The organism is Rhizobium sp. BK619 (assembly GCF_014195245.1).
GTDB classification, from domain to species: Bacteria; Pseudomonadota; Alphaproteobacteria; order Rhizobiales; family Rhizobiaceae; genus Rhizobium; species Rhizobium acidisoli.
In genome coordinates this window covers 228471-342011 of the sequence record NZ_JACIBH010000009.1, presented here as the reverse complement: position 1 = coordinate 342011, position 113541 = coordinate 228471, and the positions used below count along the sequence as shown (strand labels likewise).

General features: G+C 60.8%; 112 protein-coding genes (2 of these 112 running past the window's edge). 35 read left to right on the top strand and 77 right to left on the bottom strand.

The genetic code is table 11. The annotated features are described in order from the left end of the window. Both FHX14_RS19335 and FHX14_RS19330 read right to left on the bottom strand, forming a co-directional pair. Positions 1 to 1028, bottom strand: partial view of a sugar ABC transporter ATP-binding protein gene (locus FHX14_RS19335; protein ID WP_184378153.1) — the 5' portion only. The gene continues 514 nt to the left of window position 1, outside the view; the window shows 1028 of its 1542 coding nt (coding positions 1-1028); its start codon is at positions 1026 to 1028; the stop codon falls past the left edge of the window. A 75-nt stretch (positions 1029 to 1103) separates the two neighbouring features. Further along, positions 1104 to 2066: a sugar-binding protein gene (locus FHX14_RS19330; RefSeq protein ID WP_003591941.1), complete on the bottom strand. Its 963-nt coding sequence runs from the start codon at positions 2064 to 2066 to the stop codon at positions 1104 to 1106. 324 nt (positions 2067 to 2390) lie between these two features. Between FHX14_RS19330 and FHX14_RS19325 the strand changes: the two genes are divergently transcribed. After that, a complete protein-coding gene (locus FHX14_RS19325; protein ID WP_184378152.1) occupies positions 2391 to 3500 on the top strand; it encodes a LacI family DNA-binding transcriptional regulator in 1110 nt (369 codons plus the stop codon). 66 nt (positions 3501 to 3566) lie between these two features. On the opposite strand, the gene FHX14_RS19320 is transcribed toward FHX14_RS19325, so the two are convergent. From FHX14_RS19320 to FHX14_RS19295, 6 genes are read right to left on the bottom strand one after another with little or no spacing between them, the layout of a single operon-like run. Continuing rightward, positions 3567 to 4448 carry an alpha/beta hydrolase-fold protein gene (locus tag FHX14_RS19320; protein ID WP_184378151.1) on the bottom strand — a complete coding sequence of 294 codons (882 nt, stop codon included), beginning with the start codon at positions 4446 to 4448 and terminating at the stop codon, positions 3567 to 3569. 40 nt (positions 4449 to 4488) lie between these two features. Further along, on the bottom strand, positions 4489 to 5646 hold the full coding sequence (locus FHX14_RS19315; protein ID WP_184378150.1) for a glutathionylspermidine synthase family protein: 1158 nt from the start codon (positions 5644 to 5646) through the stop codon (positions 4489 to 4491). A 1-nt stretch (position 5647) separates the two neighbouring features. Continuing rightward, positions 5648 to 6250, bottom strand: a complete 603-nt coding sequence (locus FHX14_RS19310; protein WP_184378149.1) for a DUF1190 domain-containing protein — start codon at positions 6248 to 6250, stop codon at positions 5648 to 5650. A 13-nt stretch (positions 6251 to 6263) separates the two neighbouring features. Further along, positions 6264 to 6665 (bottom strand): DUF350 domain-containing protein, encoded by a 402-nt coding sequence (locus FHX14_RS19305; protein ID WP_184378148.1) that lies wholly within the window; start codon positions 6663 to 6665, stop codon positions 6264 to 6266. A gap of 33 nt (positions 6666 to 6698) precedes the next feature. Next, entirely contained in the window at positions 6699 to 7358 is a 660-nt protein-coding gene (locus FHX14_RS19300) for a YjfK family protein (RefSeq protein WP_184378147.1), read from the bottom strand. Next, positions 7355 to 8410, bottom strand: coding sequence for an ion channel (locus FHX14_RS19295; RefSeq protein WP_184378146.1), 1056 nt, complete (start codon positions 8408 to 8410; stop codon positions 7355 to 7357). Before FHX14_RS19295 ends, FHX14_RS19300 begins: the two co-directional genes overlap by 4 nt. 104 nt (positions 8411 to 8514) lie before the next feature. Between FHX14_RS19295 and FHX14_RS19290 the strand changes: the two genes are divergently transcribed. Continuing rightward, on the top strand, positions 8515 to 8961 hold the full coding sequence (locus tag FHX14_RS19290; RefSeq protein WP_184378145.1) for a YjfI family protein: 447 nt from the start codon (positions 8515 to 8517) through the stop codon (positions 8959 to 8961). Next, on the top strand, positions 8958 to 9692 hold the full coding sequence (locus tag FHX14_RS19285; protein ID WP_184378144.1) for a PspA/IM30 family protein: 735 nt from the start codon (positions 8958 to 8960) through the stop codon (positions 9690 to 9692). The genes FHX14_RS19290 and FHX14_RS19285 overlap by 4 nt, the downstream gene beginning before the upstream one ends. Before the next feature lie 152 nt (positions 9693 to 9844). Here the strand turns inward: FHX14_RS19285 and FHX14_RS19280 are convergent, their stop codons facing one another. From FHX14_RS19280 to FHX14_RS19225, 12 genes are all read right to left on the bottom strand, one after another. Continuing rightward, entirely contained in the window at positions 9845 to 10570 is a 726-nt protein-coding gene (locus FHX14_RS19280) for an amino acid ABC transporter ATP-binding protein (RefSeq protein ID WP_184378143.1), read from the bottom strand. Beyond that, positions 10548 to 11207 carry an amino acid ABC transporter permease gene (locus FHX14_RS19275; protein ID WP_184378142.1) on the bottom strand — a complete coding sequence of 220 codons (660 nt, stop codon included), beginning with the start codon at positions 11205 to 11207 and terminating at the stop codon, positions 10548 to 10550. The genes FHX14_RS19280 and FHX14_RS19275 overlap by 23 nt, the downstream gene beginning before the upstream one ends. Continuing rightward, the gene (locus tag FHX14_RS19270; RefSeq protein WP_184378141.1) at positions 11204 to 11875 is read right to left on the bottom strand and encodes an amino acid ABC transporter permease; all 672 of its coding nucleotides are present in this window, start codon (positions 11873 to 11875) and stop codon (positions 11204 to 11206) included. The genes FHX14_RS19275 and FHX14_RS19270 overlap by 4 nt, the downstream gene beginning before the upstream one ends. A gap of 74 nt (positions 11876 to 11949) precedes the next feature. After that, a complete protein-coding gene (locus tag FHX14_RS19265) occupies positions 11950 to 12735 on the bottom strand; it encodes a transporter substrate-binding domain-containing protein (protein ID WP_003591532.1) in 786 nt (261 codons plus the stop codon). A 3-nt stretch (positions 12736 to 12738) separates the two neighbouring features. After that, positions 12739 to 13476, bottom strand: a complete 738-nt coding sequence (locus tag FHX14_RS19260) for a GntR family transcriptional regulator (RefSeq protein WP_003591530.1) — start codon at positions 13474 to 13476, stop codon at positions 12739 to 12741. 254 nt (positions 13477 to 13730) lie between these two features. Then, the gene (locus FHX14_RS19255; protein WP_184378140.1) at positions 13731 to 14501 is read right to left on the bottom strand and encodes an amino acid ABC transporter ATP-binding protein; all 771 of its coding nucleotides are present in this window, start codon (positions 14499 to 14501) and stop codon (positions 13731 to 13733) included. A 12-nt stretch (positions 14502 to 14513) separates the two neighbouring features. After that, positions 14514 to 15173 carry an amino acid ABC transporter permease gene (locus tag FHX14_RS19250; protein WP_003591527.1) on the bottom strand — a complete coding sequence of 220 codons (660 nt, stop codon included), beginning with the start codon at positions 15171 to 15173 and terminating at the stop codon, positions 14514 to 14516. 5 nt (positions 15174 to 15178) lie between these two features. Then, positions 15179 to 15841 (bottom strand): amino acid ABC transporter permease, encoded by a 663-nt coding sequence (locus FHX14_RS19245; RefSeq protein WP_179611104.1) that lies wholly within the window; start codon positions 15839 to 15841, stop codon positions 15179 to 15181. Positions 15842 to 15970: 129 nt separating this feature from the next. Continuing rightward, positions 15971 to 16810: a transporter substrate-binding domain-containing protein gene (locus FHX14_RS19240; RefSeq protein ID WP_184378139.1), complete on the bottom strand. Its 840-nt coding sequence runs from the start codon at positions 16808 to 16810 to the stop codon at positions 15971 to 15973. 426 nt (positions 16811 to 17236) lie between these two features. Continuing rightward, positions 17237 to 19012 (bottom strand): PAS domain-containing methyl-accepting chemotaxis protein, encoded by a 1776-nt coding sequence (locus FHX14_RS19235; RefSeq protein ID WP_184378138.1) that lies wholly within the window; start codon positions 19010 to 19012, stop codon positions 17237 to 17239. A gap of 151 nt (positions 19013 to 19163) precedes the next feature. Beyond that, positions 19164 to 21347 (bottom strand): DUF1217 domain-containing protein, encoded by a 2184-nt coding sequence (locus FHX14_RS19230; protein ID WP_184378137.1) that lies wholly within the window; start codon positions 21345 to 21347, stop codon positions 19164 to 19166. A gap of 210 nt (positions 21348 to 21557) precedes the next feature. Further along, on the bottom strand, positions 21558 to 22205 hold the full coding sequence (locus FHX14_RS19225) for a TetR/AcrR family transcriptional regulator (protein WP_184378136.1): 648 nt from the start codon (positions 22203 to 22205) through the stop codon (positions 21558 to 21560). Positions 22206 to 22370: 165 nt separating this feature from the next. On the opposite strand from FHX14_RS19225, the gene FHX14_RS19220 reads away from it, so the two are divergent. The 8 genes from FHX14_RS19220 to FHX14_RS19185 all read left to right on the top strand — a co-directional run bounded on the left by FHX14_RS19220 (position 22371) and on the right by FHX14_RS19185 (position 30374). Further along, positions 22371 to 23249 carry an EF-hand domain-containing protein gene (locus FHX14_RS19220; protein ID WP_184378135.1) on the top strand — a complete coding sequence of 293 codons (879 nt, stop codon included), beginning with the start codon at positions 22371 to 22373 and terminating at the stop codon, positions 23247 to 23249. Positions 23250 to 23568: 319 nt separating this feature from the next. Continuing rightward, on the top strand, positions 23569 to 24861 hold the full coding sequence (locus FHX14_RS19215; RefSeq protein ID WP_184378134.1) for a flagellar hook protein FlgE: 1293 nt from the start codon (positions 23569 to 23571) through the stop codon (positions 24859 to 24861). Positions 24862 to 24874: 13 nt separating this feature from the next. Continuing rightward, positions 24875 to 26335 (top strand): flagellar hook-associated protein FlgK, encoded by a 1461-nt coding sequence (flgK, locus tag FHX14_RS19210; RefSeq protein WP_184378133.1) that lies wholly within the window; start codon positions 24875 to 24877, stop codon positions 26333 to 26335. A gap of 2 nt (positions 26336 to 26337) precedes the next feature. Then, complete coding sequence (locus FHX14_RS19205; protein WP_003591509.1) at positions 26338 to 27384, top strand: flagellar hook-associated family protein; 1047 nt, start codon at positions 26338 to 26340, stop codon at positions 27382 to 27384. 10 nt (positions 27385 to 27394) lie between these two features. Next, complete coding sequence (locus FHX14_RS19200) at positions 27395 to 27769, top strand: hypothetical protein (RefSeq protein ID WP_003591507.1); 375 nt, start codon at positions 27395 to 27397, stop codon at positions 27767 to 27769. Positions 27770 to 27953: 184 nt separating this feature from the next. Then, positions 27954 to 28817 (top strand): DUF6502 family protein, encoded by an 864-nt coding sequence (locus FHX14_RS19195; RefSeq protein ID WP_037073559.1) that lies wholly within the window; start codon positions 27954 to 27956, stop codon positions 28815 to 28817. After that, on the top strand, positions 28814 to 29881 hold the full coding sequence (locus tag FHX14_RS19190; protein ID WP_184378132.1) for a DUF5666 domain-containing protein: 1068 nt from the start codon (positions 28814 to 28816) through the stop codon (positions 29879 to 29881). Before FHX14_RS19195 ends, FHX14_RS19190 begins: the two co-directional genes overlap by 4 nt. A gap of 244 nt (positions 29882 to 30125) precedes the next feature. Then, entirely contained in the window at positions 30126 to 30374 is a 249-nt protein-coding gene (locus FHX14_RS19185; protein WP_184378171.1) for a hypothetical protein, read from the top strand. Positions 30375 to 30482: 108 nt separating this feature from the next. Here FHX14_RS19185 and FHX14_RS19180 read toward each other — a convergent pair whose 3' ends face one another. Further along, the gene (locus FHX14_RS19180; protein WP_179611113.1) at positions 30483 to 30896 is read right to left on the bottom strand and encodes a type II toxin-antitoxin system VapC family toxin; all 414 of its coding nucleotides are present in this window, start codon (positions 30894 to 30896) and stop codon (positions 30483 to 30485) included. Then, positions 30893 to 31141: a type II toxin-antitoxin system VapB family antitoxin gene (locus FHX14_RS19175; RefSeq protein ID WP_184378131.1), complete on the bottom strand. Its 249-nt coding sequence runs from the start codon at positions 31139 to 31141 to the stop codon at positions 30893 to 30895. Before FHX14_RS19175 ends, FHX14_RS19180 begins: the two co-directional genes overlap by 4 nt. 253 nt (positions 31142 to 31394) lie before the next feature. On the opposite strand from FHX14_RS19175, the gene FHX14_RS19170 reads away from it, so the two are divergent. Beyond that, the gene (locus FHX14_RS19170) at positions 31395 to 33212 is read left to right on the top strand and encodes a HAMP domain-containing methyl-accepting chemotaxis protein (protein WP_184378130.1); all 1818 of its coding nucleotides are present in this window, start codon (positions 31395 to 31397) and stop codon (positions 33210 to 33212) included. 12 nt (positions 33213 to 33224) lie between these two features. Here the strand turns inward: FHX14_RS19170 and doeB are convergent, their stop codons facing one another. From doeB to FHX14_RS19120, 10 genes are all read right to left on the bottom strand, one after another. Continuing rightward, positions 33225 to 34232: a N(2)-acetyl-L-2,4-diaminobutanoate deacetylase DoeB gene (doeB, locus tag FHX14_RS19165; protein WP_184378129.1), complete on the bottom strand. Its 1008-nt coding sequence runs from the start codon at positions 34230 to 34232 to the stop codon at positions 33225 to 33227. Between the two features lie 7 nt (positions 34233 to 34239). Further along, positions 34240 to 35421: an ectoine hydrolase DoeA gene (gene doeA / locus FHX14_RS19160; protein ID WP_183690293.1), complete on the bottom strand. Its 1182-nt coding sequence runs from the start codon at positions 35419 to 35421 to the stop codon at positions 34240 to 34242. Between the two features lie 23 nt (positions 35422 to 35444). Continuing rightward, the gene (gene eutC / locus FHX14_RS19155; protein WP_184378128.1) at positions 35445 to 36437 is read right to left on the bottom strand and encodes an ectoine utilization protein EutC; all 993 of its coding nucleotides are present in this window, start codon (positions 36435 to 36437) and stop codon (positions 35445 to 35447) included. Next, positions 36434 to 37435, bottom strand: coding sequence for a hydroxyectoine utilization dehydratase EutB (gene eutB / locus FHX14_RS19150; RefSeq protein ID WP_184378127.1), 1002 nt, complete (start codon positions 37433 to 37435; stop codon positions 36434 to 36436). Before eutB ends, eutC begins: the two co-directional genes overlap by 4 nt. A gap of 4 nt (positions 37436 to 37439) precedes the next feature. After that, positions 37440 to 38219, bottom strand: a complete 780-nt coding sequence (gene eutA, locus FHX14_RS19145) for an ectoine utilization protein EutA (RefSeq protein ID WP_184378126.1) — start codon at positions 38217 to 38219, stop codon at positions 37440 to 37442. A gap of 1 nt (position 38220) precedes the next feature. Further along, complete coding sequence (gene ehuD, locus FHX14_RS19140; RefSeq protein WP_003591483.1) at positions 38221 to 38880, bottom strand: ectoine/hydroxyectoine ABC transporter permease subunit EhuD; 660 nt, start codon at positions 38878 to 38880, stop codon at positions 38221 to 38223. A gap of 4 nt (positions 38881 to 38884) precedes the next feature. Continuing rightward, positions 38885 to 39544, bottom strand: a complete 660-nt coding sequence (ehuC, locus tag FHX14_RS19135; protein WP_179611120.1) for an ectoine/hydroxyectoine ABC transporter permease subunit EhuC — start codon at positions 39542 to 39544, stop codon at positions 38885 to 38887. Positions 39545 to 39621: 77 nt separating this feature from the next. Then, a complete protein-coding gene (ehuB, locus tag FHX14_RS19130) occupies positions 39622 to 40470 on the bottom strand; it encodes an ectoine/hydroxyectoine ABC transporter substrate-binding protein EhuB (protein ID WP_003591477.1) in 849 nt (282 codons plus the stop codon). A 58-nt stretch (positions 40471 to 40528) separates the two neighbouring features. Then, positions 40529 to 41314 carry an ectoine/hydroxyectoine ABC transporter ATP-binding protein EhuA gene (ehuA, locus tag FHX14_RS19125; protein ID WP_184378125.1) on the bottom strand — a complete coding sequence of 262 codons (786 nt, stop codon included), beginning with the start codon at positions 41312 to 41314 and terminating at the stop codon, positions 40529 to 40531. Positions 41315 to 41436: 122 nt separating this feature from the next. After that, positions 41437 to 42822: a PLP-dependent aminotransferase family protein gene (locus FHX14_RS19120; RefSeq protein ID WP_184378124.1), complete on the bottom strand. Its 1386-nt coding sequence runs from the start codon at positions 42820 to 42822 to the stop codon at positions 41437 to 41439. Between the two features lie 100 nt (positions 42823 to 42922). Between FHX14_RS19120 and FHX14_RS19115 the strand changes: the two genes are divergently transcribed. Beyond that, positions 42923 to 43420 (top strand): Lrp/AsnC family transcriptional regulator, encoded by a 498-nt coding sequence (locus tag FHX14_RS19115; RefSeq protein ID WP_184378123.1) that lies wholly within the window; start codon positions 42923 to 42925, stop codon positions 43418 to 43420. Positions 43421 to 43524: 104 nt separating this feature from the next. Here the strand turns inward: FHX14_RS19115 and FHX14_RS19110 are convergent, their stop codons facing one another. From FHX14_RS19110 to FHX14_RS19070, 9 genes are all read right to left on the bottom strand, one after another. Beyond that, positions 43525 to 44268 carry an amino acid ABC transporter ATP-binding protein gene (locus FHX14_RS19110; RefSeq protein WP_012556273.1) on the bottom strand — a complete coding sequence of 248 codons (744 nt, stop codon included), beginning with the start codon at positions 44266 to 44268 and terminating at the stop codon, positions 43525 to 43527. Then, the gene (locus tag FHX14_RS19105) at positions 44265 to 45239 is read right to left on the bottom strand and encodes an amino acid ABC transporter permease (protein ID WP_184378122.1); all 975 of its coding nucleotides are present in this window, start codon (positions 45237 to 45239) and stop codon (positions 44265 to 44267) included. Before FHX14_RS19105 ends, FHX14_RS19110 begins: the two co-directional genes overlap by 4 nt. A gap of 61 nt (positions 45240 to 45300) precedes the next feature. Beyond that, entirely contained in the window at positions 45301 to 46134 is an 834-nt protein-coding gene (locus FHX14_RS19100; protein WP_184378121.1) for a transporter substrate-binding domain-containing protein, read from the bottom strand. 144 nt (positions 46135 to 46278) lie between these two features. Beyond that, a complete protein-coding gene (locus tag FHX14_RS19095; protein ID WP_012556270.1) occupies positions 46279 to 46668 on the bottom strand; it encodes a carboxymuconolactone decarboxylase family protein in 390 nt (129 codons plus the stop codon). Continuing rightward, positions 46661 to 47470, bottom strand: a complete 810-nt coding sequence (locus tag FHX14_RS19090; protein ID WP_184378120.1) for an alpha/beta fold hydrolase — start codon at positions 47468 to 47470, stop codon at positions 46661 to 46663. Before FHX14_RS19090 ends, FHX14_RS19095 begins: the two co-directional genes overlap by 8 nt. A gap of 1 nt (position 47471) precedes the next feature. Further along, positions 47472 to 48548, bottom strand: a complete 1077-nt coding sequence (locus tag FHX14_RS19085) for an LLM class flavin-dependent oxidoreductase (protein WP_183690315.1) — start codon at positions 48546 to 48548, stop codon at positions 47472 to 47474. 39 nt (positions 48549 to 48587) lie between these two features. Beyond that, on the bottom strand, positions 48588 to 50102 hold the full coding sequence (locus tag FHX14_RS19080) for an aldehyde dehydrogenase (RefSeq protein ID WP_184378119.1): 1515 nt from the start codon (positions 50100 to 50102) through the stop codon (positions 48588 to 48590). Between the two features lies 1 nt (position 50103). Beyond that, positions 50104 to 51096 carry a flavin reductase gene (locus tag FHX14_RS19075; protein ID WP_183690319.1) on the bottom strand — a complete coding sequence of 331 codons (993 nt, stop codon included), beginning with the start codon at positions 51094 to 51096 and terminating at the stop codon, positions 50104 to 50106. A 165-nt stretch (positions 51097 to 51261) separates the two neighbouring features. Further along, positions 51262 to 53064: a helix-turn-helix domain-containing protein gene (locus FHX14_RS19070; RefSeq protein ID WP_184378118.1), complete on the bottom strand. Its 1803-nt coding sequence runs from the start codon at positions 53062 to 53064 to the stop codon at positions 51262 to 51264. Positions 53065 to 53354: 290 nt separating this feature from the next. On the opposite strand from FHX14_RS19070, the gene FHX14_RS19065 reads away from it, so the two are divergent. From FHX14_RS19065 to FHX14_RS19040, 6 genes are all read left to right on the top strand, one after another. Beyond that, positions 53355 to 53957: an amino acid synthesis family protein gene (locus tag FHX14_RS19065; RefSeq protein ID WP_184378117.1), complete on the top strand. Its 603-nt coding sequence runs from the start codon at positions 53355 to 53357 to the stop codon at positions 53955 to 53957. Between the two features lie 33 nt (positions 53958 to 53990). Then, positions 53991 to 54488 carry an Lrp/AsnC family transcriptional regulator gene (locus FHX14_RS19060; protein ID WP_184378116.1) on the top strand — a complete coding sequence of 166 codons (498 nt, stop codon included), beginning with the start codon at positions 53991 to 53993 and terminating at the stop codon, positions 54486 to 54488. Between the two features lie 119 nt (positions 54489 to 54607). Beyond that, positions 54608 to 56104 carry an NAD-dependent succinate-semialdehyde dehydrogenase gene (locus FHX14_RS19055; protein ID WP_184378115.1) on the top strand — a complete coding sequence of 499 codons (1497 nt, stop codon included), beginning with the start codon at positions 54608 to 54610 and terminating at the stop codon, positions 56102 to 56104. A 93-nt stretch (positions 56105 to 56197) separates the two neighbouring features. Continuing rightward, positions 56198 to 57577: an aspartate aminotransferase family protein gene (locus FHX14_RS19050; protein ID WP_184378114.1), complete on the top strand. Its 1380-nt coding sequence runs from the start codon at positions 56198 to 56200 to the stop codon at positions 57575 to 57577. A 13-nt stretch (positions 57578 to 57590) separates the two neighbouring features. Next, the gene (locus FHX14_RS19045) at positions 57591 to 58658 is read left to right on the top strand and encodes an alcohol dehydrogenase family protein (protein ID WP_184378113.1); all 1068 of its coding nucleotides are present in this window, start codon (positions 57591 to 57593) and stop codon (positions 58656 to 58658) included. Between the two features lie 168 nt (positions 58659 to 58826). Further along, complete coding sequence (locus tag FHX14_RS19040; protein WP_054185259.1) at positions 58827 to 59219, top strand: DUF4112 domain-containing protein; 393 nt, start codon at positions 58827 to 58829, stop codon at positions 59217 to 59219. A 74-nt stretch (positions 59220 to 59293) separates the two neighbouring features. Here FHX14_RS19040 and FHX14_RS19035 read toward each other — a convergent pair whose 3' ends face one another. The 6 genes from FHX14_RS19035 to FHX14_RS19010 all read right to left on the bottom strand — a co-directional run bounded on the left by FHX14_RS19035 (position 59294) and on the right by FHX14_RS19010 (position 65509). Further along, positions 59294 to 60331 (bottom strand): Gfo/Idh/MocA family oxidoreductase, encoded by a 1038-nt coding sequence (locus tag FHX14_RS19035; RefSeq protein WP_184378112.1) that lies wholly within the window; start codon positions 60329 to 60331, stop codon positions 59294 to 59296. Between the two features lie 149 nt (positions 60332 to 60480). Beyond that, positions 60481 to 61266, bottom strand: a complete 786-nt coding sequence (locus tag FHX14_RS19030) for a ThuA domain-containing protein (RefSeq protein ID WP_184378111.1) — start codon at positions 61264 to 61266, stop codon at positions 60481 to 60483. An 18-nt stretch (positions 61267 to 61284) separates the two neighbouring features. Then, the gene (locus FHX14_RS19025) at positions 61285 to 62352 is read right to left on the bottom strand and encodes an ABC transporter ATP-binding protein (protein WP_184378110.1); all 1068 of its coding nucleotides are present in this window, start codon (positions 62350 to 62352) and stop codon (positions 61285 to 61287) included. A gap of 11 nt (positions 62353 to 62363) precedes the next feature. After that, positions 62364 to 63194 (bottom strand): carbohydrate ABC transporter permease, encoded by an 831-nt coding sequence (locus FHX14_RS19020; protein WP_184378109.1) that lies wholly within the window; start codon positions 63192 to 63194, stop codon positions 62364 to 62366. After that, positions 63194 to 64180: a sugar ABC transporter permease gene (locus FHX14_RS19015; protein ID WP_184378108.1), complete on the bottom strand. Its 987-nt coding sequence runs from the start codon at positions 64178 to 64180 to the stop codon at positions 63194 to 63196. Before FHX14_RS19015 ends, FHX14_RS19020 begins: the two co-directional genes overlap by 1 nt. 69 nt (positions 64181 to 64249) lie before the next feature. Then, entirely contained in the window at positions 64250 to 65509 is a 1260-nt protein-coding gene (locus FHX14_RS19010; RefSeq protein ID WP_184378107.1) for an ABC transporter substrate-binding protein, read from the bottom strand. Positions 65510 to 65778: 269 nt separating this feature from the next. On the opposite strand from FHX14_RS19010, the gene FHX14_RS19005 reads away from it, so the two are divergent. After that, on the top strand, positions 65779 to 66792 hold the full coding sequence (locus FHX14_RS19005; RefSeq protein WP_054185265.1) for a substrate-binding domain-containing protein: 1014 nt from the start codon (positions 65779 to 65781) through the stop codon (positions 66790 to 66792). A 39-nt stretch (positions 66793 to 66831) separates the two neighbouring features. On the opposite strand, the gene FHX14_RS19000 is transcribed toward FHX14_RS19005, so the two are convergent. The 8 genes from FHX14_RS19000 to FHX14_RS18965 form a co-directional block, all read right to left on the bottom strand. Further along, positions 66832 to 67797, bottom strand: a complete 966-nt coding sequence (locus tag FHX14_RS19000; RefSeq protein ID WP_184378170.1) for an ROK family protein — start codon at positions 67795 to 67797, stop codon at positions 66832 to 66834. 14 nt (positions 67798 to 67811) lie between these two features. Continuing rightward, positions 67812 to 68513, bottom strand: a complete 702-nt coding sequence (locus FHX14_RS18995) for a ribulose-phosphate 3-epimerase (protein WP_184378106.1) — start codon at positions 68511 to 68513, stop codon at positions 67812 to 67814. Between the two features lie 4 nt (positions 68514 to 68517). Beyond that, positions 68518 to 69327 (bottom strand): alpha/beta hydrolase, encoded by an 810-nt coding sequence (locus FHX14_RS18990; protein WP_184378105.1) that lies wholly within the window; start codon positions 69325 to 69327, stop codon positions 68518 to 68520. Next, the gene (locus FHX14_RS18985; RefSeq protein ID WP_184378104.1) at positions 69324 to 70169 is read right to left on the bottom strand and encodes a sugar phosphate isomerase/epimerase; all 846 of its coding nucleotides are present in this window, start codon (positions 70167 to 70169) and stop codon (positions 69324 to 69326) included. The genes FHX14_RS18990 and FHX14_RS18985 overlap by 4 nt, the downstream gene beginning before the upstream one ends. Further along, the gene (locus FHX14_RS18980) at positions 70169 to 71245 is read right to left on the bottom strand and encodes a Gfo/Idh/MocA family oxidoreductase (protein ID WP_184378103.1); all 1077 of its coding nucleotides are present in this window, start codon (positions 71243 to 71245) and stop codon (positions 70169 to 70171) included. The genes FHX14_RS18985 and FHX14_RS18980 overlap by 1 nt, the downstream gene beginning before the upstream one ends. 103 nt (positions 71246 to 71348) lie before the next feature. Further along, a complete protein-coding gene (gene ugpC / locus FHX14_RS18975) occupies positions 71349 to 72497 on the bottom strand; it encodes a sn-glycerol-3-phosphate ABC transporter ATP-binding protein UgpC (protein ID WP_184378102.1) in 1149 nt (382 codons plus the stop codon). A 328-nt stretch (positions 72498 to 72825) separates the two neighbouring features. Continuing rightward, positions 72826 to 73767, bottom strand: a complete 942-nt coding sequence (locus FHX14_RS18970) for a PfkB family carbohydrate kinase (RefSeq protein WP_184378101.1) — start codon at positions 73765 to 73767, stop codon at positions 72826 to 72828. 3 nt (positions 73768 to 73770) lie between these two features. Continuing rightward, complete coding sequence (locus FHX14_RS18965; RefSeq protein ID WP_184378100.1) at positions 73771 to 74571, bottom strand: class I fructose-bisphosphate aldolase; 801 nt, start codon at positions 74569 to 74571, stop codon at positions 73771 to 73773. 247 nt (positions 74572 to 74818) lie between these two features. Here FHX14_RS18965 and FHX14_RS18960 point away from each other — a divergent pair, with 247 nt between their 5' ends. After that, positions 74819 to 75580, top strand: a complete 762-nt coding sequence (locus tag FHX14_RS18960; protein WP_037074100.1) for a DeoR/GlpR family DNA-binding transcription regulator — start codon at positions 74819 to 74821, stop codon at positions 75578 to 75580. Positions 75581 to 75662: 82 nt separating this feature from the next. On the opposite strand, the gene FHX14_RS18955 is transcribed toward FHX14_RS18960, so the two are convergent. After that, positions 75663 to 76481, bottom strand: coding sequence for a sugar phosphate isomerase/epimerase (locus tag FHX14_RS18955; RefSeq protein WP_184378099.1), 819 nt, complete (start codon positions 76479 to 76481; stop codon positions 75663 to 75665). Positions 76482 to 76766: 285 nt separating this feature from the next. On the opposite strand from FHX14_RS18955, the gene FHX14_RS18950 reads away from it, so the two are divergent. Next, on the top strand, positions 76767 to 77915 hold the full coding sequence (locus tag FHX14_RS18950) for a Gfo/Idh/MocA family oxidoreductase (protein WP_184378098.1): 1149 nt from the start codon (positions 76767 to 76769) through the stop codon (positions 77913 to 77915). After that, a complete protein-coding gene (locus FHX14_RS18945; protein WP_184378097.1) occupies positions 77912 to 78865 on the top strand; it encodes an alpha/beta hydrolase in 954 nt (317 codons plus the stop codon). The genes FHX14_RS18950 and FHX14_RS18945 overlap by 4 nt, the downstream gene beginning before the upstream one ends. A gap of 2 nt (positions 78866 to 78867) precedes the next feature. Here FHX14_RS18945 and FHX14_RS18940 read toward each other — a convergent pair whose 3' ends face one another. Continuing rightward, a complete protein-coding gene (locus FHX14_RS18940) occupies positions 78868 to 79902 on the bottom strand; it encodes a LacI family DNA-binding transcriptional regulator (protein ID WP_054185277.1) in 1035 nt (344 codons plus the stop codon). A 372-nt stretch (positions 79903 to 80274) separates the two neighbouring features. On the opposite strand from FHX14_RS18940, the gene FHX14_RS18935 reads away from it, so the two are divergent. From FHX14_RS18935 to FHX14_RS18925, 3 genes are all read left to right on the top strand, one after another. Then, positions 80275 to 81522, top strand: a complete 1248-nt coding sequence (locus tag FHX14_RS18935) for a sugar ABC transporter substrate-binding protein (RefSeq protein ID WP_097627983.1) — start codon at positions 80275 to 80277, stop codon at positions 81520 to 81522. A gap of 167 nt (positions 81523 to 81689) precedes the next feature. Next, positions 81690 to 82628 carry a sugar ABC transporter permease gene (locus FHX14_RS18930; RefSeq protein ID WP_184378096.1) on the top strand — a complete coding sequence of 313 codons (939 nt, stop codon included), beginning with the start codon at positions 81690 to 81692 and terminating at the stop codon, positions 82626 to 82628. 5 nt (positions 82629 to 82633) lie between these two features. Beyond that, positions 82634 to 83476, top strand: coding sequence for a carbohydrate ABC transporter permease (locus FHX14_RS18925; RefSeq protein WP_184378095.1), 843 nt, complete (start codon positions 82634 to 82636; stop codon positions 83474 to 83476). Between the two features lie 95 nt (positions 83477 to 83571). Here the strand turns inward: FHX14_RS18925 and FHX14_RS18920 are convergent, their stop codons facing one another. The 7 genes from FHX14_RS18920 to ugpB all read right to left on the bottom strand — a co-directional run bounded on the left by FHX14_RS18920 (position 83572) and on the right by ugpB (position 90142). Further along, positions 83572 to 84369, bottom strand: a complete 798-nt coding sequence (locus FHX14_RS18920; RefSeq protein ID WP_184378094.1) for an HAD-IIB family hydrolase — start codon at positions 84367 to 84369, stop codon at positions 83572 to 83574. Next, entirely contained in the window at positions 84366 to 85151 is a 786-nt protein-coding gene (locus tag FHX14_RS18915) for a DeoR/GlpR family DNA-binding transcription regulator (protein ID WP_184378093.1), read from the bottom strand. Before FHX14_RS18915 ends, FHX14_RS18920 begins: the two co-directional genes overlap by 4 nt. Before the next feature lie 9 nt (positions 85152 to 85160). Next, positions 85161 to 85910, bottom strand: coding sequence for a glycerophosphoryl diester phosphodiesterase (locus tag FHX14_RS18910; RefSeq protein WP_184378092.1), 750 nt, complete (start codon positions 85908 to 85910; stop codon positions 85161 to 85163). Positions 85911 to 85960: 50 nt separating this feature from the next. Next, on the bottom strand, positions 85961 to 87007 hold the full coding sequence (locus FHX14_RS18905) for a sn-glycerol-3-phosphate import ATP-binding protein UgpC (RefSeq protein WP_184378091.1): 1047 nt from the start codon (positions 87005 to 87007) through the stop codon (positions 85961 to 85963). A 1-nt stretch (position 87008) separates the two neighbouring features. Further along, on the bottom strand, positions 87009 to 87857 hold the full coding sequence (gene ugpE, locus FHX14_RS18900) for a sn-glycerol-3-phosphate ABC transporter permease UgpE (RefSeq protein WP_184378090.1): 849 nt from the start codon (positions 87855 to 87857) through the stop codon (positions 87009 to 87011). 12 nt (positions 87858 to 87869) lie between these two features. Continuing rightward, positions 87870 to 88754, bottom strand: a complete 885-nt coding sequence (gene ugpA, locus FHX14_RS18895) for a sn-glycerol-3-phosphate ABC transporter permease UgpA (RefSeq protein WP_184378089.1) — start codon at positions 88752 to 88754, stop codon at positions 87870 to 87872. 62 nt (positions 88755 to 88816) lie between these two features. Next, positions 88817 to 90142, bottom strand: coding sequence for a sn-glycerol-3-phosphate ABC transporter substrate-binding protein UgpB (gene ugpB / locus FHX14_RS18890; RefSeq protein ID WP_184378088.1), 1326 nt, complete (start codon positions 90140 to 90142; stop codon positions 88817 to 88819). A gap of 225 nt (positions 90143 to 90367) precedes the next feature. Here ugpB and FHX14_RS18885 point away from each other — a divergent pair, with 225 nt between their 5' ends. Together FHX14_RS18885 and FHX14_RS18880 are read left to right on the top strand one after the other, a co-directional pair. Further along, entirely contained in the window at positions 90368 to 91009 is a 642-nt protein-coding gene (locus tag FHX14_RS18885; protein ID WP_184378169.1) for a DUF47 family protein, read from the top strand. Further along, positions 91009 to 92010, top strand: coding sequence for an inorganic phosphate transporter (locus FHX14_RS18880; RefSeq protein WP_184378087.1), 1002 nt, complete (start codon positions 91009 to 91011; stop codon positions 92008 to 92010). Before FHX14_RS18885 ends, FHX14_RS18880 begins: the two co-directional genes overlap by 1 nt. Positions 92011 to 92065: 55 nt before the next feature. Here the strand turns inward: FHX14_RS18880 and FHX14_RS18875 are convergent, their stop codons facing one another. The 12 genes from FHX14_RS18875 to FHX14_RS18820 form a co-directional block, all read right to left on the bottom strand. After that, positions 92066 to 93040, bottom strand: coding sequence for a sugar kinase (locus FHX14_RS18875; RefSeq protein ID WP_184378086.1), 975 nt, complete (start codon positions 93038 to 93040; stop codon positions 92066 to 92068). Positions 93041 to 93058: 18 nt separating this feature from the next. Next, a complete protein-coding gene (locus FHX14_RS18870) occupies positions 93059 to 93874 on the bottom strand; it encodes a carbohydrate ABC transporter permease (protein ID WP_003591396.1) in 816 nt (271 codons plus the stop codon). Beyond that, positions 93874 to 94812, bottom strand: a complete 939-nt coding sequence (locus FHX14_RS18865) for a sugar ABC transporter permease (RefSeq protein ID WP_184378085.1) — start codon at positions 94810 to 94812, stop codon at positions 93874 to 93876. The genes FHX14_RS18870 and FHX14_RS18865 overlap by 1 nt, the downstream gene beginning before the upstream one ends. Further along, entirely contained in the window at positions 94812 to 96140 is a 1329-nt protein-coding gene (locus FHX14_RS18860) for a sugar ABC transporter substrate-binding protein (RefSeq protein ID WP_003591391.1), read from the bottom strand. Before FHX14_RS18860 ends, FHX14_RS18865 begins: the two co-directional genes overlap by 1 nt. A 55-nt stretch (positions 96141 to 96195) precedes the next feature. Then, the gene (locus FHX14_RS18855) at positions 96196 to 96855 is read right to left on the bottom strand and encodes a GntR family transcriptional regulator (protein ID WP_041672083.1); all 660 of its coding nucleotides are present in this window, start codon (positions 96853 to 96855) and stop codon (positions 96196 to 96198) included. Between the two features lie 25 nt (positions 96856 to 96880). After that, positions 96881 to 97765, bottom strand: coding sequence for a dihydrodipicolinate synthase family protein (locus FHX14_RS18850; RefSeq protein WP_184378084.1), 885 nt, complete (start codon positions 97763 to 97765; stop codon positions 96881 to 96883). Between the two features lie 106 nt (positions 97766 to 97871). Then, the gene (gene repC, locus FHX14_RS18845) at positions 97872 to 99176 is read right to left on the bottom strand and encodes a plasmid replication protein RepC (RefSeq protein ID WP_184378083.1); all 1305 of its coding nucleotides are present in this window, start codon (positions 99174 to 99176) and stop codon (positions 97872 to 97874) included. 154 nt (positions 99177 to 99330) lie between these two features. After that, the gene (repB, locus tag FHX14_RS18840) at positions 99331 to 100332 is read right to left on the bottom strand and encodes a plasmid partitioning protein RepB (protein ID WP_184378082.1); all 1002 of its coding nucleotides are present in this window, start codon (positions 100330 to 100332) and stop codon (positions 99331 to 99333) included. A gap of 3 nt (positions 100333 to 100335) precedes the next feature. Next, the gene (gene repA / locus FHX14_RS18835; RefSeq protein WP_003591382.1) at positions 100336 to 101529 is read right to left on the bottom strand and encodes a plasmid partitioning protein RepA; all 1194 of its coding nucleotides are present in this window, start codon (positions 101527 to 101529) and stop codon (positions 100336 to 100338) included. A gap of 277 nt (positions 101530 to 101806) precedes the next feature. Then, positions 101807 to 103114 (bottom strand): hypothetical protein, encoded by a 1308-nt coding sequence (locus FHX14_RS18830; protein ID WP_184378081.1) that lies wholly within the window; start codon positions 103112 to 103114, stop codon positions 101807 to 101809. A 157-nt stretch (positions 103115 to 103271) separates the two neighbouring features. Further along, entirely contained in the window at positions 103272 to 104153 is an 882-nt protein-coding gene (locus FHX14_RS18825; RefSeq protein WP_184378080.1) for a DUF72 domain-containing protein, read from the bottom strand. Positions 104154 to 104596: 443 nt separating this feature from the next. After that, positions 104597 to 105349: an NAD(P)H-binding protein gene (locus tag FHX14_RS18820; RefSeq protein WP_012556240.1), complete on the bottom strand. Its 753-nt coding sequence runs from the start codon at positions 105347 to 105349 to the stop codon at positions 104597 to 104599. A gap of 342 nt (positions 105350 to 105691) precedes the next feature. On the opposite strand from FHX14_RS18820, the gene FHX14_RS18815 reads away from it, so the two are divergent. The 7 genes from FHX14_RS18815 (at position 105692) to FHX14_RS18785 (ending at position 113123) form a co-directional block, all read left to right on the top strand. Beyond that, entirely contained in the window at positions 105692 to 109327 is a 3636-nt protein-coding gene (locus FHX14_RS18815) for a PAS domain-containing protein (protein ID WP_184378079.1), read from the top strand. Next, the gene (locus FHX14_RS18810; protein ID WP_184378078.1) at positions 109324 to 109965 is read left to right on the top strand and encodes a response regulator; all 642 of its coding nucleotides are present in this window, start codon (positions 109324 to 109326) and stop codon (positions 109963 to 109965) included. The genes FHX14_RS18815 and FHX14_RS18810 overlap by 4 nt, the downstream gene beginning before the upstream one ends. A 2-nt stretch (positions 109966 to 109967) precedes the next feature. Then, positions 109968 to 110345, top strand: coding sequence for a response regulator (locus tag FHX14_RS18805; protein ID WP_184378168.1), 378 nt, complete (start codon positions 109968 to 109970; stop codon positions 110343 to 110345). Between the two features lies 1 nt (position 110346). Continuing rightward, positions 110347 to 111039, top strand: a complete 693-nt coding sequence (locus tag FHX14_RS18800; RefSeq protein WP_184378077.1) for a response regulator transcription factor — start codon at positions 110347 to 110349, stop codon at positions 111037 to 111039. 210 nt (positions 111040 to 111249) lie between these two features. Beyond that, entirely contained in the window at positions 111250 to 111609 is a 360-nt protein-coding gene (locus FHX14_RS18795) for a metalloregulator ArsR/SmtB family transcription factor (RefSeq protein WP_184378167.1), read from the top strand. Positions 111610 to 111801: 192 nt separating this feature from the next. Next, the gene (locus FHX14_RS18790; protein ID WP_184378076.1) at positions 111802 to 112467 is read left to right on the top strand and encodes a nitroreductase; all 666 of its coding nucleotides are present in this window, start codon (positions 111802 to 111804) and stop codon (positions 112465 to 112467) included. An 83-nt stretch (positions 112468 to 112550) separates the two neighbouring features. Further along, a complete protein-coding gene (locus FHX14_RS18785) occupies positions 112551 to 113123 on the top strand; it encodes an NADPH-dependent FMN reductase (protein ID WP_054186069.1) in 573 nt (190 codons plus the stop codon). Positions 113124 to 113183: 60 nt separating this feature from the next. Here FHX14_RS18785 and FHX14_RS18780 read toward each other — a convergent pair whose 3' ends face one another. Continuing rightward, positions 113184 to 113541, bottom strand: the 3' end of a protein-coding gene (locus FHX14_RS18780) for a galactarate dehydratase (protein WP_003591364.1). Its footprint extends 830 nt past the window's final position; 358 of the gene's 1188 nt are visible here — the last part of the coding sequence; its start codon lies beyond the right edge, outside the window; the stop codon is at positions 113184 to 113186.

The following is a 113541-nucleotide window of genomic DNA, read 5'->3' as shown; positions in this document are numbered from 1 at the left end:
TCAACGGCGTCGCGGGCGGAACGGACGGAAATTTCCTGCCCGTCCTGCAGGATGCTTCCGCCGTAGCTCCGGTCGATGCCGAAGAAGACCCTTGCAAGCTCGGTGCGGCCCGACCCGACGAGGCCCGCAAGCCCCATGATTTCTCCATAGCGGATTTCCAGATCGACGGGACGGCCGGGATAGGCCTCGGTGCGTACGCCGCTTGCGTTCAGCGCCACCGAGCCCGGCGAGCGCTGCGGTTTTGCGGTCCGGGCGGCAAGCACCCGGCCGATCATCAGCTTGACCATCTGGTCGTGGCCGATGTCTTTCCTGGCGAGCGTGCCGACCAGCGTGCCGTCGCGCAGCACGACGACCCGGTCTGCGACGCGCTCAACCTCGTGGAGGCGATGCGAGATGAAAATGACGCTTATGCCATCGGCTTTCAGCAATTTGATAATGCTGAGCAGCCGCTCGGTTTCGTCCAGCGGCAGGCTGGAAGTGGGCTCGTCGAAGATAACGAGCCTGGCGTTGATGGACAGCGCCTTGGCGATTTCCACCATCTGCTGCTCGGCAAGGGAAAGTGACGCTACGGGTGTGTCGGCGGAAAAATGCGCGCCCACGCGCCTCAAAAGCGGCTTCACCATGTCCCTTAGTCGATCGCGATCGACGAGCTTAAGCGGTCCCGCCTTCAGCGGTTCGCGCCCTAGGAAGATATTGGCAGCGACGTCGAGATTCTCAAAGAGATTGAGTTCCTGATGCACGAAGGCGATGCCGGACGAGATGCTCGATTCCACCGTGAGGAAACGAAGCTCTGCCCCGTCGAGCAGGATCGTGCCCCGATCGGGTGCGATCACACCGCCGAGAATCTTCATCAGAGTCGATTTTCCAGCCCCGTTTTCGCCGACAAGGCCGATGACCTCGCCCGGCATGATGTCCATTGACAGGCCTTCGAGTGCAACGACGCCTGGATAGGTCTTGCCAATGCCGGAAAGCGAAAGGAATGGCGTTCCGGGCGCGCCCGGCGACGGGATGTCGGAACTATGGTTCATCGGCTGTCCATGGCTGCTGATGCTGTCGGCATGAAATGCCTTTCGCGGCGGCGAGTGCCGCCGCCGCGAAAGAGGTTACTTTCCAGCCATGGCCTTCAGGTTGGCGGCATATTTGTCAACGTCATCCTTGCCGATGATCACCGTCGGGATGATGATCAAGCCATCGGCGGGAACGCCTGATTTGTCGCCCTTGAGGTAGGCGGCCATCAATTTCATGCCCTGATAAGCCCATTCGAACGGCTGCTGGACGACGGTTGCTGCGATCGTGCCTTCCTTGACGCCGCCGAGCGTGATCGGATCGTCGTCAAAGCCGACGACGGTGATCTGGCCGAGTTTGCCTGCGTCGCGCAGCGCCTCATAGATGCGCGGTGTGTTGTAGGAATAGAAGCCAACCATGCAGGTCAGGTCGGGGCTGGCCACCAACGCATCCTCGACGTTCTTCTTGGCGCGCGTCTGGTCGATGTCGTCACCACGAACATCGACAAGCTCGATCTTGGTACCCTTCAGCCCTTCCTTCATCCCTTCGATGCGTTCGCGGGCGTTATCGGCGCCAAGCAGACCGACGAACCCCATGCACTTACCACCGTCCGGCATAGCCTTCTTAGCGATTTCGGCGGCCTGCTTGCCGGCGTCGACGTTCGAAGAACCGATATAGGCGACGCGGTTGGTCTTCGGCGCGTCGCTGTCGGTGGTGAACAGAGCCGTCTGCGAGCCGATCTTGTTGAGGCCATCCGTTTGGGTCTTAGGGTCGACAGCGGAGACCATGATCCCTTTGACGCCGGCGCTGACCAGGTCTTCCATGAGACGCTGCTGAATGGCGACGGCCGCCTGCTCAGGGTATTTCAGCTCCATCTGGTAATCCGGCATTTCGGCCTGCGCCTTCTTCACGCCGGCCTCTGCGGCTTTCCAGAAGTCGGACGCTCCGTTGACGACGAATGCAAGTGTCGGCTTGTCGGCGGCATGCGATACGGCAGCCGGCGCCGCGCTCAGCATCAAACCGGCGAAGAACAGGGCTGCATTGCGTTTCAGCTGTTTCATAATACACCTCCCGATGGGCCGCAGTCGCATGGGCCCGTTTTCGACTTACGGCCGGCCGGATGCGCCCCCTCCCAGGGCCGTCGCAAAGCGACGAGTGGCATTGGTTCCGATCGCTCCGTGACGGTATAGAAGAATTTTAATTAGTAAATAGTATTATCAATGCAGATCAAAACATTTCATCGTGCACAGACCAGGATGCAATTTTGTACTGGCAATGGCCAGTAACTGCCGGCATTGCAGCGGCTGATGCAATTGCCAGCGCTTTCAGATAGATGCTAATAGTAATTACCAAAACGACAAATCCAGGCAGAGACAGTTTCGCGCATGCGACAAGCCAAGACCCAAAAGAGCAATAAGCCCGCCGTGGACAAGCCTGCCCGCGTGACGATGATGGATATTGCCGCGGCGGCCGGCTGCTCGCAGGCAGCCGTCTCTTTCGTTCTCAACGACACACCCGGCACCCGTATCTCGCAGCAGACCCGCGACCGCGTATGGGAGGCGGCGCGGGCTCTGGGATACACCGGGACGACGTATACGGCGAAGGCCTCTTATTCAGGACTGGACAATGTGATCGGTTTCGCGGTCGACCAACTTGCCACCAGCCCGGAAGCGATCGTTGCGATCGAAGGCGCGCGGCAAGCTTCCTGGAACGCCGGCAATGTCCTTCTGGTCGCCCAGACGCTGAGTGATCCTATCATGGAGCCGAAAGCCATCAAGGCGTTGACGAGCGGCGGCATATCGGCGCTCATCTATATGACGATCTATACCCGCCAAGTGGAGCTTCCGTCCTATGTCAGCAAGCTCAACATCCCGACGGTCCTGCTGAATTGTTATACGGCGGACCATGCTTTTCCTGCCGTCGTGCCGAGTGAGATCGCGGGAGGGCAGAGTTCCACCCGGCATCTGATCACGCACGGACACCATCGCATCGCAACGATCACCGGCGAAATCTGGATGCAGGCCGCGCAGGACCGGCTGACCGGATATCGCCGCGCGCTGGCGACCGCCGATATCCCCTTCGATCCGGAATTGGTCATCGAAGGCGACTGGTCGGCCGGTGCCGGCTATGCCGCCACGATGAAACTGCTTGCGCTGAAGGAGCCGCCGACCGCGATCTTCTGCCAGAACGACCGCACCGCCATCGGCTGCTACGAAGCGCTCAAGGATGCGGGGCTTCGCATTCCCCAGGACATGTCGGTAGTGGGTTATGACGACGAGGAAATTGCACGGCATCTCGTCCCGCCGCTGACGACTTCGGTCCTTCCACATCTTGCCATGGGGCAATGGGCGATCGAACATCTCAACCCGGAAACCATGCCCGGCAAGCGCTATCCGATTGCTAAGCTCGAATGCTCGCTCGTCAAGCGCCACTCCGTCGCCGCGCCGCGGGCCGAAGCGCGGCAGATCCTCGGTAGTTTAAACACCTCGCCATAGGCGCCGGACCGAAGGCCGGCGGCAGTGGCCGCGAAAGAGATCGCCGACGAAACCCTCGAGAGAGCCTCACCTGTCGGTCGATCCCCCGGCGGCGAACGCGATGCTGACCGCACGGTTGACGGCCGCCGCAAGAACGGACATGTGGGTCTGGCCGGCATAAAGCTCGAATTCGGCACGCAATCCGTCGGCCGTGCCGTTTAATCGCCCCGCCATCTCTTGCGCCAGCAGGAGCGTCCGCTCCGTCTTCCTCTTCTCCAGGCGGATGGCGGCATCCTCGTTGCGATACTTAAACGGTGCCAGCTCGTCGCCTTCATATTCTCCGGCGGACAAATGCAGGAAGGCCGCATTTCCCGGTACGGGTTGACGTCGCGCCTCATTGTTGAGGATTTCGCTGTTTTCCCAATAGATGGTTGGACTGGCGGCAATCCAATTGGCAAACAGATCCGGGCGTTCGAACAGCGCATAGAGGGTAAAGAGACCGCCGAAGGAATGTCCGAAAAGCGATCGGCGCAGCGGATCCAGGGCCACCATCTCCGCAATCCGCGGTATCAACGCGTTCTCGATGAAATCCACCAGTTTGCCGGTCCCTCCGATGACAACCGGGGGACCGCCCTCAACGAAGGGCGGGTAGGATTTGACCGGGGGAGGACCGAGGTCCCAAGACCGGCGGAGCGCATCATAGGGCTCGTCCGTTGGGTAGCCGATCGCCGCGATCACCCCCCAGCCGACATTCGTGCCCGTGGGATAAGGTGCTTGCGTAACGAGGCTCGCAACCGCGAAGGGGAAAGTGGCGTTGCCGTCGGTCATAACGAGAAGCGGCCATCCTTCCGCCGGCGGTTTCTCCGCCGGAATGGACAGGAATATCCGATAAGGCTCGCCGCCTGCAGCCGGAACCAGATCGAAAAAACACGTGCCGGGCAATGAATAGACGCTGATAGGATCAGTCATGAATGTTTTCTGATGTTTGCATAAGAGGATGTATCTCCTCCTAATCGATGATGACGTGCGGCACGAAACGCGACAGGTTGGCGGTTATGCGTGAGCGGTCTTCGCGGACGGCAAGGCCGCAGGCGCGATCACCGACGACCCAGCTGCCGAGTACGGCGAAACCGCCGTCGCTTTCGAAAAGCGGGGCATAGGCCTGGACGACGAAGCCTTCGTCGCCGTAATCGCCGGGGGCTGACATCACTTCCCGGCCATCCCGGAATATCGTGACGTTCTCGCCCTCCCGCGACAGCAGCGGCTTGCGCACATAGTCCGTCAGGGTCGCGGCCGCCGGGTCATCGGCGAAATAGCTGGGCAGCAGGTTGGGGTGATTGGGGTGGCGCTGCCAGAGTAGCGGCAGAAGCCCCTTGTTGGAGAGCACGGCCTTCCAGGCGGGCTCGATAAAAACATCGCCGGAGCGCGCGAGTTCGCGGGCGAACGGCTCGCGCAGCATGAATTCCCATGGGTATAGCTTGAAGCAGCGGTCGATCACCCGATCCTGGAGATCGGTGTAGCGGCCCTCGGCATCGATACCGATCTCGCGTATGTCGAGAAGCTCGACGCGATGGCCGGCCTGCACCGCACAATCCATCAGATAAACCGTCGTGCCGCGGTCCTCCTCATTGTCGGTCATCACGGCGAAGTGGAAGATCGGATCCTTGGAAAATTGCTCGAACGCCTCGACCAGGCTTTCCTGCAGGGAATTATACTGGTCCGCATCATTGGGCAGGATGCCCAAAGCCACCTGGTCGGTCAGCCAGTTGAACTGGAAATAGGCCGTCTCGAACACCGAGGTCGGGGTATCGGCGTTGTATTCGAGCAATTTGGCGGGGCCGGTGCCGTCATAGGCAAGATCGAACCGGCCGTAAAGGTGCCGGTCGCGGCGCTGCCAGGAGCGCTGCACCACATCGCGCAGATCCTTCGGAATGGCCAGCCTGTCGAGCGCCTCTTCGCTGTTGACGATATCACCGACCAGATCCATGCACATGTCGTGCAGTTCCTGGCTCGGCTCTTCGATCCGCGCCTCGATCTCATCGAGCGTGAAAGTATAGGCGGCATCGTCGAGCCAGTAGGGCTCGCCGTACATGACGTGAAACCCGAAGCCGACGGCGCGCGCCTTGTCACGCCAGTCAGGACGGGCCGGAAGAGTGATACGCTTCATGTCAGCCGCCGAAACTGAACGACGAACGGCCACCGAAGCCTTGACGGGCGACGGTGCGGGTATTGACGTTGACCGGCTTGACGCTCTGGCGCGAGGGCGCAGTCAGACTGTCGTTGCCCGCGCCGCCTGAGCGAACGGTGGTTGTCACCGTCTGCCCGGAGCGATTGCGGTAAATCGGGGTCGAACCGTAGTAGTAGCCCATCTCCTCCTGGCGCCGGCGGTAGTCGGAATAGTCGCTGATGTTGTTGAGGGCCGAAGACAGCATGTAGCCTGTCAGGAACGGCATGAAGAAGCTGCCGCTGCCGCCGGTATTGTTGGGGACTGAATTGGCCGGCTGCTCCGAGCAATGGCCCGCGCCGTATTCGGCCTCGCAGGCGGCCATGCCGTTGAAACGCGGCGCAGTGGCGAGATGAGCCCGCATGGCGTCCTGATAGCCGGCCTGGCAGACCTGCCGGTCCATGCCGGATTGCACGCATTGGTCAACGGAGGTGAACATGACCTCCGAAGGCGTCTGGTCGCCGCAACCGGATAGTGCCAAGGTCGAGGCAGCGATAGTGCCTAGGGCCAGGAAGGGTCGTCTGTGCCCGCTCTTACGTCTGCGCATCGTTCCCCTCCCCTCAATAGGTCATGCAGGCGGCGTTGAGAATACCGATGACCAGTGCGATGCCGCCGCCCCATATGCCCGCGGCGATATTGTCGGCGGTGATCTTCTCATGCAGGTCCGGCATGGTGAAATTGGCAATGTAGAAAGCAAGGATCTGCGCCAGAATGCCGATCACCGCCCATATCATATAGTCGATGATGCTGACCGAATTGGCGGCGGCCGAAGCCAGTGGCAGGCTGAAACCGACAAGCGCGCCGAGAAATGCCGTCACCGCGGCGAGGTTGCCGGCACGAATGAGCTGGACTTCCTTTTGCGGCGTCAGGAATGTGTAGATCACCGCGAAAACAACGTAGGCGCCAAGACCGACGGCGAAATAACCAAGGAAGGCAGGCAGACCCGCCACGTAATCGAGCATTGAAAAACTCCTCCGTCAAAAATTGATAGGGTGTCAGACGCGGCGGACATCGGCTGGAGCAAGTCCATAACCGATCAGAAATTCCACCGAGCTTCCCGCCTGGCTCTGTCCAAGGTCGAGATCACGCTCGACATTGATCAGAAGCATTTCGCGCGTCGAGCCAAGCGGGCGGTAATACAACATGCAGGTCTGGTGAATCGAGCGCTGCGCTTCACCATCCTCGACCTTTTCGACAAATTCCACCAGTTGGGCGCGCTCCGGGCCTTCGCCCCAGAAGCGGCTGTAGAGGATACCGTCGGCATCGTAGGAGGGCTGGCCGATCAGCCCGGCCGACCCGGTCCAGCGGTTCCATTCGCCCTGCCCGGCCGGCACTACGCTGTCCCAGGGCTGATAAAAGCTGATGTCGTCGACGGCATCGCCCGGCTGGCCCGACACCGACATCACCTGGATCATCCGGTGGTCTTCATCGTAGTAACGCGACAGAACCGTCGCGGCATCGAGCGAACTCTCGCCGTAGCCGGCAATGATGAACGGGCCGCTCCGTGGCAGCGGCATGGCCGGCTCGCCGCCCAAAGTCTCGGCCTCCAGAGACAGGAAATCGATCTCCAAGGCCCCGCCGATGGCAGCGCTCAACGGGCCAAGTTCTCTCGGTAAGGGCTTTTCGTTCTTGTCTCTGCCGAACCAGCCGATCATGATACGTCTCCCATTCGAGCCCAAGCGATGGCCGCGGGATCTAGCCGCATTCCGCTGATGTAGTAAAGGGTCTCACCGCCGCGCATCAGCACCTCGTCCCGGCAATTGAGGTCGGTAATGCCCTGGCTCAGCAAGCCCACCAGCGTGACGTTATGCTCGCGCTTGAGGCGCAAAAACACGTCTCCATAGAGCAGCGGCCGTTGCAAAGGCGGGACTGGCAGGGAAAAGGCCGTGTCGGTGGAGGCGGCTGACAGCAGCCGTGCGGCAATCTCCGAAGAGCCCGGATCGCGGGCTGCACGCGACAGCAACTCCTCGGCGAGCGAGCCCACCGCCTCGACGCGCGGTCGGAGTTGTTTGACCATCTGGGCTGTGCGGTCGTCGGCGAAATAGGCGACGATATGGGCATTGGGCGCATGGTCTTCGGCAATCAGCACCGCGGCCAGCGTCTCGTCGTCATTTGCGCCGCGCGCGATGATTGCCCGCGCCTGCGCCACTCCGGCCCGCACCAGAGCGTCCGCATCGGCGAGCCGCTCGGTTCTGATATAGTCGGTGTAATCGCTTGCGGGATTCTCCGCCAGATCCTTGGCAACCAGAACGCTCATCGGCTCGTTGGCCTGCCGTTCGGCATGCAGCAGCCGCAGCGTCTGGTATGTCTGCCCCTCCTGCCAGCCCAAGACGATGATATGGCCGGCGCGTTCGCTGTAGTCACCCAATCCGCGCATGCGGTTCCTCCAGATCGTGCCGATCGTTGTCAACAATTTGCCAAGAACGGCAGTGAAGATGGCAATGCCGCCGGGAAGGACGAAGAGGACGGCGATGATCCGGCCAAATCCCGATTTTGGGGAAAGATCTCCATAGCCGACCGTCGTTGCTGTCACCATATAGTAGTAAACAAAATCGATCGGATTGCCGACGAGATCGCCTTCGCCGGCCAGCATAAAGAGCAAGTAGGAGGCGGCCAGATGGATCACGAGAAGAATAAAGAGGGCGGACCAGGCCAATTCGCTGAGCGAGAGATATACACGCCGCAGTAATGAAGCGATAAATGGCACGCGATTCGCCCCCGTTCCCCGTGCGTAACCTAGCGAAATTTATTTAGCGCGCCACCCCTTTAAGTGGCATATCGAATACCCAGATATTTTTCGAATTCTAACCGATGGAGGACTTTTTGGAGACCTGGAACCTCACCACTTTAACGCGCCTGTTCGCCGCCGATCCGGCGGCACTCGGCGATGTGGATGTAGCCGTACCCGAGCAGGGCGACGTCATATGCGTCACCCTCAAGGAAAAAGGCGATCTCGACGTCTTCGTCGCGGTCAGCGGAGAACGCGACATCCTTGTCAGCGCCGTTCTGTTGCCGTGCAAGGAGGTGCCCAATCGCGAAGCCTTCGAACGCATGGTGCTCAAGACGCATAAGTTCGTGCCGCTCTCCAGCTTCGGCATCACCACCATCGACGGTGAGGAATGGTATGAATTGTTCGGTTCGCTGTCGGCGCACTCGTCGGCCGACACGGTGGTCGAAGAGGTGGCAATTCTGGCGGCCAATGCCGTCGATGCGGCACACATGATTGATGAATGGAAAAGCGGGGAGATTGCCGCATGAGCACCTGGGGAAAGATTTTCACCGCCATTCGCGGCGGTATCAACGAGGCGGCTGAAGCTGCCGCCGACAACCAGTCCATGCGCATTCTCGACCAGGAAATCCGCGACGCCGAACAGTCGCTGCGCCGGGCGCGCTCCGATCTGGCCGGCATCATGGCCTCCAACAAGAGCGTCATGCGCCGGCTTGAAGAAAACCGCGCAAAGGAAACCAAGGATACCGACAGCGCTCGCGCTGCGATCTCGGCCGGCCGCACGGATCTCGCTCAGGGTCTGGCGCAGCGCATCGCCACCAGCCGTGGCGAAGTGCAGCGCGACCAGGAAGAGCTCGATCGGCTGCTGCCCCGCCAGCAGCAGATGCTGCGCACGATCCAGGACACCGAAGCACGCATTGCGCAAATGAAGCGCGAGGTGGAGAACGTCAAAGCCAACGAGTCGCTGCTGCGCGCTCAGTCGGCGATCGCCCATAACCAGTCGGGCATCAATACCCGTCTCGGCAGCGCCGTCGAAAGTCTCGAACGCATCAAGAAACGCCAGGAAATCACTGCCGGGCGCATCGAAGCCGGTGCAGAGCTCGCCGCACTGGAAAACGGCGGCGATCTCGATCGTCAGCTGCGCGAAGCCGGCATTGGCGGTTCCAGCCATTCGGCCGACGACATTCTGGCACAACTGATGCTCCCCAAACATTCGGCCGAGCCCGTCTTGCTGCCGGCGCCCGCCGGCAACAAGGACTGACAATTTCGCGCGCGGCTGCCCCCCGTCGGCACATCTTTTTTTGACGACGGAGCGGCCGCGCGGAAATTCATCGCGACCGTCTGCTGGTCGCAGGCCAGAGGCGAAACAATGGCTGAAGGTTCGGTGGCCGGCGTCTTGATCAGCATCGCCCGTTAGCTGACGCCGAGAAACTGTTTCAGCTCGGCAGTCTGTGGATTGGCGAAGACTTCGTCGGGGACGCCGACTTCGTGGACCCGGCCGTGATGCATAAAGACGACGCGGCTGCAGACATCGCGGGCAAACTTCATCTCGTGCGTTACCATCAGCAGCGTCATTCCCTCGGCGGCAAGCTCGCGCACGACGGCCAGAACTTCTGCGACCAGCTCCGGATCAAGCGCCGAGGTGATCTCGTCGCAAAGAAGCGCGCTCGGTTGCATTGCGAGCGCGCGGGCGATGGCGACGCGCTGCTGCTGGCCGCCCGAGAGTTCGTCCGGATAGGCGTCGAACCTGTGGCTCAGCCCCACCCGCTCCAGCATTTTGCGAGCGGTAGCCTCGGCTTCGGTCTTCGGGGTCTTCTTGACCACGGTCTGCGACAGCATGACGTTGCCTCCGACCGTCAGGTGCGGGAAGAGGTTGAACTGCTGAAAGATCATGCCGACCTTGAGACGCAATGCCTTCAGATGCACTTCATCATCGAGGAGCTGCGCGCCAGCCACGGAGATGGAGCCGTTGGTGATGGTCTCCAGGCCATTGATGCAGCGAAGCAGCGTCGATTTGCCCGAGCCGCTTTTGCCGATAATAGCGATGACTTCGCCGGCCTCCACATCGAGATTGATGCCTTTCAGCACCTCAGTGGTGCCGAAGCTTTTGCGGACTTCAGTGATTTCGATGAGCGACATTGAGCTTTCTTTCCAGGATCTGGCTGCTTTTTGACAAAGGCCAGCAAAGGGCGAAGTAGATGAGGGCGACGAGCCCGTAGACCGTGAAGGGTTGGAAGGTCGCATTGGTGACCACGGTGCCGGCTTTCGACAGTTCGACGAAACCGATGATCGAGGTCAGCGCCGTACCTTTGATGATCTGAACGGAGAAACCGACCGTGGGCGGTATGGCAACTCTCAGCGCCTGCGGGAGGATGACGTAGCGCATTTGCTGCAACCGTCCCATGCCGAGGCTGGCGGAAGCTTCCCATTGGCTCCTCGCGATCGATTCGACGCAGCCTCGCCAAATTTCGGCGAGGAAAGCGGCACTCCAGAGAGTGAGCGTCAATCCCGCGGCAAGCCAGGCCGGTACGTCGATGCCGAAGAGGCCGAGACCGAAAAAAGCGATGAAGAGCTGCATCAGCAGCGGGGTGCCCTGGAAAAGTTCTATGTAGTATTTCGCCAGCACCTTGAATGTCTTGCGCTTGCTGATGCGCAGGAACAACAGCCCCAGTCCGACGCCTCCGCCGCCGACGAACGAGACGAGCGAAAGCAGGATCGTCCAGCGGGTGGCGAGCAGCAGGTTGCGCAGTATGTCCCAGAGTGTGAACTCGATCATCGCGCTTCTCTCCTCGGGAAGATCAGGCCGCCGATCACGCCCAGTGCCTGCCGCAGCAGGATCGCCATCACCAAATAGATTGCTGTCGAGACGATGTAGGCCTCGAAAGCGCGGAAAGTTCGCGATTGTATGAAGTTCGCGGCAAAGGTCAGATCCTCGGCGGCGATCTGCGACACGACCGACGAGCCGAGCATGACGATGACGACTTGCGACGACAGCGCCGGCCAGATGCGCTGCAGTGACGGAACGAGAACGACATGACGGAAGGTTTCGAAGCGCGTCATGGCAAGACTCTCGCCTGCCTCGAACTGACCCTTAGGAGTTGCCTGGATGCCGGCGCGAATAATTTCGCAGCTATAGGCGCCGAGATTGATGACCATTGCGAGGTTTGCAGCAGTCAATTCGGGAAGCTGGAGACCGAGCGACGGCAGACCGAAGAAGATGAAAAACAGCTGGATCAGGAACGGCGTGTTGCGGATCAGTTCGACATAGCTGGCAACGACAGGCTTTAGCCAGGCAGGCCCGAGCGCGCGTACCCAAGCACAGACGATGCCGAGCGAAATGCCGAGCACTCCGCCGATAGCGATAAGTTCCAGCGTGACCAGTATGCCCTTGATGATCTCAGGGTAATATTGAAGCAGCCAACCGAATTCGAAATGATAGCTCAAAGAATTGTCCCTTTGGTGACGAGCCGATGTCATCCCGCCTGCGAGCGCGAGATGACATCCATAAGATCGGGTCCTTAGAGATCAGACGGGAGATCGGTGCCGAGCCACTTCTGCGATATGCTGTTCAGCGCGCCATCGGTTTTAGCGGCAGCGATAATGCCGTTCACCTTCTCCAGAAGAGCCGCCTGCTCCTTGTTCAGACCGATGTAGCAGGGCGAATTCTTGATCAGGAATTTGAGTTCAGGGCGCTTGGGGGGATTTTTGGCGAGGATCGCCGCGGCCACGACGTTGCCGGTGGCGACTGTGTCAACCTGGCCGGAAAGGAAAGCTGAGATCGTGCCGTTATTGTCCTCGTAACGCTTGATCGTCGCGTCGGCAGGCGCAATCTTCGTCAGCTCGAGGTCCTCCACGGCGCCGCGCGTGACTGCGATGCTCTTGCCCGCAAGATCTTCCGCCTTGGCGATCGAAAGATCGGCCGGCGCAAACACGCCATTGAAGAAGGGGGCGTAGGCTGCAGAGAAGTCGATCACCTTTTCGCGCTCCGCATTCTTGCCGAGGCTGGAAATGACCAGATCGACTTTGTTCGTCTGCAGATAAGGCACGCGGTTGGCGCTGGTGACCGGCACGAGCTCGGTCTTGACGCCCAGTTTTTCGGCAATGAGATTGGCGACGTCGATATCGTAGCCCATCGGCGCCATATCGGTGCCGACACTACCGAATGGCGGGAAATCCTGCGGGACGGCGACACGCAGCGTACCGCGCGCCGTGATGTCGGCGAGAGCATCGGCATGAGACGTGGAGCTGATGCCGAAGGTTGCCGCAAGGGTCGCGATTGCGAAGAAGACTCGTCTTGTCAGCATGCGTTAATTACTCCTTTGAAGTTGTGGTTTTCTGAGAGGTGAGGACGCGGTCCTTGGGGGAAGCGACAGGGACCTGCGCAGTTCCGAGAGCGGGTCGGGGCGGGTCGTGAGGTCGAGGCCCATTTCCACTTCGTCGATATGCTGGACAGAGAGTTCCGCAGCCCTGACGAAATCGCCCGCCTGCATGGCCTCGAAGATGCGGCAATGGCCGTCATGAGACTGTGCGGCATGAAATTCGGATTGATAGAGCATCGAAATGAGGATCGTCCTCGCTGTCAGGTCGCGGAGGATATCGATGATGATGGCGTTCCCGCTCAATTCGGCGATGCGGATATGGAAATCACCCATCAGGTAGGTCAGGCGCTGCCGGTCGCCCGCAGCCATTGCGCTTTTTTCCTCGTTCAAATGTGCGTCGAGAGTCTTGCACCCCTCATCGGTCAGCATGCGCATGCTGCGCAGCAATCCAGCCTCGACGACACGCCGTGCCTCATAGACAGCGATCGCCTCTTCAGCGGACGGCTCAACGACAAACCAACCCCGCCGAGCGCTGACATGCACGATACCGCGTGTCTCAAGGCGCATCATCGCTTCTCGGACACGGGTTCGGGATACGCCGAACACCGCTGCAAGCTGGTTTTCGCCAAGACGCGTGCCGGGCCGAATCTTGGCAGAAAGGATCCCCGAGACGATCATTGTCTCGATGGACTTCTGCGTGGTCTCGGATGTATGGCTATCTTGCATACAAGACGGAAAGCAAAGCTCGTGCCAAAATCCTGCGCTCAGGATTTTCGAGATGTCTCTGATGCTTTGCGGGAAGTTTGCCTGTCGGGAATGCAGGCTGAGCGTAATTTGTGCGCGCAGCTCACCCCGGGCATCGACCTTTTGATCTTCAAGCGACTTGGCAAAGGTGCCGGTTGGCCCGACCTAAAGAGCAGCGTGATCTCTCAAAATGCGGTCGAAGCCTACCAGGGGATAGCCGATCGTCCTCGCCCTTTTTAGTGGAAACTCGAGGTCTTGAGGAACTCCGCCAGTCGTTCGGTCTTTGGCCGCACGAACATTTCCTTCGGATCGCCCTCTTCGCAGATAACACCTTGGTTCATGAAGATAACGCGCGATGAAACCTCGTAGGCGAAACGCATCTCGTGGGTGACGAGCAGCATGGTCATGCCGTCGGCGGCAAGCCCCTTGATGACCTGCAGCACTTCGCCGACCAATTCCGGGTCGAGCGCCGATGTCACCTCGTCGAACAGCATCAGTCGCGGCGACATGGCGATCGCCCGGGCGATGGCGACACGCTGCTGCTGGCCGCCGGAAAGTTGACCGGGATAATGATTGGTGCGGGCGGAAAGGCCGACACGGTCGAGCCATTTTTCCGCAACGGCGCGGGCCTCCGGCTTGGTCATTTTCTTCACCTTGATGAGGCCGAGCATGACGTTTTCGGCGGCACTCATATGCGGAAAGAGATTGAACTGCTGAAAGGCCATGCCGGTCAGCGCGCGCTGGCGGGCAATCTCTTTCTCCCCCTTGCGGCGGCGGGTTGCGCCGTCGACGCGGTAGCCGATCTCTTCGCCATCGAGGCTGATCGTGCCACCCTGGAATTCTTCCAGCATGTTGACGCAGCGCAGCAAGGTGGTCTTTCCGGAGCCGGACGAGCCGATGATGGAAATGACCTCGCCTTCCGCGACGGCGCAATCGACGCCTTTGAGGACCTCGTGGATGCCGTAAGTCTTTCGCAGGCCCTTGATGTCGAGAATGGTCTTGGCCATCGGGGGAACTCCTCAGGACGGCAGGGCGGTCTTGCGCTCGACATATTTGCCGAAGTGCTCGATGCCGTAATTGACGATGAAATAGAGACCACCGGCCAGGAAATAGAACTGGAGGCTCATGAAATTGCGGGAGATGATCTCCTGCGTGCGCAGCAGAAGCTCGGCAACGCCGATGACGGAGAGCAGCGTCGAGGCCTTCACCATCTCGGCGGCGGTATTCACCCAGGCCGGCAGACACTGGCGCATGGCCTGCGGCCACAGCACCGAGGTGAAGGTCTGGGTAAAGGTCAGGCCGATCGCCTTGGCCGCTTCGGTCTGCCCCTTCGGGATCGCCTGCAGCGCTCCGCGGACGATCTCGCCGACATGCGAGGAGCAGAAGATCGCCAGGGCGAGCACGCCTGCGGAGAACGGCCCGAGATCGAGCCCGACGGCGGCGGAGACATAATAGCTTGCCAGCACCAGCACGAGCACCGGCGTACCGCGGATGATATCGGTATAGGCGCGCACGATGAGCCGCAAAACAACGCCGCCATAGACGAGCGCCAGGCCGACGAAGACGCCGAGGACAGACCCTGCGAGAATGGCCAGCAGAGAGATCGACACGGTCACGCCGATGCCGTTGATGATGACGTAGCGGGCGATCCAGAGTTGTTCGAGAAAGGTGTGGGACATAGGGTCTATCTCGGCAGGGCCAGACGGCGCTCGACGAAGCGCATCACGGCGGCGATGAGGAAGCAGGTCGCGACATAGAGGGCGGAGGTGACCATCCAGGTTTCGATGACGCGAAAGCTTTCGACATTGATCTTGCGGGCAGCAAAGGTCAGTTCCGGCACGGCGATGGCCGCGGCAAGCGAGGTGTCCTTGAAGAGCGAGATGATCGTCGAGGACAGCGATGGCAGCACGTTGCGCAGCATCAGCGGGGCAATGATCGAGCTGCGGATCTGCATCCCCGTCAGGCCGATGGCGAGGCCGGCTTCCGTCAGCCCTTTGGGGATCGACAGCAGGCCGGCGCGGAACACCTCGGCCAGATAGGCGCCGGAATAGAGGGAGAGAACGAGGACGAAGCTTTTTATCTTGTCGAGACGCACGCCCATCTGCGGCAGCGCGAAAAAGGCGAATAACACCAGGACGAGAATCGGCAGGTTGCGAATGACCGTGACATAGACCCGCGCCGGCACCACCGCCAAGCGGTTCTTGGACGTCAGCGCAAACGCGACGACGAGACCGATCACGGCCCCGATCAGGATCGAGATCACCGCCAGGCCGAGGCTGAGCGCAAGCCCGCTCAACAGAAAATCGAAATTGCGCCAGACGGCACCGAAGTTCAACGTATAACCCATGCGGGCCGCCCTTTCAGACTAACGCATCGTGCACGATGCGCAGATTCACAGTGTTGCAGCGTCCTTTGTGCGCCTGGAAAGACGCGCGGCGCTGCAGCGGAGCGGGACAGGTCCCGCTCCGCATGGCAGTTATTTGAACTCGACGGGGAAGCCGATCTGCGGCGGCGTCAGGTCCTTGCCGAACCAGGTCTTGAAGGACTTGGCGTAAAAGTCGAACTCGACGCCGGTCATGGCTTCGTGCAGGGCGGTGTTGACGAAGTTCAGCCAGTCCTGATCGCCGCGCTTGACGGCGCAGGCGTAGGTCTGCGGGTTCCAGCCGTAGCCGGCGTCTTTGTATCGGCCCGGATTTTGCGTCATGTACCAGGCGAGCGACGACTGGTCGGTGGCGACGGCATCGGCACGTCCCGACTCCAGAGCCTGATAGATCAGGTCGACGGAATCATACTGATCGACGGTCGCGTCCGGCAATGCCGCGTGCACCATCGTCTCGGCATAGACGTTCTGCAGAACCGAGATGGTGACGGAGGAACCGGCGGCCTTGAGAGCGGCGTAATCGCCATATTTTCCGTCCGCCTTGAGCATCAGGCCGACACCCTCGCGATAATAGGGAATGGTGAAGGCGACCTGCTGGGCGCGTTCGCCGGTAACGGTCATGAACTGGCAGGTAATATCGACCTTGTCGGTGGTGATGTTCGGGATGCGGGCGTCGGAGGACTGGTTTACATATTCGATCTTCTCAGGATCGCCGAACAGCGCCTTGGCGATGATATGGCCCATGTCGACGTCGAAACCCTGAAGCTTGTCGTCGGCGCTCTTGAAGTGCCAGGGCGCGTTGGTGCTGCCCGTGCCGAGGACGAGATGGCCGCGGGCCAGCACTTCATCGAGCTTGCTGCCGTCGGCCAATGCAGGCGTGGAGAGCAGCGCGGCGGCGGCCAGCGACATCACGCCGGTGCGAAAGGAAATAGTCATGGCGTTCCCCTTATGGATGGTTCCCTTTATTCCAGTATAATGGACGCTTGTCTGTTTTACTGGAATAGCCTATCAAGTGCCATCAAGGACGAATTGTCAATGGGTCATGCTGAAAAAACGCGCAGGGACGCAGGTGGTGATTTTTTTGGCAGTGCAGCATTTTTCTGCCGCTTGCGAGGCTGGTCGCCTGGCAGGGTTCCGACGCAGCGGTGAATGGATATGGAGGGCGCACCGTAGCGGCCGAAAACATCGCCAGAAGTCCCACATTACGGAAAGGGCAAGAGCGAGCGCTTCAGGCTATCCAGTGGGATGCCACGCTCTACTGGACCTCGAGGCGCCACAGCGACGCCCCCGGAGCTGCCCTCAGACCTACAGCGCCGCGCCTTTAGGCGTGCAAGCAACGCTGCAGCTTTGATTGGAGCTAAATCAGAATTCTTCCCAATCGGACTTCAGCGCGGCAGCCGCCGATCCATGACCTGACGCGGTGCGGACAACTTTTAAAGCCGACGGCATCGAAGGATGGCGCCCCGCCTGCGTCGACGAAGACCGTGTTTTCGGCCCGTCTTCGAAACGGAACTGCTCAAGGAGCTTGAAGAGTGCGGCAGCCTCCCGGGCAAGGCCATGGCTTGCAGCAGTCTGCTCCTCGACCATTGCGGCATTCTGCTGCGTTCCCTGGTCGACGGTGTTGATGGCCTGGCTGATGCCGCCGAGCGCTGTCGATTGCTCGCGCGCCGCCTCGACGATCGCCGTGACGTTGGTATTAATTTCGTGAACCTGAGTGGCGATTTCCCGCAGCGCCGATCCGGCGTTCGTCACCAGGGCGACGCCGTTTGCGACATGGGAACCGGACGCCGTAATCAGGCTCTTGATCTCTTTCGCCGCCTTCGCCGAGCGCTGCGCCAGTTCGCGCACTTCCTGGGCGACGACCGCAAACCCCTTGCCGGCCTCCCCCGCCCGCGCCGCTTCTACGCCGGCATTGAGCGCCAAAAGGTTCGTCTGGAAGGCAATCTCATCGATGACGCCGATGATGTTGGAAATTTCGCGAGACGAGGTTTCGATCTGATCCATCGCTCCGATCGCATCCCGCACCACCTGGCCGGAATGCTCCGCATGGTCCCTGGTGCGCGCCACCAGTTGACCGACCTCCTCGGCGCGGCGGCTCGAATCCTTGACCGTGGTGGTAATCTCCTCAAGCGCGGCCGCCGTCTCTTCGACGGATGCCGCCTGCTGCTCGGTGCGTTTTGCCAGATCATCGGCTGCCGTGCGGATTTCGTTGGAACCGGCCGAAATCGCCTTGGCGTTTTCGGCCACCGTTGCCATCGCGTCCTTCAACTTCTCCGAGGCGCTGTTGAAATCGGTGCGCAGCCGCTCCAGCGAAGGAATGAAGGGCTTCACGATCGTCTGCGACAGGTCGCCGTCGGCAAAGTTTGTCAGGCAGTAAGCAAGTTGTTCGACATTCTCGACGCGTGCCGTCACGTCGGTTGCGAACTTGACGACTTTGAACACTTTGCCGTTCAGGTCGAAGATCGGATTGTAGGAGGCCTGGATATAGACTTTGCGTCCGCCCTTCCCCACCCGCATGAATTCGTCGGCAATCAGCTGGCCGCTCGCAAGCTTTCGCCAGAATTCCTTGTAGGCCTCCGACCTCGAATAGTCGGCTTCGCAGAACATCGAATGATGTTTGCCCTGGATCTCGGCAAGCGAATAGCCGAGGGCGGCAAGGAAATTGTCGTTGGCACCAAGCACTTCGCCGCCCGGCGTGAATTCGATGATCGCCTGAGCCCGCGACAAGGCGTCGATCTTGCCCGCATCCTCGGCGGATTTCAGCTTCTGCGCGGTGATATCGGTTGCGATCTTGATGACCTTGACCGGTCTCCCCCGCCGGAACACGGGATTGTAGGACGCTTCGATCCAGACTTCGCGACCGCCTTTTCCGAGCCGTTTGTACTGCTGCTGCTCGAATTTCCCGGCTGACAGCTTCGTCCAGAAAGCCTTGTATTCTGCCGAGGATGCGTAGGCAGGTTCGACGAACATGCGGTGATGTTGTCCGACGATCTCCCGCAACTCGTAACCGAGCGCCCGGCAGAAATTTTCGTTTGCGGTGAGGATCATGCCCGACAAGTCGAATTCAATCATGGCTTGCGAGTTCGATAGAGCGGCAAGAGCCGCAACAGCATTTGCGCCACGATCGAGAATATTCATCGCAATCCCCCCAAGATTTCATCGCCGGCTATTCGGCCACGTCACGAATATTTGCCTATGCTTATTAATGGGGATTTAATGATTAATATAAGGTTTAACGGGCCTTCTGAAGAGAATATTACACTCATCAGGAGATAAGGCCGAAGATCACTCAACCGGTCTTCAATTGCGCCATCGCAAGCAGCGTGTCCGCGCTTATCGACGCTGAGCCGGTGAGGATCGAAAGTGCCGACGACGTGGTACCCGTGCCGTTGGCGACATCATACATGGCGGTGAAGCGTTTGATCAGATCGTCGACTTTGTCGGGATCTGCCAGATCCTTGATGTCGATGAAGTTGTTGACCATCTCGGCTTGCTTGTCGACGTCCATGTTCGAGACATAACTGGACAGGTTGAAGGTCGTGGTAAAGAACTGGAAGAGCGCGCTGTCGCCCAGAATGCCATAGGCGCTCGAGATCTCCGGCGCCTTGCGCTGGAAGTAGAGCGCCAGGCGCACGCCGGTGTTGCTGTCGCCCTGGTCGTCTTCGAGCGTCAGCCTGACATAGGAGTCGATCGTTTCCAGCACGTCGCCGCGCTGCTGCACCGTCCCGGTGGGATCGGCGGAGATATTGCCGTCCTGATCGAAATTGAACGAGCCGACGAGTTCGGCGAAGCGACTGTCATCCAGCTTGTTGACGTAACTGTCTTCGTCGTCGAGATCGGAAGAAAACATCTTCTTCAATTGGTCCGAGGTGACATCGTCCGGGTCGAGCCCCTTTGCCTCGAGCGCAAGGCTAACCAGGCGATCATCGGCGAGAAATTCGCTCGCCGTCGTGATCGTCGCCATCTGCTCGCGGAAATAGCTGATCTCCTCATCCGCCGCGTCGGTCGCCTCGGTCAGTTCGTCCCCGTCGAGGTAGCGGATCTTGTTCTGCTTGTAATAGGCGGCATAGTCGTCGACGACGGATTCCGACATGGCCTGCAAGGGAACGGTGACGTCGCCATCGCTGTCGAAGTTGAATGCTTTGCGAAAAGCGACGAACCGGTCGTCGTCCAGGCTGTTGACATAGCTTTTAGAATCCGTGGGATCGCTTTCGAGAATTTTCCGCACCTGGCTTCTCGAAACGCTGTCCGGATCGATGTCGAAGGCGCGCAACGCCATTTCCCACATTTCCGGGAGATCGTCATTGTCGTCATCGTCATCATCGGCATTCGAGACGAGGAAATCATCGATCGAGGTGACGCTGGCGATGCGCGTCGTGTAGTTGTCGACGGCATCTTCCGTGTCGGTATTGGCGATCAGCACCTGATAGTTTTCATCGAAGGCCGCCGTGGTCGTGGCGGTCTGTTCCGACGTCTGGGCGGTGTCGCCATCGGCAAGCGCGCCGTCCTCATCGAAATTGAAGGCGTCGTGCAGATCCGACAGGCCGATCGCGTCGGCAATATCGGCGCTTTTCAGTGCTGCGGAAATGAAGGTGTCGGATTCGTCGTCGGTCAGCCCGTAGGCGATCCTGAGATAGCCGACCAGCTTGTCGTCGTTCATCAACTGATCGACGGAGGTGATGTTTCCAATTTCCGCCGCGAAATAGGTGTCATAGGCCTCTCCGGTGTCCGAAGAGGCAACGGTCGAGGAAGCCACCGCATAGCCGCTCGTCACCAGAGAGATCTGGTCTTCCGACATCACGTCGCCGTCGGTCGAGCCGTCCTCGTTGAAGTTGAAGGCCTTCGCCAGGCTGACATAGACGTCGTCGCCGAGCTGATTGACGAAGCTGTCGGAATCGTCGAGGTCGCTCGTCAAAACCTGCTTGAGGAAACTGCTGGAGGTGTAATCGGTGCTGAGACCGAAGGCCGTCAGCGCATAATTCTTCAGTCTCGAACTCGACAGGAAATCATCGACCGACGTGATCGACGAGATATTCTCTTCGAAATAATCCGTCTCGTCCGCAATGTCTTCCGCCTCGGTGTCGAAGGAACTCTCATAAGCATCCAGCAGAGTGTCCCGCTGCACGTCCGATTGCGCCGTCTTCGTTTCTCCGCCGAATTTGAAGGCAGCGGCGAACTCGGCATAGCGGCCGTCGCTCAAACTGTTGGCAAAGCTCGATGAATCGCTGAGGTCGCTTTCCAGCACCTTCTTCATGAAGGCCTTGGCATAGGTCATGTCGTCGAGCCCGTAGGCCTTCATCGCATAGGAATAGAGCTTGTAATCGCCCATGAACTCGTCGACCGTCGTGACCTTGCCGATGTTTTCCTTGTAATAGGCGCTGTCGCGGGAAACCGTGCCCTGGGACGCCACACTCGAGAGGCTGGCGTTCAGATTACGTGCGACTGCGAGATAGCTTACATAGGTGGAAACCAACGTCTGTCCCTTTTCATGGGCGCGGCAGCGCACGCGACAGCCTGCCGGCAGCCGCGGTGAAAATTTCGATCTTTGCTGGGATGTCGTCGCAGGTCATGGCGATGTGCAGCCACATTCATGTGGCCGAATCAACTTAAAAGAACTCTATAGTTCTATAATTTATCCAATGTGGAATTGGAAGACAAAAGTCGAAGGATCGTTTTTTAGGGTTTACGAGGCCCCGACGCCGACGGCGAAGATTGCGATGCAGCGGCGAAGATGGGCGAGCAGTCCGGCCCGGTCGGGCCAGGCCTGGGCGCGCCCTTCCGGCGGGCCCATACCGCCAAAGATCATGTCCATCAGCATCCGGGCTCCGCTCGCCGGATCATCAAGCGTCAATCTGCCTTCCGCCCGGCGATCGCTCAACCAGTCAGCGAGGTGTTGGCGGCTGGCAAGCATGCCTTCGCGCTGCAGAATGTCGATAAGCTCTGGAAACTGCGCCGCTTCGCGAAAGACGAGCTGCAGAAAACCGGCGCGGTCCGCATCCTTCTCCTCATCCATATCGATCATGAAGATATGTTCGAGGCTTTCGGCGATCGGAAGGTCTTCCGCGGGCCTCGGCAGGTCGAGCATCAGGCGCCGATGCGCGCCCACCACGGCGGCAAACAGCTCTTCCTTGCTCTGAAACAGCTTGTAGAGCGTCTGTTTCGAGACACCAGCCTCGGTGGCAACCACCGCGGTGGTGCTTCCGGCATAACCGTATTTTACAAAAACACGGCGGGCGATTTCGACGATATGCGTCCGCTTGTCCTCATCGCTGGAGACTTTCGGCCGGCCTCGCTTGCGCGGCTCATCTGCGGGCTCATCGACACCATCCATGACGATCTAAACCGCTCTACCGAAGCGCACGCCGATGGCCCTGAAAAGCGGACTGCGATTTCTGAGGGATGACTTTTTCGGTTGTGGCATTAGCAATTTCGATTTAGAGAACTCGTAAGTTCTGTAATGCGTTGCATCCCCACCCTCTTTAGCGATGGAGCGCTTATGACGACAATTTCCGCCGCAACATCGGTTTCTTCCTATTCCTATAGCAAGAACTCGACATCCGCATCCCAGGACATCCTATCCTGTAATACGGTTTCGGCAAAAAAATCAACCACAAGCCAGCAGACCAGCGAAGACTCGACCAACAGCGCCGAGAAACTCATGTCCCAGCTGATGTCGCTGACGATGAATGGCCTTAGCGGACAGTCCGGCTCCAGCGGGGAACAGGACGGCGAAGAAGGCATGGATGTTGCGCAGCTCGACACCGATGGCGACGGCTATGTGAGCAAGGCCGAGTTTGTCGCAGCCAGGCCGTCCGACGTGACCGAGGATCAGGCGGGCACGCTGTTCGATAGCTTCGACAGCGAAGATTCCGGCTCGCTGTCGGTCGATGCGCTCACCGAGGCCATGTCCGCCCAGAGATCGCAGCGTGCGGGCGGGCCACCACCGCCGCCGCCCGAAGGCGATGACGAGCTTTCGTCGCTGCTCTCCGATCTCGATACCGATGGAGACGGGCTGGTGAGCAAGGCCGAATTCGTCGCAGGCCGGCCGTCCGATGTGAGCGAGGATCAGGCAGGCACGCTGTTCGACAGCTTCGACAGCGAGAGCGCCGGCTCGCTGTCGGTCGACGCATTGACCGAGGCGATGTCCGCTCAGTCGTCGCAACGCCCCGACGGACCGCCGCCACCGCCGCCCGCCGAGGATGAGCAGACCGCATCCCTGCTCTCCGATCTCGATACCGATGGCGACGGGCTCGTATCATTGGACGAATTCATGGCCGGCAGGCCGGACGACGTTACCGAAAGCCAGGCGAGCCAGCTTTTCGATCTGCTCGACACATCGGGCACCGGTTCATTGTCCACAAGCGCCACGAGCTGACAGACGATAAGGAGCGTCGCGTCGCAGTTGCTGGAGAAGCTGTAACGCAACGGTCTGACAGCGGCCCGGCAATCGAGCCGGCAGAGCTTTCAACCGGGCCGCTGAACTATCGAAGCATTTACATGGTGCGCCGTGAAAGGCGCACCAGACCAGCGCGCGGATGAGCCGCAGCGCCTATCGCCATCACGGGGTCAATCCAGACAATCAGATCATCCACCGGTGTGGGCTTTGCCCGGCGCCAGCGATGTCGTGCGCCCGTTATTCGGGCCTGGAGGCCTCTCGTCACATGGCATGTTCCCAAACCTTAAAGGATTGAGCCATGAGCATATTTGGAAGCATGAAAACCGCCGTCTCCGGCATGAGCGCCCAGGCAAACCGGCTGAGCACGGTTTCCGACAATATCGCCAACGCAAACACGGTCGGCTACAAAGCCGTTTCCACGTCCTTCTCGTCGCTGGTGCTGCCGTCGTCGTCAGGCAATTACAATTCCGGCGGCGTCCAGACATCCGTGCGCCAGGCGATTTCTCAACAGGGCGACATCTCCTATACGACCTCGGATTACGACCTGGCGATATCAGGCGACGGCTTCTTCATCGTGCAAAGCGCCGATGGCACCCCGGTCCTCACCCGGGCCGGCGACTTCTCCGTCGACAGCGACGGCAACCTGGTCAACGGCGCCGGTTTTACCCTCATGGGATATTCCTACGATTCCGGTGTGCCTGCGGTTGTTGTCAACGGCTTCGATGGGCTGGTGCCGGTCAACGTATCCCAATCGGGATTGAGCGCGGTCGCTTCGACCAGCGCCTATTTCAGCGGCAACCTGAATTCCGAGGCAACCGTCGTCACCGATACGACGACACTGCCGAGCGCCAACACGTCCGATGTCACCGACGATACGCAGAAGATGTCGCTCGTTGCCTATGACAGCCTCGGCGGCACCGTCCAGTACGACTACTATTTCACCAAGACAGGTGTCACGACGGATTCCGCCGGCGCGGTCACCGGAAGCACCTGGGAGGTAGCGGTTTACCGCAATGCCGATGCCACCACCGGCGGAACGACGTCCTTCCCTTACTCCTCCGACGCCGTCAGCGTTGCAACACTCTCCTTCGACGCCGACGGTCAGCTGACCTCTGCGGCCGATACCGATATCGTCGATCCGGTCACCGCACAGACGATCACCATGGATTATTCGGACTTCACCCAGCTCGCCTCCGACTTCTCGGCGACGGGCTCCGCCGACGGTCAGGCCGCAAGTGCGGTGAGTGCGGTATCCATCGGCACGGACGGGGTGGTGTCGGTTTCCTATGCGAACGGGGCGACCAAGGCTCTGTATCAGATCCCGCTTGCGACGGTCGCCAGCCCCGACAATCTGACGCTGCTCAGCGGCAACGTCTACAGCGCCAACGGCCAGTCGGGCGTTACCGTCACCGGCTTTCCGCAGACAAACGGGCTCGGCTCCATTCAATCAGGCGCCCTCGAGAGCTCGAACGTCGATCTCGCCGGCGAACTGACGGAGATGATCGAGGCGCAGCGCAGCTATACCGCCAATTCGAAGGTGTTTCAGACCGGCTCCGATATCATGGATGTCCTCGTCAACCTGAAACGATAGAGGGAGCGCCTAGATGTCGCTTACCTCCGCCTTGAACAGCGTCCAAAGTATTTTCAACAATACGGGTCAGCAAAGCAGTGTCGTCTCGACCAACATCGCCAATGTCGGAAATTCCGACTATGTAAGACGGGAGGCGTCGATCACGACGTCTCTCTCCGGCGCCCAGGTCGTCAGCATCAGCCGGGCGCAGGAAACTGCGCTGCTGGCGCAATATCTGCAATCGAACTCCAAGGACAGTGCCCAGCAGACGCTGGTGACCGGCCTCGAAAGCTTGAAGTCGCTGATGGGCGGCAACGATTACGAGACCTCGCCGAGCACATACCTCTCAGCATTTCAGCAGGCGCTGCAGACCTTTGCCACATCGCCGAGCAGCACGACCGCGGCGCAATCGGCCGTCACCGCCGCGCAGGATCTCGCCAATTCGCTGAATACCGCAAGCGACGGCGTCCAGTCGATCAGAGCCGATGCCGATGCCGAGATCGCCACGCAGGTCTCCTCGCTGAATACGCTGCTGTCGCAGTTCGAGACGGCCAACAATGCCGTCAAGCTGGCGACGGCGACGGGCGCCGATACCTCCTCGGCGCTCGACGAGCGAGAAAAGCTGTTGAAGCAGATCTCCTCGATCGTCGGCGTCACCACCGCTGTGCGCGACAACAACGACATGGCGCTCTACACCTCCGACGGCACCGTGCTGTTCGAGACCGTACCGCGCACCGTCACATACGTGCCGACGACAACCTACGTCGCCGGAACGGAGGGCAATTCCGTCTATATCGACGGCGTTGCGCTCGACGCCGGCGAGGGATCGACGACCAGCGCCTCGGGCAGCCTGCAGGCGCTGCTGCAGCTTCGCGACGACATCGCGCCGACATTCCAGGCGCAGCTCGACGAGATCGCCAAGTCGCTCGTCCAGGCCTTCTCGGAAACCGATGGCAGCACCAGCACGCCGGGACTTTTCGTCTGGACCACCGCGTCGGGGACATCAGGGGGCACACCGTCGGATTCCGACGATATCACCGGCATCGCCTCTTCGATCTCGGTCAATCTTGCCGTCGTTACCAGCGAGGGCGGCGATGCCACGAAGCTGCGCGACGGAACGATCAGCGGCATCACCGATCTCAACAGCGCAGGAGACAGCGGTTTCTCGGACAATCTCGACGCCCTCTATACGGCGTTGACGGAACAGCGCTCGTTCTCCTCAGACGCCGGTCTTTCCACCACGCAAAGCCTGATGGATTACGCCAGTTCCTCCATCGGCTGGCTGGAACAATATCGCAGCGATGCAACGTCGGCCTCCGAAAACACGACTGCCGCGCTGTCGCGATCCGACGAAGCCTATTCCAACGAAGCCGGCGTCAACCTCGACGAGGAGCTGACGCTCCTCCTTGATATCGAACAATCCTACAAGGCGGCGACGAAGATCCTGAACGTCATCGACGAGATGTTCAAGTCGCTCCTCGACATAGCGAGCTAGTCATGAAAGCCTCTTTTGTCTCATCATCGGCGATGCAGAACGTCCTGCGGCTAACCATCAGCCAGTCCCAGACCAAGTTGCAGCAGGCCTCGACGGAAGCGACGACCGGAACCTACGCCGATATCGGCGTATCGCTTGGCGCCGGCGCCGCAAAAACGATCAGCCTCAGCAGCGCTATCGACCAGGCCGCCTCGTTCCAGACGAGCAATGCCGTCGTCGAACTGCGCATGGACGCATCGCAGACCGCCCTTTCCAGCCTCAAGGATGCCGGCGACAGCCTGGTTTCGAACCTGACCGCGCTCCAGGCGAGCCAGGACACGACCAGCATCGCCGTTGCCCTGCAGACCGCAGGCTCCACGATTTCGCAGCTGATCTCGACGGCGAATACCTCAGTCAATGGCGAGTTCCTGTTTGGCGGAACCAACCTCGACAGCCAGCCGCTGACCGATCAGTCCTCCACGGTTTCGGATACGATCGTCACGGCGCTCGGGGACTATGCAACCGGTCTTGGAAAGGACGTCAACGAGCTGACCGGCGACGAAATCGGCACCTTCATCACCGGCACGGTCGAGCCGATGTTTTCCGAAAGCGGCTGGACGGACGCTTCTGCGGGCTGGTCGACTGCCTCCAGCACCGACATGACGAGCCGGATCAGCAGCTCGGAAACCATCACCTCGTCCACCAACGCCAATTCCGAAGGCATGCGTTATCTGGCGCTTGCCTCCGTCGTCGTCTCCGCCCTCTTCGGCCAGGATCTGAGCTCCGACGCGCAGAGCACCGTCGCAACGAAGGCGATCGGTTATGCGGCGCAGGCGACATCGGGCATCGTCACGCAGCAAAGCCAGCTCGGCCTCTCGCAGGAGCGGCTCGAAAAGGCGAATGACGCCCTCGATGCCCAGTCGAGCCTGCTCCAGGGAAAACTCGTCGATCTCCAGGGCGTGGATGCCTACGAGGCGTCGACACTCGTCAACCAGCTGCAGACGCAGCTGGAAACGGCCTACACGCTCGTCTCGAAACTCCAGGGCCTGAGCCTGGTCAACTATCTCTGACGGATTGAACATGCGGGAATTAAAACGGCTGCAAATGCCGGCCTTAACCAGAGAGCCCAACGCGAGCTGCTCCGAAATCGTGGCGGAGGCGGCCTTCGCTCTTGCCTCCGGCATCATCAACACGATCCCTTTCGTCGGCAACAAGCTCGACGAACAACAGGCCCAGGCTTGGCCGCGATCGGGGATTTTCACTGATGACGGCGTCGAGATGACCGGCACGCCGCCTGAAATATTCGAGCTTTGCGAGCTCCTGGCGTCGTATATCGAGAAAGGTTCGTCATTCGACGTCTTCGAGGTTTTCCACAAGATTGCTCGGATCGACCGCTTGATCGACTGGCGTCAGGGCGCCTTGCTTTCCCCCGAGTCTGAGAACACAAGGCATTGATAGACTATGTAAAATACCTTCCGGAAGACGTTGTAATCCTGCCCGCGTCGCCAGGCGGCATGGTATAGGCCGGGCTTGCATGTCGCCTGTGCGTTGCGGCAGGGTGGACCTTGCCTTAAAGGAGACCGAGGCTGCTGCCGAAGGTCTTTTGGCAACGGTCTTTCAGGGACCAAGTGTGTTGTCGATGTCAAAGCCGCGCGCGAAGCTGCCATTCTCCGAAGAGACCTTGCAGGCCATGCTGATCCGCGTGCTGCGCCCGCTGGTCAAACTCGCTCTCGCTTCCGGTTTCAACTTCACCGCCTTTACCACGGTTCTTCGCCGCCTATACATCGAGGTGGCGGAGAAGGAATTCGCGCTGCCGAACAAGCAGCAGACGGATAGCCGCATCTCACTCCTGACGGGCATCCACCGCAAGGACGTCAACCGGCTGCGCGGACTGGCGCTCGACCCCTCATTCCTCACCGTCGGCGTTTCACAGACGAGCCGCATCCTTGCCCGCTGGCTTGCCGACCCGCTCTATTGCGATGCTGAGGACAGGCCGAGCGCTCTGCCCCGAACATCGAGCGACGGCAGTCCGTCATTCGAAAGCCTGGTGAGCGACATCACCAAAGACGTCCATCCGCGCTCCATCCTGGACGAATGGCTGGACCGAGGCATCGTCGTTCTCGATGAGGACGGCCGGGTCCAGCTCGACCTCTCATCGATCGTCCCGAATGCCGGCGACGACGCCCGCCGGCATTACTTCACCCGCAACCTTCGTGATCATGTGCAGGCGTCGGTCATGAACCTTATGAATGAGCCTCCTCCCTATTTCGAACGCGCCGTTCACTATGACGGCATGTCGCCCGCGCTGGCGGCCCGGCTCGACGAGCTTGCGCGCCAGGAAAGCATGACGCTGCTCCTGAAGCTCAACAAGATCGCCCATCAGGCGATCAAGGACGATGCCGGCGGCAACAGCCGCTGGATCGCGGGGCTCTATGTCATGACCGAGGAACGCGAAACGGATCCTGCGGCAGAAACCGCCTCCAAGCAGGAGATCGACGAATGAGCCCGTCGGCGATCTCGAGAAGACAGTTTCTGCTGGGCGGCATCGCGCTTCAGGTCCTGCGGCCGGAACTTGCCGCCGCGCAGCCGACAAGCACCAGCGATCACGGAATCGGCGGGTCCGGTCTTGCCATCCAGGGCGGCGGCGAGAACGAAGATCATGGGATTGGCGGAACCGGCATTGTCGGGACCATCCAGGGTTTCGGCAGCATCATCGTCAACAATATTCACATACCGTTCAGCGCGACGACGCCGATCGAGATCGATGGACGGCGCGTACTCGCGAGCGCGATGAAGGTCGGCCATGTCGCCCGGGTGCTGCTGACAGGAAAGCGCGCCGCCCGCATTACGATCGTCAGCGAGGTTCAGGGCCGCATCGACCGGATTGATAAGACCGGCATGACCATATTGGCGCAAACCGTCGACACATCAGGTTTAGCGACGAAGGGCCTGCGGAAAGGCAAGCGGGTTGCCGTGTTCGGCATCCGCAAACCAGACGGTACGATTATTGCCCGGCGTATCGAGCCTCGCTCCGTCTCCGACGGCGCCCATCTTCGCGGCGTTCCCGTCAAGAGCGGCAACCGCGTCCTGATCGGCGGCCTTTCGCTTGGAAGCACGCATGGCTACCTCGCCGGCAAACAAACGCTCGTGCGTCTCAAGGCGATCGCCGATCGCTTGGTGATTACCCGCGTTCAGACCGAACCGGTGGTGCCGGGCCTCAAACGCGGCATCGTCAATATCGAAACCTTCCGACCCACGGACAGAGGCGAGGCGGGTTCCGGAGCTGGGGGTTCGGCACCGTCCGGCTCGATGCGGCTCTCTCCCGATGGTCACGGCTTCGTCGATATCGGCGTCCGGGATTCGAGCAGAATGACCGGCTTTCCCGGACCTGGTCCCGATGGTTTTGGTTCCCGCCCGCCGCACGGCCCTGGGGATGGGCCGCGGCCCGATCACTCGCCTTTCGGCAGAGGCGGGCCAGGCGGAGATTTTCCCGATCCGGACAGGCGAGGCCCGCCACCCGGCCCTGGCGGCCCGCCTCCTGGGCCGCCGCCCCCGGGCCCGCACTGAAACGCTGTCACCCATATTGACAAATGGGAAGTTTTCCCATTTTATTGCTCTTGCGAATTCGCATTGGGTGATTCCAGGACGGGTTTGCCGATTGGCTAGCGGGTTCGCCCCACGCCCGCTAGCCAATCGTTTGATTTTAAAACGCTTTTTAAGTCAAACCATGTGCACGCGTAATTGCGGGGATGGCCCACCGCTCGATGGCGCCGTCCGAACCAGGTCATCATTGCCCAAGAGGAATCAGAAATTGCTTTGGCTGGAACGCGAACCGGATATTTCGATCGAGATGGACGAGCCTACCGTCGTCGCGACCTGGGAAAACCGCACGCAAATCATCGAAATCATGCAAAGCGCGCGTGAGATGAGCCAAGAATTCCAAAATCTTTGGAAGAACAGCGGCGAAACGGGCCGGCTCAGCCAGGACGATACGGATAGATTGGTCGAGCTGCTGCGCGAGATCGGCGACCTCAATAATACGCTGATGCGATTGGCGTGAAAGGCATCGTTGCCGGATTATCACTGACGGCCGACTGCTGCTGAACGTCGGCAACTGAACAACCGTCCCGCCAGGATTTGGTTCGTTACTTCCTCTCACCGCCAGGCATCAAAAGGTCCATGGGGAGATCAATTCAAGCCCAGTGGTCGCGAAATCGTCGAGGTTTCGCGTGGCAAGTCGACTGCCATTGACCCGCGCAATTGCGGCGATCATGCCATCCGGCGCTGACATTCCGCGCCCCCGACGAGCGGCATCGCCCATGATGTCGCCGTAGGCGAGAGCAGCCTCCTCGGTCAAACCAAAAATCCGATCCGCGAAACGCCGGCGCCATTCGGACAGCCCCCGTTCGAGGCGTTCGGCTCGCTGATCGGGCCGGATCTTCTGGATGCCGAAAGCGATTTCGGCAATCGTCACCGTCGGCAGCGCCAATTCAGCATCATGACGGACGAGCCATGCGGTCACGGCTTCGTTGGGAGATTTTTTCAAGGTTTCCGAAACAACGTTGGTATCGAGAAAAATCAAAGCTCAATGCCCTTATGAACCTGCCGGCCTTTCTTGATGACGGCTTCAAGGTCGATGTCCGTCCCGCTTTGCTGCGACAGCCTATGATAAAAGGACGCAGCCGGCTCTCGACCAGCTTCACGGATTTCGTAAGATTCGAGGGCGCGCTCGACAATGTCGGCTATCGAGCGGTTTTCGCGGCGCGCAAGCCGGTGCGCGAGATCACGCGCCTTTGCGCTTCGTACGGAAAGCTGCGGTTCGGCCATATTGATCTCCTTTTCCAGTAAATATAGCCACCGCTACGCCTGCCATCAAGATGGCAAATGATGGCTTGATATTGGGATGCTCCTAGCAAACGCATCATTACCCCAATTTTGGACAATCGGCGGGCGAGAAAAAAGCCGGCCAATCCCTGACCGTTAAAGGAATTAACTATATTTCAGTGGTCTTGCGAAATAATGCGGTACGTAGATCAGGCCTTTCGACGTGGAAAGGCCACAAGTTATTTGGAGAAAAGCCTTGGCTTTTACTATTGCCCGTAGCCTGGTGGCATTTGGTGTCGCCGTTTCAGCAGGTCTTTTCATGTCGATCGGATTGCAGCACTCGGCCCTCGAACGGCTGAAGGTCAACGGCCCGGTTTACGAGCAGGTCGTCTACGGCAAGGATTTGATCGCCGATATTCTGCCGCCGCCGCTGTTTGTGGTCGAATCCTACATGCTGTCCTTCGAGGCGAGCAAATTTCCCGAGCTCACCGACACCAATCTTGCCAAGATCGCCAATCTCAAGGCCGCTTACGACGACCGCCGCGCCTATTGGAAAATCACCCGGCTGCCGCAAGCGTTGAAGGACGAGCTTGAAAACGATGTCATCGCCAAAGGCGACAAATTCTGGGACGTGATGAACCGCGAGATCATTCCCGCCCTGACCGCCAAGGATGAAGACAAGGCGCATGGGGCGATCGAGCAGTTGCGCATCGCCTTTCATTCTCACCAGGACGCGGTGGAGAAACTCGTCGCCAATTCCGATGCCTTCCTGAAGGGCGAGGAGCGCAATGCCGCTTCGGAAATCGTCACCTGGACGATCTATGCAGGTGGCGCTGGCTTCGGATCCTTCGCTTTGTTGCTGGTCGGGCTCTATCTCCTACGCCGCCGCGCCATCGTGCCGCTCGACGGCATGAAAGCCTATATGGGCAACCTCGCAGACGGCGATTTTTCGACCGAGGTTCCCTATGCCAGCCGTTCCGACGAGATCGGCGCCATGTCCAAGGCTGTGGCGGTCTTCCGCCGCAACGCGCTCGAGCGGCAGGACGCGCAGAAGCGCGAGACAGCGCTTCGCGATGCGGAATTTGAACGCGAACGCAGCCAGATGGCCGACAAGGCCGCCGAAGAGCAGGTCCGCGAAACGGTGATCGCTCAACTGACCCACGGCTTGGACCAGCTATCGCACGGCAATCTCGATTGCCGGATCGCCACACCCTTTGCCGCCGCTTACGAGACTTTGCGCGCCAAGTTCAACGACAGCATGGACGCGCTTTGCGCCTCGATGGCCGAGATCGCCCAAACCTCCAAACAAGTGGACAGCGCCTCGGCCGACATTACCGGTGCAACCGAGAGCCTCGCATCGCGCACGGAACAGCAAGCCGCGATGCTCGAAGAGGCCACAGCCGCGCTCGGCGAGATGAATAGCAAGGCGAAAGACGCCTCCGATCATGCCTGCAAGGCGACCGGCATGATGGCCGAGACCCGCAACAGCGCCGAACATTCGGCGGCCGTCGTTCGCGAAGCGATCGCCGCCATGGAACGGATCGAAGGTTCGTCGTCGCAGATCGGCGACATCGTCAATGTCATCGATGAAATCGCCTTCCAGACCAATCTCCTGGCGCTGAATGCCGGGGTTGAAGCGGCCCGTGCAGGCGAAGCCGGCAAGGGTTTTGCCGTCGTAGCGCAGGAGGTGCGGGAACTCGCCATGCGCTCGGCCAACGCCGCCAAGGAGATCAGGGCTCTGATTTCCACATCCTCGTCGCAGGTTTCCAACGGGGTGGAGCTTGTCAACCGCACCGGCAAGGCGCTTCAGGAAATCGAAGGACAGGTCGAGCAGGTTGCCGGGCTCATCGCCCGGATCGTGTCTGTATCCTCCGAGCAGGCGGTGGCGATCCGCGAGATCAATGCCTCCGTCAATGCTCTCGACCAGGTGACGCAACACAACGCGACGATGGCCGTCGAAACCGCTTCGGCCTGCCGCGCCCTCGGCACCCAAACGCAGACATTGGAAGGGGTCGTCAGGCGCTTTCAGATCGACGCGGCAGCGAGCATGTCAAGGCCGCGTCAAGCGGCTTGATTGCCGGCCTCTTCAGCCGGTAACGATCGCGACCACGGCGACGCAATCGCCTGACTTGACCAGTCCGGGAAAATGCCGGGCGCAGAGTATGCCATCCATGCCGGCGCGGACCTCGTGAGGGGCCACTCCGGTCCGCCCGGTCGGATAGATGCGAGCGATGACCGCATCCTTACTGACGGCTTCACCGAGATCGATGACGGGCTCGATCAACCCGCCCTCCTCAGCGAAGGAAAAACACCGGCCGTCCGGCATGTCGAGCCAGGTCGTTGGACCGATATCGGCGGCGCCCGCAACGATCCCGGCATGACGCAGCACGTCCATGGTGCCGCGCTTGGCAATCGCCGCACTCTTGGCCGTAGCCGTCCCGCCGCCGCCGAGTTCCGTGGTGATGAAGACCTTGCCCATCTCCTCGGCCGCGGTGTCGTACATGCCGACCGCATCGATCTCCAGCATCTTCATCGAATAGGGCGCGGCAAAGGCTGTCACATATTCCAAAGCCTGCGCCTCCTGCTGCTTGTTTGGCAGGATATGGGCCGCGCAGAACGGCAGAAAATCGAGCGTCTTGCCGCCGGAATGGAAATCGAGAACCAGATTGGCCATCGGCAGGAGCACGCGCTGGAAATAGTCGGCGATCTTCTCCGTCACCGTGCCGTCCGGGCGGCCCGGAAAGCTGCGGTTCATATTGCCCCTGTCGATCGGCGAGGTCCGGGTTCCCGCCATGAATGCCGGATAATTCATCGCCGGCACGATGATGACAGCGCCACTCACCTCCTCGGCCTTCAGCGAGCGCGCAAGGTCGAAAAGCGCGATCGGTCCTTCATACTCGTCGCCATGATTGCCGCCGGTCAGCAGCGCCGTCGGTCCCTTGCCGTTCCTGACGACCGTTATCGGGATCATCACCGAACCCCAGGCGGAATCGTCGCGGCTGTAAGGCAGCCTCAGGAAACCGTGCTGGACGCCCTCGGCGGCGAAATCCACCGTCGCGCTGATCGGCGACGGCCGCAAGTCAATCTCTGTCATGCCAGCCTCAATCCTTGACCATCAGCCTGCGCGGCACATTGGCGAAACATTCGACACCGCTCTCGGTGATCAGGATGCTCTCGGTCGTTTCGAAACCCATGTCGTCGAGCCAGAGGCCGGTCATGAAATGAAAAGTCATGCCGGGCTTCAACTCGGTCCGGTCGCCCGGCCGCAGGCTCATGGTGCGCTCGCCCCAGTCCGGTGGATAGGACAGACCGATCGGGTAACCGGTGCGGTTGTCCTTGACGATGCCGTATTTCTTCAGCACGGCGAAGAAGGCGTTGGCGATGTCCTCGCAGGTGTTGCCGGGCTTGGCGACGGCAAGACCGGCCTCCATGCCTTCCAATGTCGCCTTCTCGGCATCGAGAAAGGCCTGCGTCGGCTTGCCGAGGAAAACGGTGCGCGACAGCGGCAGGTGATAGCGGTTGTAGCAGCCGGCGATCTCGAAGAAAGTGCCCTCACCCTTTTTCAGCGGCCGGTCGTCCCAGGTCAGATGCGGTGCGGATGCTTCGACGCCGGACGGCAGCAACGGCACGATTGCCGGATAATCGCCGCCGATGCCGTCGACGCCACGGGTGCCGGCATCATAGATTTCCGCGACCAGATCGCACTTACGCATGCCGACCTCGATCTTGTCGAAGATGCGGGCGTGCATCGCCTCGACGATGCGTGCGGCATTGCGCATATACTTGATTTCGGTCTCGCTCTTGACCGCACGCTGCCAGTTGACCAGCGCCGTCGCGTCGACGAAGCGGGCGTTCGGCAGATGTTTCTGCAGCGCGGCGAAGGCAGCCGCCGAGAACCAGTAATTGTCCATCTCGACGCCGATCGTCAGCTTGCTAGAGTCGCGCTCCGTCAGGATGCCGGAAAGGTAATCCATCGGATGGCGCTCGGTCGACTGCACGTAATGATCGGGATAACCGACGATGTTGTCGTGCTTCAGATAGGTGGTGAACTTGGCGCCGTTGGCATCCTGGCCGCGGCCGAACCAGATCGGCTCGCCCTGCGGCGGCACGATCACTGCCTGGTGCACGTAGAAGGACCAGCCGTCATAACCGGTCAGCCAGGCCATGTTCGACGGGTCGCTGACAACAAGCAGCTCGACGCCCTTCGCCTCCATGGCGCGCCGTGTCTTTTCCAACCGCGCGGCATATTCGCCGAGCGAGAATTTGAGGTTGGGCTGGATCATGTTTCTTCCCTTCTTTCCGTCGGTCAGCTTTCGAATGTGGTCCCGGCTTTTGCCGCATTGGCGCGGGCGAAAGCGAGGGTGGCAATGGCGGTGTCCTGGATGCCAGTTCCCGTGAGGTCGGCGATGGTGATCTGGTCGCTGCTCGTCCGTGCCGGCATCCTGCCGGCGACGATCTGGCCAAGCTCGGCGAAGACCGCGTCGGCCTCGACCAGACCGGCGTCGATTGCGTGATGCAACTCGCCGAGACGCCGCGTCTGCTTGAGGCTGTCGGCGACATAGAGATCGGCGCGTGCGATGATGGCGGGATCGATCTCGTTCTTGTGCTCCGCATCCGAGCCCATGGCCGTCAGATGCTGCCCGGGCTCCAGCCACCCGGTCTGAATGATCGGCGCTTCCGAGGGTGTGGTGGTCACGACGATATCGGCGCCGGAGATTGCGCGCCTTGGATCCAATATCGCGGTGACGGGAAAGCCGAGCCTTGCGGCCAGTTCCGCCGCGGCGCTCTCGGCTTTTGCGGCATCGCGCGCCCATATTCGGGCTTCGCGGATCGGCCGCACCAGCGTCAAGGCTTCAAGCTGCAGCCGCGCCTGCATGCCTGCCCCGAAGATGGCGGCCACGGACGCATTCTCACGCGACAGATATTTGGCCGCGACCGCGCCGGCTGCCGCGGTGCGTATGTCGGTGAGATACCCATTGTCCAGCAGCAGCGCCTGCACCAGCCCGGTCCGGCTCGACAGCAGCACCATCATACCGTTGGTGCTCGGCAGCCCGATCTTCGGATTGTCGAAGAAACCGGGACTGATCTTGATCGCGAAGCCTTCGATCCCCGGGATATAGGCGGTCTTCACATCGACTTCGCCGCGATAGTCTGGAATGTCGAGCCGCAGGATCGGCGGCATGGCGACGGCCTTGGTCGCAAGCGCTGCGAAAGCCTCTTCGATGCAACCGACTGCATCGAGGTCAAGCCCGATGACTTTCCTGAGTTCCGCTTCCGTCAGAATGATCATCCGGCTCATCGCCCATCCTCCCCGAACATCGCCACCTCGCCGTTGATCACCCGGCGGTGCTGTTCCATGTCGACATTTCGGCCCGACAGGATCGCAACGACGGGACCGCCGGAGCGGATCTTTCCCGCAAGCAGCGCCGCGATACCAACGGCGCCCGCGCCTTCGACGACCTCCCGCTCGCAGGCATAGGCGTGGCGCATGCCGGCGGCGATTTCCGCCTCCGTCAGCAGGATGACGTCGTCCAGAAGTTCCCGGCACATGGCGAAGGTCACGCGATTGTCGAGGCCGATGCCGCCGCCGAGCGAGTCTGCAAGGCTCAGCCTTTCCTCGGTCTGCACCGGCCGGCCGGCATCGAGGCTCGCCTTCATCGCCGCACCCCGTTCCATCGTCAGGCCGATCACCTTCGCCTTCGGATTGACGCCCTTGATCGCGGCTGCAACGCCCGCCGCAAGACCGCCGCCGGAGAGAGGCACCAGCACCGTGGCCGCTTCCGGCAAAGCGTCGATAATCTCGACCCCCAGCGTCCCCTGCCCGGCCACGACAGCCGGATGGTCGAAAGGCGGGACCATCACCAGCCCCTCCTCGCCGACCAGCCGGTCGACCTCCTGCTGCGCCTCGTCCTGCGACGATCCGACGATGCGGATTTCGGCACCGAGTCGGCGGATCTCCGAGATCTTGTTCTCCGGCACCAGCTGCGACATGCAGATAGTTGCGACGGCACCTTCAGCCTTCGCTGCATAGGCAAGCGCCCGGCCGTGATTTCCGGTCGAGGCGGCGACGACGCCGCGTGAGCGTTCCGCCGGCGATAAGGAGAGTACCGCATTGGTCGCCCCGCGCAGCTTGAAGCTGCCGGTCGTCTGATGATGTTCGAGCTTCAGCCAGACGGGAACGCCGGCAATGTCGCAAAGCGATGCCGACTGCACCATCGGTGTTTCGACAATCCGGCCGGCGATCCGCCGCGCCGCCGCGCGAATATCCTCCAGCGAAACGGGCAAGGTGCTGACCATGGTCTCAGCCTTCCCCATAGGGCCTGGTCATCAATTGCCCCAGTTCAGGCCGCGCCCGGTCATCGCCGCAAAGCCTCAGGCAGGCCCAGGCGGTTGCCAGATTGCTGGTGACCACGGGCTTGCCGGTCTCGGCTTCGATGCGGGCGGCGACCTCGGCTGCGCGCACGGCGGTACAGGAGATGAACAGCGCATCGGATTGCGGATCCAGCGCTTCACACGCGAAGGATGCTATTTCATCCGGCGCAATCCGCGCCATCTCACGATCGTCACTCAGGCCGAGGCAGGTGAAGCGGTCGATCGTAAAGCCGAGATCGACGAAATAATCCGCCATCGGCCGGCTGGTCTCGATCGTATAAGGCGTCAGCACCGAAATCCGTTTTGCGCCGAGCGCCTGCAGGCCTTTCACCGCCGCCGCCGTCGGCGTCACCACGGGAACGCCGGGTTTGGAGGCGTGGATCGCCGCTTCGATGTTGCGGTCGCCAATGACGACCGAGGCCGAGGTGCAGGAATACATCACCGCATCCAGCGTCTCATCCGGCAAGATCAGCCCTGCGCCTTCCATTAGCGCTGGCTGCATCTTCAGGAGGTTTTCCGGTGTGACCGGATTGGCGTAGTGGATGCGGCTGACATAGACGCCGATGCGGTCACTGGCGACCATGCGCCGGAAATCGACTTCCGTCGTATGGTCGGTTGCCAGGATGATCAGGCCGATGCGCTTTTCGAGCGGCCGGTCGTCCAGCCGCGGCAGCCGGCCGGCGGGAATGATCTCGATTCCTGCGGTCATATCAATCATCCATCCTGGCGTAACGCTCCTCGAGCCAGCGCAAGCCCACGACCGAGATCAGGCTGATAACGAGGAAGAAGACCCCGACCAGCGTCATCGGCTCGATGTAGCGGTAATTGCTGTTGGCGATGCTCTTTGCCTGGTTCATCAATTCGAGCACGGTGATCGCCGAAAGCAGCGGCGTCTCCTTGAACATGGCGATGAAATAATTGGCGAGCGCCGGGATCATCGGCGGAATTGCCTGCGGCAGGACCACGTGGATCCAGGCCTGGCGCGTCGTCAGATTGGTGGCCTTGGCGGCTTCCCACTGTCCGCGCGGCACATTCTCGATGCCGGCGCGATAGACCTCGGCCGTATAGGTCGCATAGTGAATGCCCATGCCGATGACACCGGCGGTGAGCGGCGACAGCCGGATGCCGATATCCGGCAACACGTAGAAAATGAAGTAGAGCTGCACCAGCAGCGGCGTGCCGCGGATGAATTCCGAGACGAAGCCGACCGTTCTGGAAATAGCGGTGACCGGTGACCGCCGCGCAATGGCAAGGCCCAGGCCCGCGACCATGGCGACGGCAGCGCCGAGGATGGTTGCGAGTATGGTGATCTTGAACCCTTCGAGAAGGGTCGGCATGATCTGCCAAACGAAGTCCCAATCCCATTCCATCCGATCAGGTCCTTATGCCGTCGAGGCTGCGGGCCATGCGCCGCTCCAGCCAGCGCATCGCCGCCGAAATCGCCAAGGCCATGAGGAAATAGAGAATGAGGATCGTTGCGAAAGGCACCAGCGTACTGCCGGTCTGCGCCCGCACCACCTGCGCCTGGAAGGTCATATCCGTCAGCGAGATCAGCGACACGACGGCCGTGCCCTTCAGGAGCTCGATCGCATTGTTGCAGAAGGTCGGCAGCATCAGCGGCAGCGCCTGCGGCAGGATGACATGACGCATGCGCTGGTAGCGAGACAGGTTGAGCGCAACACAGGCTTCCGACTGTTCGCGCCCGACGGCCTTGACGGCGCCGCGCACCACTTCCGCCGCATAGGCGCCGACATTCAGGCCGAGCGCCAGGACACCCGCCTGCAGCGGCGTCAGGGTCAAGCCGGCAAAAGGCAGCACGAAATAGACCCAGAAGAGCTGGACGAAGATCGAGGTGCCGCGGAAGAACTCGATATAGGCGGTCGCCACAGCCCTGACGGCAAAGAAGCGCGACAGGCGGCCGAGCCCCGCCAGGAAGGCCATGACCAGCGCCAGCGCAGAGCCCATGACCGTCAGCTGAAGCGTCACCAGGGCGCCCTCAAGGATCAGTGTCAGATAGCCGGACCATACCGACATCGGCAACTCACTTCTCTGGAGATCGTACGAAGGCAAACCGGCCATGGCAGAACGCATGGCCGGCTGCTCTCATCAAGTTACTTGGCTGCGGCGCAGAGCTTGTCGCGGCTGGTCGACATCGCCGCCTTGGCCGAGAAGCCGTAAGGCTCGATGATCTTGGCGAATTCGCCCGATTCCTTCAGCTTCTTCAGCTCGACGTCGAAGGCGTCGCGCAGCGCGACATCCTGCTTGCGGAAGGCGGCGCCATCGCAATAGACCGGTGCATTGACGACCGGAGCGACGGTTTCGAGATTGGGATCATTCGCCTTGGCCATCAGGTCGTGGATTGACAGGACCGGCAGCGAGTAGACGTCGATGCGGCCGTCCTGCAGCATCTTGATGCCGCTCTGGCCGTCCGGAACGACGATGACGCGGTCGCGCGGCACGCCGGCCTCGAGCGCCAGCTTCTCCTCGGTGCCGCCGCCCGGTGCGCCGATCTTGGCATCGGGATTGTCGGCGATATCCTTGTAGCTCGTCAGCTTCAGCGGGTTGCCCTTCTTGAGGGCGAAGGCTTCGGCGTCGCAGAGGATCGGTTCGGAATAGGCAACGGCATTGCAACGCTCGGGCTTCATGAACAGGCCGGCGGTGATCGCGTCATGGCGGCCGGCCTGCAGTCCGGGGATCATCGCGCCATATTCCGAGATCGAAGCGACCACTTCCTTGACGCCGAGCTTTTCGAAGATCACCCGCGCAACATCGGGCGCAGCACCCGACACCTTGCCATCGGCGCCGACGGCCGTGAACGGCGGCTCGTTGGCGATGGCGATGCGGGCAAAACCCTGCTCCTTCAGCTGCTCGAGCTTGTCATCGGCAGCGGAAGCCGGGCCGGCGGCCGCGGCCAGAAGCACCGACAGGCTGACGGCGCTCAAAACATATCCTGCTTTCATCGTTCCCAACTCCTCTGGCTTTCCTTTGAGTTTTGTTCTTTGCGGGCAATGTCTGAGGTCAGACGCGGTGCCCAGCCGCAATGATCTTGCGCAGGAAGGTCTGTGTCCGCTCCTGCGTCGGGTTTCGGAAGATATCGCCCGGCTTGCCTTCCTCGACGATCTTGCCGCGATCGAAGAACAGCACGCGGTCGGCAAAATCGTGGGCAAAACCCATCTCATGGGTGACGAGAAGCATGGTCATATCGGTCTCGGAGGCCAGCCGGCGCATGACGTTCAGCACCTCTTCGACCAGTTCCGGATCGAGCGCCGAGGTGACTTCGTCGAACAGCATGATCTTCGGCGACAGCGCCAGCGCCCGGGCAATGGCAACGCGCTGCTTCTGCCCGCCGGAAAGCTGTGCCGGGACGCTTTTCGCCTTGTCGGCCAGGCCGACCATGTCGAGAAGCTCCATCGCCCGCTTTTCGGCCTGTGGCCGCTTGATGCCCTTGGTCAGCATCGGCGCCAGCGTCACATTGTCGAGCACGCATTTGTGCGGAAACAGATTGAAGTGCTGGAAGACCATGCCGATCTTTTCACGCATGCGATGCAGATGCCGTTCATCGGCCGGCACCAGCCCGCTGTTGCCAGCCATATGATAGAGCTGTTCGCCGTCGACCTCGATATGGCCGCCGCTGATCGTCTCCAGCGTCATCAGAATGCGCAGGATCGTCGTCTTGCCGGAGCCGGACGGCCCGATCAGCGCCAGCTTCTCACCCGGCATGACATTCATCGACAGCCCGTCGAGCACGGTCAGCGGGCCGTATCTCTTGACGATGTTGTCGATGCGGATGATGGGCTGAGGCATTCATGTCTCTCCCTGTTGAGACAAGCAATGCCCTAACGATGACGGCCCATCGAAATCATGTCAATTCGTAAAATAATATCATGACAATTATTCTGCGAGTGCTCAAACGAGGGGCAGTGCCATCAAATCGCCAGCAGCAGCTCTTCCGGATTTCCCTGCGCCAAAGAAGCGACGATCCCAAGCCCGGTCCGCAATTCGCTTTCGGTCGTCGAGCCGAGCGAGATGCGCACGGCCGGCGTCGAGCCCTGGTCGGCGGTGCGGAACGATTTGCCGGGCGCGATCGCCACGCCGCGCAGCCTTGCCTGCGAGACGAAACCATCTTCCGCATGGTTGCCGGCGAGCGGCAGCCAGACATGCAGGCTTTGCGGGTGCGCCCGGTAGCTGAGGCCGGCCAGCATCTCTGCCGCGATCGCGTGGCGGCTTGCAAGGGCGCGGCGTTGCCAGTTGACCAGCTCCATCGCCGTGCCGTCGCTGACCCAGCGGGTGGCGATCTCGGCCATGGCAGGCGTCGCCATCCAGCTGGAAACGAGATGCCGGTTGGCGACGGCGGCGACATAGCGGTCGGGTGCGACGAGGTAGCCGATCCGGAGGCCGGGAACGGTGATCTTCGTGAAGCTCGTGACGTAAAGCGTCCGCTCCGGCGCAAAGGCAGCCATCGGCGGCGCCCGGTTCTCGACCATCGGACCGAGAATATCGTTTTCGATAATCGCGATGTCATGTTTGGCGGCGACGGCGGCCAGCGCCTGGCGTCGCTCGGCGCTCATCAGCGCCGCCATCGGATTGATCACCGAGGGCTGCAGGAAAATTGCCCGGATCGGCCCGGTGCGGCAGGCTTCGTCGAGCGCCTCCGGGATCATGCCTTCCTCGTCGATCGCCAGCCCTTCGAGGTGCAGGCCGAGATAGCCGCAGAGCGGCACCAGCGTATGGTGACTGACCGCTTCGGTCGCAATGGTCGAGCCGGGCGGCGCGACGCTCATCAGCGCCACCGTCATGCCCGAGGTCGCGCCATTCGTCACGCTGATATTCAGCGGCGATACCTCCAGCCCGCAGCGCGCCAGCCATTCTGCGGCGACCGTGCGGTGGCGCGGAAAGACCATGTTCGGCCGGAACGACAGGGCGGAACTGGAGGGCAGATTTTCCGACAGCCAGCCGAAGGCCTGGCGCAGCCTTTCCAGGTGGATCTGCTCGCAGACCGGCTTGAGGATCGACAGATCGATCACCTCGCCCAGCCGTTCCGGCAGATAGGGCGGTTCCGGCTCGCGCGGCCTGGTCTGGACGAAGCTGCCGCGGCCGATCTCGCCTAATATCAGCCCCCGGCGGCCGAGTTCGTCATAGGCGCGGCTGACCGTCTGCACCGAAAGCTGCAGATCGTCCGCCAGCTTGCGATGCGGCGGCAATTGCGTGCCGTCGGCGAGTTTGCCGTCGGTGATCGCATTGGCGATCTGCTCGGCGAGCGAGAGGTAAGCCGGCCGGCGGAGTTGCGAGGGATCGGGGCGCCACTTTGTCATGATTTTACACTGCTGAAAATCAGTTCAATTGACAATGCCAAAATGCGCTCCCATTGTCTTTTCGCTGCGTTTGAAATGATTTCTTTCCAAAGAAAGCACCATGAAGCTCGACGCCATCGACCTGCGCATTCTCGACGCCGTCCAGCGCGACGGCCGCATCACCAAGCTGGCACTGGCTGAAAAGGCAGGTCTGTCGCCGACCCCGTGCTGGATGCGGCTGCGCAAGCTCGAAAAAGCAGGGATCATCACTGGATACCACGCCCGCATCGCCCCGCGGCGCATCGCCCCGGTCGCCAGCGTGATGATGGAAGTGACCCTCGCCAACCATCGCCAGGCGGATTTCGAGCGCTTCGAGCGCGCCGTCGCCGCAATCCCGGAGATCGTCGCCTGCTGGTCGGTCGGCGGCGGCGTCGATTACATCCTGAAGATCATCGCCCCCGATATCGACGCCTATCAGCGGCTGGTCGACGGGCTTCTCGATCGCGAACTCGGCATCGACCGCTACTTCACTTATATCGTCACCAAGACAGTGAAGGAGGAAACAGTGCTTCCTGTCTCTTCCTTCGCGGCATCCGACGAGGAGCAGAGCGCGTCATAGACAATCTCTCTGCCAGTCCGGATAGAAATTGCAGGCGTGCTCGTCGCCAAGCCACGTCGCGACGCGGCACATCTTCGGACGAGCCGCGCTTCCGCCGCATGTTGCTAGTGCTTAAGGATTTGACTGAGGAACAGCTTTGTCCGCTCATGCTGCGGATTGTCGAAGAATTCTTTGGGCACGCCCTGCTCGACGATCTGGCCTGTGTTCATGAAGATCACCCGGTCCGCGACGGCCCGGGCAAAGCCCATTTCGTGGGTGACGCAAACCATCGTCATGCCGTCCTTGGCAAGACCGGTCATGGTTTCGAGTACCTCCGATACCATTTCCGGATCAAGCGCCGAAGTCGGCTCGTCGAACAGCATGACAGCCGGCTGCATGCAAAGCGATCTGGCAATTGCGACGCGCTGCTGCTGGCCGCCCGACAGCTGGATCGGATATTTGTTGGCCTGTTCGGGGATGCGCACACGCTCCAGGAATTTCAGCGCCGTCTTCTTCGCCTCGGCCGCCGGCACACCCTTGATCCACATGGGCCCGACCATGCAGTTCATCAGCACGGTCATATGCGGGAAGAGGTTGAAGTGCTGGAACACCATGCCGACATTCTTCCGGACTTCGCCGACATTGCGCATCTTGTTGTGCAGGGTGATGCCGTTGACGGTGATCTCCCCCTCCTGATGGGCTTCGAGCCGATTGAAGCAGCGGATCAGCGTTGACTTGCCTGATCCCGAAGGACCACAGACGACGATTCGCTCGCCCTTGCTGACAGTGAGATTGATATCCTTCAGCACCTGAAAGGCGCCGTACCACTTCGAAACGTGCTTCGCTTCAATGATCTTGTCGCCGTTCATCGGACTTTGCTCCTGGCATAATGACGCTCGATACGCGCTTGGATGAGTTCGAGGCAGATCGACATGATCCAGTAGAGCATCGCGGCGGAAATCAGCATTTCCATGTGCTGGAAGGTCTTCTGGCCCAGCGTGCGGGCCAGGAACATCAGTTCCCAGACGCCGATGACGGAGACCAGTGAGCTGTCCTTCAGCATCGAGATGAACTGGTTGCCGGTCGGCGGAATGATGACGGGCAATGCCTGCGGCAGGATGATCTTGCGCATGGTGATGCCGAAGCCGAAACCAATCGAGCGTGACGCCTCCCACTGGCCGCGATCGATGCTCTGAATCCCCGAACGGAAGATCTCGGTCATATAGGCGCCGTAGCAGAGCGAGAGCGCAAGAATACCGGCGGGCACCGCATCGATGACGAAACCCAGCTGCGGCAAGCCGAGGTAGATCAGATAGACCTGCATCAGCAACGGAAGGCCGCGGAAGAACGAGGTGTAGAAACTGGCGATAGCATAGGCGAAGCCGTTGGTCGAGAGCTTGGCGACAGCACCCAATATAGCAATTGCGGAGGCGATCACGATCGAGACTGCAGAGACGTAGATCGTCGTCACCAATCCCTGGGTGATCATGAACGGCAGTTTTTCGGCGATGAACGGCAGGCTCAGATGAAAAGTGGCGAAGAAGGCCAGAAATAGGCCGAGCAGTTCGAGCCAGACAATGGCGATCTGCGTCCGCAGGGACGCAAAGCCGATCAGGACGACATTTAGCACGAACAGCACGGCGATGACGAAAGCGATGGCGAAGCGGCCGTAAAAGCCGCTGGCTGCGGGATCGCCGATGACCGGGCGCATCAATTCGCCCATAGCCGTGCCGGTCATGTTGAACATGAGGAAGAACACCAGCGCTACAGCAAACAGCGTCGCGATGAACCACGGCTTATGGACGAGTACTTCGGATTCGACTGTATCGGAATAAAGCATTTCTTGCCCCTTGCGGCAAATCGACGGTCCGGATGTCCGGACCGTCTGGTTCTGGTGGCGGTTATTTTACGACCGTATAGTCCACGCCGTACCATTTTACCGAAAGCTTGCTCAGCGTGCCGTCGGACTGCATGCCCTTCACGGCTTCGGCGATCTTGTCGTTGAACTCCTTGTCGCCATGTTCGATTGCAACGGCGAGCGGCTCGTAGAAAACGGGGTCGCCGATCTGCTTGATCGGGTAGCCGGCCTTAACAGCATCGAGAATGCTCGGCAGCGACGAGACGACTGCATCGAGACGGGTGCCGTCGCCGAGGCGCAGATCATCGAAGGCGGTGGTCGAGTTGGCGTAGGACTTCACTTCCTTGGGCTTGAACTCGTACTTGAAGGCAGGCGCACCGGCGGCATCAAGTGTCAGATCGCCTTTCGCATAGGCTTCAAAGGTGGAGGTGGCCGTGGTGCCGACGACCTTGCCGTCAAGATCGGCGAGCTTGCTCGCCTTGCTGTCCTTGTGCGCGGCAACCGCAGCCGGCGTGTAATAATAAACGGCCGGGAAGTCGAAGATCTCGGCACGCTTTTTGGTCGGCGTCATCGAACCAACATGCATGTCCCAGCGGCCTGCCCAATTGCCGGCTGTGATGATATCCCAGCCGGGGGTTACGAATTCGACCTTCACACCGAGACGCCTGCCGATATCCTTGGCAACATCGATGTCGAAACCGTCAAGTTCGTTCTTGTCGTTCAAGAAGGATTGCGGCGCCCAGTTGGCGTCGGTCGCGACCTTCAGGTCCTTGGCCGCCAGCACGCGGTCGAGCACGGCGCCGGCATTGGCCGGAACGGCAGCCAGCACAAGGGCGAGCGACGCGGCAGCTGCAGTCATCTTGGTCAGTCTGTTCATGCGATGGTTCCCTTTATTGTCATTCTTGGTTTTTGGTCCGGGCTCATTCCCGTACCGTCATGCAATCTTGCAGTCGAAGAGGCCTTTTCGTCTTCCGCCGATCGGAAGCAGCGGCCGGCCGCTCGTTCCTTCAAACCGGGGAAGTCAGACCTCTCCTTTCTGGCGCATCTCGTCGCGAATGGAGCGAGCAACCCGGAAGGCTTCTACGCCGGCGGGAATGCCGCAATAGACCGCGATCTGCACGAGTGCGGCCCGCAATTCGTCGTCCGTCAGCCCGTTGCGAATGGCGCCGCGAAAGTGGATCCCGAATTCATGCATGCGGTTGAGCGCCGCCAGCATGCCGAGATTAAGAAGGCTGCGCTGCTTGAGATCGAGCCCTTCGTCGGTCCAGGCCGCACCCCAGCAATATTCGTTGAGAACGTCCTGAAACGGAGCGGAAAAGCTGTCGGCATTGTTCATCGCCCGGTCGACATAATCGTCGCCGAGAACCTTGCGTCTGACGGCCTCGCCGCTCTTTCTGAGTGTCTCATCCATGGTTCGTCTCCTCGCGGGTCAGGAAGTCGCGCATCAAATTCGCAACCGTTTCCGGCGCCTCGATCAGGATGGAATGGCGCAATCCGGGCAGGATGCTGAGCGTCGAGCCCGGGATGCGCTCGTGCATGTAGCGGGCCATGCGTGGATTGGATCCGGCATCCTCCTCGCCCGTCGCAATCAGGGTCGGGCAGCGGATCTGGTCGAGGAAGCCACCGAAATCCGTCTCCGCCAGCACGCGGTAGGCGGCGGCGTAACAGTCCGGATCATTCTCCGCATCGCGCTCACGAAGCCGCGCGATCACCGCGGGGTTTTTCTGCTGAAATTTTTCGGTCAGCCAGCGCGACAACGAGGCGTTGTGGTGGTCGGCGGGCGTCCCAGCCTGCAGCGCCGCCAGCCGCTCCAGCACTCGCGTCCGTTCCTCCCGTGTGCGGCCGGCGACCGTCGACAGCAGCACCAGCTTGCGCAACCGGTCGAGGTGGGTCAGCGCCAGTCGCTGGGCAATCAGGCCGCCGAGCGAGAAGCCGGCGAGATTGAAGGTTTGGAATCCAGCCTTGTCGGCCAGGGCCAGCGCCTCGTTGACGAAATCGTCGATCTCGTAGCGGCCCTTGACCCGGCTCGAATGGCCGTGGCCACGCAGATCGAAGGTCAGCACCGTGAACTGATCCTTCAGCCGCGCGACGACGCCCGACCAGGCTTCAAGATAAGAGCCGACACCATGAATGCAGACCAGCGGATCGCCGCTGCCGTCGATGCGGTAGTTGAGCGTCACGTCTCCGACGGTATGGCGCTGTGCCTCTGCCATGTCAGCCCGCCGCCGCCTTGCGCTGCTTGTCCTTTTCGCGCGCGGCGAAGAAGGGCATGATTTCCTTGACGAACAGCTCGATCGTCCGCTTCTGCAGCTCGAAGGGCAGGTTGAAGGTCAGGCCAAGGCAGTACTGATCGACACCGGCTTCTTCATAGACCAGCAGCTTCTCGATCGCCTCGTCGGGCGTGCCGAACATCAGGTTCTTGCGGATATTGTCCGGATTGTAGTTGTCCTTGCCCTTGACGGCTTCATAGGGCACCGCTTCCGGGAAGCCTTCGCGGACATTGCCGATATTCTGCATCAGGTTTTCGAAGGCGCGGCCGTAATCCATGCTGTGCTTGACCGCCAGTTCCCAGCCGTCGGCCTTGTCGTAGACGCAGGTGCGGCGCTGCATCATGAAGCGCGGGCGCGGCACCTCGGGATGATCGGCAACCGCCTTGTTGAACTTGTCGGCCAGAACCTGGATCTCGGCTGCCGGCTGCGAGAGAGGCGTGGAGAGAATGCTGGCGCCATTGGCGATCGCCCAGTCGAAGGAGCCGGGATCGCGTGCCGCGACCCAGATCGGCGGATGCGGCTGCTGCAGCGGCTTCGGCACCGAAGTGGCGGTCGGGAATTTCCAATAGTGCCCGTCATGGGCATAGTCACCGGCCCAGAGCTTCTTCACAGCCGGGACGATCTCCTTCATGTAGGCGACGCCTTCCTGCTGCGGCATGCCGCCGGCCATCCGGTCGAACTCATACTGGTAGGAGCCGCGGGCAATGCCGAATTCCAGGCGGCCGTTGGTCAGATGATCGCAGAGCGCGGATTCGCCGGCGAGCCGGATCGGGGTCCAGTAGGGCGCGACCAGCGTCGAGGTGCCGAGCCGGATCTGCTGCGTGTGCTGCGCCAGCCAGACGAGCGTCTGGAACGGATTAGGAGAGATCGTGCATTCGATCGTGTGGTGCTCGGCAGTCCAGAGCGCCTCGAAACCGCCCTCGTCGGCCATCCGTGCCAATTGCAGGAGATTGTTCTTGGCCGTCGACATCGGAATGTCGGGCGAGAAGCGTTCCATGGTCAGCGATACTGCGAATTTCATCTGCTAGCCTCCCTTTCGGGCTCTATTTTCTTTGAGCCGTCACTTCAGACGGATGACGAAGGGGTCCTGCATCGCCCCGGAATAGTCGATGATGACGTTTTTCAGCCGCGAGAATTCGTACATCACCTCGAAGCCGCCGCGCCGCCCGTAGCCGCTCTCCTTGAAGCCGCCATTGGCGGACATGAAGGAGGCCGAGCGATAGGTATTGACCCAGACGGTGCCGGCTTCGATCTGGTTGGCGAAGCGCAGGGCGCGGTCGATATCCTTGGTCCAAATCCCGGAAGCGAGGCCGTAATGGCTGTCGTTAGCGAGCGCGATCATCTCGGCCTCGTCGCGGAACGGCATGACGCCGACGACCGGGCCGAAAATCTCGTCGCGCATGAAGCCCATGTCGTTCTGCACATCGACCATCACCGTCGGCTCGAAGTACCAGCCGGCACGCGACAGACCTTCCTCCTGCGGACGGCGCCCGCCGGCGGCGATCTTCGCGCCTTCCTTGACGCCGGAAGCCACATAGCCCTCGACCTTCGTCAACTGATCGGAAAGCGCCAGCGGGCCGATATCGGTATCCTCTGCCGTCGGCAGACCGACGCGGATGCGGCCGGTGCGAGCAATCAGCGCGTCGATGAACTTGTCGTAGATGCTGGCCTCGACGAAGCAGCGTGAACCGGCCACGCAGGTCTGGCCGGCAGCGGCAAACACGCCGGAGACGACGCCATTGACGGCATGCTCGAGCTCGACATCGCCGAAGATCACATGCGGCGACTTTCCGCCGAGCTCCATCGAGCAGGGCACGAGGTTCTGCGCCGCATTTCCGGCGATGCGGCGGCCGGTGGCAGTGCTGCCGGTAAAGACATATTTTGAAACACCGGGGTGGCGGGTCAGCGCCTCACCCGCGCTCTTGCCGGTGCCGGTGACGACGTTGACGACCCCGGCGGGGAAGCCCGCCTCATGGATCAGTTCGGCAAGCGCCAGCGTCGAGGCGGTCGCATGTTCCGACGGCTTGATGACGACGGTGTTGCCGATCGCCAGGCACGGCGCCAGCGTGCCGGTCAAAAGCATCAGCGGCGAATTCCAGGGCGTAATCATGCCGACGACGCCGAGCGCTTCGCGCAGGTTGATGTTCAGCGTATCGGCCCTGTTGATCGGGATCGTATCGCCCTGCAGCTTGTCGGCCATACCGGCGAAATAATGATAGCTGTCCGGCATCGAGCGCATCTGCGCCCGGGTTTCCTTGAGAAGCTTACCGTTGTCGCGGGTCTCGATTTCGGCCAGCGTATCGGCATTGGCGCGGACAAGTTCGGCGAGCTTGCGTACCAGGCCGCCGCGATCGGTCTGCGTCATCCGCCGCCAGGCGGGATTGCGAAACGCGGCATTCGCAGCGGCAACGGCCGCAGAGACGTCATCGGCGTCGGCTTCCGCCAGATCGTACCAGCGCTCGCCGGTCGTCGGGTCGTAGCTGGCAATGTAGTTGCCGGCCTTGGGCGCCACGAACTCGCCGTTGATGAACAGGCCCTGTCGCGAACCTTCGATGGAGCTGACTGTCGTCTTCATGTCACTGTCCTTGGTCTTGGGAGGCTTGGATCCAGGCACGGGCTTCGCCGTCGATCATCGCGACGCGGCCGCCGTCATCCGAATCCATGTAGATGCCGAACCGGCCCGCCTGCCGCTCACGCACATAGCGCCGCAGCATGGAACGCAATTCATGGGTGGCGATCGCCTCGTAGGGCAGATCGTCGATGCCGAAGAAGCGGAGATCGGCAGGCAAGCTGATGCCTGCCCCCTCGCCTGCCAGCCGGGCGCGGTAAACGAGATAGCCGGGGTCGCTGTCGGCGACGTCAAAGACGGAATAGAGGAAGGTCTCTTCCGGCATCAGCCGAAGCGCATCGCCGCCCTCGACAACCAGCTGGCTGTCCGCCTTGCGGCGACGGGCCGAAGGTAGCACCCAGCCGCCCTTGCCGTCCGAGCGCAGCAGCAGGCCGCCGCCAGCCTCGATCAGATAGCCGATGATCATCCCATGCGAGGCAAGCCAGCCCGACGGTAGCGGATCCTTGATGCTGGCGTAACGACCGCGACAAAAGCCGAGCGGTGCGGTTGGGCTGGTGCCGAAAGCGCGGACCTGGCCGATCAGCACCGAATGGTCACCTGCATCGACGGCACTATAGGTCGTGCAGTCGAACCAGGTGAGGCTGTCGGTCAGCACGGGTGCGCCGGTATGGATATGATCGTGGGTGACGGACTGGAACTTGTCCGGAGACTTGGAGGCAAAGGTGCCCGAGATATCGACCTGCCCTTCGTGAAGGATATTGACCGCGAAGCAGCCGGAAGTGGTGAAGGCCTGATAGCTGGAGGCTGCCTTCGCGATGCAGACCAGGAGCAACGGCGGATCGAGCGACACGGATGTGAATGAATTCGCGGTCATGCCGCGCGGGGTCCCGTCCTCGTCGCGCGTGGTGATGACGGTTACGCCCGTCACGAAGGTTCCAAAGGCCCGGCGCAGTGCGATCGGGTCGATCGGGGCATCCATCCCTGCCGCTGTCTCCGCCATGCCTTTACGCCTCCTCTGTTTGGTGAAAGGAGGCTATCGCTGCCGCTTCGGCTGTTCTTCCTCGGCTTCGCAGGATGGGTCGCAAAACTTCTGCCTCGATCCAGAGGAGACAAAAGGCGGCGCAGGGGGCGGAGTCCCGACCGAGCAATTATGAGGGATGGACAACTACCTTTGAGCGGGCGAGCGATTGTCGATGACGCCGTGCAGACGGATCGCCAATTCGACGGCGAAACGCTTTTCCGGAGTCTCGACATCGACGCCGAAGAGGTCCTGAATGCGCGACAGCCGGTAGCGCAGCGTCGTAACATGCAGTCCCATCGTATCGGCGCAAGCCTGGCTGCGGCACCCCTCCTGCAGATAAATGGAGAGCGTTTCCATATATGGCGTGCCGTTTTCCCGATCGTGCTCGGCAATGGCGCCGACGCTTTCATGGACAAAGCTGCGCACGTCTCCAGCTTCCGAGGCCGCGACCAACATCGGAAGCGGCCCGAAGTCCTGGACCGAGACAGCACCGGTCAATCCGTAGGAGCGGGCGATGCGGATCATACGGCTGCACCGCTCCCAAGCTGCAGGGTAGTCGGGTAACGCGTCGCAGCGGTTGCCTGCGACGACAACCGGCGCTTCGCCGAAATAGCGGCCGAGTTCCTCGGCGATGCGGCGGGTGAGCTTCCCCGTGCGCTCCTGACGCTTGCTCGTGTCATAAGGCATGAGACAGACGACGCCGCCGTCGATCGCGACCAGGTTCGCCTGCAACGAGGCCTGTTGCATGATGCGCGTCAGCGTATGGTCGACATCGACGGAAGCTCCGCCGTAGGCTTTCGTCTTGTCGGGGAAATCGACGACAATGATTTGCTGCGGGATGGCGAAGCTCAGTCCGAGGCGCTGAGCCCGCTGAGCAATATCGCCGGCGTCCCGCCACCGGGCTTCGACGATCTCGAAGAACAGTTCGGTCTGAGTGCGGGTTTCGAAACGGAACCGGATGAAGCTGCGCATCATCTGGACGCTGAGCGCGAATTTGGCGCTGTCGAGCATGAGTAGGTCGAGATCGCTGAATTCCCGGGAGGTTGGGAAGATGACCAGCGCTCCGACCAACTGATTGTCGACCATCAGCGCCTCGATGCGGGCTGAAATCCTGAACCGTTGCGCCCCGTCGTCGAGAAACAGGTTGGCCGCATTGGTTATGCCGTGTTCGACTGCATCGCGCGCCGCCTTCATCAGCGGCCGGGCGAGAGTGGTCGAAGCGGCTTCCGGCCAGGAGGTCTCATCGTATAGTGCGTTCGGCGGGCGCCCGGCGATCACCTGATTGGCGGTAAAGTCGATCACCACCGTCGGGTTCGAAAGCATCATTCCAACCATCGCCGAAAGCGGTGCGACCGACCCGTCGCTCAGCACATGCTCGAGCAGCGAGGTATGCGCTTTCAGGGCTTTCTCGAGCCGCTGCGCTGACCGCTTCTCTGCTTCAAGCCGGTGTTCGCGCTCCACGGCAATTGCACCCAGATGAATGATGGTGCCGAGGAAGGCGAGATCGTCTTCCGATACTTCGGTGATCTGTCGGGCGATGACGCTGAGGACCATCGGGCGGCCTTCCGCATCCTTGCAGTTCATGGGCAAAACCAAGACGGTGCGGTAGTCACGCTCGAAGGCTTCCGCCCGATAGCCGGGGAACTCGGCAGACTCGCGGGCATCGGGGATATAGACGGGCTCGTTTCGCTGCAGAGCGATTAACGACGGGCTTGTCGCCAACTCCCATTTGTCCGGCAGCTGCCGTTCAATCAGTGTCGGATCGTAGCGTACGATGACATAGGCGTAACCATGCGCGGCGTCGATGCTCATGATCGATCCCAACGCCCAATCGGCATGGCGGCAGGCGGCGGCAATCAGCTGCTGGAGAATGGCCTGGAGATCGCCGCCGCTGTTAATTTGGCTGGCGACGTCTCGCAGCGACAGTACACGGGACCTCTGATCCAACCATTTCGCCTCGTTGACATCGATCAGCGAGTATGCGCGCGCTCAGCGGACAAATCTACTTGGTTTCATAGGAAGCAATTTGATCTGTCTTCCGGCGACACGTAGGAACGCCTTCCAATTCGGCTATGGTCGCTTTTGCCGATTGCATGTCGCGTACGTCACGTGATGCATTACTGGAGCCTGCTTGCTTTCGTAGGATCTTTCCGCAGCCTCTTCCTTCGAACGGAGGAAGAAATTTTCCGGCGCCGCTGTAGCCTAGCGCAAGTTTTCCCTTTTCAGCGGTTTTCAACATGAGCCTCGGCATTAGAAAATTCACCACCTTCCTGGAAGAGACCCTCGTCGAAGGCGGCAGGGCCGCGTCGCGCCCCGTCAATATCGTCGTGGTCGCGGCCGTGATCCAAAATCCCTGGGCCGGCCGCGGTTTTGTCGAAGATCTCAGGCCAGAGATCATCCGCATTGCCGGCAAGCTCAGCCACGAAATGACCAGTCGGCTGTTGCGCCAGATAGGCCCCGAGCAGATAGAGGCTTGCGGGAAAGCGGCGGCGGTCGGAATCAATGGCGAAATCGAGCATGCCTCGGCAATGATCCACACACTGCGTTTCGGCAATCCTTTCCGCGAAGCGATCGGCGGCACGAACTATCTCGAATTTGCCAACACGCGCAATGCACCGGGGGCTCTCCTCTCCTTGCCGATGATGCACAAAAGCGAAAACGGCAAGCGATCGCATTTCCTGACTGCCAATTTCCAGATTGCCGACGCGCCTGGTCCCGACGAGATCATCGTGGCGATCGGCGCTTCGGATAGCGGTCGCGCACATGCGCGCATCGCCGACCGCTTCCAGGATATCGCAGAGATGGAAGCGGAAAAGGCGGAGACCTTCTCGGGCATTTGACGAGCGCAGGCGCTGATCTTGGCGGGAGGTAGGATGAAGTTCGACGCCATCGATCTGCGCATTCTCGACGCCGTCCAGCGCGACGGCCGCATCACCAAGCTGGCACTGGCCGAAAAGGCGGGCCTGTCGCCGACGCCGTGCTGGATGCGGCTGCGCAAGCTCGAAAAAGCAGGGATCATCACCGGATACCACGCCCGCATCGCCCCGCGGCGCATCGCGCCGGTCGCCAGCGTGATGATGGAGGTGACCCTCGCCAACCATCGCCAGTCGGATTTCGAGCGCTTCGAGCGCGCCGTTGCCGCAATCCCGGAGATCGTCGCCTGCTGGTCGGTCGGCGGCGGCGTCGATTACATCCTGAAGATCATGGCAGCCGATATCGACGCCTATCAGCGGCTGGTCGACGGTCTTCTCGATCGAGAACTCGGCATCGACCGCTACTTCACCTATATCGTCACCAAGACGGTGAAGGAGGAAACGGTGCTTCCGGTCTCTTCCTTTGCGGCATCCGACGAGGACCAGAGCGCTTTGTAGACAATCTCTCTATCCGGCGGCTGTGGTTTAGACCGTTTCTCTCTTTTCGCCATCGCCAAAGGACAATCTCTCGTCCGCTCCTGTGGAAGACTTGCATCACCGCCACGAGGAGATTGGACATGACCGCCGTTTTTGCCCGCCCCGCCTATCATGACGCGCTGTCGCGGCTTTCCGACCGCCATCTCCTGCGCGATCTCGCCTATGTCGGCGGCCGCTGGATCGCCGGCAAAACCGGTGAGAGTTTCGAAGTTACCGATCCGGCCTCCTCCGCGACGCTGGCTTGGGTTGCAAGCCTTGGCACGGACGAGACAGAGGCGGCGATCGATGCAGCGTCAGAGGCTTTTGCCGCCTGGCGCGCCATGCTGCCGCAGAACCGGGCGGCGATCCTGCGGAAGTGGCACGAGTTGATGCTTGCGGCCAAGGAGGATCTGGCGCTGCTCATGACGCTCGAACAAGGTAAGCCACTTTCGGAATCGCGCGGCGAAATCGACTATGCCGCCTCTTTCCTCGAATGGTATGCCGAGGAAGGCAAGCGGCTGAATGCCGAAAGCGTCACGAGCCATCTGCCGGGCGCGGAGATGATCGTCCGGCGCGAGGCGCTCGGCGTTGTCGGCATCGTCACGCCCTGGAATTTTCCCTCGGCCATGGTCACGCGCAAGGCTGCCGCCGCCCTTGCCGCCGGCTGCACGGTCGTCGCTCACCCGTCCTCCGAGACGCCGCTTTCCGCACTTGCTCTTGCCGAACTCGGCGAGCGGGCCGGCATTCCCCCAGGTGTCTTCAATGTCGTGACCGGCCAAGCCGCGCCGATTGTGGGCGCCGTCTGTGAAGACAGCCGGGTACGTGCATTGAGCTTTACCGGTTCGACAAGCATCGGCAAGCTTATTGTCAGCCAATGCGCGCCGACCCTGAAGCGGCTGGTGATGGAACTCGGCGGCCACGCTCCGCTGATCGTCTTCGACGATGCCGATATCGACAAGGCGGTGGAGATCGCCGTCGATGCCAAGTTTGCTACGTCGGGCCAGGATTGCCTTGCCGCCAACCGCATCTTCGTCCAGCTCGGCATCGCCGATGCCTTCGCCAAGGCTTTTGCCGCCCGCATCGAGGAGCTGAAGGTCGGCGCCGGGCTCGAGGACGGCGCCGAGATCGGACCGCTGATGCATGAGCGCGCCGTCGTCAAGGTCGAGGAGCAGGTCGCCGACGCGCTGGCGCGGGGCGCGCGCCTCGTCACCGGCGGCAAACGCCATAAGGCCGGCCGGCTCTTCTACGAGCCGACGCTTCTGACGGATGTGCCGGCAAATGCGCTGATCATGCGCGAGGAGACGTTCGGGCCTGTGGCGGCGCTGACCACCTTCGACACGGAAGAAGAGGTCGTCGCCCGCGCCAATGATACCGAATACGGCCTTGTCGCCTATATCGTCACCGAAAATGGCGCCCGCCAGATGCGCCTCGGCCGCGCGCTGGAATACGGCATGGTGGCGGTCAACCGCGTGAAGATCACCGGCGGCCCTATTCCCTTCGGCGGCTGGAAGCAGTCCGGCCTCGGCCGCGAGGGCTCTCGCCATGGGCTCGAGGCCTTCACCGAGCTCAAATATCTCTGCATCGACACCGCCGCTTAAAGCTCTTTGTTTTTATGCATGTCGTTATCCCGGAACCGCGGCACACTTCCGGGCGACCTGCACTAACCGCCCATTTCAAAAAGAGGACAGGACATGCTCGACAAAAGCAACGAACTCACCGCCTGGGACCGCGATCACTTCTTCCATCCCTCCACCCATATGGGCATGCACGCCCGCGGCGAGACGCCGACCCGCGTCGTCGCCGGCGGCGAAGGCGTATACATCACCGACACGACAGGGCGGACAAGCCTCGACGCCTTTGCCGGGCTCTATTGCGTCAATGTCGGCTATGGCCGCCAGAAGATCGCCGACGCGATCGCCGAACAGGCAAAAAACCTCGCCTATTACCACGCCTATGTCGGCCACGGCACCGAGGCCTCGATCACGCTTTCGAAGATGATCATCGATCGTGCGCCTGAGGGCATGAGCCGCGTCTATTTCGGCCTGTCGGGCTCGGACGCCAACGAGACCAACATCAAGCTCATCTGGTATTACAACAACATCCTCGGCCGGCCGGAGAAGAAGAAGATCATTTCGCGCTGGCGCGGTTATCACGGCTCCGGCGTCATGACCGGCAGCCTCACCGGCCTGGCACTCTTCCACAATGCCTTCGACCTGCCGCGCGCGCCGATCCTTCACACCGAAGCGCCCTATTATTTCCGCCGGCCCGACCGCTCGATGGACGAGGAACAGTTCTCGCAATATTGCGCCGACAGGCTCGAGGAGATGATCCTCGCCGATGGCCCGGACACGATCGCCGCCTTCATCGGCGAACCCATCCTCGGCACCGGCGGCATCGTGCCGCCGCCGAAAGGCTACTGGCAGAAGATCCAGGCCGTGCTCGACAAATACGACATCCTGCTTGTCGCCGACGAAGTCGTCACCGGCTTCGGCCGTCTCGGCACGATGTTCGGCTCGGATCATTACGGCATGAAGCCGGACCTGATCACCATCGCCAAGGGCCTGACCTCGGCCTATGCTCCGCTTTCCGGCACAATCGTTTCGAGCAAGATGTGGCAGGTGCTGGTGCAAGGCTCCGACGAGATGGGGGCGATCGGCCACGGCTGGACCTATTCCGCCCATCCGATCTGTGCTGCCGCCGGCATTGCCAATCTCGAACTGATCGACGAACTCGGCCTCGTCGAAAATGCCGGCGCGACCGGCGGCTATTTCCGCTCGGAACTGGCAAAAGCGGTGGGCAGCCACCGCAATGTCGGGGAGGTCCGCGGCGACGGACTGATGGCGGCGGTCGAATTCGTCGAGGACAAGGACGACCGAAAATTCTTCGATGCCGGCCGCAAGATCGGCCCGCAGGTCGCCACCGCCCTTCTCGAACGCGGCGTCATCGGCCGCGCCATGCCGCAGGGCGATATCCTCGGCTTCGCTCCGCCGCTCTGCCTGACACGCGAGGAGGCCGATATCGTCGTCAAGGCCGCGGCCGACGCCATCGAAACCGTCTTCAAGACCATCTGAGGAGAAGCGCGGTATGACGATCCCGGAAAAGATGGCGGCCGTTCTGCTCACCGGCCATGGCGGGTTGGAGAAGCTCGTCTATGTCAGGGACGCGCCCGTCCCGACGCCCGCCGACGGCGAGGTTCTGATCCGGGTCACCGCCTGCGGCATGAACAACACCGATGTCTGGGTACGCCAGGGCGCTTACGGTACAGAGGACGACCCCTCCGCCGTCTCCACCTGGCGCCGGCAGGGCAATACGCTGAGCTTCCCGCGCATTCAGGGCACCGATACGGTCGGCCATATCGTTGACGTCGGCGCCGGCGTCGATCCGGCACGCATCGGCGAACGTGTCATGGTCGATTTCTCGATCTACAACCGCGACGACGACAGCCTTGCCGACATCGACTATATGGGCCATGGCCGCGATGGCGGTTATGCCGAATATATGGCGCTGCCGGCTGAGAACGCCCATGTCGTCGCGACCGATCTGACCGACGTCGAACTCGCCACCTTCTGCTGCGCCTATCTGACCGGCGAACGCATGCTGGAGCGGGCAAGGCTTGCCGCCGGCGAACGCGTCCTCGTCACCGGCGCCTCGGGCGGCGTCGGCTCGGCGATCATCCAGCTGGCGCGCGCCCGCGGCGCCATCCCGATCGCGGTCGCCGGTCCCGGCAAGGAGGCGGCAATCCTCGAGATCGGCGCCGAAGCTGTGGTGACCCGCGGCAAGGGCGATCTAGTCGAAGCCGTGCATTCCGCCAGCCGTGGCCAGCCGATCGACGTCGTCGCCGATCTCGTCGGCGGGCCGCTGTTCAATGACCTCCTGAAGATCCTGCGCCCCGAAGGCCGCTATACCACCGCCGGCGCCATCGCCGGCCCGGTCGTCCAACTCGACCTCAGGACGATGTATCTGAAGCAATTGGAGCTGCACGGCTCCAGCCAGGGAAGCCGCGCCGATTTCCGCCGGCTCGTCGGCTATATCGAAAGCCGGAAGATCCGGCCGCTCGTCGGCGGCGTCTATCCGCTGTCGGAATTCCACCGCGCCCAGACCGATTTCATGGCGAAGAATTTTGTCGGCAAACTGGTCGTGGTTCCGGACTAAAGCGCGTCGCGATCTTTCAGATTCGCTCCCCGCGCTTTAGCTCTTTGTTTTTGCGCATGTCGTTTTCGCAAAACCGCTGCGCACTTTTGCGCGACATGCTTTAGAGATAAGCGCGATCGCTTGTCGCGCGGCAGGCGAACCTTATCGGTTTTGCGGCGTTTCACGGCCATGGACACGGGCAAGACGACATACCTCACCTCCGCCGAACTCGGGCGAATTCGGCGCGCTGTCGGCATAGCCCGTCTGATGGATACGGCCGTTCGATTGCCGGTCATCGGTGTACGGATCGGCGCGGACTCGGTCCTCGGCCTCATCCCGGCCGTCGGCGACATTGCCGGATCCCTCATCGGTCTTTTCATCATCGATGAGGCAAGGCGGCTTGGCCTTCCCGGCCACAAACTCGCCCGCATGGCCGCCAATCTCGGTGTCGACGCCGCCTGCGGCACAGTTCCGCTGATCGGCGATCTCTTCGACGTCTATTTCAAGTCTCATCGCCGCAACGTCGGCATCATCCTCGACCATTTCGGCGTCAGCGAAGACGAGCTGAACCGCCGAATTTGACGGGGCCGGCCGCCCAGTGCTGTTTCCTTGGCGAGGGGCCTCCACGAGACCCGACGCCGATCGACCAACAGACTCTAAAGCTCAGTCAAAGCGCCCGCCGTCTTCACCGCGTGATCAAGAACAAATTGCAGCTTGGCAGCGTGGCCGAAACCCGGTTCGTCCGGCTGTCCTTTTCGCACGGCGTTGGCAAATCGCTGGAAATTGGTGATGACCGGTTCGACTTCGATCTTGCGCCAGATCGCCTTGTCGGCGTCGGCGCCTTCACAGGTCCTGAGCGTCGAGCCCTCAGGCGTATGCACCACCTCCAGCGCACCCTTGTCTCCATGCAGGCGCAGCCGCAATTCGTTCAGATGGCCGGTCGCCCAGCGCGTTGCATGGATGACGCCGGCCGCACCGTTTTCGAGTTCAGCCATCATCAGGAAACTGTCATTTGCATCGAGGTCGTATTCCCCGATCCGGTTCCCAGGACTTTTGTCGAATACTTTAAGATGCGATGCCGCCGCCTTGACGTCGCTTCCGGCGGCAAAAACCGCGAAGTCGAGAATATGGATACCGACATCACCCAGCACACCGTTGGAGCCGTGTTTCGTCGACAGCCGCCAAAGCCATTGCGATTCCTTCGTCCAGTCGCCCCAGGCCTTGGAGACCAACCAGCTTTGCAGATAGGAGGCTTCGAAGTGCCGGATCGCGCCGAGGCGACCGTCGAGCACCATCTTCCGCGCTGCTTGCAGCGGCGCGACATTGCGATATGTCAGGTTTACCATCGTGACCTTGCCGGACGCCGCCGCGGCGTCGGCCATCTCCTTGGCCTCGCCGTAGTTCACCGCCAGCGGCTTCTCGCAGAGCACATGCTTGCCGGCGCGAAGTAATTTCATCGTCGTGGAATAGTGGGCGCGATCCGGCGTCACATTGGTCACCGCATCAAATTCTCCCCAAGCAAGGGCATCATCGAGCGATGTGAACGTCAGCGGGATAGCATGCCTGAGCGCGAAAGCCCGCAGCCGGACCTCGTCCGTATCGACGGCGGCAACAATTTTGACGCCGGCGATTTCCGAGAAATTCATGGCATGGGTATTTGCCCATCCTCCGGTTCCGAGAATGATCAAGCGCATCTTTGTCCTCATTTGTTTATCGAATTGTTGGCAGCAAAATCGGTCGTCTGTCGCAAGCGCCCGACGCTCTTGCCAAGAAAGAGATCGGCCCGTTTCTTCCAGGCCAATCCCCTGTCTTGGCGTCCACGCGAGTAAGGTGTCTCAGCGCCTCAGCGGTAGCCGGCTTCGCCGGCCTGGTGCAGTTTCGGGCCGCGTTCGACGATCGGCTCCAGTGCCTTTTCTACCGGCACATTTGGGGCGTCGGTAATGCCAGTCAACGACCCTTGCGGGTTGTACGCCCATTTGACGCCGTTGATCAGCACCTTCTGGACGGTGGCGTCGTGATAGGTCGGATAGGTCTCGTGGCCGGGGCGGAAATAGAAGATGTTGCCGGCGCCGCGCCGCCAGGTCAGGCCGGAGCGGAACACTTCACCGCCCTGGAACCAGGAGATGAACACCGTTTCGAGCGGCTCCGGCACCGAGAACTGCTCGCCGTACATCTCCTCGTTCTCCAGCTCGAAATGCTCGCCGATGCCGGCGGCGATCGGATGGCGCGGGTTGATCGTCCACAGCCGCTCGCGCTCGCCCGCCTCGCGCCATTTCAGCGCGCAGGGCGTGCCCATCAGCCGTTTGAAGATCTTCGAGAAATGGCCGGAATGCAGCACCAACAGGCCCATGCCTTCCCAGACGCGCTTGGCGACCCGCTCGACGACGATGTCGGAGACGGCGCCATGATCCTTGTGGCCCCACCAGGTCAACACATCGGTTTCGGCAAGGCGGGCTTCGCCCAGCCCGTGTTCCGGCTCCTGCAGCGTCGCCGTCGTCGCCGAAATCCCGGGGTCGGTATTCAAAGCATTGGCAATCGCCGTGTGCATGCCCTCGGGATAGATGCCGCGGACAATTTCATTGGTAGTCTCGTGGATGTTTTCACCCCAGACAATGGTGCGAATGGTCACGTTGTTTACTCCTGGTGGTTAAACGGATCGCGCCTTGGGAAGAGCATCGACCCTGGGAAGATCAGGCAGCCTGCAGGGATGCCCGCTCAGCGCCCGGCCTGAGCGGTCGAAACGGTGGACATGGCCGGCAAGCGGTGCAAGGCCAAGCGTCTGGCCTGGCTCGTGACGGGAGACACCGGCCTCCCGCACGATGAGCGGCTCATCCGCGCCGATATCCACATAGACAAAGCTATCGGAGCCGAGGATTTCCGAATGAATGACCGTGCCGCTCCAAACCGGCGACTCGGCCGTGATGCGAACATGCTCTGCGCGCACGCCGATTGTATGGCTGTCATAGGGCTGTGCCAGCCCGCCCGACAGGAAGTTCATTTTCGGCGAACCGATGAAGCCGGCAACGAAGAGCGAATTGGGGCTTTCGTAAAGTTCGAGCGGCGTACCGATCTGCTCGACGACGCCGTCCCTCAACACACAGATCCGATCGGCCAGCGTCATCGCCTCGACCTGATCATGAGTCACATAGATCATCGTCGTGTTGTGCATGCTGCGATGAAGCTTGGCGATTTCCAGCCTGGTCGCGACGCGAAGCGCCGCATCGAGGTTGGACAGCGGCTCGTCGAAAAGAAAGACCTTGGGATCGCGGACGATCGCCCGGCCGATTGCGACGCGCTGGCGCTGGCCGCCGGAAAGCTGGCGCGGCAAGCGATCCAAATAGGGTGAGAGCTGCAGCATGCCGGCCGCCTCTTCAACACGCTGGCGGCATTCGTCTCTGGTGCGCCCGGACAGTTTCATGCCGAAAGCCATGTTGTCGAAGACGGTCATATGCGGATAGAGCGCATAGGACTGGAACACCATGGCGATCCCTCGCTTCGATGGCGCGTGCTGGTTCACCGTCGTGCTGTCAAAGGAGAGGGTTCCTGACGTAATGTCCTCCAGGCCGGAGATAAGCCGGAGCAGCGTGGACTTGCCGCATCCCGACGGTCCCACGAACACCATGAATTCACCTCTGCGGATGTCCATCGTCACGCCCTTGATCACCTCGAAAGCACCGAAGCTCTTACGGATGTTCTCCAGTCGGATTTCTGCCATGTCCTACTCCCTCAACCCTTGACGCCGCCGGCGGTCAGCCCGGAAATGATCCGGCGCTGGAATATCAAAACAAGCACGACAACCGGGACGGTGACGATGACCGACGCCGCCATGATGTTGCCCCAGGGGATCTCGAATTCGCTGTTGCCCGACAGCAGGGCAATGGCCACCGGGACGGTTCGCTGCGTATCCGATGACGTGAATGTCAGCGCAAAAAGGAACTCGTTCCACGCGGCGATGAAAGCAAGCAGCCCGGTCGTCACCAGCGCCGGCCACATCAACGGCATGAACACCTGGGTGATAATGACCCATGGCGAGGCGCCATCGACGATCGCCGCCTCCTCGATCTCGATCGGCAATTCCCGCATGAAGGTCGTCAGCACCCAGACGGTGAACGGCAGGGTGAAGATCGTGTAGGAGAAGATCAGCGCGAAAGGCGTGTTGAAAATGCCGAACCAGCGAATGAGTTCGAAGAGGCCGGCAAGAACGGCGATCTGGGGAAACATCGACACCGAGAGGATGGTCAGCATCAACAGCGCCCGCCCGCGGAAATTCACCCGCGCCAACGCGAATGCGGCGGTGATCGAAAGCAACAGCGATGCGGAAACCACAACGCAGGCGACCATCGCAGAATTCGCAAGACTGCGAACGAACCCGCCTTGGCCCATCACGGAAGTGTAGTTGGCGAAAGAGATCGAGGTCGGCCAGTAATCGACTTGGAAAAGCGCCGTGCCAGTCTTCAGGCTCGTCAGGATGGCATAGTAGAACGGAAACACCGCAATAATGACGATGATCGTGACGAGCAGGTAGAAGAGCGTGTTTTTGGTGATCGAAAGCAGCATCAGCGTTCCTCCCCACCGAGCTTGACGCGGCCGAACCAGATATAAAGGACGGTGACGGAGGCAATGATCAGGAAAAGCACCGTTGAGGCGGTGGCGCCGTAGGCGAATTTGTCGAAGTCGAACAGGTTCTCGCGCGCCATCACCGACATGGTTTTCGTCTGCGCATTGTTGGGCGTCAAAACATAGATCAGATCGAAGATGCGCATCGCATCCAGCATCCGGAAGATCACGGCAACCATGATGGCCGGTCGGATCAGCGGCAGCGTCAGACGCCAGAACACCTTGATCGGATTGACGCCGTCGATCTTGGCGGCTTCATAGATATCGCCCGGAACCATCTGCAGTCCCGCAAGGATCAGAAGCGCCATGAAAGGCGTCGTCTTCCAGACGTCGACGATCAGCACCGCGATCATCGCCGTTTCCAGATTGGCGGTCCAGGCAATCTTCTCGCTGATCAGCCCGAAGCCGAGCAGAATCTCATTCAAGATACCGAACTGGTCGTTGAGCATCCAAGCCCACATCTTGGCCGAGACGATCGTTGGGATCGCCCAAGGAATGAGGATTGCGGCCCGTACGACCCCACGTCCGACGAACCGGGCATTCAGTACCAGGGCGACGATCAGTCCGAGCACGGTCTCGATGACGACCGAAAGGACGGTGAACTTGGCGGTATTCCAGACGGCATGCCACCAGACCGGATCGGCAAGCAGCCCGCGATAGACGGTCCTTCCGCTCTTCAGCGTCACCCACGACAGATAATTGGAAAAGCCGACGAACTGCGCATTGCCAAGGTCGTTGAGCGACGCATTGGTAAAGCTGAAATAGATCGTTCTGAACAGCGGCCATCCGGCGACGATCGCCAGGATCAACAGCGTCGGCGCCAGAAACATCCAGGCAGATCGAATGCGTTCGGATTGCAGCTCCGTAGAGGCTCTGAGCTTGGAAAGCCTTCGTTCAATCGCTTGTGGAACTACGATTTCCGTCATGAAACGCCCCTCCTCGTTGACTCAGACCGAAGACCGGACCGACGGCTTGACAGCCGCCGGTCCCGATAGTCACCACGCGTCGCCCTTGAGGGTCGTCAGGTCGGCTTCGAGAAGCTCGAGGTTCTCGGCAGCTGAGCCGCTGCCGGACAGAGTATTGTGAACTGCAGTCCAGAACTTCGAAGACACTTCATTGTACTTGACTTTGGCCGTCGCCGAAGGACGCGGCACCGCGTCCTGGAAGATGGGTTTCCAGTTCGGCATGAAGGGCTGCGCCGCGGCAACATCCATGTCGTCATAAAGGTCCGTCAGCGTCGGCAAATTGGACAGCTCGACGGCACGCGCCTTTTGAACGTCCTTCGACGCCAGGAATTTTACCAGCGCGATGGCCGCTTCCTGCTTTTCGGAGTATTTCGACACCGCCAGATTCCAGCCGCCGAGCGTCGAAGACGGCTTGTCGCCGGCGGCCGCGACCGGTAGCGTCATCACGTCGAACTTGCCCTTAACAGCGCTGTCGGCACCATTGCCGAGGGAATAGGCATAAGGCCAGTTGCGCATGAAGACGGCGTTGCCGGTCTGCCAGACGCCCCGCGATTCCTCTTCCTGATAGGCGAGCACGCCTGGCGGTGAGATCGTGCCGATCCAGCCCTTGGCGCGTTCGATTGCTGCAGCCGCCTTCTCATTGTTGATGGAGATCGTCCCGTCCGTCTCGACGATCTGGCCGCCGCCCGACGACTTCACCCATTCCAGCGCGTTGCAGGTCAGCCCTTCGTAGGAATTGCCCTGAAACACGTAGCCCCAGAGGTCCTTCTGTCCGGCCTGACGTTCTTTATCCTGAACCTCTTTGGCCGTTGCGGCCATCTCGTCCCAGGTTTTCGGCGGCTGCTTGCCGTATTTGTCGAGCAGGTCCTTTCGGTAAAACAGCGCCGGAGCATCGGTAAACAACGGCAGCGCCACGAGCCGGCCATTGACGGTCTGCGACGCGATAATCGACGGGAAGAACTGGCCGACTACGTCTTTGGTGGCCTCCTTCAAATCGATGAACTGGTCGGCAAGCTGCGGCGCCCAGATCACGTCGGTCTGATAGACATCGATGTCCTTGTTTCCAGCCGCAAGCCACAAGCGGTATTGGGAGAACTGCTCGCTGCTCGATGATGGCATAGTGACGAGCTTGACATGATTGCCGGTCTCCTTCTCGAAAACAGCAACCTGCTTCTGCAGGAATTCGATGCTTTTCCCGGTAGTGTTGGCGGCGAACGAAATTTCGGCGGCGCGGATCGGGCCGGCGACCGCGACGGCGAGCGCGGATAAAGCCAAGGCAAACTGTTTCATGATCTCCTCCCAGAAATTGAAATCGATTTGGCCCGCAGAACATTGCAGAAGGTCTTGGCGGCGTCAAGCCGACAAATTGGCACTTCACAGTTGTGCAACATGTCGATCATGGCATCATATACAGCTTAAGAGGCATTTTTTAGCGCCTAAAGGTGACACCCCCAGTCAGTAGAATTGAAATCGATTTCAATCGCCGTCGAATTAGGCGCTTGCCCGTTGCGCATCGCCAAAGCATCGTCCATTGATTGCCCAGATAAAGAAGACATCCGATGAAACTTCGTGAATTTGCAAAGCAGCTTGGGCTTTCTCCGACGACGGTCAGCCGTGCGCTCAGCGGCTACCCAGAGGTGAGCGAAGCGACGCGCGCCCGGGTTGCAAGCGAAGCAATGCGGCTTGGCTATCGCCCCGATATCAATGCCGTGCGGCTAAAGACCGGACGAGCCGGAGCGATAGGCGTTATGATGGGACGTTCAGGAGAAATTCATTTCGCTGAATTCGTGTCGGGAATGGCGCAGCGCCTGGAAACGGCCGATACGGATATTCTCATCACGCCCATCACCGCACACAATGATGACGACGAGATCCAGGCCTATCGACGCCTGGTCGAAAGCCGCCGGGTGGATGCAGTGATCATTCATTCGCCACGCCCCCGGGACCCTCGGATCGAGATGCTGAACAGCCTCGGCGTGCCTTTCCTGGTTCACGGCCGCTCGGAGACCGAGCACGTTCACGCCTGGCTCGATATCGATAATGAAAATGCTGTGCGCAGGTCCACCGAACACCTGCTCGACCTCGGGCACCGGCGCATCGCCATGATCAACGGCCTCAGGGGCAAGACCTATTCGATCCATCGCGAGCAGGGTTTTCGGCTGGCGCATCAAGAGCGTGGGCTAACTGCCGATCCCAACCTGATGGTCTGCGATAAATTCTCCGACGAAAGCGGCTTTCGCCATGCCCGCTCCTTCCTCGAGAGAGCGAATGCGCCGACCGCCATCGTCGCGGGCTCCACGATGACGGCGCTTGGTGTTTATCGGGCCGTCCGTTCGCTTGGGATGACGGTGGGACAGGATGTTTCGGTCATCGCCCATGACGACGTCTTCCCTTATCTGACGGCCGAAAACATGGTGCCGTCGCTCTCGACGACGCGATCCTCGATGCGAGCTGCGGGCACGCGCTGTGCTGAGTTAACGCTACAGCTTATCGCCGGCCGTGCCGCGGATGAGGTCCATGAATTGTGGCCGGTCGAACTGATCCTCAGGGAAAGTACCGCCCCACCGCCCTGACGGAGCAACCTCTCGACACGGACAGGACCCGAGTGTCCTCTAAAGATGATCGATCGGAGCGACCTTCCCCGCCAAGAACGCCAGAGCCGCCGCGCCGACAAGGCCCGAGTTCTGATCCAATGCCGCCAGCATCACCTTGACATCCTTGAATGCCGGCATTGCCCATTGGCTGATATAGGCTTGAATACCCGGCTGCAGACGGTCGAACTCGTGCGAGAGCCCTCCCCCCATGACGATGATATCGGGACTGAAAATATGGATCAGGCTGGTGAAGCCGCGGCCGAGAATCTCCGCTTCCTCATCGACCAGTTGATTTGCGAGACGATCGCCATTTCTAGCCGCCGCGAAAACGCTGCGGCTGTCGAGGGCGCCGCCGTTGCTGCCTAGCGTTGTGTCGCGGCTTTCCATTGCCCGCATTTGCGCGCGCCGCGCAAATGCCGGCCCGGATCCATAGGCCTCGAAACAGCCCCTGTTGCCGCAAGGGCAAAGCTCGCCGTTCGGCACGACCGACATGTGGCCGACATGAGCTGCCATGCCCTTGCGGCCGCGCACCACCCGACCATCCGAGATAACGCCGCCGCCGATCCCGGTGCTGACCGTGACATAGACGAGGTTATCAAGCCCCTTGCCGATACCGAACTGCCACTCGCCGATCGCCGCGGCAATGGCGTCGTTTTCGAGATCGACCGGAAAGGCAAACCGCTTCTGCAACTCCGCCTTCAGCGGAAAATCGACGAAGCCCGGAAGGGTGGGGATATCGGTTGCGACACCGGTGACCGTATCGAGCGGGCCTGGGGCGGATACGCCGACGCCCACCACCGAAGCAGGCTTCGATGCTGCGAGCAGCCGATCGGCGAGGCCGCAAATCTGGGCGAGCACCCGGTCGGGGCCGGCCAGCGCATCCGTCGGTTCGGCCACACGCGTCAGGATCCTGCCGTGTTCGTCGACAAGGGCAGCGCGCACCTGCGTTCCGCCGAGGTCTATGCCAATGGCAACCTGCTGCATGTGAAGACCACCGGTTAGAGCGCGCGCATCCATGCCATCCGCTCATCGAGCGACGGTGCATTGAAAGCCAGGGAACCAAGAACGACCGTTTCCGCACCGGACTGGCGCAGGAGCGGCACCGTGTGCTCGCGAATGCCGCCATCGGCCGCCAATACGATCCGATCGGCCGCACCGCAGCCGGCGATGATCCGCTTTGCCTGTTGAAGCCGGGCGCCGGCCTTCTCGTCGAGGCCCTGGCCCTTCACCCCGATCGCCGTGCCAAGCAACGTCACGAAACGCAGCCGCGAAGCGTATGTCTCGATCCGCTCGACGGGGGTGTCGACCTTGAGAACCATGCCGGCTGCGACACCGCGGCGATCGAGAAGATCGAGAGCCTGGTCCGCGACGCGTTCGTTTTCGACATGAAGACTGATCAGGTCGCTGCCGGCATCGGCGAACTGCTCGATCTGCGACAGGATGATGCTGTCGGCAACCATCAAGTGAACATGGATCGGGCGCGCGGAGGCTTTGCGCACGCCGGCCACGAGATCGGGGAAAAACAACATCGCCGGCGCGAAATGGCCATCGGCGACATCGATATGGAGGATGTCGACGTGAGGATCGACACGTCCGAGATCATCGGCGAGACGCATGAGATCGGCCGACCAGACGGAGAATTCGGCAATCAGCCGATCCTTCGGAAGATCTTCGATCCAGCTTTTGGAGGGGGTGGACATCGTTTCAGAGCTCCTTCAGAAAATTGCCGACGGCAAGCCGAAAGTCGGCGACATATTGCGGACGGCTCTCGGTTTTCGGCGTGATCTGCACGAAACGCGCGCCGGCAATCCGCGCGGCAAGAGCATGCGCGTGGCCAAGAGGATGAATGCTGTCGCGATCATGGCCTATGACGAGGGTCGGCAGGGCGAGATTGCCGACCTCATCATCGGTCACACCAGGGCCGTCATTTGATATCCTGGTCAGCAACTCGGCGGTCACATCCAGAGGCGTGCGGGAGAAAAACCCGGCAAGCGAGGCGAGATTGTCCGGCGCCTCGGCGGCGAGCCGCATGCCCACAGGCCCGGCAAGGAATGCCTGCTTTGCCTCGCCCAGTGGCAGGATCTTCAGAAGCCGGCCGACTTCGGCATTCGGCGCCATATTGTCCGGCGCCGATGCCGCCAGCCAGGCCGGCCTTGCCAGGATCAGCGCCTTGACGAGATCGGGCCGTTTGACGGCGAGACGCAAGGCGATCGCGGCCCCCATCGAAATGCCGCCGACCACAACCGGCAGCTCAAGGTTCTGCTCGATATAGGCGGCGATATCGTCGCAGAAGGTCGAAATCGACAACTGCTCAACATTACCGGCCGCGGAACGGCCATGGCCGCGGGCTTCGACCGTAACCCGGCGATATCCGGTTTCGAGCGGAAAGACCTCGTCCGTCTGCGCCGCGTCTCCGCACAGACCATGCTGGAAGATTGCCGAGGCGCCCTCGCCCGCCATGTCGATGTTGAGAATGGTCCCGTCGCTGGTTGCGAACGGTTGAGCCCCTCTCATCGTCCTCTCCCCACGCCTTCGCCGTCGAGAGTCCCTTTCAGAAAGGAGGCCGCACCGGCAGCCTCCGAGGCCGAAAGACCGTGTGTGACGAGACTGCCGCCAAAGCCGATTGCCTTGAGACGGCCGAGATAATGCGGGTAGTCGAGGACGCCCTTGCCGGCGGTCGCGAAACTGCCGTCGGGATTGCGATCTTTCGCATGCGCCATGACGATCCGATCGGCCAGAAGATCGATGGCTGAAGACACGATGCGCCGCTGCTCCTCCAGCGTCGCAACCTCGAAAAGATTGGCCGGATCGAGCACGATCTTGACGCGGGGGCTCTTCAGCGCGGCGATCAGCCGATGGGCTTTCTCAGCCGAGTTGACGACATTGGCAAGCTCGGGCTCGATGCCGAGGTCCACATCATAGCGCTCGGCGATTGCGATGGCCGCTTCCATGGCTTCGAGGAGATCGCGCCAGGCCGCCGGCGTGTCGTTGTCGGCGTGCGCCTTCCACTGGTCGATGGGGTCGCGTGTGCCGGTGCAGAGCGTGATCAGGGCGGTCGACATGCCGGCGCAGCGCGCGGCCAGCGTCTCCAAATTGCGGAGGCCTGTTTCGCGCACGGCGGTATCGGGATGGATCATGTTGTAGGTGCCGGAAACCGCGACGATCTCGACACCAGTTTTGCGCGCCGCCTCCGTGACCGCGCGGGCCTGGGCCTCGGTAATCGTCTCCGGCATCGGCGGCAGACCCGAGCAGGCCATATTGTATTGTGCTGCGGTAAACCCGGCCTGCGCAACCGAATTGAGGACAGTCGAGGGCTCTGTTCCGTCGAAGGTCTTTGCGAAAATGCCGAGCTTCATCACACGCCACCCGTGACATCGGCCAGCGCGACCGGCTTGCCGCTTTCGGCGGAGCGTGCGACGGCGACCATGGCCCGGACTGAAGCCAGGCCGTCATCGATGTCGGCGCCTTCCATCACCGCGCCATCCAGAATGGTGCGGGCGAAGCCTTCGACCTGACGGCGATAGAAATGGCCGTCGGCACCGAGAACGCGATGGGTCGCGCCATCGGCTTCCCGGAAAATGTCGACCTCGCTGGTCTTGTAGTACCACGGGTTATAGGTCTTGCCCAAAATGCTGCCGTTCTTGCCATAGATCTGGAAACCTTCGTGCCAATCCATGCGCACCTGGACGGTGAGATCGAGATGGCCGAGCGTGCCGGAGGCAAATACCACGTCGACGAACCAGCACCAGATACCGGCCCGCTCGGACAGACGCGCAGTGACGGAAACGATATCGCCGGCGAAATAACGGGCCGTGTCGATCAGGTGGCAACCATGCGCCAGCATATAATAGCGGCGCAGGTCGGCTTTCGGATTGCCGGAGGGTTTTCGCGCATTGGCGCTGGCAACGATCAGGGGCTGGACCGCATCGGTCATCGGATAACGGTGGGTGCTGTCGCAATACCATGCTTTCAGGGCAACCATCTCACCCATCTCGTCACGGATGAAGGATTTGGCCGCCTGGAGCCCTGCGTCGAAACGCTTCATATGCCCGACCTGAAACACCTTTCCCGACTTGTCGACTTCAGCCTTCAGTTCCAGGCATTCCTCGACGGTGACCCCGACGGGTTTCTCGCACAGCACATGCTTGCCCGCCTGAAGGGCGCGAATGGAGGCCGGGACGTGAAAGGCATCGGCGGTCGCGATGATCACCGCATCGAGGTCGGGATCGGCAAGCATCTTGTCGTAGTCGTCGTAGGTTTTACCAGCTCCATGGGTGATTGCCATACGTTCGCGCAGATCCGCGGCGACGTCGCAGATCGCATAGAGATCGGCATTCACAGCCTTCGTGCAGCTCTCGAAGTGCGCGGCCTGGGCAATCTGGCCCGCTCCCAGTACGCCGATGCGGAGGCGTTGTTGCTGTTTTGCTGGCATCGATAAGCTCTCTAGGTCGAATGTTGAAGATAAACGCCGGTTTCGGCGCCGAAAGGAATGGCCCTTAGTCGAACTGCAATCAGCACCTCCCGGATCTGCCTAGTCAGTTCAAAGCCATATGCGTTTGAGGATGGAAAAAGTGCAGTTTCGCCGGGTCGATTGCCAGATTGATCGATTGGCCCGTCTCGACCGTGCTGACGGCCTCGAAGCGGGCGACGGCGTTGGCGGCACCGCTCAAATCTTCGACGGCATCGGGGTCGCCCGAGTCGATCCGGACCGCCTCGATCTTCAAATGCACGATCAACTCGGAGCCGAGCTCCTCGATCGACTTCACGACAACCGGGATCGTCGGATAGGAGGCTCCGGACGGCAACCGGCTGTCATAGAGGTCCTCGGGCCTGACACCAAAGATCAGCGCCTTCCCCTCGAAGGCGGAAAGGCCGGGAGCCCGCTCGAAGGCGCTGTCGGACAGAGGGATGGAGAAGCCTGGCAGATGGATCCGCATGCCCTCCAGACGCCCTTCGAAGAGGTTCATCGACGGCGAACCGATGAAGCCTGCGACAAACGCATTGACCGGGCGATGATAGAGGGCCTTGGGCGTGTCCACCTGCTGGAGCACGCCGCCCTTCAGTACCGCGACGCGATCGCCCATCGTCAAAGCTTCGGTCTGATCATGCGTCACGTAAATCGTCGTCACGCCCAGCTGCCGCTGCAGGCTGGCGATCTCGGCGCGCATCTGCACACGCAGCTTGGCATCGAGGTTGGAAAGCGGTTCATCCATCAGGAATGCCGCGGGCTCGCGGACCATGGCGCGGCCCATCGCAACACGCTGGCGCTGGCCGCCGGAAAGCTGGGCCGGCTTGTTGCCGAGCAGGCTTTCCAGCTGCAGGATCTTGGCGATCTCGTGAACGCGCTTGGTTCGCTCGGCCTTGGTCTTTCCGGCCAGCTTCATCGAAAAGGCAATGTTGTCGAACACCGTCATGTGCGGATAAAGCGCATAACTCTGGAAGACCATGGCAATATCCCGGTCCTTCGGCGCGAGATCGACGACGTCCTGACCGCCGATGCTCAAGGTTCCGCTGCTGATTTCCTCCAACCCGGCAATCATGCGGAGCGCGGTCGATTTTCCGCATCCGGACGGGCCGACCAGGATCAGAAACTCACCATCATGGATCGTCAGGCTCAGATCCTTGATCGCATGGTAGCTGTTTCCATAGGTCTTGCAGATTTTGTCCAGTACAACCACAGCCACGTCTCATCCTCCCGTGTCAGTCCGCTCACGTCTTCGACCGGCGCTCTTCCCGCCACCTCCGATCCTTTCGACAAGAAAGCTCAGGCCTGAGCTTCAATGTCAACAAAAGAATCGATCGCATTTCGCGTCCTCGTTTTCGAGATCTCGCCATATCCAATTGAAATATTTAACATTTTATCCGAAAATTAAGATTAATCTGCGCGCTAATATTTTTTTACGCGCGTAACTTTTATAACCGGCGCGACAGCTTTGAAGGATCTTTAAACCCTGCGATCAAGGTGTTGTTCTGCTCGGGCGGCCAGCCAGGTCGACACCGACTAACGGCACACTAATCGTGACATCCAGGAATCGGGCGCGGCGCCGGCGCATTTTCCCCTGCCATCCATGCCAGGCAGGTCCGGTTGTCGGGAAGGCCCCGGCGCCCTCCGCGTGCGGTCACGGAAATGGCAGCAGCCGCCGTGGCATAGGCTACGCAATCAAGTGGGGCTTTGCCCTCGGCAAGGGCAAGAGCGTAGGCCCCGTGAAAACAGTCGCCGGCGCCGGTCGTGTCGACCGCCTGAACCTGATAAGCCGGCAAAAACCACCGGGTGGGATCGCCTTTCTGGCGAAGGCAGGCCCCTCGTTCGCCATCTGTCAGCACGACAGCGGACCGATCCGTTGACCAGAGCTTCTCCAGGATGGTCCTTGGATCATCTTCACCGGTGTACTCTCTGGCGAAAGCGAGCGGCAGCACCAGATGGTCGGCGAAGGCGAGAAGCCGGTCCGTCGCCGCCCCGACCGTCCATTCGATATCGGCTATCACGGCAAGCCCGAGCGCCCGCGCCCGCGCCACCACGCTTTCCGAATGCATGGCATATCCATCGATCAGCAGGACCGGGGCCTGGATCAAGACGTCATCGGGCAGCGCATCGGATGTGCCGTGCAGCACATCGTCGTCATAGGCGATGAACCGGTCGCCGTCGGGAGCGACGGTGATCACGGAGCGGATCGGCGCGGCAGCGGCGTGGCGGGGCGCCAGGGATATGTCGACGCCCTCACGCTCAAGTTCGGCACCGGCCGGGTCGGTCGCAGGTTCATCGCCGAGCCAGCCGATAAAGCCGGCGCGCCCGCCGAGCCGGGCGACGGCAACCAGGGCCGTCGCCACGTTGCCGCCGTGGTCCGTGGCACGCTTCGTCACCTTCCCCTTGCCGGCCGAAAGGCCGCGATCGACATAGATGATGTCATCGATGGCAAGGGCGCCGAAGCCCAGAACCTGGAGCGGGCGCAACACGTTTCACACACCGGCAGCCGCCAGCGCCTCCTCTGGCGCCATCCCCTTATGGATGACGAGCTTGAAGGCGCGCGCGGCCATGGTCGTATCGCCGTGACCCCACAGGTTGCGGCCGACGACCGCCCCTTTGGCGCCAGCCCGCAAGGCTTCCGATGTCTGGACGAGCGCGCCAAGCAGCGTATCAGTCTTCGGGCCGCCGGCGATCACGACCGGAATCGGGCAGGTGGCGACGGTCTCCCGAAAGGATTCGAAATCTCCGGTGTAGCCGACCTTGATCACGTCGACGCCGGCCTCGAAACCGATGCGCACCGCATAGGCGATTTCATCCGGGGTGAACACGATCTTGCCGCCGTCGGAGAAATCGCGGGGATAGACGTGGGCGACGACCGGCATCTCGAAGCGGGCGGCAGCGTTGACCGTATCGGTGAGCCAGCGGATGTACTCTCCCTCGGTGGCGCCGCGCACGGGGATGGCGACAGCCAGAGCATCCGCGCCATAGCGGACCGCGTCTTCCGGGGTGGCGATGAGCTGGCGAATCCGGTCGTCGGCCGTAAAGCAGCCGCCCTGAATGACGAGGGCTGCCTTGCCGGCATAGTCCGACCAGAGGTGGCGGGCCGCGCCCGGCTGGATGCTGATGTAGTCGGGCCCTCCGGCCATGACGCGCCTCAGCGCCCCCGGCAGATCGGCAAGCCCGCCCTCCCGGACATTGCCATAACCGACAAAATGATCGACCGCGCCGCCAAACAAATGGCCCGAGGGGTTCGAGAACAAGCGTGCGAGGCGAATTTTGGTTCCGAGACCCATGGCGAGACTTCCTTTGCGATTGCGGCGTTGCGACTGCCGGCGTCGTTGCTGAGAAAATCCTAACTCGAAAGCAAACAAATGTTCAATATTTCGAATTCTTTCGTTTTTCACATGGAAAGAGATTTTTTGACGTGCATTTCGGCGGCGTAGCGGCTATTTTTGCGGAAGAGGCTGCAGGAAGATGCGGCAATCTTTCGTTTTTCAAAAGGTGCGTTGTTCCAAAGAGCGCGCGCAGTCGGGATCGCATATGCTTGCAGAACAGCGGCGGCAGCAGATCATGCTGGAACTTCAACGGGTCGGCCAGGCGCGCACCCGCCAGCTCGCGGAATTCTTCGAGGTCTCGGAAGTGACGATCCGCTCCGACCTCGAAATCATGGACGCGAAAAAGCAGCTGATCAAAACGCATGGCGGGGCAATCGCCCTGCCGTCCGACTCGCCGGCCGCAGCCTTCGAGGAGCGCATGCAGCGCAATTTCGATGCGAAGCGGCGCATTGCCCAGATGGCCGCGCGGCAGATCATCGACAACCAGTCGATCGTGTTCGACAGCGGCTCGACGCTGCTGCAGGTGGCCATGCAAATGCCGCCGGTCAACAACGTCGTGGTTGCGACGACGGCGATGAACATCGCCCAGCATCTGATGTACCGGCCGGGGCTCGACGTGCACATGATCGGCGGCCGGGTGTTCCCCAGCACCGTCAGCACGATCGTCTCGGATTCCGACAAGGCGGTCGGCGGACTTGTCGCCCACCAGGCCTTTGTCGGCGCTCATGCGATCGATCAGGCCTTCGACGTCGTCGATGTTTCCGAGGATATGGCGCGCACCAAGCGCAACCTGGTTCGCATGGCCCGGCGCGTCGTGCTCGTGGCGGATTCGAGCAAGTTCGACATCGGCGCCTCCTCCAAAGCCTTCTCGCTGTCGCGCGTCGATCTGATCATCACCGACAGCAACATGCCGCACAGCATCCGCCACCGGCTGGACAAGCTCGGCGTGGAGGTGCGCTACGCGTGACGGGCAGGCAGCCTCCCAACCTAGTCCGGAGCCGGGAGAACCTCGCGAAAGGTTTCGGCCGCGGCCGGGAAAACGAAGTCGCCTAAAACCCCAGTCGTCGAAGCGTCTCGCGGTTCTTGCGAACTGCCGTGGCCGGATCGGTTCCGGCATGATCCGACTCTTCTTCCACCACGATCCAGCCGGTGAACTCGGGCGCCTCCCGAACGGCCGAAATCACCGCCGGCACATCGCAGACGCCTTCGCCGAGCATCGCCCAGATCCCGCCGGCATCGACATCCTTCAGGTGCACGTAGCGGATACGGTCACGGTAGGCCGAAAGCGTGTCGTCGATCTCCTGGCCGCCACGCAGGATATGGCCGGTATCCGGCACCCAACCCACGCGTGGATCCAAAAGAGAAAACAGCCGGTCATAGTCGGCCCGGGTGAAGAGCAGCGTATTGTGGTGCGAGGAAGGGTGGACGGCAACGGCAACGCCGGACGATCGTCCGATCTCGGTCGCATGATTATAGCACTCCGCCGCGATGGCGAACTTCTCCTCGCGCGGACCATCCGAGACGACCGTGGCCGATCCCATCGACACCATCGCACCGGGAAAGTTTGCTGCGAAATCCACCCATCGCCGGGCCGTCTCCAGATCGGAGGCGATCTTTTCCGCCACCGTGAAACCGCTGGCGGAGCCGAAGGCAAAGGAAACCAGCGTCAAACCGGCATCCGCGAGTGTCCGGGCAAAGCCGGCTGGATCGAGCGCGTAGTGACCGATCATCGTGTCGGTGATCTCAAGACCGGCATATCTGCCATCGGCGATGGCGCGCACCAGATCATCCGGCCCACCGCTCCATCCCTTGCCCAGCATTTCCCAGGTGAATGTCTGGCAGCCGATCTTCAGCGCAGCATTGTTCATGAGTTGGTCCTGACCTATTTCGTTGGCGACAGCCGATATCGAATCCAGACCCTCCGCGCAGACGACGTCGGGGCACCTGGTATCCGGCATTTCCAAAAATGCTTTCTTCAAGAAGGGTCGATATCCCGAACGAAGGGTTTTCCCCCGGGGAATTGCGAAGCCTCCCAGCGTCTTGTCATTTCGTAGGGGAAAATGTTACCGTGCGTCAACATAATTTATTCCTCGCGCAGTCAACACAACGCACCCCAACTCTCCGAACGCTGAACGGCAAGGTCAGATACTTCGATGGCACAGACCAATCATATGAAACTCAGGATCGGCGTTGTGGGATGCGGCAGCATTTCGCTCGCCTATATGCGCAATGCGCCGCTGTTTCGCGGCGTCGAAATCACCGCTTGTGCGGATATCAATGCAGACGCCGCCAAGCGGCGCGCATCCGAGTTTAACCTTCGGGCGGCCGACGTCGACTCCCTCATTGACGATACGAACATCGACCTCATCCTCAACCTGACGATCCCGGCTGCGCATTTCGATGTTTCGATGCGGGCACTGTCGGCGGGCAAACATGTCTTCACCGAGAAGCCGCTCGGCGTCACGGCCGCCGAAGGGCGCCTGCTGGTCAATGCGGCCGCCGAAAGGAGCCTCATGCTCGGTTCAGCACCGGACACCTTCCTCGGGGCAGCCGGACGCCATGCCCGACGGCAGATGGAAGCCGGGGCTATCGGCAGGCCGGTAACGGGAACAGCCTTCATGATGGGCCGCGGCATGGAGCATTGGCATCCTGATCCCAGCTTCTACTACCAGGCCGGCGCCGGCCCGGTGATGGACATGGGCCCCTATTACCTGACGATGATGGTCAATCTGATGGGGCCGATCCGCCGTGTGCAGGCCGTCGCCACAAGCGGACAGGAAGAACGGCTCATTACCGCCGAAGGGCCGAAACAGGGCACCACGTTCAAAGTGGGCACGCCGACCAGCGTGCTTTCGCTGCTGGAATTCGATTGCGGCGCCACAGTCACCTTCGGCACCTCCTGGGACGTCTTCCGCCACTCCAACCACCCTATCGAGCTGCACGGCACAGAGGGCTCGCTGCGCCTGCCCGATCCGGACAATTTCGGCGGCCGCGTCGCGCTCTCCAGCCGTGGCGCGCCCTGGCTGGAAACCGATACGTCAGGCGCACTCTTCGGCGCCGTCAACTGGCCGATTGCAGCGCCGGACCGCGCCAACTACCGCATGCTTGGCCTTGCCGATCTCGCCCGTGCCATCATCGAGGCCCGTACGCCCCGCGCTTCGGGCGATCTCGCACTGCATGTGCTCGACGTCATGGAAGCAATCCTCCGGGCAGGTGAAACCGGTGTCGCCCAGACCATTCCGAGCACCGTTGCCCAACCAGCGGAATTGCAGGAAGACGAAGCAAGGAGCCTGCTCGCATGACGCAACTGGATGAATCCGCAAGACGCGCACTGGCCTGGCCTGGCGAGCCGCAGGAGCCGGTGGAAAGCTGTACGCCGGCGCTGGCGCGGCAACAGTATCTGGACGGTTTCGCAGATATCCAGTGGCCGCTCGAGGATGTGGCGGAGATCCTGGAAAGACATGCCGCCGCAACCCGTTTGAAGATCTGGCGCGGCCGCGCCGCGCCGCGCCAGCAGGCTCCCGCCTTGCTGTATCTCCATGGCGGCGGCTTTGTGATCGGCGCGCCGGAAACCCATGAGGACATCTGCCGGAGCCTTGCCAATATGGCCGGCGCCGTCGTGGTTTCGCCCGACTATCGCCTCGCCCCGGAACATCCCTTTCCGGCGGCGATCGAGGACTGCGCGGCCACGCTCGTCTGGATGAGGGATCAGGCCGATGCACTCGGCATCGATCCGGCGCGAATTGTCGTTGGCGGCGACAGCGCCGGCGGAAATCTCGCCGCCGTCATCGCTCTTCTGGCGCGGGACGGACATGTCCCGGCCGTCATCGGCCAGGTGCTGATCTATCCGGTGACCGACCAGACGCAGGCAACCGACAGCTATTTGCGTTACGCAGAAGGCTTCGGCCTGACGGCAGCGGCGATGCGATGGTTCCGGGACCACTATCTGCCGGACCCTGCGAGCGGATCCGACTGGCGGGCCTCGCCGCTTCGCGCAACGTCGCTGGCGGGCGTGGCGCCCGCCGTCGTCATCCTTGCCGGCCACGACGTGCTGTTCGACGAAGGCGCCCTCTATGCCGAGCGGCTCAGCTCGGAAGCCCAGGCGACAAGCCGGACATGGCCCGGACAGATCCACGGCTTCGTCTCGAAGCGACGAGCCATTCCGGAGGCGCAGGAGGCTCTCGAAGCCATTGCAACGGCATGGTGCGCCATGGACCCTGCGCTGGCCCGTTCAGCCGCAACCAACGACTGATCTCAAGCCGAGTCGCGCATCACCAGCGTCGCTTCCAGGATCACCCTGTTCGTTGAAGGGGTCGTCCCCTCGTCCTCGCTTTCAATATGAGAAAGCAGCAGCTCCACCGACTTTGCCGCGATCTCCGGTGCGTTCTGGGCCATCGTCGTCAGCGACGGGCAGGTATACCGGCTGAGCGGGTGGTCGTCGTGCCCGGCAATCCGCACGTCGCAGCCGTCGCTGCGGCCGATTTTCAAGCCGGACGCGAAGGCCGCCGCCATGGCGCCGAAAGCGAAGCGGTCGTTGGCGCAGAGCAGAGTTTTGCCGGGCAGGCCGCCACGCGCAAGAATCCTCTGCATCTGCTCGTATCCGAGACGCTCGAACTCCCAGGACGGCGGTGCGTCGCAATCGATGACCAGCGGCGAATGCCCTTCCCTTGTCATGGTCGCACGGTAGCTCGCCTGCCGCTCGCCGGCGTTTTCCGTCAGATGCGGAATTTCCAGGAATATCGGCGGCTCACCGGACCGGCAGAGATATTGCACAATGGCTGCCATGCTTTGGGCGTTGTCGTTGCCGACATAAGGAAGATCGCCGCTGGCAGGATTGTCGAAGCAGACGACAGGGATCGCGTCCTTCAGCCTTTCCAGCGCGGAGCGGCGCGAGCCGGCCCCGAGCGGCGCCACGATCGCGCCTGCCACCTTCAGCGACAGCAAGGTCCGCACCGCCTCCGCCTCCAGCTCCGGCCGCGTGTGCGACGAGATCTGGACCGGCCAAAATCCTTTGTCGCGCAACTCGAGTTCGATCAGCGACACGACCTGCACATAAAAGGGGTCCGACATGGTCGGGACCAGGATCCCGATATTCCTGGTCCGTTTGCGATTGAGATGCCGCGCGAAAAGGTTCGGCTCGAAATTCGACTTCTTGAGAGCCGCCTCGATGCGCTTGCGTGTCACCTCTTTGATCTGCGAGGGATCATTGAAATATTTCGACAGCGTCGGACGCGACACGCCGGAGGCGGTCGCGAAATCATCCATCGATTTATAACTCTTCTTGGCCATTCAGTTCCTTACGGCGGGATGATCACCTTGGATCGGATTGATAATCGCAGTGGCGGCACTGCTTTTCTAAACACGAAATAGTTGCCTCCATCCACCCGTTCCTCTCCCATGCCGGCGGCTGCAAACTTTCATTTGTTTACGAAAGTAAAGAAAAAATGCATCACAAGCAATACAAATTCTGCGAAAAAATCTCGGTCGCGACATTGGATAATACACTTTTTTATCAATGATTTATAAAGGCACACATCGCCCACGCGGCCGTCAATTTTTTCCCGCGTCGCATTTCTTCATTGACAGAAAGGCGCCTCAGGGAACCTAATTTGCCTACGGTCTTGAGGAGGATCGATCACTGACAATCTATGGGAGGCACAGATGAATATCAGAAAATTCAGCGTGACCATGCGGGCTGCCGTGGCGGTGTGGGCGCTTTGCGCCACCTCGGCGTTCGCCGACACCACCATCGAATTCATTCAATGGTGGGAACCGGAAATGCCGTCCGGCGCACTGCGCGGCATCATGAACGATTTCGAAGCGGCAAATCCCGGCATCAAGGTGACGCTCGTCAGCGGTCCCTATGCCACGACCCGTGACCAGATCGTCGTCGGCGCCGCCTCCGGGACCTTAAGCGACGTCGTCGGCCTGGATGGCGCCTGGGTCAACGGTCTCTCCAAGCAGGGCGCGATCGCCTCCATGGACGAACTGATGGAGAAGGCGAAATACGACAAGAGCCAGATCACCGATATCGTCAAGGTCGACGGCAAGAGCGTGATGTTCCCGCTGGCATCCTTCGTCTATCCCGTCTTCGTCAACCTCGATATCGCCAAGGCGTCGGGCGTCGACAAGCTGCCGACCACGCGCACGGAATTTGCCGAAGCCGCCAAGAAGATGACCGACGCGTCAAAGAACCAGTATGGCTGGGTTCTGCCGCTATCGCTGCAGTCTCCGAGCGGAATCCAGAATGACGTGATGTCCTGGGTCTGGGCCTCCGGCGCCTCGATGATGAAGGACGGCAAGCCTGACCTCGAAAATGAGGCGGTCGTCGGCACGCTAGATTATCTGGCTTCCCTCAACAAGGAAGGCGTTATTTCTCCCGGCATTTTCGCCAAGAAGGAACAGGACAAGGTCGAGGAATTCGTCAACGGCCGCGTCGGCATGATGGTCGATTCCCTCGCCCATGTGAATCTCATCCGCGAACGCAATCCGAAGCTCAAGTTCGGCATCTCCGCCTTGCCGGCCACCGACGGCTATACCGGCAAACGCGGCATGCCCTATGCGTCCTGGGGCATCGGCATCAGCGAGGGCAGCAAGCATAAGGAAGAAGCCTGGAAGCTGGTGGAATACCTGATGAGCCCGGACGTCAACGGCCGCCTGGTGTCGATTGCCAACGCCTTCCCCGGCAACGTCCATGCCAAGCCGGACTTCGTGGCATCGGACCCGATCTTCGCCGAAGCTTTCAAAATCTTCCAGAGCGGCTATCCTGCCAACGAATTCGTCGGCCTGCCGGTTGCCGAAGAGCTGATGCGCGACATGAACGTCGAAGTTCAGAAGATGTTCGACGGCGGCCAGTCGGCCAAGGACGCGGCTGCCAATACCGAGAAGGCCTGGCTCGCGAAGTTCTGATGCCTGTCGCCCGGAAGTGCGCAGCGGTTCCGGGATAACGACAGGCATAAAACAAAGGACGAAAGCACACAGCCTTCACGAGATCGCTTTCACGAGACCTCCGGCAGCGCGACGTGGCGCTGCCGGCATAAGTCGTCAAATCTCGGCAGAATGGGAAGTCACAGCTCATGAATCATTCCGCTCCGGCTCTGGTGGCTGCGCAAGTCAACGCGCGGAAGAAAAGATGGCTTCGTTACAGCACCTTGAGGAAACTGGTGCCGTATTTCTACGTGTCGCCGGCGACCTTTTTGCTTGTCCTGCTGATGCTGTTCCCGATGGTGATGGTCTTCAAATATTCATTGATGGACGGCGCCATCATGAAAAAGGACGCTGCCTTCGCAGGCGTCCAGAATTACCTGACCATCTTCGAAAATCCGGTCTTCTGGCAGTCGGTCGGCCAGACGATGTATTTCACGGTCATGAGCGTCGTCTTCCACTTTATCATCGGCCTGGCTTTCGCGCTGCTGTTGAACACTAACCGCGTCGATCCGCTTATCAGGAGCATATTGCGTGTGCTCTTCATCCTGCCGTGGCTGTTCACCGCCGTCATCATCGCCATCATCTGGCGCTTGCTGCTCGACCCGAACGGCGTCGTCAACAGCGTGCTGATGGCGCTTAATATCATCAACTTCAAAGTCGAGTGGTTCTCCTCGACCCACACCGCCATTCACGCACTGACCTTTGCAAACATCTGGGCGGGTTATCCGCTCTACATGGTCAGCCTGCTTGCCGGTCTCCAAGGCATTTCGAAGGAACTCTACGAGGCAGCCGGGATCGACGGCGCCAACGAACTGGAAAAATTCTGGTACATCACCATTCCGCAACTGATGCCGATCATCATCAGCATCGCGCTTCTCGACTTCATCTGGACAATGCAGGTTTTTCCGCTCGTGTGGATGACGACGGGCGGCGGTCCGATCTATTCGACGGAAGTGCTCTCCACCTTCACCTACAAGCTTGCCTTCTCCCAATATGAATTTTCGCTGGCTTCGGCGAGCGCAATGATCATCCTCATCATTTCGATGAGCGTTACCTACTTCTACATCAAACACCAGCAGCGCAGGTGACCGCCATGGCAAAGCGTTCCAAGAACTCGATACTGCCGACCATCCTCACCTATCTCGGGCTGGCGGTCGGTCTCATCTTTTCGACCTTCCCGATCGTCTGGATGTTTTTCAGCTCGCTGAAATCGAACACGGAAATCTTCGCTCTTCCGCCGCGGCTTTTGCCGGAGGATTTTACCGTGGCCGCCTATCTGACGATCTTCAATGATCCGGTGAAAGTGCGGTTCTTCATCAACAGTTACTTTGTCGCCGGCGTCGTCACCTGCCTGACCCTCGTCATCGCCATCCTGACCGCCTACGGCTTCAGCCGCTACTCGTTCCGCTTCAAGAACACCCTGAATATCTTCATCATCAGCACGCAGACCGTTCCGCCGATCACTCTTCTCATCCCCTATTTCGGTATGGTCGTCGCCTTCAGGATCTTCGACACCTATCTGGCGCTGATCCTCACCTATATGGTCTTCACCCTGCCTTACGCCGTCCTGCTGATGACTGGCTACCTCAACACCTTGCCGAAGGAATTGGACGAGGCCGTGCTTGTCGACGGCGGCTCGAGCTGGACGGCGCTGTGGCGCGTCATCGTGCCGGTCTCCATCCCCGGGATCGTCGCCACCGCGGTCTATACGTTTCTGCTGGCCTGGAACGAATTCCTCTTCGCGCTGACGCTGACAAAATCGATGGATCTCAGAACCGTTCCGATCGGCATCCAGCTGCTGATGGGCCAGCACGCTTTCGAATGGAATGAAATGATGGCGATGAGCGTGCTCGGCTCCCTACCCCTCCTGGTGCTTTACCTGGTTGCCCAACGCTATTTCCTGGCGGGCATGACCGCCGGTTCGGTCAAAAGCTGAGCGCGGCCGGAAGGACGAAGACCGGAGCGATCCGCGCTGACCAAGCCTGCCGAGCTTGGATCCAATTCTTCTTAGGCATTGAAATCAGCCGTGGCCTATTGCGAAGCGTCGCCGACCGCGTGCAGGATCGTCCGGGCAATGTCGGCAAAACCGAGGCCGGCGGGCTGCGACGAGACCCACTTGGGCGCGAATTGTAACTGCGGAAGGATCGGCAGGATGTTGTTGACGCCGAAGGAGTTGCGGATAAAACCGAACATCGGTGCGTCATTTCGAGAGTCGCCGACGAAGGCGGTAACAGCAGGTGTCTCGGTCGTGTCGACACCAAACAGCCCGGTTAAAACCCGCTCGCTCATCGAACGCTTGTTGTAGTCGCCGATCCACGTGTTGATGTGGATGGAACTGATCGCCACCGTCCCGCCCATGGCTCTGATGCTGGACGCGAGATCTTCGACGTCATGCGGATTGCGGCCCTGTATGTCGATTGCGACATCCGCCAGCCGGAAGACCTGGTCATGAGCGATCCTGAATGACCTGCTCTTTTGCGCCAGGAGCGCTTTGACCGTCTGCAGGTGCTGGCGTTGGCGCTCACCCTGCCGCGCCGCGTCCTCCCAATAGTCGAAGACGACTTCGCCATCCCGGCGGGTGACGCAATATGCGCCGCTTTCGCCGATGACGGCGGCCACCGGCCAGGCACGGACGATATGTTCGCACCAGCCGGCTGAGCCGCCCGTCACCGGCACGACGGCAATGCCGGCGCTGCTGAGATCCCACAGAGCCTGGTAGGTTTGCGGCAGAAGTTTGCCCTCTGTCGTCAGGGTATCGTCGATGTCGGTAAACAGGTAACGCACGTCCTGCAGCTCCCGCGCTGACGGCGCCAGGTCTACGTAGCTCATGTCGTCTCCTCGCTGCATGTCACCACGTCCAAGCCGCTTTCGGCGAGAGCATTGGCGGCAGACGCTTCCCCAGGCAGCCGGTCCGTGTAAAAACGGGTGAGTTTGCTGAACGGCGCAACCCGCACGGAGGCGGTGCGCGTCCACTTGCTGACGTCTGCCGCGAGAATCTGCGTTTGTGAATTCTCTAGAAGCGCGTTGGTGATCTGCGCTTCGCTATAGCTGAAATCCATCAGCCCGGTGAGCGGGCTTAAAGCGCCTGCGCCGACCACCGCGTGGGTTGCGTAGAATTTTTCGACGAACCGGATCACATCCGTGCCGACCACGTCACGGTCATCGTGACGCAAGAGACCGCCGGTCAAATGGACCTCGACACTGGGCGCGTCGCAAAGGCTCAAGGCGACGTGGATGTTGTTGGTGATCACCGTCAGACCCTGGTGGTCGCGCAGCGCGTCGGCAACGAATTGAACTGTGCTGCCGATGCCGAGGAACACTGTCGCCTCCGCCCCGATGTCGGCGGCGACGCGCCGTGCGATAAGCCGTTTGGCTCGCCGGTTGAGTTGGGCGCGGGCATTGAGCGAGATGTTGCTTCCCTCGACCGGCAGGTCGACACCGCCGTGGAAGCGGCGCGCGTGGCCCAGATCGCATAAAGCGTTGATATCGCGACGAATGGTCTGCGTCGTCAAATCGTACCGACGTGCCAATTCCTCGATGTACTGGACACCTTCGGTCTCGATCAGCGCAAGGATCTCGCGTTGTCGGCTCGATATGATCCGCTGCCCCATCGCCGCTCCTTAGGTGAGGTAGACACTGGGGTCGTCTGTTATCACGCCGGTCAAACCCACGCCCCAGAAAGATGCGAGCCGCTTCGGCTCGTTACAGGTCCATGCCCGCACCTTGATGCCGCGACGGGCGGCCTCTTCAAGAAACCCGATACTCAGAGCCTTGTAGTCAAGATGAATGGTCGTTGCCGGGATCGACCGAAGGATGTCCAACCAATCCACAGGCACCTTGCTCCACAGCATGGCGAGCTCGTAGTCCGGATCGAGCCCATGCATTCCTTTCAGAGCAGCGGCATCAAAGCTCGAGATCATGATCTTCGTGTGCGGCGCCCTTGCCTTCAGATGTTGATCGACGACATTGACCAACTGGTCGAGCGACTTGTGATGAGCATGCTGCTTGATCTCGACATTGGCGTTGAGGCCAAGTTCGCCGAGTGCCGAAACGACGCGCGCCAACGTCGGCAGCGGTTCGCCCTTGAATTGCGGGCCAAACCATGCGCCGGCGTCGATGGCCTTGAGATCCGACGCCGTGAGGTCGGCGAGACTTCCCTTCGACGACGAGCAGCGATCGATGGAAACATCGTGGATCACTACCGGAGTTCCATCGGAAAGCAGTGCGACGTCGAGTTCGACCCATTCCGCGCCTTGTTCGGCGGCTGCCCGGAAGGCAGCAATAGTATTTTCGGGCGCCACGGCAGAGGCGCCCCGATGCGCCTGAACTTCACTGCGTCTCGGGCCGGATCGTGGCTCTACCGTCGTCATCGTCTCATCACTTTCCGTCTTCTGCTGGATGAAGGAATAAAAATCCTGCGTCAATCCGTGCGTTTTCCGGTATCGCTGTTAAAAGGGTGCATCGCGTCGACACGGGCGAAAACGTCGATATTCGCATTCTCGGCAAAGTGCGGGCGACCCGGCACGGTCAGGACGACTGTCCGCTGGCTCTCACCCAATCGCACATGCAGATGACTTTCTCCGCCAATCGGCTCGAGCAACTCGGCCGTCGCATTCAGGCGAACGCTAGGCTCCGCCGGCTTGGTGACGAGTAACGCGTCGGGGCGAAGGCCGACCATGTCGGTGCCGGCAGGCAATGCCAGAGTGCCTGCGCTGTCGGCGGCCCTCAGCACGTCGACGGGGACAAGGTTCATAGGCGGCGAACCGATGAAGCTGGCGACGAACAAACTTGCCGGTCGATCGTAAACCGCCACGGGCGTGCCGACCTGTTCGACAAGCCCGCCGTTCATCACGACCAGCCGGTCAGCAAGGGTCATCGCTTCAAGCTGGTCGTGCGTGACGTAGATGCTGGTGGTCTTCAGGCGCCGTTGCAGCCGGCGAATTTCGACGCGCATCTGCACCCGCAATTTGGCATCGAGATTGGAAAGCGGCTCATCGAACAGGAAGGCGGCCGGCTCACGGACGATGGCGCGTCCCATCGCCACGCGCTGGCGCTGCCCGCCGGAGAGTTCACGAGGCTTGCGATCCAACATCGGCCCGATTTCGAGGATCTCGGCCGCCTCCGCCACGCGGCGGTTGATTTCTGCGCGCTCTGTGCCACGGTTTTTCAAACCATATTCGAGATTTCCGCGCACGGTCATATGCGGATAGAGCGCGTAATTTTGAAAGACCATCGCAATGTCGCGGTCGGCCGGCTCCGCCTTGTTCACATTGCGGCCGGCAATCTCGACATCGCCCTCGCTGATCGTTTCCAGCCCGGCAATCATGCGAAGCAGGGTTGATTTGCCACAGCCGGAGGGCCCGACGAGCACGATCAGTTCGCCGTCTGCAACCGCCAGGTTAATGCCTTTGACCGCCGGAATGGCGCCATAGTTCTTCTTGACGTGAATGATATTGATCGTGGCCATTTCATTTCTCCGTTTCGACCAGGCCTTTGACAAAAAGGCGTTGCATGGCGACGATGACGAGGACGGGTGGCAGGGCGGCCAGAATGACCGCTGCCATGACGAGATTCCAGCGCGGCTCGGCATCGGCAACCGCTGCCATGCGCTGGATGCCCATCACGACGGTGTAGAAACTCTGGTCGGTGGTTATGATGAGCGGCCAGAGATACTGGTTCCAGCCGAGCACGAAGAGGATGATGAACAGGGCGGCGATGTTGGTGATCGACAGCGGCAGCAGAATATCGCGGAAGAACTTCATCGGCCCTGCCCCGTCGACACGAGCGGCCTCCATCAATTCGTCAGGCACCGTCAGGAAGAACTGGCGAAACAGGAAGGTGGCCGTTGCCGAGGCGATCAGCGGGATGATGAGGCCGCCGAAATTGTTCAGCATTCCGAGGTCGGCCACGACCTTGTAGGTCGGCACGATGCGCACCTCGACCGGCAGCATCAGCGTGATGAAGATCATCCAGAATGCCAGGGTCCGGAACGGAAATCGGAAATAGACGATTGCAAAGGCCGAAAGGATCGAGATGGCGATCTTCCCGACGGCGACGCCGACCGCCATGATCAGCGAGTTGATCATCATCGGCCCGATCGGCGGCGCTCCCGAGCTTGTCATCCCGGAAGAGAGCATCGTCGAATAATTCTCGATGATGTGGCTCCCCGGAGTCAGCGGCACGACGCCCGACAGGAAGTCATTGGGCCCGTGGCTTGATGCGATGAATGCCACGTAGACCGGAAACACGACGATCGTAACGCCGAGGATGAGGACAAGGTGGGCCAGGAAATTTAGGAAAGGGCGATTTTCAACCATCCTTGGGCTCCCTCAATATTGCACGCGGCGTTCAATGAAGCGGAATTGCACTGCCGTCAGTGCGACGACGATCACCATCAGAATGACCGACTGCGCCGCCGACGAGCCGAGATTCAGTCCAATGAAACCGTCGAAATAGACTTTGTAGACCAGGATTTCGGTCGCGCGCGCCGGCCCGCCTTGGGTGGTCGCATGAACGATGCCGAAAGTATCGAACATCGCGTAAACGATGTTGATGACGATCAGATAGAAGGTCGTTGGCGAAATCAGCGGGAAGACAATCGTCCAGAAACGCTTCATAGGGCCAGCCCCATCGATGGCCCCGGCTTCCTGAAGCGAGCGGGGCACGGATTGCAGTGCCGCCAGGAAGAACAGGAAGTTATAGGAAATCTGTTTCCAGGTGGCGGCAATCACGATCAGGATCATCGCATCGTCGGGGTTGATCAGATGGTTCCAGTCGACGCCCATCGCTCGCAACATATAGGCGACAATGCCGATCGACGGATTGAACATGAACCACCAGAGAATACCGGCAATCGCCGGTGCGACGGCATAGGGCCAAATCAGCAGGGTCGAATAAATTCGAGAGGTGCGGAGCACGCGCATTGCCGCGGCTGCCAGGAGCAGCGCGATCGACGTCGACAGCACCGTCACCAGAATGGCGAAGATGAGCGTGTGGCCGAAAGCATTGATGTAAATCGGATCGGCAAAAAGCCGACGGTAGTTTTCGAACCAGACGAAGTTGGTCTTGAAGCCGAAGGCATCCTGGCGCAGGAAGGATTGCCAGAATGCAGTTGCCGCGGGCCAGAGGAAGAATACCACGGTCACGAAAATCTGGGGGGCAATGAGCAGGTAAGGCAAAAACTTGTTGGGAAATACGGTCCGTTTGGTTTGCATGAGCCCTCACACTGACGGATGGGAAACGGAGGCCGGTCTTGCACCAGCCCCCGTTACGGTGCTCATTGGTTGGCGGACTCGAAATCGCGAAGCTGTTCGTTGCCGCGTGCGACGACGGCATCGACCGCTTCTTTCGCCGTCTTCTTTCCACCCAGCAATGCGGCAAACTCATCGTCGATGATGCCGCGCACCTGGACGTAATTGCCAAAGCGGATGCCCTTGGAATTTTCGGTCGGCGTCACGCGCGTCAGTTGCTTGATACCGATATCGGCGCCGGGGTTCTTCTCATAATAGCCCTGATCCTGGCCGAGCTTATAAGCAGCTTCGGTAATCGGCAGGTAGCCGGAGAACTGATGCCAATCGGCCTGAACTTCCGGTTTCTGAAGGTAGGTGAAGAACTTCGCCACACCCTTGTATTCCTCTTCCGGCCGCCCCTTCAGCGTCCAGAGCGTGGCACCGCCGATGATTGAATTGAGCGGCTGCTTGATGACGTCATCGTAGAAAGGAAGTGGTGCAAAACCAACTTTGAAGCCTTTCGCGTTGTTGATGACACCGGCCCGGCCGGCCGACGAGTTCATATACATCGCGCATTCCTGCGAATAAAACATCGGAGGCGCGTTGTCGCCGCCGACTGGTCCACCGAATTTGAACAGACCTTCATCCTGCCACTTCTTCAGATTGTCCCAATGGCGGATCGTCAGATCGTTGTTGAAGGTGAATTCGGCGTCGAGACCGCCGAAGCCGTTGGCCTTGGTCGAGTAAGGCTTGTCGTGCAGGGCATTGAGATTTTCGGTCTGGATCCAGGAAATCCACGCGCTGGTGAAACCGCATTTGGCGGCACCTGATTTCATGATGGTCCGCGAGAAGGACTCCACCTCAGCCCATGTTTTCGGCGGCGTTTCCGGATCGAGTCCGGCCTTCTTGAAGACGTCCTTGTTGTAATACATGATCGGCGTCGAGGAATTGAAGGGCAGCGACAGGACGTTGCCGCTGGTGTCCGAGTAATAGCCGACGACCGGGGCAATGAATTTGCTCTGGTCCCAGGCCTCGCCTTGGTCTTTCATCAACTGGTATACGGGATAGACCGCACCCTGTGCCGCCATCATGGTGCCGGTGCCGACTTCATAGACCTGGACGATCGCCGGCTGCTGGTTGGCACGAAACGCGGCGATCGCGCCGGTCAGCGTCTCGTCATAGGTGCCCTTGTAGACCGGCACGATCTCATAATCGGACTGAGATGCGTTGAACCCCTTGGCGATCTGTTCAAGCTTCGCTCCATTCTCGCCGCCCATCGCATGCCACCACTGGATCTTCGTGGCCGCCATTGCCGGAACGGATAAGGACAGGCTGGTTAATCCTGCGGACAGGAAAAAAGCGATCTTGTTCATCTTCACTCCCCATTGCTTTCGGTCCGCAGCCTCCCGCTCCAGACGTGCGGCAATGGTAACAGGCATTGTTCACATTGCAATGATGAAATGTTCAAATGAACATCTGCACCAAAATGCCCGGACCCCGCGGTTGGTTTCTGTTGGCGAGGTCACTTCCCCATCTCACGGCTTTCCATGGCAGCCGCCGTGCTTTATGACGCTTTTGTGACAGCCGATGGAGCACCGATGTTAAGCTGGTTTCGAAGACTCATGCCGCGGGAAGATCGCTTCTTCGATCTCTTCGCTCAACACTCAAAGACTGTCGTCGGTGCGGCCGAAGCGCTCAACGAGCTTTTGGGCGGGTCAGACATTGAAGGCCATTGCGCCCGGATCATCCAGCTGGAGAATGAAGCCGACGACATTACCCGAGAAGTACTGCTTGCCGTGCGCCGTAGTTTTGTCACGCCGTTCGATCGTGGCGACATTAAGGATCTCATCCAGTCGATGGACGATGCGATCGACATGATGCAGAAGACGGTGAAGACCATCCGGCTGTTCGAGCAGAAAAGCTTCGACCCCGTGATGCAGGAAATGGGAAAGACGATCGTCCAGGCGGCCCATTTAATCGCCGAGGCCCTTCCTCTTCTCGACCGGATCAGCACCAATGCTCCCCGCTTGGCCGCGTTGGCGGAAGAAGTAACACGCGTCGAGGGCCGGTCCGACGAGTTGCATGAGCAGGGGCTGAAGGATCTTTTCCGCCGTCACGGCGCATCGAATGCGATGGCATATCTTATCGGCAGCGAGATCTATGGCGAGCTCGAGAAGGTCGTCGACCGTTTCGAGGATGTCGCCAATGAAATCAGTGGCATCGTCATCGAGAACGTTTGATGGAAGCCACCCTCGCTTTTCCCCTTTTGGCCGCGCTCGTGGCCGTTGCACTCTTCTTTGATTTCCTAAACGGCCTGCACGATGCCGCCAATTCCATCGCCACGATCGTGTCGACGCGGGTCCTGCGTCCGCAATATGCGGTGTTTTGGGCGGCTTTTTTCAATTTTATCGCCTTCTTGTTCTTTGGTCTGCACGTCGCAGAAACACTCGGGACCGGCATTATCGATCCGGCCATCGTCACGCCGCAGGTCATCTTCGCGGCGCTGGTGGGTGCGATCGTCTGGAATATCGTCACCTGGGTCTTCGGCATCCCTTCGAGTTCATCCCATGCATTGGTCGGCGGGTTGGTGGGCGCCGGTCTGATGAAAACGGGTTTCAGTTCGATCGTGTGGAGCGGATTGTTGAAAACGGCCGGCGCCATCGTGATGTCGCCGGCGATCGGGTTTTTCCTTGCGCTGCTGCTCATCCTGATCGTGTCGTGGATCTTCGTGCGACAGACGCCTTTCGCTGTCGATCGGACATTCCGGGTTTTCCAGTTTGTCTCCGCCTCGCTCTATTCCCTCGGCCACGGCGGCAACGATGCTCAAAAGACGATGGGCATCATTGCCGTGTTGCTCTATTCGCAAGGCTATCTGACCGGCGGCTTCCATGTGCCGCTCTGGGTCGTTCTCTCATGCCAAGGCGCAATGGCGCTCGGCACGCTTTGCGGCGGATGGCGCATCGTCCACACCATGGGCTCGAAGATCACACGCCTCAACCCGATGCAGGGCTTCTGCGCCGAAACCGGCGGAGCATTGACGTTGTTTGGCGCAACTTGGCTGGGCATCCCGGTCTCGACGACGCACACGATCACCGGCGCCATCATCGGCGTCGGTGCCTCCCGACGACTGTCTGCCGTTCGCTGGGGCCTGGCCGGCAATATTGTTATTGCCTGGATTGTCACCCTTCCCGCCGCAGCAACCATTTCAGCCCTCTGCTACTGGCTTTCGGACCTCTTTTAATCGTGATGTCGCTCAAAATGTGCGGGGATTTGGGATTGCGATGCGCAAAACGCGCTTAGCGATCTCTCATCGTCGTCACCAGCGCGTCCCAACCCCGTAGCGCATCGCAGACCTCGGCTCTTGTGGGCGCGCCGATACGGCCGCCGAACACCTGGCATTTGAGCGCTGCCGCCATGGAGGACAAGCGCATCGTCCCGGCGATCGCCACGCCTTCCGCGATCGCCAGAGCGAAAGCGCCATGGAAGATATCGCCTGCCGCGAGCGTATCGACGGCCTTCACCTTCGGCGCGGCAAGATGGGCGATTTCGCCGGTTTGGTCGTCAAACCAGAAAGAGCCGTTTTCCCCTGAGGTGACGCTGATGAAGGCGTGCTCGAACTTTCGCTTGAGAAGGCTGACGGCCTTCGCCGGCTCGGCAGTTCCTGTCAGGCGCTCGGCGGCCGGCTGCGAGAACACGATGTGGCTGGCAGCCGGCGCCAGCATCTCGATGACGCCGTCGCCTGCAACGTCGCCATCGAGGATGGCGGGCTTGCCTGCCTGTCCGGCGGCCGTCAGCGTCCGCAATGCGAGCTTCGGCCAACGAACGTCGACCAGCACCGCATCGAAAGCGGACAGGTCCTGCTTTGTGACCGGCTTCACCGTCTCGTGCAGGGCCGCATCGTAGAAGGGCACGATCAAACGCTCGCCCTGATCGTCGACAAGGATCGTCGAGACGGCCGAGCGGGCGCCTGGCACACGGACCATGCCGCTTGTCTCGATACCGCTGTTGCCCAGGTCGGCAATGATGCGTTCGCCGGTGGCATCATCTCCGACCGCGCCCCAGAGGCTGGCATGGCCGCCCAGCCGGGCGACCGCAAAGGCTGCACTTGACGCCATACCTTCGGCGATCTGCAGCATATCGTAGGGGAGAATTTTGCCTTGGCCGGTCGGCAACGCGCGCACGCGAAACAGCGTGTCCAGGACGGCGGCGCCGACGCACAAAACGCTGCGCCCCTGATCGGCCGGCGAATCGAAGGCAGAAGAAGTCGTCAAAACCGTCGTCTCACCTGCTCACTTGACGGCGCCGGCCGTCAGCCCCGCCACGATCTGCCGTTGCGCAAACACCGTCAATATCAGCACCGGCAAGGTAACGATCAATGCCGCCGCCGCAAGCGGGCCCCAACTGACCTGTTCGAATGACAGCATGTTGTAGACCGCGACCGGAAGCGTTCGCGTCTCGCGGCTGGCGAGCACGATGCCGAAGACGAAGTTGTTCCAGGAGAAGATGACCGACAGGATGAAGGCGACGACAATGCCGGGTTTGGCGATCGGCAGGGCGACCAGGCGGAAAATCTGCCAGGGCGTCGCACCGTCGATACTTGCAGCCTCTTCCAGCTCCATCGGTGTCGTCTCGAAATAGCCGATCATAATCCACACGACGATCGGCACGGTGACGACGAGATGGATGATGATCTGCGGCATCAGCGTGCCGAGCAGGTTCAGCCACTGGAACAGCAGGAAAAGCGGGATCAGGAAGGAAAGGCCGGGGGTCATGCGCGCGATCATGATGACCATCGCCGACTTCTCCGCCTTCAGCCGCGCGATGCCGTAGCCGGCCGGCACACCGATCAGCAGCGCCAGAAGCGTCGCGGCCCCCGTCACCAGCACCGAATTCCACAGATAGAGGAAGAAGTTGTTCTCCTCGAAGACCTTCAGATAATTCGTCCAGGCGAAACGCTCCGGAATGAAGATCGGCGGATAGGCGCCGTTGTCGATCTCGTACTTCAGCGACAGCGAGATCATCCAGAGGAAGAACAGCACGACCGGCGAGATCATCACCAGCGCGACGAACAGCAGTCCGATGCGATCGAGTGTCTTGCGCTTCATCAGCGTGCCTCCCCGTCGGACCAGTTCGCACGCTGCCGGAGCATCAGAAGGACAAAGGAGAGCAAGACGATGAGGATGAAGAAGACCACAGCCATGGCCGAGCCATAGCCGATATCGTAGTAGGCGAAAGCGGTGTTGTAGAGATAGATATTGATGGTTTCCGACGCCGTTCCCGGGCCGCCCTGGGTCATGGCATAGATGATGTCGAAGCTTTTCACCGCATCGATGCTGCGGATGATCACGGCGATCATCAGGAAGGGCGCTATCATCGGCAGCGTCAGATAGCGGAATTTCTGCCAGACATTGGCGCCGTCGATCTCCGCACTTTCATAGGGTTCGCGCGGCACCGCCGCCAGGCCGCCGAGCACGATCAGCATGATAAGCGGCGTCCATTGCCAGGTCTCGACCAGCACCAGCGAGGGGATGACACTGCTCTGATTATAGATCCACTCCTGCGGGCCGATGCCGATGAAGGAAAGAAGATAATTGAGGACGCCGAGCTGCGGATGGAACATCATGGTCCAGACGAGGGCGATGGCGACCGGTGTCGCCATCATCGGCATCACGAATATGCCGCGCAGAAGGCCGCGCAGCGGAAATTGCGTATCGAAAATCAGCGCGGCGAGCGTCCCCAGAAAAAGCGGCGCCACGACGGAGAGCGTCGTATAGAGCACCGTATGCCACAGCGACTCCCAGAAGCGCATGTCCACGGCCAGACGGGCATAATTGTCCAGCCCGGCGAAGACCTGGGACTGGCCGAGCGTCCAGCTGTTGACGCTCATCCAAAGGGTAAACACCCATGGAAAAACGATGACCGCCGCAATGACGATCAGCGCCGGGATGACGAAGGGCCAGTAGTTGGGAGCAACGCGACCCGCGTTGCTCCTTCCCTTCGAGGCGGCCTTGGCTGCGGCCGTTTCGATGCTTGCCGAGGCCATTATCCCTCGCTTTTCGCCAGGACGGGTTCGAACTGCGCCGTCGCCGCCTTGAGTTCGGCTTCCGGATCGGCGCCGCCAATCATATTGGTGAGACCGACGCCATAGATGTCGCGGAACTCGGTGACCGGAATGATGACCGGCAGCGCGAGCTGCGAGATCTTGCCAGAACCGACGACGGCATCGAGCCACGCGCCAGGCATCTTGACGCCTTCGCGGACTTTCGCATCCTCCAGGACAGACTGGCGGAACGGAACGCCGGCACCGGCCTGCAGCAGGCGGGCACCCATGTCATGCGAAATCGCCCATTGGCAGAAGAGGTAGGCGGCTTCCTTTTTCTGGCTGGCCGCGACGACGCCAAGCCCGTCGCCGAAGGTTCCCGCGGCCTGTGCCTTCGGGCCTTTCGGCATGATGCCGTAACCAACCTGGCCGACGACGCGCGACTTTTCCGGATTCTCGATCGGCGGCGCAAAGCCGACACCATCGAGCCACATGCCGATCTTGCCCTGCAGGAAGGCCGACTGGGCCTCGGCCCAGTTGAAGCCGGAAACGCCGGGAGGGGCGGTTTTGGTCATCAGCTTCTGGTAAAGCTTGGCGGCATCGATCGCTTCCGGCGATGTCGTGCGCAGCTTGCCGTCAGGGCCGAGCGGGCTCGAACCATAACCGAGCAGCAGCGACGTCCAGACCGGCGTATTGGCGTTCTTCAGGCCGCGGGCGACGAAACCGTAGGTGTTGGTTGACGGATCGGTGAGGGCTTCGGCCGCACTTGCCAGCTCTTCGAACGTCGTCGGGTAGGAAAGACCCTTCTTTTCGAACAGCGCCTTGTTCCAGTAGATGATCCAGTAATCGACCGAGAAGGGAAGAGAACGCAGAGCGCCGCCGGCGTCCTTGGCGAAGGCGAGGCCGGCTTCGGCGAAATCACCCTCCGTCAGCGATGGGTCGGTCAGCGCGGGATCCTTGAGGAAGCCGCCGATATCGGCAAGCCAGCCGCCCTTTTCGAACTGCCGCTTCTGGACGTGATAGCTCATATGCACGACGTCGAAGCTGGGCTTGCCGGAGCTGAGCTCAATCGTGGTCTTCTGGCGCTGCTGCTGCTCGGGCGTCGCTTCGGCATTGACCTTGATGCCGGTGAGCTCCTCGAATTCGGGTAGGTACTTCATGAGTATTTCGCTGCGCGGGCTCTTGACCAGATTGACCTCGAGCGTGGTGCCGGTGAAGCGCTTCCAGTCGACGGCAGCAGATGCCGAGCGCATGCCGAGCATGCTGCTGGCGCCAAGCGCGGCCGTGCCCGCCAGAAAACCTCTCCGCGTCGGATTCAAGAATGATGGCATGTGATTTCTCCTCCTATTGCCGGCGATCTCCTCATCTCCGGCTGATTATTCCCGATTATATCCTCAGCGCACGGTCCCTTGCACCGTTGATGTGTGCGACAAGGCTGTTGACGGCGTCCTCCGCCGATCGTCGTTCGATCGCCTCGAGCACCTTCAGATGCTCGCCCATGACAGGCCCAACGTGACCTTCGATGCGAAACCGGTCCTGGCTGATCAGGCGCATCTTGATCGAGTTCACGCGGTAGGCGTTCGAAATGATGGTATTGCCAAGCGCATCGATAAAGGCGTCATGCATGCCCCAGTCGACGGCCTGCGCGCGCAGTTCCAGTTCATGCGAGCCATCGCCGCTTCGAATGGCGTCGGCGATATCCCGATGCTGCTTCAAAAGCCCGGCGATCGTCTCGTCCGACGCCGACCGGGTGAAGAGTGCCACGGCCTCCTTCTCCAGGAAAACGCGGAGCTGGAATGCCTCGCGGATGAGATTGAGATCGATGTGAGCGATCTGCAGCCCGCGCTGCGGCACGGTCTTGATCAGGCCTTCGGCTTCAAGCCTGGGGATGAGTTCACGGATGGCTCCGAGCGTCAGTCCCGTCAGTTCCACGAGACGGCGCTGGGACACGAATTGGCCGGGACGCACGTCACGCGCAAGAAGATGGCGCGTGAAGCTCGCATACGCCTTTTCCCGCAGCGTCGGCTGCTCGTCCATTCCGTCCATCGCCTCTTCCCGCAGCATGCCTGACCTATGCCGCTTTCGACTGGAAAAGCTTATCGAAAGCAAGAGCGAGTTGCGTCTGCCCCTCACCGGATATTGAAGCGAGTGGTGGACGAACCGCAAGCCAGATTTCCTCCGACATCACGTGCGCCACCATCGTCTTCACGGCAGGGACAACAGGATATTTCAGCAGTTCGGCCACGAAACCCTCGATGCGGGGGTCGTCCTTGCCTTCTTCGGCCATCAGCTTGACGTCGCGGGGCACGAAATTCGCCATGCCGGAGATCGCCCCCTGGCCGCCGAGCCGTACGCCCTTGGCAAGGTGGCGTTCGTCACCAATCAGGATAATGAGATCGCCATGCGCCTTGAGCAGGCTTTCGGTATACGGCCAGTCGCCGGAAGAATCCTTGACGCCGGTCACGATCTTGGGGAAGGCGGTCCGCAGCCGCCCGATCAGCGATACGGTCAGCGGAACCATGGTGAGCGAAGGAAGGTTGTAGACGATGATGTCGCGCGCCTTGTCGCCCAACATGGCGAAAACGGCCGAAAACCACTGGAAGACACCGTCGTCGCTGACATTCTTGAAATAGGACGGCGGCGCAAGCAGGATGTTGCGAGCGCCCTTGGAAAGAGCAAGATCGGCCTGCATCGCCGCATCCTCGGCGGCGTCGACCAGCACGCCGACGATGATGTTCCTTGCCGCGATCCCGGCATCGAGAAAGGCCGCGAAGACGCGCTCCCGTTCCCGGCTACCGATCGACGAGCCTTCACCCGTCGTCCCAAACAGCGTGACGCTGGAGCAACCGCTGTCAAGGCATCGCCTTGCCTGCGCGATCATGACATCGATCGCGATATCGCCATTGCCGTCGAACGGCGTGGCGAGAGCGACTGACAGCCCGAATTTCTGGGTCAAATATATCCCTCCCAATTATCGGCATCAGACGTAGCAGAGTAACATGTTAGCTGTAAAGAGATGATTGCATGCGGACGCCTCTGATATTTGCCGCACCCTGTCTCGCTCAACCGACATGCTTTGCTGACGGCCCGTTTGCCCGCACAAGCGCCATCAACATCGGCCCGATTGCGAACTCGCCCCTCTCGGTTCTGCGGGTGAGATCTCGGAGATAGCCGCCGGGCGAATTGATGTGCCCACCCCGCTCCAGGATGCAGGCGATTACGGTCGCGGCATTTTCCGGCCCCATGCCGGCGCAGGCTTCCTCATAGGCCGAGGGACTGACGCCGAGCATTGAGCGAACGACGACGGCGGCCGACATCAGATCCCGCCAATTGCCGATCGCGCCTCCTGGCCCATAATCGAGAATGGCAGGGCAGGCCTGGAGAATGAGACCGAGCGGGAACGATTTCAGGCCCGGCCCGGACACCGGAGTGGCGGCACCCGATACCTTGCCGACCATTCCAGCCGCCGGCTTGAGCGACCTCGGCCTTTGCTCGGCCGGCGGTTCGGCAGTCCCCTCGTTGTTTGTCGCCGCCTTTTCGCCCTGCTTCGTTTCGAAGCTTGGTTCAAGTTCATAAATGGAGTGGGGGTTTGAATTCTGTTTGTGACGCTCAATCTGAGACTCATTGGCGTCTATTTTTTGTCTTTTAACGTGCCTTTCCAGCAAGTTGACAGCTTCGTTTCGCAACAGGCCCATCTCGTCGAGCAGTGATGCCAGTTCCTCGATACTCGCCACACGCGGAATTCTGGCGACGATAGCGCGAAACATCATCGTCATCTGCTCCCAGTCGCCTGGAACCGCTTCATCGATGGCCGTTGATATCAGCTTGGAGATGTCGCGGCGGCAGACCGTCAGGCGTTCCCGGGTGGCTCTGAGCATTTCCCGGTCGGCAATCGCCTGGGCGGCCAGACCTTCGATCTCGGCCGCGCGTGCTAGCAGCGGCGCGATGCTGAAGCCGAAAGCCTCGCCAATGACCCCTGCCCTGTCGCGCCGGGCATAACGCTTACCATTCGGGCTGTCCTTGCGCAGGATAAGACCCGCCTCGACCAGGACGGCCAGATGCCGCCTGAGCGTTGCCGGCGTCATGCCGCGGGCGCGAAGTGACAGCTGCGCGTTCGAGGGAAAGACGATCAGGCCTTTCTCCTCGGAGATTTCGTCATCGGGATAGAAGGTCAACAGCGCGTCGAGCACCGTCAGCGCCCGGTCGGTCACGCCGAGGGCCGGCCGCGCTTCGCATATTGCCCGGAACAGCTTCCACTTGCTGCGTTTCATTCCCGGCTCGATGGTCTCGGCCAGTTGCTGGCTTGCCAGCATGCCAAGCGACATCGGCCGCTGCCCAAAGGGCGTCGTCACATATCCACTCTCCATTTGCCTTCACCTTCGTTCAGGCAAAAGAAAACCATCCACCAATTTGGTGCCTAAGACGCTTGACTGTGATTCGTGGAAATGCGATTCTCGATGTGCTTAAGATCTGAGAAGGGCTTCCACGACGCCGTCGTTGGGGGCCTTTTTCTTTTGCGCGCTACGCTCCTCTGTCCTTGTTGAACTCCTGAAACAGGCCCTTCAGCCTTTCCTGGACGAATTGATCGAAACCGGGTGCGGTCTTGCCGTCGAAGACGAAGGTTGCACCGGACGCTGTCTTTTTCACCGTCACCGGCACGCCGCTGACCTGGGTTTTGGCAATCGCCGGCTTTGGGGCCGATGTCCGCTTGGTTGCGAGCACAAATGCGCGCTGAAACCGTTCGTCGCTTGGAATTTTGCGAGCGTCGTCCGCGGACAACTCGGCGATGATCCTCTCGATATCGGCACCGTCCAGCCGCTCGCCCAGTTCCAGCCACCGCCGGCGGCCGATATCCGGCGCCGCACCGATGGCGTTGATGAGATCAAGCGGAACCTGTCGTATGACGATCAGCATTCGCGACAGCGCCGCCTTATCGACGCTGAGAGCCGCCATGATCACATCGCGGCCAAAGCTTCGTTCTTCGAGCCTCGATGCAAAGAGCGCACGCTCGATGTAGGAAAGGTTGGTTCGAGCGCTGTTTTCCTGTCCCTGGCTGACGACCAGCTGACCGTCGGTGAGATCGCGGATGACCGCCCGCACCCTGATGCCTATTTCTCTGACGGCGGCCAGACGACGATGGCCGTAAGCCACCTGATAGCGTCCCCTGATTTCGGGATGCGGCCGCACAAGGATCGGAACCTGCTGCCCATGCTCGCGGATCTGTTCGACAAGCTGTGCAAGCTCGGCCGCGTCGATCGCCAATCGATCGCTGACGAAGGACGCGTCGATCAGGCCGGGATCGAGATCGACAATGGTCTGGCCGGCGGCAAGTTGACGTTCCAGTTCACTCGCCCGTTCCATTTTTTCGGTAATGTTGCCGAGCGTCTTGGTAATGCCGCCGACGGGTGCAGCACTGCGCTCCTGCGGCACGAATCCCGCGATCGGGCGATTGTCGCGCGGCGCGACGGTTTCCACCCTGGCCGGGCTCGGCGCAGAGATTTCGATGAGGTTCTTGCGCGCCATCGACTATTTCCTTCCCCAGGTGGAGCGAATATGCGCCTCGATCTCGCTGTTCACCAAGTTGAGGGACTCCAGAGCCCGATCATAGGTTCCGCGGGTGAATTGCGACCGCTCGACCTCGTAAAGTGTCTGCTTGGTGACGCCGGCATCGGAGACCGCCGTCGACTTCACCATCGCATTATGGAGCATTCGATTGCCGAAGATCGCCCGCATGAAGCCGGTCATCTGACTCTGCGGTCCGTCATTCGGCTCGAACCGCGTCACCAGATAGCGCATCCAGTCATAGCTGGTGCGTCCGCCGGCCTTCTCTACGACCGACATCAGCTCGCTCGTCATCGTCAGGAACTGCGACATCGACATGACGTCGAGCATCTGCGGATGAACCGTGATCAACACGGAGGTCGCCGCGCAGAGCGCCGACATCGTCAGGAACCCCAGCTGCGGCGGGCAGTCGATGACCACGACGTCGTAGAGGCTTTCGATTTCGGTCAGCACCTCGCCGATGCGGGCAAAGAACATCGTCTCCGCCCTACCCGACGACATCGCCTTCGGCGTTTCGTGCTCGAACTCCATCAGCTCGAGATTTCCGGGAATGAGATGCAGATTGGGCGTGTAGGTGGCACGCACGATGTCGGCGATGGGGCGCGGCTGCTCATAGCGGATCGCGCCGTAGATCGTTTCGCCCTCGCCGACGTCGAATTCCGGCTGATGGCCGAACAGGGCGGACAGGGAAGCCTGCGGATCGAGGTCGACGGCAAGCACGCGGTAGCCCCGCAGCGCCATGAACTGCGCCAGATGGGCCGCGGTGGTGGTCTTGCCCGAACCGCCCTTGAAATTCATGACGGAGACGATCTGGAGCTTTTCTCCCGGCCTGCGGGCCGGCACATATTTCGGCGTTCCGTTTCGCTCGTCGAGGACCCGGCGAATGCGATCCATATCCGTTGCGCTATAAAGCCGCCGTCCATTTGCCAGCGGATCGGGCCCATGGCCATCCGCAGCCACCTGCCGGAGATAACCTTCGCCGATGCCGATGAAGGCCGCGGCTTCCGCCGGCGAAAATGTTCTGATGGTCTTTTGGGACAGCGGCGGGAAGATTTTTGCCTGATGCTGCTGAAGTTGATAGGACAACTCCTTCGCATCTGTTGCCAGAAGCGAGGGGAGATGCTCTTGATCGTCCTGGAGAGCAAGACTCGGCTGCATGATCTGTTTCCCAAATAACTGCGCAATTTTGAACGAAAGCGCCTCAGTTGCGCAGTTACTATATGCCGCGATTCGTGACCGAATTACAAATGCTTAACCAAAAGGCGGCTCGAGGCATTCGAACGCAGCACACGAATCCGGCAGTTTCGCGGGCCAATCGGCGGGTGATTCGCAGCCTGCCGGGGTGCTGACGAGCAAGGCCGGCGCGCTCGTTATGCACATGAAATTCATTGAATTTTATGTGATGACGCCGGCGAGACGGAAAGGCTCGGCCTACCTATTGTCCGTCGTCTTTCAGGTAGTTGCTGCCGTTGATCACCAGGAGCCCGTCGGACGCTTTGTCCGGTTCGAATATGCTCATGCTTTCCGTCTTGCCGCTCGCGTCGGTGAGGTCGAGACGATAGCCGGAAAGCGCGTAGCGTCCACTGGCGCCCGGCCGGTTGCCCGACGTGGTCACGCCCGATTGCGATCCGCCGATCTCGTTCGTCATCGAGGCGCCGGACCAGCCCGTGCGTTCAAACGTGCCGTTTGAATGAAGTGTCAGCGTGTGGCTGGAAGCGACCGATCCCGACGAGGTCGCGGTCATGCCGCTCGAGGCAAAGGTGGACACCCATTCGCCGTCAAGCGTCGCGCCATCCTTGAACGGCGGCACCGCCCGATGGTCATCCTTGTCGATCACCAAGTCGTCGCCCTTTTTCGAAAATGGCTTCGTCTCGGTCTCGATCGTGCCGTAGGCAGAGGTGACGCTGCGCATCTCGATCGACCCGGCGGAGGAGAAGAAGCCGCCGCCGGTGAGTTTGTAAAGGCCGCAGTCGGTCGGGTCTTCCTTGCAGTGCTCGGCAATGCTCCGGCCGCCCTTGGGCAGCTCCGTACTGAACAGGCCCTTCGGATCGAACATGGTGATCTCGCTATCGGAATAGAAATCCACGCCGCCGAAGACATTCGGCCGGACACCGGTATCGAGATGGGTGAAGACGCCGTCGAGCCCGCCGTCGCCGCCTGCCGGCAGAAGATCGAAATCCTTATCGGAGGGATCAAGCTTGACCGAACGCACCAGCGCCTCGAAATCGGCTTCGGCACTTTCGCTTCGGTCGCCATTCAGATTCAACAGCACAAGCTGCAGATAGGCCTGCCGCTTGTCGCCGGCGATGCCGACGACGATCTGGCTGATGCTGACATTCTTCTGATGGATGCAGCAGCGTTCTTCCACACGGATGTCGTGGCCGTTTATCGTCATCCCGTAATGCTTGATCAGGATATCTTCCTTGGCCATGTCGGGCAACGTCGCGACGAAGGTCTTCATGCCGGCCGGGAGGGACGCGCGCGGGCTCGACAGCGGCTTGGTGATCTGGATCAGGGCACTGCCGCGCTTGTCGTCATCCGTTTCCGGAAAATCCTTCTGCAGCATGAAGAGATCGCCCTTGCCCGCCTTCCGCCAGCCGGCATCGGGCAGCGTCACCGTCAGCCCGCCGATATCGGCGGGCGCTGCCAATGTCTGGGAGGAGGACAGAAGATGGAAAAACACGAGAGCGAAGCTGAAGGCTGATTTGACTTTGCCAATTCGATCGACATGCGCGCAGCCCATGCGCCGCTCTCCTCTTCGTTCGACTACCGCCGCGGGATTTGGAGCCGCGCGCTATCATTTCAACCCTCAGCTTTCATGACACTTTCTTAAACGCCGCGCCACGCCGCCGTGCCCGTCTGGCTTGCAATAAAAAGACCGGTTGCTTTGGCGATGGACCTTACGTGCCGCCTAAAAGTCGCGACAGCATCTTGGCGTTCTTGATGGCGTTAGCGTCTCTGTCGTTGTTGAAGTAGGCCCAGACAGTTCTCGCTCCACTGCTCTTTATTCGGTCGGCCCAGACGGCCAGCTCGGCTTCGCTGTAATCGTGGCGGTACCATCGGGTGGTGCCATGGAAGCGAACGTAAATATCGTCTGCGGTCTTCACCAGTTCATCCGGAAGACGCGGCCCGCTACATGAGCCGAAGATAGCGCCGGCCGCTTCAAACTGCCGGAATACCTCATCGTTCCACCAACTTTTGTGGCGGAATTCGACGACATTCCGGCGGCAGGGATCGAGCTGACGAAGGATGAGGTGCAGCGTATCAGCCGAATAGCGAATGCTCGGCGGTAACTGGAAGAGGAAACAGCCCATTCGCTCACCGAGCATGTCCGCGACGTAACCGAAATCTCTAATCAATTCGCCGCAATCTTCGAAACGCCTGATATGCGTAATGAGCTCGCACACTTTGATTGTATAGACGAAATCGCCGGTCGCCTGGCGAAGCCAGGTTTTCACCGTGGCGACTGTCGGCCACGCGTAAAACGGAGCGTTCAGCTCGACCGTTTTGAACTCTCGCTCGTAAAACGAGAACCATTGATTTCGAGGAGCATCGGCGGGGTAGAACAGACCTTGCCAATGCCAGTAGTACCACCCGGAGCAGCCGATATGGACCTTACCCTCAGGTCCGCCATTGGCGATTGCTGCCTCTTCCGCCGGCGCGCCGATCCTGACCTCGTGCATCTTGGCTGCACGTTCGACATTGGCCTCGCGCTGCTTGCGACGCCGATCCTCCCGCCGCGCCTTTCGTTTCTCCCGCTCATCCGTCGACATTTCTGGCACGTCACAGGTTCCATGTGTATGACCGGCTTCAAGCGACCGTATTCCTGCAGCGGACGGACCCTGCCGCAGCATAGATTGCGGATTCAACTTCGACAGAAATCAACTGTTCCGCACAGGTCCCAGGCACAGGCTATCGCGACGGAACGCACGGCCGACCGCCGAGCCTTTCACAGGTCGGCTCGTCCTGCTCTGCCAAGCATCTCGACGGCAACCACCGTCGATATGCTGGCTGTCGCCCCACGGAGCCGGCGCATCGCGGGTCCCCTGCGCAGCAGCCTTCTGGCCATATCGGCGTCGCCGCAGCCCCAAGACGGCAGACCTGGTGCTCGACGCGCTGGAAGACCGCATATCCGACGATGCCATCCCCTTCCTGCCGACTCGCTTCGGGCAATAGGCTGGTCGGCCGATGTAGGCTTGGTTTGTCGCCTGGTCGCCGGCTGCCGCTAATCCGCCATCGATTGGTAGAGCCAGTCAGGTAGCGTCTGCGCAGCCGCCCGTGCGCCGGCGCCCGGAAGCAATGCGTCATCGGTCAATTCGACACCAAAATACGAAGTCGACGGATCCGTTATCACCGGCCGCTCGTCTTCGTTCGCGGCGAGATAGACCCGTGCGACGTCGTCGATACCGAACTGTTCCGGGCCGCCGATCTCGACGATACCGCCCAGAGGCGTTGCGAGGGTCAATTCGGCCAGAAAGGCGGCGACTTCCGCGGCTGCGACCGGCCTCATCAAGGCTGGCGGCAGCCGAAATACGTCGCCTTGCGCACCGATGTCGATCAATCCGTTTATGAACTCATAAAACTGGGTGGAGCGGAGGATTGTGTAGGGGCGATTTGAAGCCCGGATGAGATTTTCCTGCACCATTTTCGCGCGAAAATAGTCGCTTTCCACAAGCCGGGGCGTGCCGACGACGGAGAGGGCGAGATAATGCCCGACGCCTGCCTCGGAGGCGGCGGCAAGCAAATTCTTGGTCGACGCCCTGAAGAAATCCAGTGCCGCGCTGTCGCCGAATGATGCGGCGTTGGTGACATCGACGACGGCGTCGGTTCCCGCGATAGCCGCGTCAAGGCCTTTGCCAGTCACCGTATCGACGCCAAACGACAGGGACGCGTCGGTAACCTCGTGGCCCGATCGGCGCAGCCTTTCGCTGAGCCGCGTTCCGATGAGACCGCTTGCTCCCACCACGGTGATTTTCATGTCGGCATCCTCGCGATCTTTTGGATCGACCATGACCCGAAGCTCAAAACCCTTCCATCATGCGTGTGGCTCGACGCCTTCGCCTTAGGTATAGCGGACTAGACCTAAGGTCTAGGATGACCCACCGGAACGGGAGTGATCTCACCCTTGCTCTTTCGCGCCCAGGATCTGGGCTCGGTGCAACACTACCCCTCCGCGCAATGTATGGAATTCCATGAGTTGCGGCTGTGCTATGACGGGACTACGGTTCGCAGCATGAGCTCGCCAGCCCCGACATCAAGAACGAGTGCTGCACCAAATGCGAATGATCCCCCGGCCTTGTCTGCCCGGCAGGAACGGTGGATGACGAGCATCTGGTCGCACCGCCCCCGCGCCCTGTATCTGGGGCTCTTCATCGCCGCCTATGTGCTCGGCTGCGGCTTTGCCCAATCACTCGCGATCGTGCCGGGAACGGGCATTTCCATCTGGCCTCCGGCCGGGCTTTTCATCGCAACGCTCATCCTCGCCCCCAGGCGCAGCTGGCCGTGGTGGATATTGGGGGGCTGCTTGGCTGAGCTGTTCAGCAATGCCCTCTGGTTCTACAGTCCGCTGCCGGCCGCCTTTCTAATATACGTCGGCAACGCTCTTGAAGCAGTGGTCGCGGCATGGCTGGTCAATCGAGCCTTGAAGCGGCCGGCTCAGCTGGAAACCTTGCAGGAGGTTCTCGCATTCGTCGTCCTGGGCGCCGGAATTGCGCCAATCGTCAGCGCGACGGTGGGAAGCGCGACGCTTGCATGGTTCGGCATCCAATCGCAATCCTTCCTAACCGCCTGGCCCCTCTGGTGGATCGGTGATGCAACTGGTGTCCTGATCGTCGCGCCGCTGGCGCTCTCCGTCTTTCATAACTGGCGCGGCAAGACCCGCCTCTCGGCGGCGCAATGGTTGGAAGCTGGCGTCCTTGGACTGATTTTTCTCGGTGTCGCGGCTCTTTCGCTCAGCGGCTACCTTCCCTTCGCCTACATCATCATGCCGCCCCTTCTTTGGGCCGCGGTCCGCTTCGAATTCAAGGGCGCCGCCATATCGCTCGTGCTCCTCGCCCTGATCACGGCGGTCTTCACGATAACAGGCGCCGGCCAATCTGTCGGCGATGCCGAGTCCCAGAAACACAAGCAGATCATGCTGCAGCTTTTCCTGGCGATCTCCGCATTTTCGGCGCTGATCGTCGCTGCCATATCCAGGCAGCATCAGCTGGCCGTGCTCACATTGCGCCAAAGCGTTGAGACGTTACGCGAGCGGGAGCAAGAGCTCTCGCAGCTTGTCGACATGGTTCCGAGCCACGTCTGGCGCCTGACACCCGAGGGCGAACCGACCTTCTTCAATAGACGAATGGTCAACTTCCTCGGCCTCGATGTCGCGGATACGGACAGGCCCGGCATGAGCCGGCTGGAAGCGGTCGTCGATGCCATCATCCACCCCGATGACGCAGCAGGCTTCCGGGAGGCTCTCAACCATTGCATCGTCACCGGCGAAAACTTTGCCATGCGGTATCGGCTGCGCCGCGCCGACGGCGTCTATCACTGGATGTCGAGCCGCGCCGAGCCGATGCGGGATCAGGCCGGCCTCATCGTCCAGTGGTATGGCCTTTGCCACGACATCGACGATCAGGTCCGTGCCGAAGAGGCGGTGCGCCAGAGCGAGCAAGCGCTGCAGCAGATGATCGACGCGGTGCCGGTTCGCGTCTGGAGCGTGGAGCCGGCGAGCGGGTCGGTCTATTTCAACAAACGCTATCAAGATCATTTCCGCGCCGTCATCGCCAATTTCGACGCTCTCGGCGAGCCGCGCATCGAAGACCTGCTGCGGCAGCTGATTCATCCCGAAGACGCGCCCGACGTCCAGCGCACGCTGCGGAATTGTTTCGAAAGCGGCGGCGGCACCGCCATGCGGTTTCGCTGGCGCGAAAAAGACGACGTCTACCGCTGGGCGGAGTGCCGGATGGAACCCCGGCGCGACGACGATGGAAGGGTCGTGCAATGGTACGGCGTTTCTCTCGATATCGACGAGGAGGTGCGTGCACTCGAGGCATTGCGTGAACGCGAGCGCGAGCTCTCGCAGCTCGTGGACATGGTCCCGGCCCAGATCCGGCGCCTGACACCGACAGGCGAGCCTGTCTTCTTCAATAAACGACTGATCGATTTCTTCGGTCTCGACGTCGGCGACATGGATAAGCCGGGCGTCAGCCGCCTGTCGGCTGTCATCAATACTCTCGTTCATCCCGATGACGCACCGAGACTGCTTCAGACGATTCACCGTTCCCTCACCAGCGGCGATCCCTTCTCGATCAAATACCGCATGCGCCGTTTCGACGGAGCCTATCGCTGGGTCGACGGCCGCGCCGAGCCGCTGCGGGATCAGAACGGTACGATCACGCAATGGTACGTCATCTCGGTCGATATCGATGACGAGATGCGCGCCCAGGAAGCATTGCGCGACCGCGAACGCGAGCTCTCGCAGCTGGTTGACATGGTTCCGAGCCTGCTCTGGCGGCTTGATCCGGAAGGGACGCCGACCTTCTTCAACCAGCGCCTGAAAGATTTTCTTGGACTCGACATCATTGATAGCGAAACGCCGGGGATCAGCCGGCTTGCGGACCTCATCGAGGCCGCCGTGCATCCCGACGATGCCAGCAACCTCGCCCAAGCACTCAACCAATCGCTTGCCACCGGCGAACGCTTCTCCAAGCAGTATCGCCTGCGGCGCGCCGACGGCATCTATCGCTGGGTCAGAGGCAGCGCCGAGCCGCTGCGGGACGAGAGCGGCCGGATTGTCCAATGGTACGGTCTCTCGCACGACATCGACGATCAGTTGCGGGTCGAGGACGCGCTGCGAGAAAGAGAGCGCTCGCTCTGGCAGATTGTCGAAACGCTGCCGGCCATGATCGACTGCGCGGCTCCCGACGGAGAGCCGGTCTATCGCAACCCCCAGCTTCGCGACTTCCTCGGATATAAGCTCGAAGAGCTTGATGGAACGGGGAAAACCCGGCTGGACGGCACGCTCGACGCCGGCGTTCATCCCGACGACGTGGCAGGTGTCAAAGAGAATTATGCCCATTCATTGTCCACCGGCGAGCCCTATGCGCGCCGGCATCGTCTGCGGCGCTACGATGGCGAATATCGCTGGGTCGAGACACGCGCTGCGCCGATGCGTAACGCCGAAGGCGTGATTGTCCAGTGGAACGTCATCTGCCTCGATGTCGACGCTGAGGTTCGGGCGGAGGAAGATCTGCGTCAGGCGCGCGAGGGCCTTGCCCGGGCGAGCCAGGTGGCGAGCCTTGCCGAGCTTTCGGCCTCCATCGCTCACGAGGTGAACCAGCCCCTCGCCGCTGTCGTCGCCAACTCGCATGCCTGCCAGCGCTGGCTGATGGCCGAACCGCCGAACATGGAGCGGGCGCAGAGGACGGTCGAGCGCATCATCCGCGACGCCAACTCGGCCGCCGATGTCGTCAGCCGCATCCGCGCCCTGTTCAAACAATCCGCAGACAGAAGGGTTCATACGACGCTTTCAGGCGTCGTCAGTGAAGCGCGCAACCTCATGGCCGAGGAAGCGGCGCGCCGTCGCGCCCGTATGGACGTTGAGGTTGACGGCAACCTTCCGCTCATTGCCATCGATCGCATCCAGATCCAGCAGGTTCTGATCAATCTCGTCCGCAACGGCATCGAGGCGATGGACACGGTCGACGGCGACAGGGTGATCGGAATGCGCGTGCGCCATATGGGGAATGCCATTCAAACCGAAATCAGCGATCGCGGTCAGGGTATCGAGTTCCCCGAGAAGATGTTCGAACCTTTCTTCACGACCAAGGAAAACGGCATGGGCATGGGTCTGGCGATTTGCCGCTCGATCGTCGAGCTGCACGGCGGACGATTGTGGGCAGAGAAGAACGATCCGCACGGAGCGACGTTGATCTTCACCTTGCCCATAGAAACGAAGGCGGCGTCATGACGGACGATGACCATATTGTCTTCATCGTCGATGACGACGAACGTGTCCGGGAGGCGCTCAGCGAGCTCATGGACGCACATGGCATGCGCGCCATCGCCTTCGAATCCGCCGGCGATTACGTGAGGGCGGACAAGCCTGATGTGCCCGCCTGCCTCATCCTCGATATCGAGCTGCCCGACATCAATGGCCTCGATCTGCAGAGGCAGATTGCCGACGGGGATCATCCGCCGATTGTCTTCATTACCGGACATGGCGACATCCCCTCCTCCGTGCGTGCGATCAAAAGCGGCGCCGTGGATTTCCTGACCAAACCGTTCAGTGACGCGGATCTCCTGGCGGCAATCCATGCAGCGCTCGCCGAGGATCGGGAAAAGCGATCGGGACGCGCCGAACTCGACATGCTCAAACGACACTATCTCGACTTGACGCCTCGCGAGCGCGAAGTGCTGCCGCTCGTGGTCAGCGGTCTTCTCAACAAGCAGGCGGCAGCCGAACTCGGGATCAGCGAAGTCACGCTGCAGATCCATAGAAGAAACGTGATGCAGAAAATGGCGGCGGCGTCGCTCGCCGACCTCGTGCGGATCGCGGAGAAACTGGAAATACCGATTACCCACTCGCGCCGGGTGGGGGGGAATTGAAAATGAACGAAACAAGACATGTCGTCGCAGTTGTCGATGACGATCCAAGACTGCTTGAATCGATGGGCGACCTTCTGGAATCGGCGGGTTATGTGGCCCGCGGCTTCCCGTCGGCGGGCTCGCTGCTCATCAGCGGGCTATCGGACCTCGACCTGCTCATCACCGATATCGGAATGCCCGGCATCGACGGCTTCGAACTCCGGGACCTGGTGAGAAAATCACGTCCCGAGTTGCCGGTGTTCCTGATCACGGGCCGCCATGAGATAGCCGATCAGGGCCGCGCTCAAGGAGGCGGCGGTTTCTTCCGCAAGCCCTTCGATGCCCAGGCCCTGCTGGCGGCTATCGCCAATGCTTTACACCAATCGAGAGATGGAGGGTAACATGAGAGTTGACCAGCCGTTGCTGCGGAGATCGGCGCCGTTATCAGTGCAGGGCAGATATGAAGAAGATCAGCCGCTTGTCATTATCGTCGATGACGACGCGTCGGTTCGCGAAGCGCTGTCGGAGCTGATCCTGTCGGCGGGTTTTCAGTCGGTCAGTTTTGCCTCGACCCGCGAATTGCTTGACGCCGATATCTTGGAAAACCCCGGCTGCCTGATCCTCGATGTGCGCATGCCCGGAGCAAGCGGTCTCCACCTGCAGAGCCATCTGGCCGAAAACGGCATTTCCAAGCCGATCATTTTTCTGACCGGCCACGGCGATATCCCGATGACCGTCCAAGCTATGAAGGCGGGTGCTGTGGATTTTCTCACCAAGCCGGTGCGGGACCAGACGCTGCTCGACGCCATCACTGCAGCCATTGCGATGGATGCCGAACGACGGGCCGAAGCCGCAATCGCCAAACGCAATGTCAAACGCCTGGAGACGCTGACGCAGCGCGAACGTGAAGTTCTGCACGAAGTGGCGCGCGGACGCCTCAACAAACAGATCGCCTTCGATCTCGGCATCAGCGAAGTGACGGTCAAGCTGCATCGCAGCAACGTCATGCACAAGATGGAGGCCGCCTCCATCGGCGAACTGATCCGGGCCTGGGAGACGCTGCCGGCGCAAATGCGGCAGGCAGGCTCGCGTTAATTTTCTGCCGGGCGCTTCCCAACGGTTGAGGAATGCCGGCCTAAAACATCCGTTTCCTGTCCATTTGATGCGCGCCGTATCCGATTCGCGTTGAAAAAGACGACGCGGCGCCGGCAATGGGTTTCGCCGTCGCTCCCATGCGTTATCTCTAAATTAAAGCTCAGGGTCATGACCTCATGCCCGGCCTAGATTCCATAAAGGAGATGACGCCTGAACAACCGATCGCCAAGCGCACCTTCCCCAGAAACCACCGCCTTCGACATCGAAGCAAACTTCTTGTCGGCCATGGGGAACGCCAAACGGCTTCACATCCTGCATGTCTTGACCGAAGGAGAAGTGTCGGTGACCGACCTGGCCGAGGAAGTGGGACTGAGCCAATCGTCGACTTCCCAGCATCTGGCAATTCTTCGGGAACAAGGACTCGTGCATACGCGAAGGGTTGCCCAGACGATCTTCTATTCACTTCAATCCGGCACGGCGAGGACGATGCTCGATACGCTCGCCGACATCTTCGGATCGCGCCGTCGATCACCAGCGGAACGCGTTCACGCCGGGCGCCTGACGAAATGACCAAGCCTCGCCCCTGCCGCTCGTGATTGGTCTCCAATCGCTGAGGATAGGATGACCTTGCAGACAACCAGGACGGATCGAGCCCTGATGGACGTTTGATGTACGCCTCCTAGACCACGGTGTGATTCCGCCTCCGTTGCGAATGGAGATAATCAACCACACCAGCAACGAAACGGTCAGGACGAGGCGATCATGGACGTATATGAGGCAGTCACCAGCCGACGGTCGGTGCGCGGATTCAAAGACAGGCCTGTGGCAAGGGAGATCCTTGAGCGCGTGCTGTCCGCCGCGGCTTGGTCGCCGTCGGGATCGAACATCCAGCCATGGAACACCTATGTGATGACCGGCGCGCCGCTGGCCGAGCTCAAGACATCTGCCGTCGAGCGCGTGGCCCACGGCGACGCCTGGGACAAGCGGCAGTACGAGATGTATCCGTCGGCGCTGAAGTCCCCTTACGGAGAGCGCCGGTCCGCCTTCGGCAAGGAGCGCTACAGCGCGCTCGGCATTGCGCGCGAGGACTGGGAAGCGCGCCAGCGGGCAGCGATCGCCAACTGGAACTGCTTCGGCGCGCCCGCCGCCCTGTTCTGCTACATCGACCGTGAGCTGGGTCCGCCCCAATGGGCCGACGTCGGCATGTATCTGCAGACCGTCATGCTGCTGCTCCGCGCCGAGGGACTGCACAGCTGCCCGCAGATGGCGTGGTCACAAGTTCGCGAGACGGTCGCGGAGGCCCTGTCACCCCCGGACGGGCTCATCCTCTTCTGCGGCATGTCGATCGGGTACGAGGACGCCGCGGTCAGTTTTGCCCGTACGGGCCGCGCGCCGCTTGCCGAGACGGTCACTTTCGTCGACGATTAGCTGCTTGCGCTCAGAGGACGAGAGACCCCTTCCATGTTTCCTGCGCATGATACGTCCTATCATGCGCGATATTGGAGAACGCCATGACCACGCATAAAGTAGGCTATCTCATCGGCAGCCTTGCCAAGGGCTCGATCAATCGCAAACTCGCCAAGGCGTTGGTGCGGTTCGCCCCGCCGGAACTCGAAATGTCGGAGATATCCTTCAAGGACCTGCCGCTCTACAGCTACGACTATGACGCCGACTATCCTCCGGCCGGCAAGGCATTCAAGGCGGATATCGCGGCCGTCGACGCCGTGCTGTTCATCACGCCCGAATATAATCGATCGATACCCGGCGGGCTGAAAAACGCAATCGACTGGGCAAGCCGCCCCTACGGCACCAACTCGTTCACACGCAAGCCGTCAGCAGTTATCGGCACGTCGCCGGGCGCGATAGGCACAGCGGTTGCCCAGCAGAATTTGCGCAGCGTGCTCAGCTTCTGCAATTCGCCCCAGATGAATGCCCCGGAAGCCTACATCCAGTTCACACCGGGGCTGATCACCGATGACGGCGAGGTCACGAACGAGGCCACCGCGGATTTCCTTCGCAAATTCATGCAGGATTTCCATGTCTTTATCGCAAGGGTTCGCTCGGTGCTGCCGAAAGACGCCTAGATTGCACTTAAGAGGAACTGGCCGCTCCCATGCGGCAGCGGCCGGTTCCCTGTTTTCGTCTTAAGCGAAGGCGTAAGAACCGTCCGGCCGCTTTGGCACGCGCCGTTGCCAGTGGATGTAGCCTTCCTCCTCCATCGCCTTCTCGTCCATCTCGACGCCCCAGCCGGGCCGATCCGGGCGCAGTTCGAGATAACCGTCCTTCGGCAGATAGGGATCGACGACGTAACGGGTTTCCCCTTCCCGCTTCTCGATATCGTTGCCGCCATAGACGTAGGCCTGGCCCTTCGGCAGCCGGTATTCGAGGATGCGGAAATTCTGCGCCGCGGCCGAAAAATGCACGTTGACCGCCGTTGCCAGCGGCCCCATCGGATTGTGCGGCGCAACGCCGACGAAGAAGGCTTCGGCAAGCGTCGCAATG

Excerpts from the sequence above, each read along its gene's own strand:
- FHX14_RS19330 (WP_003591941.1), bottom strand. The coding sequence starts at position 2,066 with ATGAAACAGCTGAAACGCAATGCAGCCCTGTTCTTCGCCGGTTTGATG.
- FHX14_RS19325 (WP_184378152.1), top strand. The coding sequence starts at position 2,391 with ATGCGACAAGCCAAGACCCAAAAGAGCAATAAGCCCGCCGTGGACAAG.
- FHX14_RS19320 (WP_184378151.1), bottom strand. The coding sequence starts at position 4,448 with ATGACTGATCCTATCAGCGTCTATTCATTGCCCGGCACGTGTTTTTTC.
- FHX14_RS19315 (WP_184378150.1), bottom strand. The coding sequence starts at position 5,646 with ATGAAGCGTATCACTCTTCCGGCCCGTCCTGACTGGCGTGACAAGGCG.
- FHX14_RS19310 (WP_184378149.1), bottom strand. The coding sequence starts at position 6,250 with ATGCGCAGACGTAAGAGCGGGCACAGACGACCCTTCCTGGCCCTAGGC.
- FHX14_RS19305 (WP_184378148.1), bottom strand. The coding sequence starts at position 6,665 with ATGCTCGATTACGTGGCGGGTCTGCCTGCCTTCCTTGGTTATTTCGCC.
- FHX14_RS19300 (WP_184378147.1), bottom strand. The coding sequence starts at position 7,358 with ATGATCGGCTGGTTCGGCAGAGACAAGAACGAAAAGCCCTTACCGAGA.
- FHX14_RS19290 (WP_184378145.1), top strand. The coding sequence starts at position 8,515 with ATGGAGGACTTTTTGGAGACCTGGAACCTCACCACTTTAACGCGCCTG.
- FHX14_RS19285 (WP_184378144.1), top strand. The coding sequence starts at position 8,958 with ATGAGCACCTGGGGAAAGATTTTCACCGCCATTCGCGGCGGTATCAAC.
- FHX14_RS19280 (WP_184378143.1), bottom strand. The coding sequence starts at position 10,570 with ATGTCGCTCATCGAAATCACTGAAGTCCGCAAAAGCTTCGGCACCACT.
- FHX14_RS19275 (WP_184378142.1), bottom strand. The coding sequence starts at position 11,207 with ATGATCGAGTTCACACTCTGGGACATACTGCGCAACCTGCTGCTCGCC.
- FHX14_RS19265 (WP_003591532.1), bottom strand. The coding sequence starts at position 12,735 with ATGCTGACAAGACGAGTCTTCTTCGCAATCGCGACCCTTGCGGCAACC.
- FHX14_RS19260 (WP_003591530.1), bottom strand. The coding sequence starts at position 13,476 with ATGCAAGATAGCCATACATCCGAGACCACGCAGAAGTCCATCGAGACA.
- FHX14_RS19255 (WP_184378140.1), bottom strand. The coding sequence starts at position 14,501 with ATGGCCAAGACCATTCTCGACATCAAGGGCCTGCGAAAGACTTACGGC.
- FHX14_RS19250 (WP_003591527.1), bottom strand. The coding sequence starts at position 15,173 with ATGTCCCACACCTTTCTCGAACAACTCTGGATCGCCCGCTACGTCATC.
- FHX14_RS19245 (WP_179611104.1), bottom strand. The coding sequence starts at position 15,841 with ATGGGTTATACGTTGAACTTCGGTGCCGTCTGGCGCAATTTCGATTTT.
- FHX14_RS19240 (WP_184378139.1), bottom strand. The coding sequence starts at position 16,810 with ATGACTATTTCCTTTCGCACCGGCGTGATGTCGCTGGCCGCCGCCGCG.
- FHX14_RS19235 (WP_184378138.1), bottom strand. The coding sequence starts at position 19,012 with ATGAATATTCTCGATCGTGGCGCAAATGCTGTTGCGGCTCTTGCCGCT.
- FHX14_RS19225 (WP_184378136.1), bottom strand. The coding sequence starts at position 22,205 with ATGGATGGTGTCGATGAGCCCGCAGATGAGCCGCGCAAGCGAGGCCGG.
- FHX14_RS19220 (WP_184378135.1), top strand. The coding sequence starts at position 22,371 with ATGACGACAATTTCCGCCGCAACATCGGTTTCTTCCTATTCCTATAGC.
- FHX14_RS19215 (WP_184378134.1), top strand. The coding sequence starts at position 23,569 with ATGAGCATATTTGGAAGCATGAAAACCGCCGTCTCCGGCATGAGCGCC.
- flgK (WP_184378133.1), top strand. The coding sequence starts at position 24,875 with ATGTCGCTTACCTCCGCCTTGAACAGCGTCCAAAGTATTTTCAACAAT.
- FHX14_RS19205 (WP_003591509.1), top strand. The coding sequence starts at position 26,338 with ATGAAAGCCTCTTTTGTCTCATCATCGGCGATGCAGAACGTCCTGCGG.
- FHX14_RS19200 (WP_003591507.1), top strand. The coding sequence starts at position 27,395 with ATGCGGGAATTAAAACGGCTGCAAATGCCGGCCTTAACCAGAGAGCCC.
- FHX14_RS19195 (WP_037073559.1), top strand. The coding sequence starts at position 27,954 with ATGTCAAAGCCGCGCGCGAAGCTGCCATTCTCCGAAGAGACCTTGCAG.
- FHX14_RS19190 (WP_184378132.1), top strand. The coding sequence starts at position 28,814 with ATGAGCCCGTCGGCGATCTCGAGAAGACAGTTTCTGCTGGGCGGCATC.
- FHX14_RS19175 (WP_184378131.1), bottom strand. The coding sequence starts at position 31,141 with ATGGCCGAACCGCAGCTTTCCGTACGAAGCGCAAAGGCGCGTGATCTC.
- doeB (WP_184378129.1), bottom strand. The coding sequence starts at position 34,232 with ATGACAGAGATTGACTTGCGGCCGTCGCCGATCAGCGCGACGGTGGAT.
- doeA (WP_183690293.1), bottom strand. The coding sequence starts at position 35,421 with ATGATCCAGCCCAACCTCAAATTCTCGCTCGGCGAATATGCCGCGCGG.
- eutC (WP_184378128.1), bottom strand. The coding sequence starts at position 36,437 with ATGAGCCGGATGATCATTCTGACGGAAGCGGAACTCAGGAAAGTCATC.
- eutB (WP_184378127.1), bottom strand. The coding sequence starts at position 37,435 with ATGGTCAGCACCTTGCCCGTTTCGCTGGAGGATATTCGCGCGGCGGCG.
- eutA (WP_184378126.1), bottom strand. The coding sequence starts at position 38,219 with ATGACCGCAGGAATCGAGATCATTCCCGCCGGCCGGCTGCCGCGGCTG.
- ehuD (WP_003591483.1), bottom strand. The coding sequence starts at position 38,880 with ATGGAATGGGATTGGGACTTCGTTTGGCAGATCATGCCGACCCTTCTC.
- ehuC (WP_179611120.1), bottom strand. The coding sequence starts at position 39,544 with ATGTCGGTATGGTCCGGCTATCTGACACTGATCCTTGAGGGCGCCCTG.
- ehuB (WP_003591477.1), bottom strand. The coding sequence starts at position 40,470 with ATGAAAGCAGGATATGTTTTGAGCGCCGTCAGCCTGTCGGTGCTTCTG.
- ehuA (WP_184378125.1), bottom strand. The coding sequence starts at position 41,314 with ATGCCTCAGCCCATCATCCGCATCGACAACATCGTCAAGAGATACGGC.
- FHX14_RS19120 (WP_184378124.1), bottom strand. The coding sequence starts at position 42,822 with ATGACAAAGTGGCGCCCCGATCCCTCGCAACTCCGCCGGCCGGCTTAC.
- FHX14_RS19115 (WP_184378123.1), top strand. The coding sequence starts at position 42,923 with ATGAAGCTCGACGCCATCGACCTGCGCATTCTCGACGCCGTCCAGCGC.
- FHX14_RS19110 (WP_012556273.1), bottom strand. The coding sequence starts at position 44,268 with ATGAACGGCGACAAGATCATTGAAGCGAAGCACGTTTCGAAGTGGTAC.
- FHX14_RS19105 (WP_184378122.1), bottom strand. The coding sequence starts at position 45,239 with ATGCTTTATTCCGATACAGTCGAATCCGAAGTACTCGTCCATAAGCCG.
- FHX14_RS19100 (WP_184378121.1), bottom strand. The coding sequence starts at position 46,134 with ATGAACAGACTGACCAAGATGACTGCAGCTGCCGCGTCGCTCGCCCTT.
- FHX14_RS19095 (WP_012556270.1), bottom strand. The coding sequence starts at position 46,668 with ATGGATGAGACACTCAGAAAGAGCGGCGAGGCCGTCAGACGCAAGGTT.
- FHX14_RS19090 (WP_184378120.1), bottom strand. The coding sequence starts at position 47,470 with ATGGCAGAGGCACAGCGCCATACCGTCGGAGACGTGACGCTCAACTAC.
- FHX14_RS19085 (WP_183690315.1), bottom strand. The coding sequence starts at position 48,548 with ATGAAATTCGCAGTATCGCTGACCATGGAACGCTTCTCGCCCGACATT.
- FHX14_RS19080 (WP_184378119.1), bottom strand. The coding sequence starts at position 50,102 with ATGAAGACGACAGTCAGCTCCATCGAAGGTTCGCGACAGGGCCTGTTC.
- FHX14_RS19075 (WP_183690319.1), bottom strand. The coding sequence starts at position 51,096 with ATGGCGGAGACAGCGGCAGGGATGGATGCCCCGATCGACCCGATCGCA.
- FHX14_RS19065 (WP_184378117.1), top strand. The coding sequence starts at position 53,355 with ATGAGCCTCGGCATTAGAAAATTCACCACCTTCCTGGAAGAGACCCTC.
- FHX14_RS19060 (WP_184378116.1), top strand. The coding sequence starts at position 53,991 with ATGAAGTTCGACGCCATCGATCTGCGCATTCTCGACGCCGTCCAGCGC.
- FHX14_RS19055 (WP_184378115.1), top strand. The coding sequence starts at position 54,608 with ATGACCGCCGTTTTTGCCCGCCCCGCCTATCATGACGCGCTGTCGCGG.
- FHX14_RS19050 (WP_184378114.1), top strand. The coding sequence starts at position 56,198 with ATGCTCGACAAAAGCAACGAACTCACCGCCTGGGACCGCGATCACTTC.
- FHX14_RS19045 (WP_184378113.1), top strand. The coding sequence starts at position 57,591 with ATGACGATCCCGGAAAAGATGGCGGCCGTTCTGCTCACCGGCCATGGC.
- FHX14_RS19040 (WP_054185259.1), top strand. The coding sequence starts at position 58,827 with ATGGACACGGGCAAGACGACATACCTCACCTCCGCCGAACTCGGGCGA.
- FHX14_RS19035 (WP_184378112.1), bottom strand. The coding sequence starts at position 60,331 with ATGCGCTTGATCATTCTCGGAACCGGAGGATGGGCAAATACCCATGCC.
- FHX14_RS19025 (WP_184378110.1), bottom strand. The coding sequence starts at position 62,352 with ATGGCAGAAATCCGACTGGAGAACATCCGTAAGAGCTTCGGTGCTTTC.
- FHX14_RS19020 (WP_184378109.1), bottom strand. The coding sequence starts at position 63,194 with ATGCTGCTTTCGATCACCAAAAACACGCTCTTCTACCTGCTCGTCACG.
- FHX14_RS19015 (WP_184378108.1), bottom strand. The coding sequence starts at position 64,180 with ATGACGGAAATCGTAGTTCCACAAGCGATTGAACGAAGGCTTTCCAAG.
- FHX14_RS19010 (WP_184378107.1), bottom strand. The coding sequence starts at position 65,509 with ATGAAACAGTTTGCCTTGGCTTTATCCGCGCTCGCCGTCGCGGTCGCC.
- FHX14_RS19005 (WP_054185265.1), top strand. The coding sequence starts at position 65,779 with ATGAAACTTCGTGAATTTGCAAAGCAGCTTGGGCTTTCTCCGACGACG.
- FHX14_RS19000 (WP_184378170.1), bottom strand. The coding sequence starts at position 67,797 with ATGCAGCAGGTTGCCATTGGCATAGACCTCGGCGGAACGCAGGTGCGC.
- FHX14_RS18995 (WP_184378106.1), bottom strand. The coding sequence starts at position 68,513 with ATGTCCACCCCCTCCAAAAGCTGGATCGAAGATCTTCCGAAGGATCGG.
- FHX14_RS18990 (WP_184378105.1), bottom strand. The coding sequence starts at position 69,327 with ATGAGAGGGGCTCAACCGTTCGCAACCAGCGACGGGACCATTCTCAAC.
- FHX14_RS18985 (WP_184378104.1), bottom strand. The coding sequence starts at position 70,169 with ATGAAGCTCGGCATTTTCGCAAAGACCTTCGACGGAACAGAGCCCTCG.
- FHX14_RS18980 (WP_184378103.1), bottom strand. The coding sequence starts at position 71,245 with ATGCCAGCAAAACAGCAACAACGCCTCCGCATCGGCGTACTGGGAGCG.
- FHX14_RS18965 (WP_184378100.1), bottom strand. The coding sequence starts at position 74,571 with ATGGGTCTCGGAACCAAAATTCGCCTCGCACGCTTGTTCTCGAACCCC.
- FHX14_RS18960 (WP_037074100.1), top strand. The coding sequence starts at position 74,819 with ATGCTTGCAGAACAGCGGCGGCAGCAGATCATGCTGGAACTTCAACGG.
- FHX14_RS18955 (WP_184378099.1), bottom strand. The coding sequence starts at position 76,481 with ATGAACAATGCTGCGCTGAAGATCGGCTGCCAGACATTCACCTGGGAA.
- FHX14_RS18950 (WP_184378098.1), top strand. The coding sequence starts at position 76,767 with ATGGCACAGACCAATCATATGAAACTCAGGATCGGCGTTGTGGGATGC.
- FHX14_RS18945 (WP_184378097.1), top strand. The coding sequence starts at position 77,912 with ATGACGCAACTGGATGAATCCGCAAGACGCGCACTGGCCTGGCCTGGC.
- FHX14_RS18940 (WP_054185277.1), bottom strand. The coding sequence starts at position 79,902 with ATGGCCAAGAAGAGTTATAAATCGATGGATGATTTCGCGACCGCCTCC.
- FHX14_RS18935 (WP_097627983.1), top strand. The coding sequence starts at position 80,275 with ATGAATATCAGAAAATTCAGCGTGACCATGCGGGCTGCCGTGGCGGTG.
- FHX14_RS18930 (WP_184378096.1), top strand. The coding sequence starts at position 81,690 with ATGAATCATTCCGCTCCGGCTCTGGTGGCTGCGCAAGTCAACGCGCGG.
- FHX14_RS18925 (WP_184378095.1), top strand. The coding sequence starts at position 82,634 with ATGGCAAAGCGTTCCAAGAACTCGATACTGCCGACCATCCTCACCTAT.
- FHX14_RS18920 (WP_184378094.1), bottom strand. The coding sequence starts at position 84,369 with ATGAGCTACGTAGACCTGGCGCCGTCAGCGCGGGAGCTGCAGGACGTG.
- FHX14_RS18915 (WP_184378093.1), bottom strand. The coding sequence starts at position 85,151 with ATGGGGCAGCGGATCATATCGAGCCGACAACGCGAGATCCTTGCGCTG.
- FHX14_RS18910 (WP_184378092.1), bottom strand. The coding sequence starts at position 85,910 with ATGACGACGGTAGAGCCACGATCCGGCCCGAGACGCAGTGAAGTTCAG.
- FHX14_RS18905 (WP_184378091.1), bottom strand. The coding sequence starts at position 87,007 with ATGGCCACGATCAATATCATTCACGTCAAGAAGAACTATGGCGCCATT.
- ugpE (WP_184378090.1), bottom strand. The coding sequence starts at position 87,857 with ATGGTTGAAAATCGCCCTTTCCTAAATTTCCTGGCCCACCTTGTCCTC.
- ugpA (WP_184378089.1), bottom strand. The coding sequence starts at position 88,754 with ATGCAAACCAAACGGACCGTATTTCCCAACAAGTTTTTGCCTTACCTG.
- ugpB (WP_184378088.1), bottom strand. The coding sequence starts at position 90,142 with ATGAACAAGATCGCTTTTTTCCTGTCCGCAGGATTAACCAGCCTGTCC.
- FHX14_RS18885 (WP_184378169.1), top strand. The coding sequence starts at position 90,368 with ATGTTAAGCTGGTTTCGAAGACTCATGCCGCGGGAAGATCGCTTCTTC.
- FHX14_RS18880 (WP_184378087.1), top strand. The coding sequence starts at position 91,009 with ATGGAAGCCACCCTCGCTTTTCCCCTTTTGGCCGCGCTCGTGGCCGTT.
- FHX14_RS18870 (WP_003591396.1), bottom strand. The coding sequence starts at position 93,874 with ATGAAGCGCAAGACACTCGATCGCATCGGACTGCTGTTCGTCGCGCTG.
- FHX14_RS18865 (WP_184378085.1), bottom strand. The coding sequence starts at position 94,812 with ATGGCCTCGGCAAGCATCGAAACGGCCGCAGCCAAGGCCGCCTCGAAG.
- FHX14_RS18860 (WP_003591391.1), bottom strand. The coding sequence starts at position 96,140 with ATGCCATCATTCTTGAATCCGACGCGGAGAGGTTTTCTGGCGGGCACG.
- FHX14_RS18855 (WP_041672083.1), bottom strand. The coding sequence starts at position 96,855 with ATGGACGGAATGGACGAGCAGCCGACGCTGCGGGAAAAGGCGTATGCG.
- repC (WP_184378083.1), bottom strand. The coding sequence starts at position 99,176 with ATGGAGAGTGGATATGTGACGACGCCCTTTGGGCAGCGGCCGATGTCG.
- repB (WP_184378082.1), bottom strand. The coding sequence starts at position 100,332 with ATGGCGCGCAAGAACCTCATCGAAATCTCTGCGCCGAGCCCGGCCAGG.
- repA (WP_003591382.1), bottom strand. The coding sequence starts at position 101,529 with ATGCAGCCGAGTCTTGCTCTCCAGGACGATCAAGAGCATCTCCCCTCG.
- FHX14_RS18830 (WP_184378081.1), bottom strand. The coding sequence starts at position 103,114 with ATGGGCTGCGCGCATGTCGATCGAATTGGCAAAGTCAAATCAGCCTTC.
- FHX14_RS18820 (WP_012556240.1), bottom strand. The coding sequence starts at position 105,349 with ATGAAAATCACCGTGGTGGGAGCAAGCGGTCTCATCGGAACGCGGCTC.
- FHX14_RS18815 (WP_184378079.1), top strand. The coding sequence starts at position 105,692 with ATGACGAGCATCTGGTCGCACCGCCCCCGCGCCCTGTATCTGGGGCTC.
- FHX14_RS18810 (WP_184378078.1), top strand. The coding sequence starts at position 109,324 with ATGACGGACGATGACCATATTGTCTTCATCGTCGATGACGACGAACGT.
- FHX14_RS18805 (WP_184378168.1), top strand. The coding sequence starts at position 109,968 with ATGAACGAAACAAGACATGTCGTCGCAGTTGTCGATGACGATCCAAGA.
- FHX14_RS18800 (WP_184378077.1), top strand. The coding sequence starts at position 110,347 with ATGAGAGTTGACCAGCCGTTGCTGCGGAGATCGGCGCCGTTATCAGTG.
- FHX14_RS18790 (WP_184378076.1), top strand. The coding sequence starts at position 111,802 with ATGGACGTATATGAGGCAGTCACCAGCCGACGGTCGGTGCGCGGATTC.
- FHX14_RS18785 (WP_054186069.1), top strand. The coding sequence starts at position 112,551 with ATGACCACGCATAAAGTAGGCTATCTCATCGGCAGCCTTGCCAAGGGC.